The organism is Kluyvera genomosp. 3, from assembly GCF_011765685.1.
Classification (GTDB): domain Bacteria; phylum Pseudomonadota; class Gammaproteobacteria; order Enterobacterales; family Enterobacteriaceae; genus Kluyvera; species Kluyvera georgiana_A.
Window position 1 is genome coordinate 2,316,901 of the sequence record NZ_CP050321.1, and the last position, 114,419, is coordinate 2,431,319.

The 114,419-nt window shown below is 54.9% G+C and carries 106 protein-coding genes, 1 other RNA gene and 1 pseudogene (2 of these 108 only partly in view); 60 read left to right on the top strand and 48 right to left on the bottom strand.

Features of this window, described 5'->3' with window-relative positions:
- A protein-coding gene (locus GY169_RS10815) for a glycoside hydrolase family 88 protein (protein ID WP_167575728.1) crosses the window boundary here: on the bottom strand, positions 1–24 show its 5' portion. It extends 1,179 nt beyond the left edge of the window; 24 of the gene's 1,203 nt are visible here — the first part of the coding sequence; it begins with the start codon at positions 22–24; its stop codon lies off the left edge, out of view.
- Between the two features lie 44 nt (positions 25–68).
- Positions 69–1,319: an oligosaccharide MFS transporter gene (locus tag GY169_RS10820; protein WP_167575729.1), complete on the bottom strand. Its 1,251-nt coding sequence runs from the start codon at positions 1,317–1,319 to the stop codon at positions 69–71.
- 286 nt (positions 1,320–1,605) lie between these two features.
- Between GY169_RS10820 and GY169_RS10825 the strand changes: the two genes are divergently transcribed.
- On the top strand, positions 1,606–2,457 hold the full coding sequence (locus tag GY169_RS10825; protein WP_163446498.1) for a helix-turn-helix domain-containing protein: 852 nt from the start codon (positions 1,606–1,608) through the stop codon (positions 2,455–2,457).
- A gap of 203 nt (positions 2,458–2,660) precedes the next feature.
- Entirely contained in the window at positions 2,661–5,033 is a 2,373-nt protein-coding gene (locus tag GY169_RS10830; RefSeq protein ID WP_167575730.1) for a glycoside hydrolase family 3 N-terminal domain-containing protein, read from the top strand.
- 45 nt (positions 5,034–5,078) lie between these two features.
- Here the strand turns inward: GY169_RS10830 and rprA are convergent.
- Positions 5,079–5,178: antisense sRNA RprA (gene rprA / locus GY169_RS10835), an RNA gene on the bottom strand.
- 175 nt (positions 5,179–5,353) lie between these two features.
- Positions 5,354–6,475: an AI-2E family transporter YdiK gene (gene ydiK / locus GY169_RS10840; protein ID WP_064545139.1), complete on the bottom strand. Its 1,122-nt coding sequence runs from the start codon at positions 6,473–6,475 to the stop codon at positions 5,354–5,356.
- A 245-nt stretch (positions 6,476–6,720) separates the two neighbouring features.
- On the opposite strand from ydiK, the gene GY169_RS10845 reads away from it, so the two are divergent.
- Entirely contained in the window at positions 6,721–9,777 is a 3,057-nt protein-coding gene (locus GY169_RS10845) for an FAD-binding and (Fe-S)-binding domain-containing protein (protein WP_167575731.1), read from the top strand.
- On the top strand, positions 9,774–10,184 hold the full coding sequence (gene menI, locus GY169_RS10850; RefSeq protein ID WP_163446494.1) for a 1,4-dihydroxy-2-naphthoyl-CoA hydrolase: 411 nt from the start codon (positions 9,774–9,776) through the stop codon (positions 10,182–10,184). The genes GY169_RS10845 and menI overlap by 4 nt, the downstream gene beginning before the upstream one ends.
- A gap of 42 nt (positions 10,185–10,226) precedes the next feature.
- Here menI and GY169_RS10855 read toward each other — a convergent pair whose 3' ends face one another.
- From GY169_RS10855 to GY169_RS10865, 3 genes are all read right to left on the bottom strand, one after another.
- Entirely contained in the window at positions 10,227–10,520 is a 294-nt protein-coding gene (locus tag GY169_RS10855) for a putative quinol monooxygenase (protein WP_163446493.1), read from the bottom strand.
- 1 nt (position 10,521) lies between these two features.
- Positions 10,522–11,529: a zinc-binding alcohol dehydrogenase family protein gene (locus tag GY169_RS10860; protein WP_167575732.1), complete on the bottom strand. Its 1,008-nt coding sequence runs from the start codon at positions 11,527–11,529 to the stop codon at positions 10,522–10,524.
- 109 nt (positions 11,530–11,638) lie between these two features.
- Complete coding sequence (locus GY169_RS10865) at positions 11,639–12,451, bottom strand: DNA-binding transcriptional regulator (protein ID WP_167575733.1); 813 nt, start codon at positions 12,449–12,451, stop codon at positions 11,639–11,641.
- A gap of 188 nt (positions 12,452–12,639) precedes the next feature.
- Between GY169_RS10865 and GY169_RS10870 the strand changes: the two genes are divergently transcribed.
- From GY169_RS10870 to GY169_RS10910, 9 genes are all read left to right on the top strand, one after another.
- A complete protein-coding gene (locus GY169_RS10870) occupies positions 12,640–14,304 on the top strand; it encodes a bifunctional 3-(3-hydroxy-phenyl)propionate/3-hydroxycinnamic acid hydroxylase (RefSeq protein WP_167575734.1) in 1,665 nt (554 codons plus the stop codon).
- A 1-nt stretch (position 14,305) separates the two neighbouring features.
- On the top strand, positions 14,306–15,250 hold the full coding sequence (mhpB, locus tag GY169_RS10875; RefSeq protein ID WP_167575735.1) for a 2,3-dihydroxyphenylpropionate/2,3-dihydroxicinnamic acid 1,2-dioxygenase: 945 nt from the start codon (positions 14,306–14,308) through the stop codon (positions 15,248–15,250).
- A gap of 17 nt (positions 15,251–15,267) precedes the next feature.
- Positions 15,268–16,134 (top strand): 2-hydroxy-6-oxonona-2,4-dienedioate hydrolase, encoded by an 867-nt coding sequence (gene mhpC / locus GY169_RS10880; protein ID WP_167575736.1) that lies wholly within the window; start codon positions 15,268–15,270, stop codon positions 16,132–16,134.
- A 9-nt stretch (positions 16,135–16,143) separates the two neighbouring features.
- Positions 16,144–16,947, top strand: a complete 804-nt coding sequence (gene mhpD / locus GY169_RS10885) for a 2-keto-4-pentenoate hydratase (RefSeq protein ID WP_167575737.1) — start codon at positions 16,144–16,146, stop codon at positions 16,945–16,947.
- Positions 16,944–17,894 carry an acetaldehyde dehydrogenase gene (gene mhpF / locus GY169_RS10890; protein WP_167575738.1) on the top strand — a complete coding sequence of 317 codons (951 nt, stop codon included), beginning with the start codon at positions 16,944–16,946 and terminating at the stop codon, positions 17,892–17,894. Before mhpD ends, mhpF begins: the two co-directional genes overlap by 4 nt.
- Entirely contained in the window at positions 17,891–18,910 is a 1,020-nt protein-coding gene (mhpE, locus tag GY169_RS10895; RefSeq protein ID WP_167575739.1) for a 4-hydroxy-2-oxovalerate aldolase, read from the top strand. The genes mhpF and mhpE overlap by 4 nt, the downstream gene beginning before the upstream one ends.
- A gap of 106 nt (positions 18,911–19,016) precedes the next feature.
- The gene (gene mhpT / locus GY169_RS10900) at positions 19,017–20,234 is read left to right on the top strand and encodes a 3-(3-hydroxy-phenyl)propionate transporter MhpT (RefSeq protein ID WP_163446484.1); all 1,218 of its coding nucleotides are present in this window, start codon (positions 19,017–19,019) and stop codon (positions 20,232–20,234) included.
- 95 nt (positions 20,235–20,329) lie between these two features.
- Complete coding sequence (locus tag GY169_RS10905) at positions 20,330–21,196, top strand: aldo/keto reductase family oxidoreductase (protein WP_163446483.1); 867 nt, start codon at positions 20,330–20,332, stop codon at positions 21,194–21,196.
- 11 nt (positions 21,197–21,207) lie between these two features.
- Positions 21,208–21,615, top strand: a complete 408-nt coding sequence (locus GY169_RS10910) for a GFA family protein (protein ID WP_163446482.1) — start codon at positions 21,208–21,210, stop codon at positions 21,613–21,615.
- A gap of 71 nt (positions 21,616–21,686) precedes the next feature.
- Here the strand turns inward: GY169_RS10910 and azoR are convergent, their stop codons facing one another.
- Positions 21,687–22,289: an FMN-dependent NADH-azoreductase gene (gene azoR / locus GY169_RS10915; RefSeq protein ID WP_064545170.1), complete on the bottom strand. Its 603-nt coding sequence runs from the start codon at positions 22,287–22,289 to the stop codon at positions 21,687–21,689.
- Positions 22,290–22,489: 200 nt separating this feature from the next.
- On the opposite strand from azoR, the gene hrpA reads away from it, so the two are divergent.
- Positions 22,490–26,392, top strand: coding sequence for an ATP-dependent RNA helicase HrpA (gene hrpA / locus GY169_RS10920; protein WP_167575740.1), 3,903 nt, complete (start codon positions 22,490–22,492; stop codon positions 26,390–26,392).
- 90 nt (positions 26,393–26,482) lie between these two features.
- Here the strand turns inward: hrpA and GY169_RS10925 are convergent, their stop codons facing one another.
- The 8 genes from GY169_RS10925 to GY169_RS10965 form a co-directional block, all read right to left on the bottom strand.
- Positions 26,483–26,590 (bottom strand): type I toxin-antitoxin system toxin Ldr family protein, encoded by a 108-nt coding sequence (locus GY169_RS10925; RefSeq protein ID WP_163446480.1) that lies wholly within the window; start codon positions 26,588–26,590, stop codon positions 26,483–26,485.
- A gap of 271 nt (positions 26,591–26,861) precedes the next feature.
- Complete coding sequence (gene pbp4b, locus GY169_RS10935; RefSeq protein ID WP_167577288.1) at positions 26,862–28,163, bottom strand: penicillin binding protein PBP4B; 1,302 nt, start codon at positions 28,161–28,163, stop codon at positions 26,862–26,864.
- Positions 28,164–28,267: 104 nt separating this feature from the next.
- Positions 28,268–28,927 carry an O-methyltransferase gene (locus GY169_RS10940; RefSeq protein ID WP_167575741.1) on the bottom strand — a complete coding sequence of 220 codons (660 nt, stop codon included), beginning with the start codon at positions 28,925–28,927 and terminating at the stop codon, positions 28,268–28,270.
- A 21-nt stretch (positions 28,928–28,948) separates the two neighbouring features.
- Positions 28,949–30,325 (bottom strand): efflux transporter outer membrane subunit, encoded by a 1,377-nt coding sequence (locus GY169_RS10945; protein ID WP_167575742.1) that lies wholly within the window; start codon positions 30,323–30,325, stop codon positions 28,949–28,951.
- Positions 30,322–31,407 (bottom strand): HlyD family secretion protein, encoded by a 1,086-nt coding sequence (locus GY169_RS10950; RefSeq protein ID WP_167575743.1) that lies wholly within the window; start codon positions 31,405–31,407, stop codon positions 30,322–30,324. The genes GY169_RS10945 and GY169_RS10950 overlap by 4 nt, the downstream gene beginning before the upstream one ends.
- Before the next feature lie 24 nt (positions 31,408–31,431).
- Complete coding sequence (locus tag GY169_RS10955) at positions 31,432–33,084, bottom strand: MFS transporter (protein WP_163446476.1); 1,653 nt, start codon at positions 33,082–33,084, stop codon at positions 31,432–31,434.
- Positions 33,084–33,515 carry a MarR family winged helix-turn-helix transcriptional regulator gene (locus tag GY169_RS10960; RefSeq protein ID WP_163446475.1) on the bottom strand — a complete coding sequence of 144 codons (432 nt, stop codon included), beginning with the start codon at positions 33,513–33,515 and terminating at the stop codon, positions 33,084–33,086. Before GY169_RS10960 ends, GY169_RS10955 begins: the two co-directional genes overlap by 1 nt.
- Positions 33,516–33,662: 147 nt before the next feature.
- The gene (locus tag GY169_RS10965) at positions 33,663–34,985 is read right to left on the bottom strand and encodes an MFS transporter (protein WP_167575744.1); all 1,323 of its coding nucleotides are present in this window, start codon (positions 34,983–34,985) and stop codon (positions 33,663–33,665) included.
- Positions 34,986–35,345: 360 nt separating this feature from the next.
- Between GY169_RS10965 and GY169_RS10970 the strand changes: the two genes are divergently transcribed.
- Positions 35,346–36,140: a YdcF family protein gene (locus GY169_RS10970; RefSeq protein ID WP_167575745.1), complete on the top strand. Its 795-nt coding sequence runs from the start codon at positions 35,346–35,348 to the stop codon at positions 36,138–36,140.
- Between the two features lie 48 nt (positions 36,141–36,188).
- On the opposite strand, the gene GY169_RS10975 is transcribed toward GY169_RS10970, so the two are convergent.
- The 4 genes from GY169_RS10975 to gap all read right to left on the bottom strand — a co-directional run bounded on the left by GY169_RS10975 (position 36,189) and on the right by gap (position 39,846).
- The gene (locus GY169_RS10975; protein ID WP_411908126.1) at positions 36,189–36,707 is read right to left on the bottom strand and encodes a hypothetical protein; all 519 of its coding nucleotides are present in this window, start codon (positions 36,705–36,707) and stop codon (positions 36,189–36,191) included.
- Positions 36,708–36,901: 194 nt separating this feature from the next.
- The gene (locus tag GY169_RS10980) at positions 36,902–37,966 is read right to left on the bottom strand and encodes a bifunctional transcriptional activator/DNA repair enzyme AdaA (protein ID WP_167575746.1); all 1,065 of its coding nucleotides are present in this window, start codon (positions 37,964–37,966) and stop codon (positions 36,902–36,904) included.
- Positions 37,950–38,726 (bottom strand): isocitrate lyase/phosphoenolpyruvate mutase family protein, encoded by a 777-nt coding sequence (locus tag GY169_RS10985; RefSeq protein WP_167575747.1) that lies wholly within the window; start codon positions 38,724–38,726, stop codon positions 37,950–37,952. The genes GY169_RS10980 and GY169_RS10985 overlap by 17 nt, the downstream gene beginning before the upstream one ends.
- A 118-nt stretch (positions 38,727–38,844) precedes the next feature.
- Positions 38,845–39,846 carry a type I glyceraldehyde-3-phosphate dehydrogenase gene (gene gap, locus GY169_RS10990; protein ID WP_064545194.1) on the bottom strand — a complete coding sequence of 334 codons (1,002 nt, stop codon included), beginning with the start codon at positions 39,844–39,846 and terminating at the stop codon, positions 38,845–38,847.
- A 224-nt stretch (positions 39,847–40,070) separates the two neighbouring features.
- Here gap and cybB point away from each other — a divergent pair, with 224 nt between their 5' ends.
- From cybB to GY169_RS11020, 6 genes are all read left to right on the top strand, one after another.
- Complete coding sequence (gene cybB / locus GY169_RS10995) at positions 40,071–40,598, top strand: cytochrome b561 (protein ID WP_163446469.1); 528 nt, start codon at positions 40,071–40,073, stop codon at positions 40,596–40,598.
- A 74-nt stretch (positions 40,599–40,672) separates the two neighbouring features.
- Positions 40,673–41,311 carry a leucine efflux protein LeuE gene (leuE, locus tag GY169_RS11000; protein ID WP_065357142.1) on the top strand — a complete coding sequence of 213 codons (639 nt, stop codon included), beginning with the start codon at positions 40,673–40,675 and terminating at the stop codon, positions 41,309–41,311.
- Positions 41,312–41,632: 321 nt separating this feature from the next.
- Positions 41,633–41,788 (top strand): Hok/Gef family protein, encoded by a 156-nt coding sequence (locus GY169_RS11005; RefSeq protein WP_163446467.1) that lies wholly within the window; start codon positions 41,633–41,635, stop codon positions 41,786–41,788.
- A 172-nt stretch (positions 41,789–41,960) separates the two neighbouring features.
- The gene (locus GY169_RS11010) at positions 41,961–42,236 is read left to right on the top strand and encodes a metal/formaldehyde-sensitive transcriptional repressor (RefSeq protein ID WP_163446466.1); all 276 of its coding nucleotides are present in this window, start codon (positions 41,961–41,963) and stop codon (positions 42,234–42,236) included.
- 23 nt (positions 42,237–42,259) lie between these two features.
- On the top strand, positions 42,260–43,378 hold the full coding sequence (locus GY169_RS11015) for an S-(hydroxymethyl)glutathione dehydrogenase/class III alcohol dehydrogenase (protein ID WP_167575748.1): 1,119 nt from the start codon (positions 42,260–42,262) through the stop codon (positions 43,376–43,378).
- Positions 43,379–43,516: 138 nt separating this feature from the next.
- Positions 43,517–45,211 (top strand): methyl-accepting chemotaxis protein, encoded by a 1,695-nt coding sequence (locus GY169_RS11020; protein ID WP_167575749.1) that lies wholly within the window; start codon positions 43,517–43,519, stop codon positions 45,209–45,211.
- Between the two features lie 46 nt (positions 45,212–45,257).
- Here the strand turns inward: GY169_RS11020 and GY169_RS11025 are convergent, their stop codons facing one another.
- Positions 45,258–47,633, bottom strand: coding sequence for a glucose/quinate/shikimate family membrane-bound PQQ-dependent dehydrogenase (locus GY169_RS11025; protein ID WP_167575750.1), 2,376 nt, complete (start codon positions 47,631–47,633; stop codon positions 45,258–45,260).
- A 517-nt stretch (positions 47,634–48,150) separates the two neighbouring features.
- On the opposite strand from GY169_RS11025, the gene GY169_RS11030 reads away from it, so the two are divergent.
- Positions 48,151–49,053 carry a lipopolysaccharide core biosynthesis protein RfaZ gene (locus GY169_RS11030; RefSeq protein ID WP_167575751.1) on the top strand — a complete coding sequence of 301 codons (903 nt, stop codon included), beginning with the start codon at positions 48,151–48,153 and terminating at the stop codon, positions 49,051–49,053.
- A gap of 36 nt (positions 49,054–49,089) precedes the next feature.
- On the opposite strand, the gene GY169_RS11035 is transcribed toward GY169_RS11030, so the two are convergent.
- From GY169_RS11035 to pcaH, 3 genes are all read right to left on the bottom strand, one after another.
- Positions 49,090–50,013: a LysR substrate-binding domain-containing protein gene (locus tag GY169_RS11035; protein WP_167575752.1), complete on the bottom strand. Its 924-nt coding sequence runs from the start codon at positions 50,011–50,013 to the stop codon at positions 49,090–49,092.
- Positions 50,014–50,198: 185 nt separating this feature from the next.
- Positions 50,199–50,819 (bottom strand): protocatechuate 3,4-dioxygenase subunit alpha, encoded by a 621-nt coding sequence (gene pcaG / locus GY169_RS11040; RefSeq protein WP_167575753.1) that lies wholly within the window; start codon positions 50,817–50,819, stop codon positions 50,199–50,201.
- Positions 50,816–51,556, bottom strand: coding sequence for a protocatechuate 3,4-dioxygenase subunit beta (gene pcaH / locus GY169_RS11045; protein WP_163446461.1), 741 nt, complete (start codon positions 51,554–51,556; stop codon positions 50,816–50,818). The genes pcaG and pcaH overlap by 4 nt, the downstream gene beginning before the upstream one ends.
- Positions 51,557–51,782: 226 nt before the next feature.
- Here pcaH and GY169_RS11050 point away from each other — a divergent pair, with 226 nt between their 5' ends.
- The 4 genes from GY169_RS11050 to rimL all read left to right on the top strand — a co-directional run bounded on the left by GY169_RS11050 (position 51,783) and on the right by rimL (position 57,060).
- Positions 51,783–53,126, top strand: a complete 1,344-nt coding sequence (locus tag GY169_RS11050; protein ID WP_167575754.1) for a VOC family protein — start codon at positions 51,783–51,785, stop codon at positions 53,124–53,126.
- Between the two features lie 44 nt (positions 53,127–53,170).
- A complete protein-coding gene (locus tag GY169_RS11055) occupies positions 53,171–54,676 on the top strand; it encodes a carboxylesterase/lipase family protein (protein WP_167575755.1) in 1,506 nt (501 codons plus the stop codon).
- A gap of 114 nt (positions 54,677–54,790) precedes the next feature.
- Positions 54,791–56,446 (top strand): glucan biosynthesis protein D, encoded by a 1,656-nt coding sequence (locus GY169_RS11060; RefSeq protein ID WP_167575756.1) that lies wholly within the window; start codon positions 54,791–54,793, stop codon positions 56,444–56,446.
- A 62-nt stretch (positions 56,447–56,508) separates the two neighbouring features.
- Positions 56,509–57,060: a 50S ribosomal protein L7/L12-serine acetyltransferase gene (gene rimL / locus GY169_RS11065; RefSeq protein ID WP_167575757.1), complete on the top strand. Its 552-nt coding sequence runs from the start codon at positions 56,509–56,511 to the stop codon at positions 57,058–57,060.
- Here the strand turns inward: rimL and ydcK are convergent.
- On the bottom strand, positions 57,055–58,035 hold the full coding sequence (ydcK, locus tag GY169_RS11070; RefSeq protein ID WP_167575758.1) for a YdcK family protein: 981 nt from the start codon (positions 58,033–58,035) through the stop codon (positions 57,055–57,057). The genes rimL and ydcK overlap by 6 nt on opposite strands.
- Positions 58,036–58,188: 153 nt before the next feature.
- Between ydcK and tehA the strand changes: the two genes are divergently transcribed.
- From tehA to GY169_RS11085, 3 genes are all read left to right on the top strand, one after another.
- Entirely contained in the window at positions 58,189–59,193 is a 1,005-nt protein-coding gene (tehA, locus tag GY169_RS11075; protein WP_167575759.1) for a dicarboxylate transporter/tellurite-resistance protein TehA, read from the top strand.
- Complete coding sequence (tehB, locus tag GY169_RS11080; RefSeq protein WP_167575760.1) at positions 59,190–59,786, top strand: tellurite resistance methyltransferase TehB; 597 nt, start codon at positions 59,190–59,192, stop codon at positions 59,784–59,786. Before tehA ends, tehB begins: the two co-directional genes overlap by 4 nt.
- 146 nt (positions 59,787–59,932) lie before the next feature.
- Entirely contained in the window at positions 59,933–60,601 is a 669-nt protein-coding gene (locus tag GY169_RS11085; protein WP_163446453.1) for a DUF3313 domain-containing protein, read from the top strand.
- Between the two features lie 160 nt (positions 60,602–60,761).
- On the opposite strand, the gene GY169_RS11090 is transcribed toward GY169_RS11085, so the two are convergent.
- Complete coding sequence (locus GY169_RS11090) at positions 60,762–61,661, bottom strand: DMT family transporter (RefSeq protein WP_167575761.1); 900 nt, start codon at positions 61,659–61,661, stop codon at positions 60,762–60,764.
- 185 nt (positions 61,662–61,846) lie between these two features.
- On the opposite strand from GY169_RS11090, the gene GY169_RS11095 reads away from it, so the two are divergent.
- The gene (locus GY169_RS11095) at positions 61,847–62,722 is read left to right on the top strand and encodes a helix-turn-helix domain-containing protein (RefSeq protein WP_167575762.1); all 876 of its coding nucleotides are present in this window, start codon (positions 61,847–61,849) and stop codon (positions 62,720–62,722) included.
- Here GY169_RS11095 and GY169_RS11100 read toward each other — a convergent pair.
- On the bottom strand, positions 62,699–63,865 hold the full coding sequence (locus tag GY169_RS11100) for a benzoate/H(+) symporter BenE family transporter (protein ID WP_167575763.1): 1,167 nt from the start codon (positions 63,863–63,865) through the stop codon (positions 62,699–62,701). The two genes, GY169_RS11095 and GY169_RS11100, sit on opposite strands and share 24 nt — an antisense overlap.
- 133 nt (positions 63,866–63,998) lie before the next feature.
- Here GY169_RS11100 and GY169_RS11105 point away from each other — a divergent pair, with 133 nt between their 5' ends.
- Together GY169_RS11105 and GY169_RS11110 are read left to right on the top strand one after the other, a co-directional pair.
- On the top strand, positions 63,999–64,574 hold the full coding sequence (locus GY169_RS11105; protein ID WP_167575764.1) for a helix-turn-helix domain-containing protein: 576 nt from the start codon (positions 63,999–64,001) through the stop codon (positions 64,572–64,574).
- Positions 64,575–64,773: 199 nt separating this feature from the next.
- Positions 64,774–66,744, top strand: coding sequence for a peptidase U32 family protein (locus GY169_RS11110; RefSeq protein WP_167575765.1), 1,971 nt, complete (start codon positions 64,774–64,776; stop codon positions 66,742–66,744).
- A 78-nt stretch (positions 66,745–66,822) separates the two neighbouring features.
- On the opposite strand, the gene GY169_RS11115 is transcribed toward GY169_RS11110, so the two are convergent.
- From GY169_RS11115 to GY169_RS11130, 4 genes are all read right to left on the bottom strand, one after another.
- On the bottom strand, positions 66,823–67,185 hold the full coding sequence (locus GY169_RS11115; RefSeq protein ID WP_223882162.1) for a hypothetical protein: 363 nt from the start codon (positions 67,183–67,185) through the stop codon (positions 66,823–66,825).
- 123 nt (positions 67,186–67,308) lie between these two features.
- Positions 67,309–67,434, bottom strand: coding sequence for a DUF2474 domain-containing protein (locus GY169_RS11120; protein ID WP_167575766.1), 126 nt, complete (start codon positions 67,432–67,434; stop codon positions 67,309–67,311).
- Positions 67,434–68,444: a cytochrome d ubiquinol oxidase subunit II gene (cydB, locus tag GY169_RS11125; protein ID WP_167575767.1), complete on the bottom strand. Its 1,011-nt coding sequence runs from the start codon at positions 68,442–68,444 to the stop codon at positions 67,434–67,436. Before cydB ends, GY169_RS11120 begins: the two co-directional genes overlap by 1 nt.
- Positions 68,441–69,841 (bottom strand): cytochrome ubiquinol oxidase subunit I, encoded by a 1,401-nt coding sequence (locus GY169_RS11130; RefSeq protein WP_167575768.1) that lies wholly within the window; start codon positions 69,839–69,841, stop codon positions 68,441–68,443. Before GY169_RS11130 ends, cydB begins: the two co-directional genes overlap by 4 nt.
- A gap of 229 nt (positions 69,842–70,070) precedes the next feature.
- Here GY169_RS11130 and GY169_RS11135 point away from each other — a divergent pair, with 229 nt between their 5' ends.
- The 8 genes from GY169_RS11135 to GY169_RS11170 all read left to right on the top strand — a co-directional run bounded on the left by GY169_RS11135 (position 70,071) and on the right by GY169_RS11170 (position 77,862).
- Positions 70,071–71,483 carry a PLP-dependent aminotransferase family protein gene (locus GY169_RS11135; RefSeq protein ID WP_167575769.1) on the top strand — a complete coding sequence of 471 codons (1,413 nt, stop codon included), beginning with the start codon at positions 70,071–70,073 and terminating at the stop codon, positions 71,481–71,483.
- A 296-nt stretch (positions 71,484–71,779) separates the two neighbouring features.
- Positions 71,780–72,925, top strand: coding sequence for a putative ABC transporter substrate-binding protein YdcS (gene ydcS, locus GY169_RS11140; protein WP_167575770.1), 1,146 nt, complete (start codon positions 71,780–71,782; stop codon positions 72,923–72,925).
- Positions 72,926–72,942: 17 nt separating this feature from the next.
- Positions 72,943–73,956 (top strand): ABC transporter ATP-binding protein, encoded by a 1,014-nt coding sequence (locus GY169_RS11145; protein WP_167575771.1) that lies wholly within the window; start codon positions 72,943–72,945, stop codon positions 73,954–73,956.
- Positions 73,957–74,898, top strand: coding sequence for an ABC transporter permease (locus GY169_RS11150; protein WP_167575772.1), 942 nt, complete (start codon positions 73,957–73,959; stop codon positions 74,896–74,898).
- Positions 74,888–75,703, top strand: a complete 816-nt coding sequence (locus GY169_RS11155) for an ABC transporter permease (RefSeq protein WP_167575773.1) — start codon at positions 74,888–74,890, stop codon at positions 75,701–75,703. The genes GY169_RS11150 and GY169_RS11155 overlap by 11 nt, the downstream gene beginning before the upstream one ends.
- 14 nt (positions 75,704–75,717) lie before the next feature.
- Positions 75,718–77,142, top strand: a complete 1,425-nt coding sequence (gene patD, locus GY169_RS11160; protein WP_167575774.1) for an aminobutyraldehyde dehydrogenase — start codon at positions 75,718–75,720, stop codon at positions 77,140–77,142.
- A gap of 111 nt (positions 77,143–77,253) precedes the next feature.
- On the top strand, positions 77,254–77,490 hold the full coding sequence (locus tag GY169_RS11165; protein ID WP_167575775.1) for a hypothetical protein: 237 nt from the start codon (positions 77,254–77,256) through the stop codon (positions 77,488–77,490).
- 198 nt (positions 77,491–77,688) lie between these two features.
- On the top strand, positions 77,689–77,862 hold the full coding sequence (locus tag GY169_RS11170; protein WP_163446438.1) for a GhoT/OrtT family toxin: 174 nt from the start codon (positions 77,689–77,691) through the stop codon (positions 77,860–77,862).
- Between the two features lie 3 nt (positions 77,863–77,865).
- Here GY169_RS11170 and GY169_RS11175 read toward each other — a convergent pair whose 3' ends face one another.
- Positions 77,866–78,897, bottom strand: a complete 1,032-nt coding sequence (locus tag GY169_RS11175; RefSeq protein ID WP_167575776.1) for an AI-2E family transporter — start codon at positions 78,895–78,897, stop codon at positions 77,866–77,868.
- A 400-nt stretch (positions 78,898–79,297) separates the two neighbouring features.
- On the opposite strand from GY169_RS11175, the gene mdtJ reads away from it, so the two are divergent.
- From mdtJ to GY169_RS11190, 3 genes are all read left to right on the top strand, one after another.
- Positions 79,298–79,666, top strand: a complete 369-nt coding sequence (gene mdtJ, locus GY169_RS11180; RefSeq protein ID WP_163446436.1) for a multidrug/spermidine efflux SMR transporter subunit MdtJ — start codon at positions 79,298–79,300, stop codon at positions 79,664–79,666.
- Positions 79,659–79,988, top strand: a complete 330-nt coding sequence (gene mdtI / locus GY169_RS11185; RefSeq protein WP_163446435.1) for a multidrug/spermidine efflux SMR transporter subunit MdtI — start codon at positions 79,659–79,661, stop codon at positions 79,986–79,988. The genes mdtJ and mdtI overlap by 8 nt, the downstream gene beginning before the upstream one ends.
- 91 nt (positions 79,989–80,079) lie before the next feature.
- On the top strand, positions 80,080–82,245 hold the full coding sequence (locus tag GY169_RS11190) for a bifunctional diguanylate cyclase/phosphodiesterase (protein WP_167575777.1): 2,166 nt from the start codon (positions 80,080–80,082) through the stop codon (positions 82,243–82,245).
- On the opposite strand, the gene GY169_RS11195 is transcribed toward GY169_RS11190, so the two are convergent.
- The 3 genes from GY169_RS11195 to GY169_RS11205 all read right to left on the bottom strand — a co-directional run bounded on the left by GY169_RS11195 (position 82,242) and on the right by GY169_RS11205 (position 85,194).
- Positions 82,242–83,066, bottom strand: coding sequence for a trypsin-like serine peptidase (locus GY169_RS11195; RefSeq protein ID WP_163446433.1), 825 nt, complete (start codon positions 83,064–83,066; stop codon positions 82,242–82,244). The genes GY169_RS11190 and GY169_RS11195 overlap by 4 nt on opposite strands.
- 340 nt (positions 83,067–83,406) lie before the next feature.
- Positions 83,407–83,826, bottom strand: a complete 420-nt coding sequence (gene asr, locus GY169_RS11200; protein ID WP_065357110.1) for an acid resistance repetitive basic protein Asr — start codon at positions 83,824–83,826, stop codon at positions 83,407–83,409.
- Positions 83,827–83,997: 171 nt separating this feature from the next.
- Positions 83,998–85,194: an MFS transporter gene (locus GY169_RS11205; protein WP_167575778.1), complete on the bottom strand. Its 1,197-nt coding sequence runs from the start codon at positions 85,192–85,194 to the stop codon at positions 83,998–84,000.
- Between the two features lie 107 nt (positions 85,195–85,301).
- Here GY169_RS11205 and GY169_RS11210 point away from each other — a divergent pair.
- Positions 85,302–85,385: pseudogene (locus tag GY169_RS11210) on the top strand (hypothetical protein); the annotation flags it as partial.
- Between the two features lie 249 nt (positions 85,386–85,634).
- Positions 85,635–86,276 carry a hypothetical protein gene (locus tag GY169_RS11215; RefSeq protein ID WP_167575779.1) on the top strand — a complete coding sequence of 214 codons (642 nt, stop codon included), beginning with the start codon at positions 85,635–85,637 and terminating at the stop codon, positions 86,274–86,276.
- Positions 86,277–86,333: 57 nt separating this feature from the next.
- Here GY169_RS11215 and GY169_RS11220 read toward each other — a convergent pair whose 3' ends face one another.
- Positions 86,334–87,584, bottom strand: a complete 1,251-nt coding sequence (locus GY169_RS11220; protein WP_167575780.1) for an MFS transporter — start codon at positions 87,582–87,584, stop codon at positions 86,334–86,336.
- 116 nt (positions 87,585–87,700) lie between these two features.
- Between GY169_RS11220 and GY169_RS11225 the strand changes: the two genes are divergently transcribed.
- The 3 genes from GY169_RS11225 (at position 87,701) to bioD (ending at position 90,772) form a co-directional block, all read left to right on the top strand.
- The gene (locus tag GY169_RS11225; RefSeq protein WP_163446428.1) at positions 87,701–88,603 is read left to right on the top strand and encodes a LysR family transcriptional regulator; all 903 of its coding nucleotides are present in this window, start codon (positions 87,701–87,703) and stop codon (positions 88,601–88,603) included.
- A gap of 124 nt (positions 88,604–88,727) precedes the next feature.
- Complete coding sequence (mlc, locus tag GY169_RS11230) at positions 88,728–89,945, top strand: sugar metabolism global transcriptional regulator Mlc (protein WP_163446427.1); 1,218 nt, start codon at positions 88,728–88,730, stop codon at positions 89,943–89,945.
- Between the two features lie 131 nt (positions 89,946–90,076).
- Positions 90,077–90,772, top strand: a complete 696-nt coding sequence (gene bioD, locus GY169_RS11235; RefSeq protein WP_163446517.1) for a dethiobiotin synthase — start codon at positions 90,077–90,079, stop codon at positions 90,770–90,772.
- On the opposite strand, the gene clcB is transcribed toward bioD, so the two are convergent.
- Genes clcB through ynfE form a run of 5 tightly spaced genes read right to left on the bottom strand, consistent with a single transcriptional unit; the run spans position 90,725 to position 96,619 of the window.
- Complete coding sequence (gene clcB / locus GY169_RS11240) at positions 90,725–92,020, bottom strand: voltage-gated ClC-type chloride channel ClcB (protein WP_167575781.1); 1,296 nt, start codon at positions 92,018–92,020, stop codon at positions 90,725–90,727. The genes bioD and clcB overlap by 48 nt on opposite strands.
- A 14-nt stretch (positions 92,021–92,034) precedes the next feature.
- On the bottom strand, positions 92,035–92,649 hold the full coding sequence (dmsD, locus tag GY169_RS11245; RefSeq protein WP_167575782.1) for a Tat proofreading chaperone DmsD: 615 nt from the start codon (positions 92,647–92,649) through the stop codon (positions 92,035–92,037).
- 47 nt (positions 92,650–92,696) lie between these two features.
- Positions 92,697–93,554 carry a DmsC/YnfH family molybdoenzyme membrane anchor subunit gene (locus tag GY169_RS11250; protein ID WP_167575783.1) on the bottom strand — a complete coding sequence of 286 codons (858 nt, stop codon included), beginning with the start codon at positions 93,552–93,554 and terminating at the stop codon, positions 92,697–92,699.
- A 1-nt stretch (position 93,555) separates the two neighbouring features.
- Positions 93,556–94,173, bottom strand: coding sequence for a DMSO/selenate family reductase complex B subunit (locus GY169_RS11255; RefSeq protein WP_167575784.1), 618 nt, complete (start codon positions 94,171–94,173; stop codon positions 93,556–93,558).
- Positions 94,174–94,183: 10 nt separating this feature from the next.
- The gene (gene ynfE, locus GY169_RS11260) at positions 94,184–96,619 is read right to left on the bottom strand and encodes a selenate/tellurate reductase subunit YnfE (RefSeq protein WP_167575785.1); all 2,436 of its coding nucleotides are present in this window, start codon (positions 96,617–96,619) and stop codon (positions 94,184–94,186) included.
- Positions 96,620–96,884: 265 nt separating this feature from the next.
- Here ynfE and GY169_RS11265 point away from each other — a divergent pair, with 265 nt between their 5' ends.
- The gene (locus tag GY169_RS11265; protein ID WP_163446421.1) at positions 96,885–97,286 is read left to right on the top strand and encodes a dTDP-glucose pyrophosphorylase; all 402 of its coding nucleotides are present in this window, start codon (positions 96,885–96,887) and stop codon (positions 97,284–97,286) included.
- Positions 97,287–97,318: 32 nt separating this feature from the next.
- Here the strand turns inward: GY169_RS11265 and GY169_RS11270 are convergent, their stop codons facing one another.
- On the bottom strand, positions 97,319–97,573 hold the full coding sequence (locus tag GY169_RS11270; protein WP_167575786.1) for a DUF1161 domain-containing protein: 255 nt from the start codon (positions 97,571–97,573) through the stop codon (positions 97,319–97,321).
- Between the two features lie 103 nt (positions 97,574–97,676).
- On the opposite strand from GY169_RS11270, the gene GY169_RS11275 reads away from it, so the two are divergent.
- Positions 97,677–98,387: a YnfC family lipoprotein gene (locus tag GY169_RS11275; protein ID WP_163446419.1), complete on the top strand. Its 711-nt coding sequence runs from the start codon at positions 97,677–97,679 to the stop codon at positions 98,385–98,387.
- A gap of 49 nt (positions 98,388–98,436) precedes the next feature.
- Here the strand turns inward: GY169_RS11275 and GY169_RS11280 are convergent, their stop codons facing one another.
- Positions 98,437–98,778, bottom strand: coding sequence for a DUF1283 family protein (locus GY169_RS11280; protein ID WP_163446418.1), 342 nt, complete (start codon positions 98,776–98,778; stop codon positions 98,437–98,439).
- A gap of 150 nt (positions 98,779–98,928) precedes the next feature.
- Here GY169_RS11280 and GY169_RS11285 point away from each other — a divergent pair, with 150 nt between their 5' ends.
- The 6 genes from GY169_RS11285 to GY169_RS11310 all read left to right on the top strand — a co-directional run bounded on the left by GY169_RS11285 (position 98,929) and on the right by GY169_RS11310 (position 105,955).
- Entirely contained in the window at positions 98,929–99,255 is a 327-nt protein-coding gene (locus tag GY169_RS11285; protein ID WP_167575787.1) for a YnfA family protein, read from the top strand.
- A 194-nt stretch (positions 99,256–99,449) separates the two neighbouring features.
- The gene (gene rspA / locus GY169_RS11290) at positions 99,450–100,664 is read left to right on the top strand and encodes a starvation-sensing protein RspA (protein ID WP_065358061.1); all 1,215 of its coding nucleotides are present in this window, start codon (positions 99,450–99,452) and stop codon (positions 100,662–100,664) included.
- Between the two features lie 47 nt (positions 100,665–100,711).
- Positions 100,712–102,118 (top strand): glucuronate isomerase, encoded by a 1,407-nt coding sequence (uxaC, locus tag GY169_RS11295; RefSeq protein WP_167575788.1) that lies wholly within the window; start codon positions 100,712–100,714, stop codon positions 102,116–102,118.
- A 26-nt stretch (positions 102,119–102,144) separates the two neighbouring features.
- Positions 102,145–103,686: an MFS transporter gene (locus GY169_RS11300; RefSeq protein ID WP_167575789.1), complete on the top strand. Its 1,542-nt coding sequence runs from the start codon at positions 102,145–102,147 to the stop codon at positions 103,684–103,686.
- A gap of 168 nt (positions 103,687–103,854) precedes the next feature.
- The gene (locus tag GY169_RS11305; protein ID WP_163446414.1) at positions 103,855–105,315 is read left to right on the top strand and encodes a mannitol dehydrogenase family protein; all 1,461 of its coding nucleotides are present in this window, start codon (positions 103,855–103,857) and stop codon (positions 105,313–105,315) included.
- Between the two features lie 211 nt (positions 105,316–105,526).
- Positions 105,527–105,955, top strand: coding sequence for a universal stress protein (locus tag GY169_RS11310; RefSeq protein ID WP_167575790.1), 429 nt, complete (start codon positions 105,527–105,529; stop codon positions 105,953–105,955).
- Positions 105,956–105,987: 32 nt separating this feature from the next.
- Here GY169_RS11310 and GY169_RS11315 read toward each other — a convergent pair whose 3' ends face one another.
- Together GY169_RS11315 and ydfG are read right to left on the bottom strand one after the other, a co-directional pair.
- Positions 105,988–106,674 carry a GntR family transcriptional regulator gene (locus GY169_RS11315; RefSeq protein ID WP_163446412.1) on the bottom strand — a complete coding sequence of 229 codons (687 nt, stop codon included), beginning with the start codon at positions 106,672–106,674 and terminating at the stop codon, positions 105,988–105,990.
- Positions 106,675–106,766: 92 nt separating this feature from the next.
- Complete coding sequence (gene ydfG / locus GY169_RS11320) at positions 106,767–107,516, bottom strand: bifunctional NADP-dependent 3-hydroxy acid dehydrogenase/3-hydroxypropionate dehydrogenase YdfG (protein WP_163446411.1); 750 nt, start codon at positions 107,514–107,516, stop codon at positions 106,767–106,769.
- 300 nt (positions 107,517–107,816) lie between these two features.
- On the opposite strand from ydfG, the gene dcp reads away from it, so the two are divergent.
- Positions 107,817–109,862 (top strand): peptidyl-dipeptidase Dcp, encoded by a 2,046-nt coding sequence (gene dcp, locus GY169_RS11325; RefSeq protein WP_167575791.1) that lies wholly within the window; start codon positions 107,817–107,819, stop codon positions 109,860–109,862.
- 353 nt (positions 109,863–110,215) lie between these two features.
- Complete coding sequence (locus GY169_RS11330) at positions 110,216–110,386, top strand: hypothetical protein (RefSeq protein ID WP_163446409.1); 171 nt, start codon at positions 110,216–110,218, stop codon at positions 110,384–110,386.
- Positions 110,387–110,553: 167 nt separating this feature from the next.
- Here the strand turns inward: GY169_RS11330 and mgtS are convergent, their stop codons facing one another.
- Entirely contained in the window at positions 110,554–110,649 is a 96-nt protein-coding gene (mgtS, locus tag GY169_RS11335; protein WP_163446408.1) for a protein MgtS, read from the bottom strand.
- 82 nt (positions 110,650–110,731) lie between these two features.
- On the bottom strand, positions 110,732–111,721 hold the full coding sequence (gene ftrA / locus GY169_RS11340) for a transcriptional regulator FtrA (protein WP_163446407.1): 990 nt from the start codon (positions 111,719–111,721) through the stop codon (positions 110,732–110,734).
- An 85-nt stretch (positions 111,722–111,806) separates the two neighbouring features.
- Between ftrA and GY169_RS11345 the strand changes: the two genes are divergently transcribed.
- Together GY169_RS11345 and GY169_RS11350 are read left to right on the top strand one after the other, a co-directional pair.
- A complete protein-coding gene (locus GY169_RS11345; protein ID WP_167577289.1) occupies positions 111,807–112,205 on the top strand; it encodes a rhodanese-like domain-containing protein in 399 nt (132 codons plus the stop codon).
- Between the two features lie 152 nt (positions 112,206–112,357).
- Positions 112,358–113,464, top strand: coding sequence for a cobalamin-independent methionine synthase II family protein (locus tag GY169_RS11350; RefSeq protein ID WP_167575792.1), 1,107 nt, complete (start codon positions 112,358–112,360; stop codon positions 113,462–113,464).
- Positions 113,465–113,501: 37 nt separating this feature from the next.
- Here GY169_RS11350 and ydeE read toward each other — a convergent pair whose 3' ends face one another.
- A protein-coding gene (ydeE, locus tag GY169_RS11355; RefSeq protein WP_167575793.1) for an efflux MFS transporter YdeE crosses the window boundary here: on the bottom strand, positions 113,502–114,419 show its 3' portion. The gene runs 273 nt beyond the window's last position; the window shows 918 of its 1,191 coding nt (coding positions 274–1,191); its start codon lies beyond the right edge, outside the window — the gene reads right to left on this strand; its stop codon occupies positions 113,502–113,504.

Genomic DNA, 114,419 nt, shown 5'->3' on the forward strand with positions numbered 1-114,419 from the left:
GTGCGCCGTTTTATTACTAGTCATAAATTATCCTGTAATTACTACTTGGGTGTTTAAATAATTCTTGATTACGCGCTTTCAGCCCGAGCTGGTAATGTCTTTTTTCCTGCAATGCTGCTGGATAAGGTAAAAGCCGAGATGGCTGTGAATAATAACGCGCAGCAGCCCATGATTAAAAATGTGTGAGAGAAACCTATTTTATCGTATAAATAACCCGCCGGTGGTGCGACGACAACGGAACCTACATAGACCATGGCCTGATAACCTAATAAATACATGGTGGCATTGACCCGTTTGTGGAAATGCTCCGCGATGTATTTAAAAACTGATATTAAGAGCAGCGCGATTTCAACACCATAGAAAGGTTTGATAATCGAAATCATAATAGGGTCGACGGTCAAGCCAGACAGAATCAGACGGCAACCCACCACTAACCCACAGAGCAATAATCCTTTTTTGGCCCCGTAATAGTTAACTAACGCCGGAATAAACATCATCATCAGAAATTCGATACCGGCCTGTAGCGTCCCCAGGTAACCATACCAGGCATTACCTTGCTCTTTGGTGGCAAAGAAGGAGACAAAATAGCGCGGGAACTGTTGCTCCGCGACAAACATCATCCACGCAACGCCGGCGACATACAGGCTAAACATCCAGAATTTACGGCTTTGCATCAAGGCGATGACATCGGCAAAAACAATCTTGTGATCGGAGATAACGGTGTTATTGCGCAGCTGTTCGTCACCTATCTTCAAACTCAACAACACCGCCAGCATCACTAAAGAGGTCGTACTGCTCAGCAGAAAGTTAGCCGCGGGCGTATAGTTAAAAAGTACCCCCGACACCGAGGCGGCAAGCGCCCAGCCAAGCGAACCCCACATTCTGATACGGCCAAACTCCAGACCGTAAAGGCGACTGAAGCGATCGGCATACGACTCGGCGGCTGCCACACCGGCATACCAGCCTAAGCTTAAATAAAATGCCCCTATAATAATTCCGAGCAGCGTATGGCTTAGCAGTAGAGGTTGATAAATAAAAACAAAAAAAGGTGCCATTAAAGCTGATGTGGCACAAACAAAATAGAGCAACCACTTGCTCATCCCTATTTTGTCCATGATGTAACCGTATACTGGCTTTAATACTACGGCAAAGACACCATTGACGGCGAATACAGTACCAATAGTGACGCTATCCAATCCAACTTTCTGACTTAACCATAAGGCATATAACCCAAAGCTGGAAGACCAGGTAAAAAAATAGAGAAATATAAAACTGCTCATTTTGAACTGTGCTATACGGGTCAATAACATCGTGTTCATGATGCGACTCCAGTATAAATTGGGTAATCATCAGAGTACGGAACAAGCATAACATATTCTGTCGTAATCATAATTTCCTGCCGTGTTGATAGATATTTATAGGATAAGGCCTGAAAGCACAACCCGGATGCTGACGGACGGAGATTAGCGTCTTTATTTCCCGTGCTAGCGTGAGCATGTTCACAGAATTATTGTCATTTTTAAGTTTGATTAGATTTATGTTCAAACATTAAGCAATATCTGCAATGTATAGCAGTAAAGCTTAATTTTATTGTCATGGTGAAAAATGAGTGAACCGCAAAAGCTGGAAAGAATTGCGCTAGGAAATGAGGTGGTGTCGTTTCAGAGGCCAATGGGGTCAAGCGCTCATTATTATCACTGGCATCAGTGTGTTGAGTTTCTATATATCTCAAAGGGTTATGGGATTGTTGTCGTAGACAAGCAGCACTACACGGCCAGGCCCGGCCGGCTTTTTATCTTCCCGCCATTTCGCCTGCATAAGGTGCAGGTTGAGGTGGCAGAGAACAACCCTTCTTATCGCACGGCGATGCATATTGAGCACAATGAAGTGAATAGTGCCTTGCGAATGTTCCCACGCCAGCAGGCGCAATTTGCTGCACTGTCTGGCACGCACGCGCCTGCGCAAATTCACGATCTCAGCGAACATGCAGATTATGTCGCTCATATCCTCGATCGCTTCGAAGCGCTGGAGCGTAAAGGCTATAACTCCGCCAGCGATGTCGCTTTTCTGGTGATGCAGTTACTGGATTTTCTCCCTGAACAACTGCAAGGCGAGGCCCATCAGCAGCAGACGATCGCTGCCCGCATCATGCATTGGGTGGAAGAACATTATCAGCAGAAATTTTCGCTGGATGAGCTGGCATCGGACATGGGATTTTCACGCAGCTACACCTCGCGAATTTTCCGCCAACAAACGGGAGGAGGGATCCAAGAGTATATTCTGACGCGCAGAATTAAAAAAAGCTGCGATTTGTTGCGCTATTCGTCACTGAACGTGACGGAAATTGCCCATACCGTAGGTTTTACTGATATGACCTATTTTATTACCTGCTTTAAAAAAATGTTGGGCCAGTCCCCTTTGCAATACCGTAAACAATATGCCGAAGAAAACCATTGAACGCGCGCCATAGCGCTAAGAAATGCCTGTAATCATGCTACAAGAGTTGCGGGCGATCACACTCCGCAAAGAAAACCAAATATCGTAAATCTTCAGGCAATTTCAACAATTGTTCCCCATCCGTCACTTCTGAATACTGCTACCTGGACCACAAGCTTAGCGGAATATTTTCGGCTATTTATCAGCGAATCAGGAGAATGGCTATGACCCCGATTTACAAAGATCCTCAACGTCCCATTAAGGAACGCGTCGCCGATTTACTGGCGCGAATGACGCCTGAAGAGAAATACGCCCAGATGCATGCCTGGTGGCTGGTGCTGTCGGAAGATGGCAACCATCGTGAGCGTACCGACATGAGCGATGAGTTTGCGGGCGTCAGTGAGCAAACTTCCCTGAGTGAACGTTTAAAGATGGGCGTCGGGCAGATCACCCGCCCGCTGGGTACCCATATTGTCGACGCCAAAACCGGCGTGCGCGCGGCTAACCGCCTGCAAAAAATGATGATGGAAGAAACGCGTCTGGGGATTCCCGCACTGTTCCATGAAGAATGTCTGGTGGGGCTCCTGTGCAAGGATGCAACGCTGTTTCCTTCGTCGCTAAACTATGGTTCCACCTGGGATCCTGAACTGGTGAAACGCACGGCCCGGCAAATAGGGGAAGAGGCGCGCTCCACGGGCTGTAAGCAAGGGCTGGCGCCGGTACTGGACGTTTCACGCGATGTGCGCTGGGGGCGCACGGAAGAGACATTTGGCGAGGACCCGTGGCTGGTGGGCGTGATGGCCTGCGCCTATGTTGAAGGCCTGCAGGGCGAGAAACGCGACGTGCTGGCGACGCTGAAGCACTATGTCGGCCACTCTTTCAGCGAAGGAGCGCGTAACCACGCGCCGGTGCATCTCGGCTTTCGTGAACTGAATGATACCTTCCTGCTGCCGTTTGAGATGGCGGTGAAACGTGCGCACGCCGGTTCGGTGATGCCGGCCTATCACGACATTGACAACCAACCCGGCCACAGTGACAGCTTCCTGTTGACCACCATATTGCGTGAGCGCTGGGGCTTTGACGGCATTGTGGTTGCCGATTACGGTGGCGTCAGCCTGCTGCATCAGCACCATGGCGTGGCGCAGGATGCGGCGGAATCGGCGGCGCTGGCGTTTAACGCCGGACTGGATGTTGAGTTGCCGAAAGATGACTGTGCGCGTCACCTGGCAGAGGCGGTTGCGCGTGGGTTAATCACCCCGGAAAAAATCGACGAAATCGTCTCGCGTACCTTAACGGAAAAATTCCGTCTTGGTCTGTTTGAGCATCCTTACGTTGATGAAAACGCTATCTCGTTACAGTCCGACGCAACGCGACAGGTGGCCAGAGAGGTGGCTACCCGATCCATCACGTTGCTGGAGAATCGCAATGCGCTGCCAATCGCTGGAAATTCACGCGTTGCGGTCGTTGGCCCAACCGCGGACGACCCGCTGGCACTGCTTAGCGGCTATAGCTTCCCTGTGCATTTGATTATCAGCGATATGGTCGACAACACCTCGCAGGTCACCACGCCGCTGGCGGCGTTGCGTGACTATCTTGGCGACAGCCATGTACGTTATGCCAAAGGCTGTCACATCATCGAGCAGAGAATGGCCGGTGCGCCGGTTTTCCCCGGCGACAGCTCGGGCAAACCGATGCAGTCCTCCCCGGTGTCACAGGATCTCAGCCTGATTCCCGACGCGGTGCGTGCTGCGCAGGACAGCGATGTGATCGTCGCCTGTGTCGGCGATCTGGCGGGTCTGTTCCAGAGTGGGACGGTAGGGGAAGGGTCGGATACCGATAGCCTGAATCTGCCAGGCGTTCAGCAACAACTGCTTCAGGCGCTGGTGGATACCGGCAAGCCGGTGGTAGTGGTGATGACCGGCGGACGTCCATATAACCTGCAAGGGCTGGAGAAAAAAGTGGCGGCGCTAATGCTGGCCTGGGCACCGGGGCAGGAAGGCGGTTGGGCGATTGCTGATGTGCTCACTGGCCGCGCTGAACCTCAGGGGCGTCTGGTGGTGAGCGTACCGAAAAGCGCGGGCGCGATGCCGTTTTACTACAACCACAAGTTGAAGAGCGGCGGTACGCCGTTTGCGTTCCATTTTGGCGCGCTGTATCCATTTGGCTACGGCAAAGGCTGGGGGGATTTCCACTACGGTGAGCCGCAGTTAACGCAGTCAGAAGTGTCTATCGACGGTGACATCACGCTACGTGTGACGGTGAAAAACCACGGTGAACGCAGCGGCAGTGAAGTCGTTCAGGTCTATGTCCGCGATAAGGTCGCCTCAATGGTTCGCCCACTTCAGGAACTGAAAGCGTTCCAGCGCGTTACGCTCGCGCCGGGTGAACAGGCGACGCTCATCTTCACGCTGCCGGTCGATATGCTCAACTTCACCAGCTACGAAGGCCAACGCATTGTTGAGCCCGGCGAGTTTGAACTTCAGGTGGGGAGTTCTTCGGCGGATATCCATGGCCGCGCGACGGTGAGGGTAACCGGTGAGATCCGCGTTCTGCCTTTCAACTGGCAAATGATGAGCCGCTGCGAAGTGGGGCGTTAATCGCGAACCCGGATGTGACGCATCCGGGGGATTGCTGTGCAACAGGCAAAAAAAGGCCCATCGTGGGAGATGGGCAAAGACTACACACAGCAATTCGTTGTTTCACTCAGGGGATATATAAATCAAGGGGTTGATCTATTGCCTTGGTCCTTATAGTAGGCATGGCCGATTTTTGCGTCGATCGGATTCGTCTCAATAGTTAAATAAATGTGAATGATTTCCGCGGTATGTCGCAGAGAGAGGGCGCTTCAGGGGCAAAAAAGAGGAAATAAATCAGCGGTACTTAAGTAAAAGGCGGGTTTCCCCGCCTTTTATCTATCTTATTGTTTCGGATAGTTATCTTTTTCCAGCTCGTTAAGCTCTTCCAGCACGTCGTCCGGATCGGTCGATGGCGGTGGCACTTCGTGTAGCCAGGCATCAAACAGACGCCAGGAGACAGCCAGTAACACCGGGCCGATAAACAGGCCAATCATGCCGAAGGCGACCAGACCACCGATAACGCCGGAGAGAATCAGAATCATCGGCAGGTCAGCGCCCATACGAATCAGCATCGGGCGAATCACGTTATCCATCGTGCCCACCACGCAGCTCCACACCAGCAGCACCGTGCCCCAGGTGGTATCTCCGGTCCAGTACAGCCAAATAATGCTCGGGACTAAAACAATCAATGGCCCCAGTTGCACCAGGCAGGAGAAGATCATCACCACCGTCAGCAGCGTGGCGTAGGGTACGCCGGAAATACCAAGGCCAATCCCGCCCAGTACCGCCTGGACCAGCGCGGTGACTACCACGCCGAGCGCCACGGCGCGGATGGCCTGTCCCGCCAGCAGCACCGCCGCATCGCCGCGCTTGGCGGCAAGGCGCGTAGCGAAGTAGCGCATCCCGAAGGCGACTTTCTCCCCCTGCCAGTACAGCAGGGCGCTAAACAGCAGCATCAGCGCGCTGTGCATCAGGAAACGGCCGACGTGCGCCGCCTGGCCGACAAACCAGGTGGTTGTGGTGCCGATGTAAGGGCGAACTTTCGCCATCAGCGCGCTGCCCCCCATGTCCAGCAGACTATGCCAGCCGCTGTAGAGCTTCGCGCCAATAAACGGAATACTGTTTAACCAGGCCAGGTCCGGCAGTGTCAAATTGCCGCTGGTGATGGCATGTACCAACGGGGTACTGCCGTCAACCAGGCTGTTGACCAGCAGAGAGATGGGAATAACAAACAGTAAAAAGAGCAAAAGCGTCATCACCAGTACGGCGAGCGAACGGCGACCGAAAAGCAGGCGCTGGAACCAGAGCAGCACAGGCCAGGTGGCAATCACGATAGTCGCCGCCCAGGCGAAGCCCAGAATAAACGGCTGAACAATCCATAAACAGGCGATGATCATCAACGCTAAAAACAGCACCGATAGCAGTATTTGTGGAATATCACGAGGCCGAGGGATCGTGTTCATAAATGAGTTTTACCTTCTGTTGCTCGTCAGAGCGCTGACGCAGCGTAAATCGTTCATTGATAATAATATCAATAAATTCCCGGCGCTGATTCTGCGACAAAAACTCCCGGGCGTATAAGAAAAAAATGTGATAAAACGATAACGGCACGACGCAAACGATTAATTATCTATCCACAGTGTGCCGCCTGAGCGCAAACCGGCGGACCCTGTGCGTACAACACAACATTCAGAAAGGGTCAAACGTAATGATCCCACAGATTTCTCAGGCACCTGGCGTAGTTCAGCTGGTGTTGAATTATTTGCAGGCACTGGAGCAACAAGGCTTTACCGGCGATACCGCCACCCGCTATGCCGACAGGCTAACGATGGCGACCGATAACAGTATCTACCAGCTTCTTCCCGATGCGGTAGTGTTCCCGCGCTCCACGGCGGATGTCGCGCTGCTGGCTCGTCTGGCGGCAGAAGAACGCTTTCAATCCCTGGTGTTCACCCCGCGCGGTGGCGGCACTGGCACCAACGGCCAGGCGCTGAATCAGGGCATTATTATCGACATGTCCCGTTATATGAACCGCATCATTGAAATCAACCCTGAAGAGGGCTGGGTGCGCGTGGAAGCGGGCGTGATTAAGGATCAGCTTAACCAGTACCTGAAACCCTACGGTTATTTCTTCTCCCCGGAGCTGTCGACCAGCAACCGAGCGACGCTGGGCGGGATGATCAATACCGACGCCTCCGGACAGGGGTCGCTGGTGTACGGCAAAACCTCCGACCACGTGCTGGGCGTGCGCGCCGTGCTGCTGGGGGGCGATATTCTCGATACGCAGCCGGTGCCGGTCGCGCTGGCCGAGACGTTAGCCAAAGAGCAGTCGGCAGCGGGGCGTATTTACCGCACCGTCTTTGAACGCTGTCGCGACAACCGTCAGCTGATCCTCGACAAATTTCCCAAACTTAACCGCTTCCTCACCGGTTATGACCTTCGCCACGTTTTTAACGATGAGATGACTGAGTTTGACCTGACCCGTATTCTCACCGGTTCGGAAGGCACGCTGGCGTTCATTACCGAAGCGCGACTGGATATTACGCCGCTGCCGAAGGTTCGTCGGTTGGTCAATATTAAGTATGACTCCTTTGACTCCGCGCTGCGCAATGCGCCCTTTATGGTAGAAGCGCGCGCCCTGTCGGTTGAAACCGTCGATTCGAAAGTATTGAACCTGGCACGGGAAGATATCGTCTGGCATTCGGTGAGTGAGCTGATTACCGACGTTCCCGATAAAGAGATGCTCGGGCTCAATATCGTTGAGTTCTCTGGTGACGATGAAGCCATGATTGAAGGCCAGGTCAGCGCGCTGTGTGCACGTCTGGATGAACTGATTGCACAGAATGAAGGTGGGCTGATTGGCTGGCAGCGTTGTAACGATCTGGACGGCATCGAGCGTATTTACGCTATGCGTAAAAAAGCGGTAGGCCTGCTGGGTAACGCCAAAGGGGCGGCTAAGCCGATCCCGTTTGCTGAAGACACCTGCGTGCCGCCAGAGCATCTCGCCGACTATATTGTGGAATTCCGCGCGCTACTCGATAGCCATGGCCTGAGCTACGGTATGTTTGGCCACGTCGACGCGGGCGTGCTGCACGTCCGTCCGGCGCTGGATATGTGCGACCCGCAGCAGGAAGTGCTGATGAAGCAGATTTCCGACGAAGTGGTGGCGCTGACGGCTAAATATGGCGGTCTGCTGTGGGGCGAGCACGGAAAAGGTTTCCGTGCGGAATACAGCCCGGCTTTCTTCGGCGAGCAGTTGTACGGTGAGTTGCGCAAAGTGAAGGCGGCTTTTGACCCCGACAACCGCCTTAACCCTGGTAAAATTTGTCCGCCGGAAGGCGTGGATGCCCCGATGATGAAGGTGGACGCGGTGAAACGCGGCACCTACGACCGACAAATCCCGGTGACCGTGCGTTCATCCTGGCGCGGCGCGATGGAGTGTAACGGCAACGGCCTGTGCTTCAACTTCGATGCCAAAAGCCCGATGTGCCCGTCGATGAAAATCACCAATAACCGCATGCACTCGCCGAAAGGCCGCGCCACGCTGGTACGCGAGTGGTTGCGTCTGCTGGCGGATCGCGGCGTTGACCCGTTGTTACTGGAAAGAGAGCTGCCGGAGAAACGCGCCAGCCTGCGTTCGTTGGTTGAGCGCACGCGCAACAGCTGGCACGCGCGTAAGGGCGAATATGACTTCTCTCATGAGGTGAAAGAGGCGATGTCAGGCTGTCTGGCCTGTAAAGCCTGCTCAACTCAGTGTCCGATTAAAATCGACGTGCCGGAGTTCCGTTCTCGTTTCCTTCAGCTCTATCACACCCGTTATCTGCGCCCGGTGCGCGATCATCTGGTGGCAACGGTCGAAAGCTATGCTCCGCTGATGGCCCGCGCGCCGAAGACTTTCAACTTCTTTATGAGCCAACCGCTGGTGCGCAAGCTGTCGGAAAAACACATCGGCATGGTCGATTTACCGCTGCTTTCCGCGCCATCGTTGCAAAAACAGATGGTTACCCATCGTTCGGCCAATATGACGCTCGAACAGCTGGAAACGTTGACGCCGGAACAAAAAGCGCAAACCGTGCTGGTGGTGCAGGATCCGTTCACCAGCTACTACGACGCGCAGGTGGTGGCCGATTTTGTTCGCCTGATTGATAAACTCGGCTATCAGCCGGTGCTGCTACCGTTCTCTCCGAACGGTAAGGCGCAGCATATTAAGGGCTTCGTCACTCGCTTTACCAAAACCGCGCAGAAAACGGCGGATTATCTGAACCGTGTTGCGGCGCTCGGGATGCCGATGGTGGGCGTCGACCCGGCGTTGGTGCTGTGTTATCGCGACGAGTACAAGCAGGTGCTGGGCGACCAGCGCGGCGACTTCAACGTTATGCTGGTGCACGAATGGCTGCCGCAGGCGGTGGCGCAACGCGAAAGCGTATCGCCATCGGGTGAGTCCTGGTATCTGTTTGGTCACTGTACCGAAGTGACCGCGCTGCCGACGGCGCCGAAGCAGTGGGCGACAATCTTCGCCCGCTTTGGCGCGACGCTGGAAAACGTCAGCGTGGGCTGCTGTGGTATGGCGGGAACCTACGGCCACGAGGTGAAGAACCACGCTAATTCGCTGGGGATCTACGAATTGTCGTGGCAGCAGGCGATGCAGCGCCTTCCGCGCAATCGCTGCCTGGCAACAGGTTACTCGTGCCGTAGTCAGGTGAAGCGCGTTGAGGGTAACGGCGTGCGCCATCCATTACAGGCTTTACTGGAGATTATCGGATGATCTGGAGACGGCAAACCACGCTTGAGGCGCTTAACGCCATGGGTGAGGGGAATATGGTGGGGCTGCTGGATATTCAGTTTACGCACCTGGGGGACGATGCGCTGGAAGCGACGATGCCGGTGGATAGCCGCACGCATCAACCGTTTGGCCTGCTGCACGGCGGCGCATCTGTCGTGCTGGCCGAAACGCTGGGCTCTGTCGCCGGGTACCTGTGTACTGAAGGCGAGCAGCGGGTGGTCGGGCTGGAGGTTAACGCTAACCATATTCGTTCTGTCCGCAGCGGGCGAGTACGGGGAGTGTGTAAAGCACTGCATGCCGGGCGTCGCCATCAGGTCTGGCAAATTGAGATCTTTGACGAGCAGGGGCAGCTCTGCTGCTCCTCGCGGTTGACCACCGCAGTGGTGTAAGACGATGCACTCTCTTCTGAAGAAGAGAGTGCATATTCAACGTTAGTCAGCCTCAATCGGCGTTAAGTAATCCAGCCGTAGCGGTTCTGCCAACAGGCTCTCCATCTGCCCAATAAAAGCCTGAAAGTGCGGCAACGCAATATGTTCCTCCAGCGCCGCCTCATCTCGCCAGGATTCCCGCATGTAAAACGTCTCTGGCTCATCACGCAGTTGAAAGAGCGTATAGTCGAGATTGCCTGGCTCCTGACGTGTGGGCAGCAGCAGTGCTTTCAGCGCGTCGCGCAAGGATTCCGTTTTACCCGGGCGCGCTTTCAGCACCGCAATAATGGAAATCATCTTAAAACCCCTCCAGCACAATTTTCCCGACCGCACGACCGGTTTCCAGCTGTGCGTGCGCTTTTTGCAGATTTTCGGCGGTGATCGCGCCGTAATGCTCGCCGAGCGTGGTTTTAATCACCTGATTATCGATTAACGTCGCCACTTCAGACAGCAGTTGATGCTGGGCAATCATGTCGCGGGTTTCAAACATGGAACGAGTAAACATAAACTCCCAATGCAGCGAAATGCTTTTCAGCTTCAAGGGCACCACATCAAGGCTTTGCGGATCGTCAATCAGCGCCAGTTTGCCCTGCGGGGCCAGCGCGGCGATCAGCGACAGATAATGCGCCTCAGTATTGTTCAGGCTGGCAACGTGGGTCACTTCTTTGACGCCAATACGCGCCAGCTCTTCGCTTAGCGGTTTGCTGTGATCAATCACGTGATGCGCACCGGCTTCGCGAACCCACTGCTGGCTTGCCGGACGTGAGGCCGTACCGATGACGGTCATTTTGGTCAGCTTGCTGGCTAGCTGGGTCAGAATGGAACCCACACCGCCTGCTGCGCCGACGATCAGCAGCGTATCGCCTTCGTTACCGTCGCGTGTTACGCCCAGTCGGTCGAACAGCAGCTCCCATGCGGTGATGGCGGTCAGCGGGAGCGCGGCGGCAGACGCGTTATCCAGCGAGCGTGGTTTTAACGCGACAATACGTTCATCAACTAACTGGAATTCGCTGTTGCTGCCGGGGCGGCCTAACGCGCCGGCGTACCAGACTTTATCGCCAGGGGCGAAAAGGGTGACGTCATTACCCACGGCTTTTACCACGCCAACGGCGTCCCAGCCCAGCACACGCGGCGTGTCGGCAGAGAAACCGGCACGCACTTTGGTGTCGACGGGGTTAACGGAAATCGCCTTGATTTCAACCAACAAATCATGCCCCTGAGCCTGCGGGACGGGGAGGGTAATTTCGTTGATAAACGCAATGTTGCTGCCGTTGGTGGCTGCGCGGGTAATGGCAAATGCTTTCATGATGTCTCCGGGTATGGACTGGCAATACCCGGATAGTAGAAACAACGGCTGATAAGAAAAACCCGGCTGTGGCGATAACACTTATACGTTAACTGCGAAAATCCCGCGTTTAACGGTGCTCATAAAAAATTTCTTCCTCTTCCATTCGCTCCTCAATCTGCCGGGTAATGCGCAGCAGGGCGGCCAGATGTTTTTCCGCCGCCTGTTCAATCGTCATCGCTTTGGCGATATACACCAGGTTCAGGCAGCCAATCACGCGCTCCTGGCTACGGACCGGTACGGCGATAGAGGCGATTTTCTGCTCCAGTTGCCAGCCCTGGAAGTTTGAACCGTAGCCGTTTTTGCGCGTATTCTCGAGAATCGCGTGCAGTTTTTCCGGCTCACGGGCCAACTGGTATTCCTCTTCCGGTCTCGCTGCCAGCATCTCAATAATGGGCTGACGCTCGTGCTCCGGCGAAAAGGCCAGCCAGGTCAAGCCGGAAGCGGTCAGCAGCAACGGCAGACGGCGACCCACCATCGAACGGTGGAAGGAAAGGCGGCTAAAACGGTGGGTTGTTTCACGTACCACCATGGCGTCGACGTCCAGCGTGGTTAAATCGGTCGGCCAAATGACCTCGCGCAATAATTCTCCAAGTAACGGTGTCGCAAGTGCAGAAATCCAATGTTCGTCACGAAATCCCTCACTTAACTGCCGCACTTTCATCGTCAAACGGAAACTATCATCTGACAAACTGCGTCGCACATACCCCTCTTCCTGGAGGGTCTCCAGCAGCCTTCTGACGGTGGTACGGTGCAGGCCGCTAAACTCCGCCAACGTCGCGGTTGACGCGCCTCCGTCGAATTTATTTAACAAATTCAGCAACAATAAACCCCGCGTTAAACCCCGCACGGTTTTGTAATCGGTCGCATCGTTATTCTTCATATTTCCTGACATTTTTATATCTAAAACAACGTTGTGCACCTGGTGCACATCCTGGTCTGTTTTGATTGTAGCCTAAATCCCCGGACATATACTGCGCTCATTATAAAAATATTTTTACATCAAATTAACAAGCGCGCTTGTGTTGTAACACAACAAACGCGCCTGGTCCGAGTCGTGAGGTATTGAAAATGACAACATCCAATCCGGATATCCAACCCGCCGTTCAACATCAGGTACAGGTGGCTATTGCTGGCGCCGGCCCGGTGGGGCTGATGATGGCCAATTACCTGGGGCAGATGGGCGTTGAGGTGCTGGTGGTCGAGAAGCTGGATAAATTGATCGACTACCCGCGAGCCATTGGTATTGATGATGAAGCGCTGCGCACCATGCAGTCCGTCGGGCTGGTGGATAAAGTGCTGCCGCACACCACACCGTGGCACGCGATGCGTTTTCTGACACCGAAAGGCCGCTGCTTTGCTGACATTCAGCCGATGACAGACGAGTTTGGCTGGTCGCGCCGCAATGCCTTTATTCAACCCCAGGTGGATGAGGTGATGTACCAGGGGCTGCGCCGTTTTCCAAACGTTCGCTGTCTGTTCTCTCGCGAGCTGGAAGCGTTTAGTCAAAGCGGTGACACTGTCACGATCAACTTGAAGGGGCCGGATGGCGAACGTGAAACCGTGCAGGCGAACTGGCTGGTGGCGTGCGACGGCGGCGCGAGTTTTATCCGCCGCACGTTAAACGTGCCGTTTGAAGGGAAAACCGCACCAAACCAGTGGATCGTTATCGACATCGCTAATGACCCGCTGGCGACGCCGCATATCTATCTGTGCTGCGACCCGGTTCGCCCCTATGTTTCGGCGGCGCTGCCGCACGGCGTACGTCGCTTTGAATTTATGGTAATGCCGGGCGAAACCGAAGCGCAGCTGAGCGAACCGGCAAACATGCGCCGCTTACTCAGTCAGGTGCTGCCGGACCCGGATAACGTAGAGCTGATCCGCCAGCGCGTCTACACCCACAACGCGCGCATCGCCGAACGCTTCCGTGTTGATCGCGTCCTGCTGGCCGGTGACGCAGCCCACATCATGCCGGTGTGGCAGGGGCAGGGTTACAACAGCGGCATGCGCGATGCCTTTAACCTGGCGTGGAAACTGGCGATGGTGGTGAACGGCAAAGCGGGTGATTCGCTGCTCGATAGCTATCAACAAGAGCGTCGTGACCACGCCAAAGCGATGATCGATCTCTCCGTCACCGCCGGTAACGTCCTGGCACCGGCGAAACGCTGGCATGGCACCGTGCGCGACGGTATCTCCTGGCTGCTGAACTACATTCCGCCGGTGAAACGTTACTTCCTCGAAATGCGCTTTAAGCCGATGCCACAGTACCGTGAAGGCGCGCTGTTGCTGGAAGGTAATGCGAAAGCGTCTCCGGTTGGCAAGATGTTTATCCAACCGAAAGTGACCCGCGAAAATGGCGATGTCGCGCTGCTGGATGATGTGATTGGCGCGAAGTTCGCGGTGATCGCCTGGGGCTGCAACCCATTGTGGGGGATGAGCGAGAGTCAGATTGCGCAATGGCGTGCGCTGGGAACCTGTTTTATCCAGGTGGTGCCGGACGTCCAGATTCGTACCCCGCAGGACAATTTTGACGGCGTGATTCGCCTTGGCGATACCCAGAACCGCCTGAAAACCTGGTTTGCCGCGCAGAACGCTTCGCTGGTGGTGGTGCGCCCGGACCGATTCGTCGCCGCGCTGGCTATCCCGCAAACCCTCAATAAAACCCTTGACCAGCTCGCTCACGTGATGGCGCTGACGAGCGTGGAATCGGCTCTTAATGAAGAAAAGGTGGCCTGAGATGAAAACCTATCTCCACTGTCTCTCCCACACGCCGCTGGTGGGCTATGTCGACCCGGCACAGGACGTGCTGGATGAAGTGGACGGCGTGATTGCCGCCGCCAGCGCGCGTATTGCGGCGTTTGATCCCGAACTGGTGGTGTTGTTCGCTCCGGATCACTACAACGGCTTTTTCTATGACGTGATGCCCCCGTTCTGTTTAGGCGTCGGCGCCACCTCGATTGGCGATTTTTCCACCGCCGCGGGCGTGCTGCCGGTCCCGACGGAGCTGGCGGAAGCCTGTGCCCATTCGGTGATGAAAAGCGGCATCGATCTCGCCGTCTCCTACTGCATGCAGGTCGATCACGGGTTTGCTCAGCCGCTGGAGCTGCTGCTCGGCGGGCTGGACAAGGTGCCGGTGCTGCCGGTGTTTATCAACGGTGTCGCCACGCCGCTGCCGGGCTTCCAGCGCACGCGCATGCTTGGTGAAGCGATGGGCCGTTTTCTCTCAACGCTCAATAAAAGGGTGCTGATTTTAGGCTCCGGCGGCCTCTCGCATCAGCCGCCGGTCCCTGAACTGGCAAAAGTCGACGCCCATATGCGCGACCGCCTGCTGGGCAGCGGCAAGCAGCTGCCGCCGGATGAACGCGAACTGCGTCAGCGTCGGGTCATTGAAGCCGCCGAACGTTTTGTGGAAGACCAGAAAACCCTGCATCCGCTGAACCCGATTTGGGACAACCAGTTTATGACGCTGCTGGAGCAGGGCCGCCTGGCGGAACTGGACGCCATCAGCAACGAAGAACTTTCCGCGATCGCAGGCAAATCGACCCATGAAGTCAAAACCTGGGCCGCCGCGTTCGCCACGCTTTCCGCGATGGGCAGTTACCGCACGGAAGGCCGTTACTATCGCCCGATCCCTGAATGGATCGCCGGATTTGGCTCGTTAAGCGCCACCACAACGAATTGATTAAGCAGGAGAATATGATGAGCTATCAACCTCAAACCGAAGCCGCAACCAGCCGTTTCCTCAACGTTGAAGAAGCCGGACAGACGCTGCGCATTCACTATAACGACTGCGGTCAGGGCGATGAAACGGTCGTACTGCTGCACGGTTCAGGCCCGGGTGCCACAGGCTGGGCCAACTTTAGCCGCAACATTGACCCGTTAGTTGAATCGGGCTACCGCGTGATCCTGCTGGACTGCCCTGGCTGGGGCAAAAGCGATTCGATCGTCAATACCGGCTCTCGCTCTGACCTGAATGCGCGCATTCTGAAAAGCGTGGTCGATCAGTTAGATATCCAGAAAGTCCATCTGCTCGGTAACTCGATGGGCGGCCACAGCGCGGTGGCGTTCACCCTGACCTGGCCTGAGCGTGTAGGCAAACTGGTACTGATGGGCGGCGGCACCGGCGGCATGAGCCTGTTCACCCCGATGCCGACGGAAGGTATCAAGCTGCTGAACGGGCTGTACCGTGAGCCGACTATCGAAAACCTCAAGAAAATGATGAGTATTTTCGTCTATGACACCAGCGACCTGACGGAGGCGCTGTTTGAAGCGCGCCTGAACAATATGCTGTCGCGCCGCGATCACCTGGAAAACTTTATCAAGAGCCTGGAAGCCAACCCGAAACAGTTCCCGGATTTCGGCCCGCGTCTGGGGGAAATTAAGGCCCAGACCCTGGTGGTATGGGGACGTAACGATCGTTTCGTGCCGATGGACGCGGGTCTGCGCCTGCTTTCCGGCATCAACGGTTCCGAACTGCACGTTTACCGCGACTGCGGGCACTGGGCGCAGTGGGAGCATGCAGAAGCCTTCAACCAGCTGGTGCTGAACTTCCTCGCGCGTCAATAAGGAGCCGCTATGTCTACAAATTCTCTGGCCTCGCTGGCCGCCGCATTGCGTGAAGCCGAGCAGACGGGTGTGGCTGTTGAGCCGCTGCGTGAGGTGATTGGTATTGATAACGCGGAAGCGGCGTACGCTATTCAGCGTCTTAACGTCGAGCACGCAGTGGCGCAAGGGCGTCGTATCGTCGGGCGTAAGGTGGGGTTGACCCATCCGAAAGTGCAGCAGCAGTTGGGCGTTGACCAGCCGGACTTCGGCACGCTGTTTGCCGATATGTGTTACGGCGATAACGAAACCATTCCCTTTGGTCGCGTTCTACAGCCCAAAATTGAAGCGGAAATCGCGCTGGTGTTAAAGCGCGATCTGCCGCATGCCGACACCACGTTTGATGAGTTGTATAACGCCATCGAGTGGGTGGTTCCGGCCCTGGAAGTGGTGGGCAGCCGCGTGCGCGACTGGTCAATCAAATTCGCGGATACCGTGGCGGATAACGCTTCCTGCGGCGTGTATGTGGTTGGCGGCCCGGCGCAGCGTCCGGCAGCGCTGGATCTCAAAAACTGCGCGATGACCATGACGCGTAACAATGAACAAGTTTCCAGCGGTCGCGGCAGTGAATGCCTGGGCCATCCGCTCAACGCCGCCGTCTGGCTGGCGCGCAAAATGGCCAGCCTGGGCGAGCCGCTACGTGCGGGAGATATTGTGCTCACCGGCGCGCTGGGGCCGATGGTGGCGATAAAGCCGGGCGATCGTTTCGAGGCGGTAATCGAGGGCATTGGCTCGGTATCCGCGACGTTTTCAGAGCAAGAAGGAAGTCAGTCATGAGCAAATGTAAAGTCGCCATCATCGGTTCCGGCAATATCGGCACCGACCTGATGATCAAAATCCTGCGCCACGGCAAGAATCTGGAAATGTCGGTGATGGTTGGGATCGACCCGAACTCCGATGGTCTGGCCCGCGCCGCGCGAATGGGCGTTGCCACGACCCACGAAGGGGTGAGCGGCTTAATGGCGATGGATGAATTTGCCGACATCGACATCGTCTTCGACGCCACCAGCGCCGGCGCGCATGTCAAAAACGACGCCGCGCTGCGCAAGGCGAAACCGGGGATTCGCCTGATTGATCTGACGCCAGCAGCCATCGGCCCTTACTGCGTGCCGGTGGTCAACCTCGACAAAAATCTGTCGCAGGGCAACGTCAACATGGTGACCTGCGGCGGACAGGCGACCATCCCGATGGTGGCGGCCGTTTCACGCGTGGCGAAGGTGCACTACGCGGAAATTATCGCCTCGATCTCCAGTAAATCGGCCGGGCCGGGAACGCGCGCTAACATCGATGAATTCACCGAAACGACCTCGCAGGCGATTGAGGTGGTCGGCGGCGCGGCGAAAGGGAAAGCCATCATCATTCTCAACCCGGCTGAGCCGCCGGTCATGATGCGCGACACCGTCTATGTGCTGAGCGAAGCGGCGTCACAGGCGGAGATTGAGGCGTCGATTGAAGAGATGGCGGCGGCGGTGCAGGCCTATGTGCCGGGCTATCGACTGAAACAAAAAGTCCAGTTTGAAGTGATTCCACAGGATAAACCGGTCAACATTCCGGGCGTTGGGCAGTTCTCCGGGCTGAAAACCGCCGTCTATCTGGAAGTCGAAGGGGCGGCGCACTATCTGCCGGCCTACGCCGGTAACCTCGACATCATGACCTCTGCGGCAATGTCGACCGCAGAAAAAATGGCCCAAACGCTGGTGAAAGTGGCAGGAGAAGTCGCATGAACGGTAAAAAACTCTATATCTCGGATGTGACCTTACGCGACGGCATGCACGCGATTCGTCATCAGTATTCGCTCGATAACGTGCGCCAGATTGCTAAAGCGCTGGACGACGCGCGCGTTGACTCGATTGAAGTAGCACACGGCGATGGTCTGCAAGGCTCAAGCTTTAACTATGGCTTCGGTGCGCACAGCGACATCGAGTGGATTGCCGCCGCCGCGGAAGTGGTGCAGCACGCCAAAATCGCCACGCTGCTGATTCCGGGCATCGGGACGTTGCACGATCTGAAAAATGCGTACCAGGCCGGGGCGCGTGTCGTGCGTGTGGCGACGCACTGTACGGAAGCGGACGTTTCCGCACAGCACATTGCGTACGCCCGTGAGCTGGGCATGGACACCGTGGGTTTCCTGATGATGAGCCATATGACAACGCCGGAAAATCTGGCAAAACAGGCGAAACTGATGGAAAGCTACGGCGCGACCTGCATCTACGTGGTGGATTCCGGCGGTGCGATGAACATGAACGACATCCGCGATCGCTTCCGCGCGCTGAAAGAGGTGTTGAAGCCGGAAACCCAGACCGGTATGCACGCGCATCACAACCTGAGCCTCGGCGTCGCTAACTCGCTGGTGGCGGTAGAAGAGGGATGCGACCGCATCGACGCCAGCCTGGCGGGGATGGGCGCGGGGGCCGGTAACGCACCGCTGGAGGTATTTATCGCCGCCGCCGATAAGCAGGGCTGGCAGCACGGTACCGACCTGTATGCATTGATGGCCGCGGCGGACGATCTGGTGCGTCCATTGCAGGACCGTCCGGTGCGCGTCGATCGCGAGACGTTAGCGCTGGGTTATGCCGGTGTTTACTCCAGCTTCCTGCGTCACAGCGAAGTGGCGGCCGCACGTTACGGCCTGAGCGCGGTAGATATTCTGGTCGAACTGGGCAAACGCCGGATGGTGGGCGGTCAGGAAGATATGATCGTCGACGTGGCGCTGGATCTGAAAGCGAAAGCGCAAGCCTGATAACGATCCGGTCGGCAATGTATCGACCGGACGCATGGCAAAGAAAAAAACGCGGCTGGCAATGTACCAGCCGTCTTTACACCTGCACTCTACAGAAGGTAGCACTATGTCGAATATTACCCATGTCTCCTCACCGCCGAACACCGCTCGCCTGATGCAAACCGTCGGGCTTTGCTTTTTGGTCGCCCTGATGGAAGGGCTGGATTTACAGGCCGCGGGCATTGCCGCTGTGGGCATCGCTCAGGCGTTTTCACTCGATAAAATGCAAATGGGCTGGATCTTCAGCGCCGGGATCCTCGGCCTCCTGCCGGGCGCATTGTTCGGCGGCATGCTCGCCGACAGGCATGGGCGCAAGAAGGTGCTGTTGGGGTCCGTTGTGCTGTTTGGTCTGTTTTCCATCGTCACCGCGCTGGCGTGGGATTTTCACTCGCTGGTCTTTGCCCGCTTTATGACCGGGGCCGGTTTAGGCGCCGCGCTACCTAACCTTATTGCGCTCACTTCGGAAGCCGCAGGCCCGCGTTTTCGCGGCACGGCGGTGAGCCTGATGTACTGCGGCGTGCCGATTGGCGCGGCATTAGCGGCGGCGATGGGCTTTAGCGGCCTGACGCAGGCGTGGCAAACGATCTTCTGGGTCGGCGGCGTGGTGCCGCTGTTACTGGTTCCGCTGCTGATGCTCCGTCTGCCGGAGTCACAGGCGTTCAGCAGCCAGCAGCAGGAGGCGCCCGCACCGCTGCGGGCAATTTTCGCTTCCGGAACCGCTTCTTCGACGCTGCTGTTGTGGTTGTGCTACTTCTTCACGCTGTTGGTGGTTTACATGCTGATCAACTGGCTGCCGATGCTGCTGGTCGATCAGGGTTTTAGCCGTTCTCAGGCGGCCGGAGTCATGTTCGCCCTGCAAATCGGCGCGGCGCTCGGTACGCTGATGCTGGGGGCGTTGATGGATAAACTCAGCCCCATCAAAATGTCGCTGCTGATCTACTGCGGCATGCTGGCATCGCTGATTTCTCTTGGTGCGGCCAGCTCGTTCGGCATGATGCTGGCCGCAGGCTTCGTGGCCGGGATGTTCGCCACCGGCGGGCAGAGCGTGCTTTATGCGCTGGCACCGCTGTTCTACCGCACCGAAATCCGCGCCACCGGCGTTGGCACCGCGGTGGCAGTAGGGCGCTTGGGGGCGATGAGCGGCCCGCTGCTGGCGGGAAAAATGCTGGCGCTGGGCACCGGGACCGTCGGCGTGATGGCAGCTTCGGCGCCTGGAATTGTGCTGGCGGGCGTAGCGGTGTTCTGGCTGATGAATCGTCACCAGCGTAGTGTGGCAGGACAATAAGCTTTTTTTGTCGTTATGGCATAAAAAGCACAGTTACTAACGGGAAAGCGTTTCTATACTGTCTGTCACTTTCATGATGCTACAGGCAGGACGTTATGACTCAGTACGGTACGTTTTCCCTTGGTTCTCAATTTGTTAATCGCCTCGGCTACGGGGCGATGCAGTTGGCTGGCCCCGGCGTTTTTGGCCCACCGAAAGACCGTCATGCGGCGATCTCCGTGCTGCGCGAAGCCCTCGAACTGGGCGTCAATCACATCGATACCAGCGATTTCTACGGCCCACACGTCACTAACCAGATCATTCGCGAAGCGCTGCATCCCTATGCTGACGACCTGACGATTGTCACCAAAATCGGCGCCCGCCGCGGCGATGACGCCTCCTGGCTACCGGCATTTTCCCCCGAAGAGCTCAAGCAGGCGGTCCATGACAACCTGCGTAATCTCGGGCTGGACGTGTTGGATGTGGTCAATATGCGCGTGATGATTGGCGATGGTCATGGGCCGGGCGAAGGCTCGATTGAAGCCAGCGTCAGCGTGCTGGCTGAGCTCCAGCAGCAGGGGCTGGTGAAGCATATCGGGCTGAGCAACGTGACGCCGACGCAGGTGGCGGAAGCGCGCAAGATTGCGCCGATTGTCTGCGTCCAGAACGAATACAACATTGCCCATCGCGGCGATGATGCGCTGATTGATGCGCTGGCGCGTGACGGTATCGCCTATGTGCCGTTCTTCCCTTTGGGCGGGTTTTCTCCGCTGCAATCCTCCACGTTGAATGAGGTTGCCCATTCGCTTGGCGCGACGCCTATGCAGGTTGCACTGGCCTGGCTGTTGCACCGTTCGCCGAATATTTTGCTGATCCCCGGTACCTCGTCGGTGGCCCATTTGCGGGAAAATATGGCGGCTGCGGAGTTGACCTTGTCCGCTGAGACGCTGGCGACCCTTGACGGTATTGCCGCGAAAGGCTGACGGGAGGCGCGATGACTAACAAACTTTCCGCCCAGTGTCACTGTGGCGCGGTGGCGTTTACCGTTGAATTGAGCGATGGCTTCAACACTGTGCGTCGCTGTAACTGCTCGTACTGCCGGATGCGTGGGGCGGTTGCCGTTTCTGCGCCGCTGGCGGGAATCGAAATCCTACGAGGGAAGGATAAACTCACCGAGTATCGTTTTAATACCGGTGAGGCGGCGCACTTTTTCTGCTCGGTGTGCGGCATTTATACCTTCCATCAGCGGCGTTCGAATCCGCAGCAGTATGGCGTAAATGTGGCCTGTATTGAGGGTGTATCACCGTTTGATTTCGCCTGTGTGGAGGTTCATGACGGCGTTCACCACCCGAAAGATGGCGGCGGCGGTATTGCAGGCTACCTGCGTTACGAGAAAAAGTAACCGTAGCACGCTGTCGGGAAGGCAAAAAAAAGCCCTGCGCTTGTGCAGGGCTTTTGACTGTCAGACGGCGATTACGCCACGAGGCTGTCGATCGCTGCTTTGGCTTCAGCAGTCGCTTTGGTCGCCATTTCCGGGCCGTAAGCGATGCCTTCAGCAAAGACGACGTTCACGTCGGTGATGCCGATGAAGCCCAGGAACACGTTCAGGTACGGGGTTATCAGGTCGGTCGGGGTATCTTTATGGATGCCGCCGCGGCTGGTCAGAATGATCGCGCGTTTACCGGTCACCAGGCCTTCCGGGCCTTTCTCGGTGTAGCGGAAGGTGACGCCAGCGCGGGCAATCAGGTCGAAATAGTTTTTCAGCTGAGTCGGGATGTTAAAGTTGTACATCGGCGCGGCGATAACAATCACATCGTGGGCTTTCAGCTCGGCAATCAGTTCGTCAGAAAGATTCAGCGCTTCCTGCTGGCGCGGAGTCAGCGGGGAATCGCTCGGACGCAGCGCGCCGACCAGTTCACCATCCAGTACCGGAATCGGGTTGGCGGCCAGGTCACGTACGGTGATTTCATCTGCGGAGTGCTTTTCACGCCACTGTTCAACAAAATAGTCGGACAGCTGACCAGATTGAGAGTAGCCTGCCAGGATGCTGGATTTCAGAACTAATACTTTGCTCATTACGTGATTCCTTATATTTGATTGACGGGCTGTGCCCTGTTGCTTAGTGACACTCTATTCACAATCCTGCCACAGGGATAGCGCAATATATCGAATTCTATATTCAGTTTTTTTGAACAAAGCTCAGAATGCCCGAATGTGGTATGATAGAGCGATACTTGATAAGCGTTTTTCCAGGCACTGTACTGCCCAATAAGACTATGACAGAACAACAAAAAATAACCTTCGCTATGCTTAGTCAGCGCCTTGATGCGCTAACCTTGCGGGATAAACAGCGGTTTGCCCGTCGACTGCACGGCGTTAAGAAAGTTAAAAATCCTGATGCTCAACAGGCCATTTACCAGGAGATGGCGCAGGAAATTGAACAGGCTGCCGGTAAGGTTGTGCTGCGTGAAGCGTCACGCCCGGTCATTGACTACCCGGAAAATCTGCCTGTCAGCCAGAAAAAACAGGACATCCTCAACGCGGTCCGCGATAACCAGGTGGTGATTGTTGCCGGTGAGACAGGTTCGGGTAAAACCACTCAGCTACCGAAAATCTGTATGGAGCTTGGGCGCGGCATTAAAGGCCTGATTGGCCATACTCAGCCGCGTCGTCTGGCGGCGCGAACCGTCGCCAACCGTATTGCTGAAGAGCTGAAAACCGAACCCGGTGGCTGCATTGGTTATAAGGTGCGATTCAGCGATCACGTCAGCGATAACACGATGGTCAAATTGATGACCGACGGTATTCTGCTGGCTGAAATTCAGCAGGACCGCCTGCTGATGCAGTACGACACCATCATCATCGATGAAGCGCACGAACGCAGTCTGAACATCGATTTCCTGCTCGGTTATCTGAAAGAACTGCTGCCGCGTCGCCCTGACCTGAAAGTGATCATCACCTCGGCAACCATCGACCCGGAACGCTTCTCCCGGCACTTTAACAACGCGCCAATTATTGAAGTTTCTGGCCGCACTTATCCGGTCGAAGTGCGTTATCGCCCGATCGTGGAAGAGGCGGACGATACTGAACGTGATCAGCTGCAGGCGATTTTTGACGCCGTGGATGAACTGGGGCAGGAGAGCCCAGGTGATATTCTGATCTTTATGAGCGGTGAGCGTGAAATCCGCGATACCGCCGATGCGCTGAGCAAACGCGATCTGCGGCATACCGAAATTTTGCCGCTGTACGCGCGGTTGTCGAACAGCGAACAGAACCGCGTCTTCCAGCCGCATAGCGGGCGACGTATCGTGCTGGCCACCAACGTGGCGGAAACCTCGCTGACCGTACCGGGTATTAAATACGTGATAGACCCCGGTACTGCGCGTATCAGTCGCTATAGCTACCGTACGAAGGTACAACGGCTGCCGATTGAGCCAGTGTCGCAGGCTTCCGCTAACCAGCGTAAAGGCCGCTGCGGGCGTGTCTCTGAAGGGATCTGTATTCGTCTCTATTCAGAAGACGACTTCTTGTCTCGCCCTGAGTTTACCGACCCGGAAATTCTGCGTACCAACCTGGCGTCCGTTATTTTGCAGATGACCGCGTTGGGTCTGGGCGATATCGCGGCGTTTCCGTTTGTCGAAGCGCCGGATAAACGCAATATTCAGGACGGCGTGCGTCTGCTGGAAGAGCTGAGCGCCATCACCACCGACGAGCAGCAAACCGCTTATAAGCTGACGCCATTAGGCCGCCAGTTGAGTCAGTTGCCGGTCGACCCGCGTCTGGCGCGGATGGTGCTGGAAGCGCAGAAACACGGCTGCGTGCGTGAGGCGATGATCATCACCTCGGCGCTATCCATTCAGGATCCGCGCGAGCGCCCGATGGACAAACAGCAGGCTTCCGATGAAAAACATCGCCGCTTCCACGATAAAGAGTCTGATTTCCTGGCGTTCGTTAATCTGTGGAACTACCTCGGCGAGCAGCAGAAAGCGCTGTCGTCTAACCAGTTCCGCCGCCAATGTAAGCTCGATTTCCTCAACTATCTGCGCGTGCGTGAGTGGCAGGATATCTACACCCAGCTGCGGCAGGTGGTGAAAGAGCTGGGCATTCCGGTCAATAGCGAGCCGGCGGCATACCGTGAAATTCACGTCGCGCTATTAACTGGCCTGTTGTCGCACATTGGTATGAAAGACGCGGATAAACAGGAGTTTACCGGCGCGCGTAACGCGCGTTTCTCCATCTTCCCTGGCTCAGGGTTATTTAAGAAGCCGCCAAAATGGACGATGGTTGCCGAGCTGGTTGAAACCAGTCGTCTGTGGGGGCGTATCGCTGCGCGCATCGACCCGGAATGGGTTGAGCCAGTCGCCCAGCATTTGATGAAGCGCTCCTATAGTGAACCGCACTGGGAGCGGGCGCAGGGCGCGGTGATGGCCACTGAAAAGGTCACCGTCTATGGCCTGCCGATCGTTGCCGCGCGTAAGGTCAACTACAGCCAGATTGACCCGGCGCTGTGCCGCGAGCTGTTTATTCGTCACGCGCTGGTGGAAGGCGACTGGCAAACCCGTCACGCTTTCTTCCGCGATAACCTGAAGCTGCGTAGCGAAATTGAAGAGCTGGAACATAAGTCACGTCGTCGCGACATTCTGGTCGATGATGAAACGATGTTTGAATTTTACGACCAGCGTATCAGCCATGAGGTGATTTCCGCGCGCCACTTTGACAAGTGGTGGAAACAGGCCAGCCGCGAAACGCCGGATCTGCTCAACTTTGAGAAGAGCATGCTGATCAAAGAAGGGGCGGAGCAGGTCAGCAAGCTGGACTACCCGAACTTCTGGCATCAGGGCAATCTCAAGCTGCGTCTGAGCTACCAGTTTGAACCCGGGGCAGATGCCGACGGCGTGACGGTGCATATTCCGCTGCCGCTGTTAAACCAGGTGGAAGAGGCCGGGTTTGAGTGGCAGATCCCAGGGTTGCGCCGCGAGCTGATTATCGCCCTGATTAAATCGTTACCGAAGCCGGTGCGCCGTAACTTTGTGCCTGCACCCAATTATGCCGAAGCGTTTTTAGGCCGCGTCACGCCGCTGGAGTTACCGCTGCTCGATTCGCTGGAGCGTGAGCTGCGACGGATGACAGGTGTGACGGTTGACCGCGACGCCTGGCAGTGGGATCAGGTGCCCGATCACCTGAAAATCACGTTCCGCGTGGTGGACGATAAAAACAAAAAACTTCAGGAAGGCCGCTCTTTGCAGGAGCTTAAGGACGGACTGAAGGGCAAAGTGCAGGAGACCCTCTCGGCGGTGGCTGACGATGGTATCGAGCAGAATGGACTGCATATCTGGAGTTTTGGCGACCTGCCGGACCGCTACGAACAAAAGCGCGGCAACTATAAGGTGAAAGCCTGGCCTGCGTTGGTGGACGAACGCGACAGTGTCGCCATCAAGCTGTTTGATAACGAACTGGAACAACAGCAGGCAATGTGGCGCGGTCTGCGCCGTTTACTGCTGCTGAACATCCCGTCGCCGATCAAGTATCTGCACGAGAAGTTGCCGAACAAAGCCAAGCTGGGGCTGTATTTTAACCCTTACGGCAAAGTGCTGGATCTGATTGATGACTGCATCTCCTGCGGTGTCGATAAGCTGATCGACGAGGCCGGCGGCCCGGTGTGGACCGAAGCGGGCTTTAACGCGCTGCATGAGAAAGTGCGCGCCGATCTTAACGAGACGGTGGTCGAGATTGCTAAACAGGTTGAGCAAATCCTCACGGCGGTATTTAACGTCAACAAACGTCTGAAAGGCCGCGTGGACATGACCATGGCGCTGGGGCTGTCGGATATTAAGGCGCAGATGAACGGTCTGGTTTATCGCGGTTTCGTCACCGGCAACGGGTTCCGTCGCCTGGGCGATACGCTGCGTTACCTGCAGGCAATTGAAAAACGGCTGGAGAAAATGGCCGTCGACCCGCATCGCGACCGTGCGCAGATGCTGAAGGTAGAGAGCGTTCAACAGTCATGGCAACAGTGGCTGAACAAGCTGCCGCCGTCACGGCGTGAGGATGACGATGTGAAGGAGATCCGCTGGATGATTGAAGAGCTGCGCGTCAGCTTCTTCGCGCAGCAGTTAGGGACGCCGTATCCGATTTCGGATAAGCGTATTTTGCAGGCGATGGAGCAGATTACGGCGTAAGTTGACGAAAAAGGCCGCAAGGTTTACCCCTGCGGCCTGGTTCGGGCGCATGTTGCCATTGTGGCGGATCATAACGCCCATCAGAATGCGTTACTTCCGGTTACGCCACCTGCTCACAATCACACTAACGAGAACGCCAGCGATGACAGGAGCGGCAAGATCGTGCCAGAAAATAACGCTAAACTGCATTAGCGTCATACAGCCGCCTGTGGTTGCAATGGCAACGGTTCGCGGCTATCCTTGAATTGTTGAGGTTCAAGATTAGCCCCCGTTATGTTGCCGGTTTACACCGAACAATGTGCGGGGGTTTTCTCTTTCCAGCAACAACGCCACCGGGGATCAAGCCCCCGCAACACTGCGCCTCACCGGATAATCCCGGCTTGCGGCGAATTCTACGTCGATGCGCGACGCAAATCATCCTGCCGTTCGTCAATCTGCGTAGCGTCTCGAATGCCTTTGCAAAGCCGCTTTACTGTTTCAATGCCCCATAGATCTGATCGACAATCCAGCCATAGGTGGCAATGGGCAGTTGCCCGCTGACGAACTGATTGGGGTTCGCTTTCGGGTTAGCCACCGGCGAGTGTGGGCGATTGCCGAGGATTACTATCGCCATATGATTAACCGGGTCGATAGCCGTCAGCGTACCGGTCCAGCCGGTATGGCCGTAAACCTGCTGGTTGCTTAAGCTGCCGAAAGTGGTGGTCATCGACGAATTGCCGTTTACCCGCCAGCCAAGGCCGAAGGTAGCATCCGCTTTTGAACTGCGGGTGAAATCGCCTACCGTTTTTGCGTCAAATAGCTTCACCTTTCCGTAACCGCCGCCGTTGAGCATCACCTGCATCAACACTGCCATATCATGGGTATTCGAAAATAATCCTGCGTGGCCGGAGACGCCGCCCATCGCATACCAGGCCTTCTCATCATGCACTTCCCCCCAGATTGTCTGAGTGCGGATATGCGGAAAATGGATAACGCCGTCACGGGTGTTGCCGTTAAGTTCAGTAGCCGCTATCTGATTGCGGCTGAAGCCTTTTTGCAACGGATTAAATAGCGTATGGGTTAACCCTAATGGACGGTAGATTATCTGCTCAACATAGCTATCCAGCGGCATACCCGTTACTGATTCGATGATAAAACCGAGGATCATATAATCAACGTCGCTATAGACATGCTTTGTGCCCGGCGCATATTGCAACGGCGTGCGCTTAATCATCTCCAGCGTAGTGACTTTATCCTGGGAGTAGAGTTTTCCGGCAACCTGTGGATTAGGGTATTGCGGGTCGGCGGGAAATCCTGCGGTGTGGTGCAGAATATCGCTGATGCGCAGCGTGTCCTTACCTTTAATCTTATCCTCTGGCCGGTCGGCAAAGCCGGGCAGGTAGGTGGCAACGCGGTCATCGATGCGGATTTTGCCTTCATAGACCAGTTTCTGCAGCGCAAAATTGGTGGCATACATTTTGGTATTCGAGGCGAGATCGTACAGCGTGGCGGTGGTGGCTCGAAGCGGTGAGGACATTAACGTGGAACCGTCGTACTTCTTCGCATCGCCAAATGCTTTTTGATAAACAATATGGTTGTCTTTAACGATCAGCAGATTGAGGCTGGGGTAACCCTGATTAATTTGATCCTGAATCCAGCTATCCAGCTTATCAAGCCGGGCGCGATCAAGGCCCACCGACTCCGGCGCAGCTTGGGTTAAAACGGGGTAATCGGCGGCAAAGCTGCTGGCGGAAAAGGCCAGCAGTGAAACCAGTAAAAAACGTCGTGTCATCATGCGTCCCTCATCATCGTTTGCCCGATGGTGCAACTCGCGACGCGCAAATACCAGTGCGAATCAGGAGGAATGCAGGAGGGATCGCATTGTCCGTCACCGCGTTACGCGTTCACCCATGCCAGCGTAAAACCATCCCAGCCTTTGATGCCCACGGTTTGTAGTGCCGTCGCCGTCAGGCGCGGGTCGTTACGCATCATCTCAATAAACCGGCGGACGCCCTGTACGCGCTCATCATCGCTGTCTGGATGGGTGACTTCGCCGTCGCGTACTACGTTATCACCGATAATCAGCGTACCGGGCCGTGAGTATTTCAGCGCCCATTGCAGGTAGTAGGGGTTATTCGGTTTATCGGCATCGATGAAAATCAGGTCGAACGGCGCGGCGTCCTCCAGCGTCGCTAATGTATCCAGCGCCGGGCCTTCACGCAGCGTAATGCGATCCTCCAGACCCGCCAGCGCGATATTTTCCCGCGCCACCCGCGCATGCAGCGGATCGGCCTCCAGGGTGATTAAACGCCCGCCAGGCGGCAGCTCGCGAGCCATCCAGATGGTGCTGTAAGCCCCAAGCGTGCCAATCTCAAGAATGGATTTCGCCCCCACCATACGGACAAACAGCGCCAGCAGCTGCCCCTGATTAGCGGCGACATCATGCTCGGGGAGACCCGCACGATGATTGTTTTCCAGCACCTGCGCCAATACGGCATCGGTGGGGACTAAATTTTCGATCAGATACTTATCAACCTCAGACCACTGCTTTTGCATTGTGACACCTTTAAGGTTTTGTCAGCCTGACACTGAAGACCAGCCGCCTCCAAGCGACCGGTAAAGATCGATTTGCGCCAGCAGCAGGTTGTTCTTTACCTGCACCGCGCTTAATTGCGTTGAAAACAGCGTGCGCTGGGCATCCAGCACATCAAGATACGAGGAGTAACCGTTGCGATAGCGGTTCTGCGCAATGCGCAGCGTTTCCTGGGCCACGCTTTCTTGCCCCTGGAGCTCTGCCAACTGCTCGCCGTAGCGAGTGATAGCGTCAAGACTATCATTCACCTCTTTAAAGGCGTTACGCACCGTTTTCTCATAGCCGTACAGCGCCTGATTGCGTTGAGCCATCGACACGTCAACCTGCGCATTCAATGCTTGACGGTTAAACAGCGGCGCCAGAATACTGCCGCCAAGGCTCCATAAGCGCAGCGGGTTATCGAGTAGGTCGGGCAGGGAGCGATCCTGGAGGGTACCGGTGGCGGTCAGGTTGATGGACGGCAGCAGCTGCGCTTTCGACGAGGCCAGTGTGGCATCAGCCGCCAGCAGCTGACGCTGTGCCTGAACGATATCCGGTCGACGATCCAGAAGCGTCGACGGTAGCTGAGAAGGCAAGGTTAGCGGCGTGAGCTGCGCAAACTCATGGCGAGCGACAGCGCCGGGATTATTGCCCAGCAATACGCTCAGCGCGTTCTCCTGCTGCGCAATCTGATGACGTAATACCGGAACCTGAGCGCGCGTTGCCCGCAGCTCGGAGTCCGCCTGCATGAGTTCGAGCCGCGAAGTATAACCGGTCTCAAACTGCCGTTTTGCCAGATGCCAGGCATCTTCGCGCGATTTCAGCGTCTGTTCAGTGACGCGCAGCTGCTGGTCCAGTGAAAGCAGAGTGACATAGCCGGAGGCGACGGCGGTCGCCACCGTCAGGTCAGCAGCGGCGGCTGCGGCTTTTTGCGCCTCCAGACTGGCCTGTGCGGCATCAGCGGCGCTGCGGTTTGCGCCCCACAGATCGACATCGTAACTTGCCGTCAGCCCACCTTTATAGACGGTGCTGTGAATCGGCAGGCCTGTGGCGGCAGACTGTGCGCGAGCGCGGCTTCCGCTCAGGCTGGCATCCAGTGAGGGAAACAGGCTGCTGTCGGCGGCGTAAGCGCGGGCCTGATATTCGTTGACCCGCTCGCGGGCGATCAGCACGTCGCTGTTATGGCGCAGTGCCTGGTCGACGTATTGATTCAGCGCACTGTCGTGGAAGTTACGCCACCAGACGCCTTCCACGGTGCTGGTTGGGCCAATATCGGCGCGCCAGGCGGCAGGGATTGCCAGCGTAGGTTGCGCTTGCTGGACATCCGCCGACTGGCAACCCACCAGGGCGAGCGCTAAAGCAAGGGCCTGAGGACGGATCATTTTTCCGTCTCCGCGCGCGTATCAATGGTCACCTGTACCGACATCCCTGGACGCAGACGTTCAAGGTTTTTTTGCCCGTCGTCAACAGCAATACGTACCGGAATACGTTGGGCGATTTTGACGAAGTTACCGGTGGCGTTGTCCGGCGAAATGGCGCTGAACTCGACGCCAGTGGCGGGCGAGATACTTTGTACGGTACCGCGGAATTTCTCGCTGTTCAGGGCGTCAACGCTAAACGTCGCTGGCTGGCCGACGCGGATGTTTGCCAACTGCGTTTCTTTCAGATTAGCAATGACCCAGTGCTGCGGGGGAACCAGCGGCGTCAGGTGCGTGCCCGCGGTGACGTATGCGCCTAAACGCACGGCAATCTGCCCGAGCTGCCCATCGGTGGGGGCGATAATGCGCGTGTTTTGCAGGTCAATTTCCGCCAGTTCCAGCGCCGCTTTGGCGTTGGCAACGTCCGCTTCCAGCGAGTCGCGGTTAACGATGGTGGACTGCAGATCCTGACGCGACATCTCCAGCGTGGCTTTCGCCTGTTCAATATTGGCAGCACCCTGCGCGGCGCTGGCGCGAGCGGAATCGCGCTCGCGAACGGACAGCGAGCCATCGGCGGTGAGTTCCTGCACGCGTTTTAAATCTGCCTGCGATTTAAGATTCTGCGCGCGCGCGTTTTGTAGCGCCGCTTCGTTACGGACGATCACCGCCTCGGCGCTTTTCCGCTGCTGAAGATTGTTTTTTAACGCAGCCTCTTTCATGGCCAACTGAGCCTGCGCCTGATGTACGCGCTGTTTATAGATGCGATCGTCAATCTGAAACAGCACCTGACCTTTTTTCACCTGATTAAAATCCTGCACGTTAACGCCGGTGACATAACCGCTGACCTGCGGGCTGATAAAGGTGGTCAGGCCGCGTACATAGGCGTTATCGGTAAACTGGCTATGGCGGGTGAAGGGCGGCAGCTGCCAGGCGTACAGCACAACCAGTACGCCGACCAGGCCGATAGCGGCGGCGGTAAAAATAGACACCACGCGGATGTTGTTTCGGGTGTTGGCCTGTTGCTGGGCCGCGTCCTGCTGACTCATGACGACTCCGGATCTCTCTTGTTGTTACTTGCTGCCCGTCGCGCGTTTCAGCGCAATATGAGCAGTGATTTTCAGTCTGCATAATCGCCAGAACACCCACAGCAGCGTCGCGGCGGAAATCGCGGCCGTCAGCATATAGGTGTCATTGTAGGCGAGGATATTGGCCTCCAGCGTCGAGAGGGTTTGCAGGACGCTGCTGGCCTGAACGTTGAGTAGCGCGCTATCGCCAATCTGGCTTTGGTACTGCTGTGCATACTGCTGCAAACGTTCATTAATCAGTGGGTTGAGGGTGGTTATCTGGTCGGCAAGCTGGCTGGAGTGGAATTTTTCACGCCAGGTCTGAAAGGTGCCGAGAATGGCGGAACCCAGCAGGCCGCCGACGTTCTGACTCATGCCAAACAGCACCGAGAAGCTCACCAGATTGCGCTGGTCGGCCACCACGCCGCCGATGCCCGCCAGCATTGCCGGAGCGAGGAAAAAGGCGCTGCCGAAGCCGAGCAGAAACTGGCTGAACATCAGTTGGTCCGGGCGCGTCAGGCTGTTGGATTGGCTGTCGAGCAGCGAGGCAATCATGATAAGGGTCAGCGCCGTGGCGGTGGGCCAGTACAGACGGCGCGGGTTTAGCGTCAGACAGCTGGCGATAATACCGCATACGATGCCGGCGAAAATCGCCCAGGCCAGATCGGTCATCTGCTCATTTTGCAGGCCGACATACTGCAGCCAGCCGATCACGCCGGTGTTTTGTTCCGCCAGAACAATACGGATTAACACCATAATCAACCCCAAACGCAGAATACTGCCGCTGGAAAGCCAACGGGTATTGAGCAGCGGGTTGCGACGGTTATGTTCAAACGTGACGGCGGCGACAATCAAGACGATCGCGGCGGCGAGTGACCAGCCAATCCACGGCGCTTCGAACCACCAGTCGAGGCGGCCCAGCGAAAGTACGGCACAGATTAGCGCCATGCCCGGCGCCAGCAGCATGAAGGTGATAAAGTCTTTTTTCTCGAAGACTTTCTTGCGATCGCTTGGCGGCAACTTCAGCGCAATCACGCAGGCCAGCGAAATTAACGCCAGCCCCAGTTCGAAGAAATAAAGCCCGCGCCATTCGTCAATTTGCAGCAGTTCGGTGGAAAACAGGCGGGCGAGAGGAATGGCCAGCGACGACCCGGTAATTCCAATGGTTAGCGCCTTCAGGCGGTGTTTCGCCGGCCAGGCCTGAACCTGATAGTAGATACCGAGAGAACTGAGCGCGGCGGCCACCATGCCGTGGGCCGCGCGAACCATCAACGCGGAGCTGAGATCGTTGACGAACAGATGAAAGAAAGTCACCAGCACGTACAGAACGAGGAAACCTTCGGTAAACGCGCGCAGGCCATACTGTTGGCGGAACTTCACCAGCAGCAGGTTAATTGAGACGTTGGTCATCACGTATACCGCGGGCAGCCAGGCAATCTCCGTTGACCAGGCGGCGAAGGAGCCTTGTAAATTCTGCAGGTTGGCGGTGACCACCGCGTTGCCAAGCGCGCCAGTCAGGCATACCAGTAGCCCAACAATACCGTAGGCGATGCGCTTTGGCGTGCTGTGGATGGGCGTTGATGGCGAGCCGAGGATGGCCGGTTTTTCGTGCGGTTCCCAGTCGTGAGGGGCGTAAGGGTCGCGACGTGGCGGAGCCATTATTTTTTCTCCACTTCACGTAGCAACTTCATCAGCACCTCGTAGGTCTGTTCCTGCTCCTGAGGCGTGATGACGGTCATTATCTCTTCGCGCAAGGTGTCGGCGACGTCTTTCACCTGATGATACAGCGCGATACCTTTCTCCGTCGCGACCAGCAGACGTTTACGTTTATCGCGCTCGGTGATAACGCGTTCGACCAGCCCGAGACTGACCAACCGATTGATCAATGGCACCACGGTAGCGCCTTCTACGCCCAGTTCCTGCGCCAGTTCAGTTTGTGACAGCGGGCGTTCGTTACGCGCAATGCTGGCAACGGCAACCCAGGTCGCCTGGCTCATGCCTAACCCTTTCAGACGGCGGTCAACGGCAAGCCGCCAGTGGTGGGCGGTCAGGTAGAGAAGATGGGAGAAATTCAGCTGGCGGTTGTCCATGGCGTTTATTCAGAATCATTAGAGCTCTAATGATTCTAAGTTCGCTGTGAACCATAATTCAAGAGAATGTGAAAAATAATTGTGATTGGGTAGTGACTAGTCGTGGATAACCCGGCCAGGCGCGGTGGCTCTGGCCGGGCTTCTGGTTTAGATCTGGCTGGCCTGCGCGTTAACCGAGGACGTATGACGCTTACTGCGGCTGGCGAAGAAAATGGCGGTCAGCGAGATAGCCACTGTGGCGGCCAGATACCACGCAACCGGCACCCAGTCACCGTTGTATTTTGCCAGCAGGCCGGTGGCGATCAGCGGGGCGGTGCCGCCAGCCAGCGCGGCGCCAATCTGATAGCCGAGCGTGATACCGGTGTAGCGGACGTTGGCGCTGAAAATTTCCGAACACAGCGTCCCCAGCACGGCGGTAATGGGCGACCACAGGATCCCAAAAGTGATCACCGTTGCCAGAATAATGCCCCAGGTGGTACCGGTGTTAAGCAGCATAAACCACGGAACGATAAACAGGCCCAGCAGTACGACGCTGATGGCATACATGCGTTGACGGCCAATTTTGTCAGACAGCAGGCCCATTAGCGGGATCATCACCGTCGACACCAGCGCCCCGAGCGTAACGGCTTCCAGCACCTGTGATTTTTGATAGGTCAGGGTGGTGGTGGCGTAGCTGACCACAAAGGTCGAGAAAATGTAGAACGGCGCGGTTTCCACCACCTTCAGCCCGGCCGCGATAATCACTTCACGCCAGTGATGGGTCAGGGTATCGCGCAGCGGCGCTTTTGCCACTTTGCCAGACTCTTTCACCTTTTTGAATTCCGGGGTTTCGTCGATATCTTTACGGATCCACAGGCCAATCAAGACCAGTACGGCGCTCATCAGGAACGGGATACGCCAGCCCCAGGAGAGGAACTGCTCTTCACTAAACATGGTCATCAGCGAGACGATAAACGTCGCCATCAGCATGCCGATGGTCACGCCCGCCTGCGGAATACTGCCGAAAAAGCCTTTACGTTTTTCCGGGGCGTATTCGTAGGCCAGCAGCAGCGCGCCGCCCCATTCGCCGCCGATGCCCATACCCTGGATGATACGCATCAGAATCAACAGAATGGGCGCCCAGATACCGATCTGGTCATAGGTCGGCAGCAAACCGATCATCACGGTTGCACTTCCCATCAGCGACAGGGTCAAGACCAGCGTTTTTTTACGTCCGATACGGTCGCCAATGTGGGCAAAAATGACGCCGCCAATCGGACGAATGAAGAAGGTCAGCGAGAAGGAAAGGTAGGAGAGAATCAAGCCGATGACCGGATCAACCATCGGGAAAAATATCTTGTTGAACACCAATGCAGCAGCTGTGCCGTACAGAAAATAATCAAACCATTCAATGGAACTGCCCGTCAGGCTAGCAATCAAAACCCTTTTATTCTTTTTCAGGATCGTGGTGCTGCTTTCTTGTATTGTCATGAAGAATAACTCCCGCCACATTGGGTTAAAATCTGGTGCCACCTTTTTTACAAAGGGGTGCAACCTGGATTGTGAAAAAGGTTGTGTGTTTGTTAAGCAAATTAGATATGGGCGTTATCTTTGGCAAGCGCGGTGTTGAAATTTGTGAGTTAAAATGAGAGTCATTTTCATTTTTTGTGACTTAATAACCGCTGTTTTACGGTTTTAAGTTCCAAATAACTGCATTTTTATAGTGTATTATTCAGGTGCAACCGCATTGTTTTTAGACGTTTCTGGTTATTTCATCTTTGTTACAAAATGGTTGAGCTGAGGGCGTTTTTATCCCGCAATTCACGGTTAAAGAAAGGAGCCGAGTTCACGATGAGTCTGTTACATCTGTCGGAAAACACGCTGGCTGCCGCCAATCTTCTCGGTAGTTGGCTGGCACAAAATGACTTTACTTCGTCACCGGACGCGCATGAGAGCCAACTGGTGGTGATGGCGGGGAATGCGGTGATGCCAACCATTGATGCCGGCTGTCGGCTGGTCAGTCAATATGGCGGCGTGTTGTTGATTAGCGGTGGTGTTGGTCATTCAACGTCGTTTCTTTATGAGGCGATTGCCCAACATCCTCGCTATTGCAGTATTGAAACCCAGGGTCAGCCGGAGGCCGTGCTGCTGGCGGAAATTGCCTACCGTTTCTGGCAGATTCCGCGTGAGCGGATTGTGATTGAGGACCGCTCAACCAACTGTGGGGAGAATAGTTGGTTTACGCGTCGCATGATGGAACAACAGGGCATCACCGCCCCTTACGCCACGGTGATTCAGGACCCCACGATGCAGCGCCGTACCATGGCGACTTTCGCTCGCGTCTGGCAGGATGTTGGCGATGCACCGTGCTGGTTAAGCTATCCGGGCTTTACACCGGAATTAGTGAATTCGCCGAACGGCATTGCCTGGAAGCAACCCGTTGAAGGGTTATGGTCGGTAACGCGCTACCTGTCGCTGATCCTCGGAGAATTGCCGCGTTTGCGTGATGATGCGCAAGGGTATGGGCCGCGGGGCAAAGATTTTATTGCCCATGTAGACATTCCAGAGGCGGTCGAGGAGGCCTGGCAGCAGCTCAGCACCGATCCACAATTACAAGGCGCGCTTGCCAGCCGTACCCTGGCTTGAACATCGTTTCCCGGCCAAGCGAATAGTGACGCCGGGACGACAAAGCGCTTAACGGAAACTCCACTGCATACTCACCACGAAGATCGATGGCAGAATAATCCCGCTCTCAAGGCCAAAGTAGTCGGTAAAGTTATATTGCAGCCCATGATAAATGTACGGAGAGAACCCCACGCCGGTAATCTTCCTGGCCGTATGGTAAGCACCTTCATCCCCGCAGTGGCTGAATGCATCGAAAAAGAACTCGCCGGTGTAGGCGTATATGCCTTTGAACGTCCACCCTTTGTTATGATTACTGCCCTGCAGCCAGTCACGACGCACGCCCAGCGTCAGGCAACGATCGGCAAAGCTGTTTTTCATTGTCCCAATGAGCAGGCTGTATTTTGATTCCGCAGAGAATTTCCGTTCAACGGAAAAGAAATCGTTGTTGAATTTCTCATTATATTGGCCGTGATTACCGGTCATATGGTAGACAAACGAGCCTGTGTTCACGGAGTACAGGTTTAGCTCACTGGAATAGCTCGACGCTGCTGGAACCACTGTCGCTATAAATACCAGCGCGTTGGGCATTTTACGCATGATAAAACTCTGGAAAGCTTAAAAAAGAAAATAATGCTCTCCATCATACGTTTTACACGATAAACAAAGACTCAACCGTCGCGGAACGTCGATTCATGATAGCCGTTCCGCGTGCTCCTGGCGCCGCCTTATCCGGCTGGATTCTGGGACTTTGCCGGAATTGGGCGGCTATATGACACCCGACTTCAGCTTACGCTTTGCCTAAGGGTGATCTTTTTCTCGTGTTCAAGTAACCAGGCTTTGCGCGCGATGCCGCCACCGTAGCCAGTCATTGAACCATCTTTGCCGATGACCCGATGGCAGGGAATGACGATAGCGATACGGTTCGCGCCGTTGGCAGCCGCTACCGCACGGGCGGCTGTGGGTTTGTGCAGGCTTTCCGCCAGGGCCTGATAGTGGGTTGTTTCTCCGCACGGCAACTGGCGTAGTGCAGCCCATACGCTGCGCTGGAAGTCGCTGCCGGGGCTATCCAGCGACAGCGAGAACTGCTGGCGCTGACCGGCAAAATACTCGCCAATTTCGCGCTCGGCCCGTTGAGTATGGGCATTTTGTCCAGCCATGATGCGTGCGCGTAACAGCCGTTGCAGATCGCTGAATTCGCTCTCCAGCATGCGGCGATCGACAAATTCCAGCAGGCAGACGCCGCGTTCGGTCGCGCAGACAAACATTGGGCCGAGCGGGGTGGTAAAACGGTGAATCAGCACGGTCTGCGGCTGCCCGGCGGGTGAGCGCCCGGTCAGTTTCTTGCAGGTATAGCCAAAGCCACTTAACGACTCATAGCCGTTATCGAATGCGACATCGGTCGTGCGGCGTCCTCCTTTTAACTCTTGCAGAGCAACATTCACCCGCTGCATGCGTTGAAACGCCTGAAAGGTGATGCCGTGATGCTGCAAGAACCAACGTCGAATGCGCTCGGGGCTAAGGTTATGTTCCCGCAGTTGACTGTCGCTAACGCGGACTTTTGGCGTGAGCCGAACCAGTGCTAGCGCCTGTTCAATAAAGGGTGGGGCGCTGCAGGCGTTTTCCGTAGGACGGCAGACTTTGCAGGGACGATAACCGGCGTCCAGAGCCGATTTGAAATTGCTGTAAAACTCGACATTTTCACGCTTTGGCTTGCGTGCCCGACACACGGAGATGCAAAACACGCCGGTGGTCTTCACGCCAACGAAAAATACCCCGGTATATTCCGACGCGCGGGCCAGGAGGGCTTCGTACCAGGTATCGCACTGCGCGCTATCGGTGATTTTCATCGCAAAAAACTCCGGCAAATGACTGCTGCTGGTGGAGAGTTAACAGTAAAGTGTTTAGCGTACCTTGTATTGCACAATGTACGGCATTGCCCATCGAAATACGACGCACGCCCATTTTTCCTAGCGTAGCGAAGTCGGCAAGTCCTGGCACGCACATGACGTTGAGCGGCAACGAGGTATGTTGTACCAACGCCGCGATATCTTGTACATCGCTGACACAAGGGACAAACAGGCCGTCAGCGCCGCCAGTTTCATAACAGCTTATGCGTGACAGTGTCACGTTTAATGCATCGGGAAGATTCAATAGAAAGGCATCGGTACGCGCGTTGATAAACAGTGGGCAACCCTTGGCTGATAATCCAGAGCGTACGGCGCTGAGGCGTTGGCTGAAAACCTCTGGGTTGTCCAGGGTGCGAACGCCTTTGATGATCCGACTATCTTCCAGATTCACACCGACCACGCCGAGCGCCGCGAGCTGGCATAAATGAGCGACAATATCCTCTGGATTATCGGCGTAGCCTGCTTCCATATCGACGCTCAACGGTAATGAGGTGACCGCGCGAATGCGGCGGACGATATAGAGCAGCTCATCAAACGCCATTCCTTCGCCGTCGGCGTAGCCCAGCATATTCGCAATGGCGGCACTGGACGTGCCAAGGGCCTGGAATCCCGCCTGCTGTGCGGCAATGGCGCTTGGTGCATCCCAGACGTTGGCGATAACTAACGGTTTTTCTTGATAATGCAATGCTGTGAAATCCATGATTTTTACCGGTTGTGTGTGTCTGCCGAGTGTGCCGCGACGGCAACGTGGCTCACAACCGAAAATTGGACGAGCATTTTTTGAAAGAAACGGCGGGCGCAGATGCCCGCCGAAGGCATTACATTTTGGCGAATTTTTCCAGCACGCGAATCAGTTGGGTGACAAAACCGTACTCGTTATCGTACCAGGAGACGGTTTTCACTAGTTGCAGCCCACCGGCTTCGGTGACTTCTGTCTGAGTGGCATCAAACACCGAACCGAAATGGGTGCCAATGATATCGGATGAGACAATCTCTTCCTCGGTGTAGCCAAAGGATTCGTTGTTTTCGGCGGCTTTTTTCATCACCTGGTTGACTTCATCGGCAGTGACTTTTTTACCGAGAATGGAGACCAGTTCGGTCACCGAGCCGGTTTTTGTCGGTACGCGCTGGGCGTGACCTTTCAGCTTACCGCTCAGCGCTGGAATCACCAGGCCAATCGCTTTCGCCGCGCCGGTTGTATGCGGAATGATGTTTTCAGCGGCCGCGCGTGACGCGCGCAGATCTTTACCGCGCGGACCATCGACCAGCGACTGGGTGCCGGTATAGGCGTGGATGGTGGTCATCGTCCCCACTTCAATCCCGAAAGCGTCGTTGAGCGCTTTAGCCATCGGCGCCAGGCAGTTGGTGGTGCAAGAAGCAACGGAGATGATCTTGTCACTGGCATTCAACGTATCGTCGTTGACGTTAAACACCAGCGTTTTCATCTCACCGGCCGGCGCGGAGACCAGCACTTTTTTAGCCCCGGCGTCCAGGTGGGCCTGGGATTTTTCCGTCGAGGTGTAGAAGCCGGTACACTCCACGATGAGTTCGGCGCCCTGTGCGGTCCATGGGATATTCTTTGCTTCCTTTTCAGCATAAACGGTAATGGTTTTACCGTTGACAATCAGCGCATTGTCGGTGAAATCAACGCTCCACGGGAAGGGGCCATAGTTGGAGTCGTGCTTCAGGAGATAAGCCAGCACTTTTGGCGACGTGAGGTCGTTAATCGCGACCACTTCATGACTGCTGGATACTTCCAGTAAGCGGCGTAGAACCAGACGGCCGATGCGCCCAAACCCGTTAATGCCAATTTTACTCATGGTGTTCTCCTGTCAATGATGGGGTGTCAGCCCAATACGTGTACTTGAAACCGCTGATAGATAAGTGTGGATTATATGTTTCACCTGTCCAGGCTTAGCTCAGTCATCGGAGAAGGGCAATGTCATTTTGCGCAGTTAATTTGTATCGATATGAAAAAGTTAATGAATTTTTAAGGAAACGCGGCTATTTTGCTTTTTATATTACTTTTCAGAGTGTCCCGGCGATGAACGATAAATATTCCCGCTTACAAATTGCGATTCACTGGCTGGTTTTTCTGCTGGTGGTGGTGGCCTACGCGGCGATGGAACTGCGCGGACTGTTTCCGCGCAGCGACCGCCCGATGATCAATATGGTGCATGTTTCCTGCGGTATCAGCATTCTGGTGCTGATGGTGGCGCGTCTGCTGATCCGCCTGAAGCGCCCGGCGCCGCCGATTGTGCCGAAACCCAAGCCGATGATGACCGGTCTGGCGCACCTTGGGCATCTGGCTATCTATCTGCTGTTTATCGCTTTGCCGCTGATCGGCCTGGTGATGATGTACAACCGTGGTAACCCGTGGCTGGCGTTTGGTCTCACCATGCCGCACGCCGCCGAAGCCAATTTCGACCTGGTGGATACGCTCAAGCAGTACCATGTTTTCCTGGCTAATCTGGGCTACTGGCTGATTGGTCTGCACGCGCTGGCCGCACTGGCGCATCACTATCTCTGGAAGGACAACACGCTGCTGCGCATGATGCCGCGTAAGCGTTAAGAAGGCTTTAAACTCCCTGGGCTTCGCGTTACCATACGCCATCAATTTTGTTACGTATGCGTAGGGAGAACGGGGTGTTCGCAGATTTTGGCGTGCTGAATTACTGGACGTATTTACTCGGGGCCATTTTTATTATTCTGGTTCCGGGGCCAAATACCTTTTTCGTCCTGAAAACCGGCGTCGCACACGGTATCCGTAAAGGATACATGGCCGCGCTGGCAGTGTTTATCGGCGATGCCGTGCTGATGTTCCTCTCCTTTGCTGGCGTCGCCACGCTGATAAAAACGACGCCAGTGTTGTTTAACATCGTGCGTTATCTGGGCGCTATTTATCTGCTTTATCTCGGCGGCAAGATGCTTTACAGCACGCTCAAGCGCAAAACGGCGGGGCAGGATGACGAGCCTGAGCCGGGGCACGCTATCTTCAAACGCGCGTTGACCTTAAGCCTGACAAACCCGAAAGCGATTCTGTTCTATGTTTCGTTTTTTGTGCAGTTTATTGATGTGCACGCTAAAACACCGGGTCTGGCGTTCTTTATCCTCGCGCTGACGCTGGAGTTGGTCAGCTTTACCTACCTGAGCTTCCTGATTGTTTCCGGTTCGCTGGTTACCCGCTATGTCAAAACCCGTAAGAAGCTGGCAAAGATTGGCAACAGCCTGATCGGCCTGGTGTTTGTTGGTTTTGCCGCGCGTCTGGCGACGTTGCAGTCCTGAGTTATCAATGCCGGAGAAGGTACTAAGCGCCCTCCGGCAATCCCATCCCATTTTCCGTAATAATTCAAAGCCGTTATAGATACGCCCGATAGGGTGCTTAAAGCCAATAGATAAAGTGATTCATAGACTTATCGGCAGGGTGTACTATCTTAGCGGGTGCTTGAGGCTATCTGTCTCAGGCATTAGCCAAACGGCAGATAGAGAAAAGCCCCGGAAACATTGAGCGTCTTGCCGGACGCTCAACATCAACCGAGGCCACATCTATGCTTTACAACATCAGAGTAGCCTCTTGCGGACCTTCGGGTCAAGGAGAAGCAGGCTATGAAGCAGTCAAAGGCGATGATTGTCGCCCTGATCGTCATCTGTATTACCGCTATTCTGGCAGTGCTGGTTACGAGGAAAGACCTCTGTGAGGTCCGAATCCGAACAGCTGAGACAGAGGTCGCTGTCTTCACAGCCTACGAATCTGTTAAGTAAGAGACCCGGCGGGGAATCATCCCCGCCACTCTTGATGATGTCTGTCATCCTCATCGCACCCAATTCGCTTCTCTACACGCTTCCGTGTGATTCTTTTGGCAGAAATTGCGCAATCATTTTACAATTTCTTAAAACAACTGATAGTATACCCCCCTATATCACCGGAGGGCCTATGCCGCATTCACCTGAAGACAAAAAACGCGCATTAACCCGGGTTCGCCGCATTAAAGGGCAGGTTGAGGCGCTGGAGCGCGCGCTGGAGTCCGGCGATTCCTGCCTGACTATCCTGCAACAGATTGCTTCTATTCGCGGGGCCGCCAACGGCCTGATGGGCGAAATGGTCGAGATGCATCTCAAAGACGAACTGGTAAGCGGAGACACCACGCCGGATCAGCGTGCAGTACGCATGACGGAAGTGGGTCATCTGCTACGATCCTATTTAAAATAATCATCACAACGGAAGAGACAGCTATGAAATCACGTGCTGCAGTTGCGTTTGGCCCCGGTCAGCCGCTGAAAATTGTTGAAATTGACGTCGCGCCGCCAAAGAAAGGCGAAGTGCTGGTCAAAATCACCCACACCGGCGTTTGCCATACCGATGCGTTCACGCTGTCTGGCGATGACCCGGAAGGCGTTTTCCCGGCGGTGCTGGGCCATGAAGGTGGCGGCGTGGTGGTTGAAGTCGGTGAAGGCGTCACCAGCCTGAAGCCGGGCGACCACGTTATTCCGCTGTACACCGCTGAATGTGGCGAGTGTAAGTTCTGTAAATCCGGCAAAACCAACCTGTGCCAGGCTGTTCGTGCCACCCAGGGCAAGGGCCTGATGCCGGACGGTACCACGCGCTTCTCCTATAACGGCGAGCCGATTTACCACTACATGGGCACCAGCACCTTCAGCGAATACACCGTGGTGGCTGAAATTTCACTGGCGAAAGTGAACCCGCAGGCGCCGTTGGACAAAGTTTGCCTGCTGGGCTGCGGCGTGACCACCGGTATTGGCGCAGTGCACAACACGGCGAAGGTGAAAGAAGGTGATACCGTGGCGGTCTTTGGTCTTGGTGGCATCGGTCTGGCGGTGATCCAGGGCGCGGTACAAGCGAAGGCGGGGCGTATTGTGGCGGTTGATACAAACCCTGAGAAATTTACGCTGGCGGCAGAAATGGGCGCGACCGACTTTATCAACCCGAAAGACTACGATAAGCCCATTCAGGATGTGATCGTCGAAATGACCGACGGCGGCGTGGACTTCAGCTTTGAATGTATCGGCAACGTCAACGTGATGCGTTCCGCGCTCGAATGCTGTCATAAAGGCTGGGGTGAAAGCATCATCATCGGCGTCGCCGGTGCAGGTCAGGAAATCAAAACTCGCCCGTTCCAACTGGTGACCGGCCGTGTATGGCGCGGTTCGGCGTTTGGCGGCGTGAAGGGCCGTACTCAGCTTCCGGGCATGGTAGAGGACGCGATGGCAGGCAAAATTCAGCTTGATCCTTTCATCACCCATCGTCTGCCGTTGGAGCAGATTAACGAAGCGTTCGATCTGATGCATGAAGGCAAATCTATCCGCACCGTGATTCATTTCGGCGATAAATAACGCCCACCTCCCGGTGGGAGTTGTCCCGCCGGGAATATGAAGTGTGACCCGCCTTACGTTTTACATCTTTCCCGATAAGAAATTAGCGGCAATGGCCGATGACTCTGGTACTTACCTCAAGTACAAGAGAGTCAACTCATGGATAAAAAGGCTGCGCCGGTCCGTGCGCAAAAGATCGGTTTCTTACACCACATCCGCCTGGTACCGTTTTTTGGTTCCGTTTTTGGCGGCATCCTGCTGCTTTTTGCCCTGAGCTCGGGGCTGGCTGGCTACTTTATGTGGAAAGCCGATATTGACCAACGTGATGTCACCCATGAGTTACAGGTACGGGTGGGGCTATCCGACAGCGCTAACTATCTGCGTGAAGCTCGTTTGATGATGATTCATGCTGGGGCGGACAGCCGTATTGCGGAAATGGACAGCATGAAAAAAAACCTCGCGGCGGCAGCCCACTGGATTCAACGTTCGCAGGCTGGATTTAAGGTTTACACCGACAGAAACGTGAAAACACCGGCAGACCAGGCGTTGGATGGTGAAATGAATCAACGCTATACCGCCTACCTGGAAGGGATGAAACCGATGCTGAAATATGCCCAGAACGGCATGTTTGAAGCGATCATCAACTACGAAAGTGAGCAAGCCCGTGCGCTGGATGACGCCTACAACGAGGTACGATTGAAAGTTATCGATATCCGTACCGCCCGCGCCAATCAATTAGCTGAGATGGCTCACGATCGTACCCGCCTCGGCGTCATCTTTATGATTGGGGCTTTCGTACTGGCTCTCGTCATGACGCTACTGACCTTTACCACATTACGCCGCGTGGTTATTTTGCCATTGCAGCGTGCCGGCGTACGTATCGCGCAGATTGCCAGCGGCGACCTGACCATGGCGGATGAACCGGTAGGGCGCAGCGAAATCGGCCAGCTCAATGGTAACCTGCAAAAGATGCAGCATGCGCTGGTGCAGACGGTGGGCACGGTGCGTCAGGGGGCCGAAGAGATCTACCGTGGCACCAGCGAAATTTCAGTCGGTAACACCGATCTCTCTTCCCGTACTGAACAGCAGGCCGCGGCCATTGAACAGACGGCGGCCAGTATGGAACAGCTGACCGCAACGGTGAAACAAAACGCCGATAATGCGCATCATGCCAGCAAGCTGGCGGAAGACGCTTCGGGTAAAGCGTCGCGCGGCGGTCAGTTGGTGTCCGGCGTGGTGGCGACCATGGGCAGTATCTCAACCAGCTCGAAGAAAATTTCGGAAATTACGTCGGTCATCAACAGTATTGCCTTCCAGACCAATATTCTCGCCCTGAATGCCGCGGTCGAAGCGGCGCGCGCGGGCGAGCAGGGCCGCGGGTTTGCGGTGGTGGCCAGTGAAGTGCGCACGCTGGCAAGCCGCAGTGCTCAGGCGGCAAAAGAGATTGAAGGGCTAATTAGCGAGTCTGTCACCTTAATTGAACGCGGCTCAGACGAAGTCGTGCGGGCTGGCTCGACGATGACCGATATTGTGGATGCGGTAAAACGCGTGACCGATATTATGCTGGAGATTGCGGCGGCCTCCGATGAGCAAAACCGCGGTATTCAGCAGGTGAGCCAGGCGGTGACTGAGATGGATAATGTCACTCAGCAAAACGCCTCGTTGGTAGAGGAAGCCTCAGCCGCGGCGGCTTCGCTGGAAGAGCAAGCGGCACGCCTTACCGAAGCCGTCGGGGCGTTCCGTATCCAGCGTAGTGAAAATCATGGGCATGAAAAGTCCAGCGCCAAACCGGCGTTTACGCCGACACGTCCGGCGGTGGCCACAGCGGGTGCGGATAACTGGGAAACGTTCTGATAAACAGAAAAAACCCCGTAGCCAAGGGTGGCTACGGGGAAGAGGATTACTGCGAATCCGGCAGGGCGTAAGCGATGATGTAGTCACCGCGATCCGGCGACTGTCGAGCGCCTCCGGCGTTAATCACGATGTACTGCTTACCGGTTTTTGGCGAAACATAGGTCATTGGGCCAGACTGGCTGCCGACCGGCAGACGGTCTTTCCAGATCTCTTTCCCTGTTGCGGTGTCAAATGCACGCAGGTAGAAGTCCTGGGTGCCCGCGAAGAACAACAGACCCGATTGCGTTGACAGCGATGCGCCAAGTGTCGGCATGCCGATCGGAATCGGCATATGCATGCGGATACCCAGCGGACCAGTGTCTTCTACGGTGCCAACCGGTACTTGCCACACGATCTTACCGGACTTCAGATCCACTGCCGACATGGTGCCAAACGGCGGTTTCTGACAGGGGATACCCAATGGTGACAAGAAGCGTTCGCGCATCGCGCCGTAGGGGGTACCTTCCATCGGCACAATTCCCATCTCGATACCACTGGCGCCTTTCGCCACGTTTTCACGCGGCACCATATAGTTAGCCAGGCCCAGGCGCATATCGTTAACGAACATCAGGTTATTGTTCGGATCAACCGACACGCTGCCCCAGTTCATACCGCCCAGTGACCCCGGATATTGCAGGGAGCGATCAACGCCCGGCGGGGTGAAAATCCCCTGATGGCGCATTTCTTTAAACTGAATACGGCATAGCAGCAAGTCCACCGGGGTTGCGCCCCACATATCGGACTCTTTCAACTGCTCGTTGCCGATCATCGGCATGCCGACGGAGTAAGGCTGCGTTGGAGAATAGCGCTCGCCATGCACGTTGCCCGCCGGAACCGGGCGCTCTTCAACTTTGGCGACCGGCTCGCCGGTTTCGCGATTGAGCATGAAGATCATGCCTTGCTTGCTGGTTTGTACCAGTACCGGCGTGGTGCTGCCTTTACCGTCTGGCAGATCGTACAGCAGCGGTTGCGAAGGCAGGTCGAAGTCCCACAGGTCGTGGTGTGTGGTTTGATAGTGCCAGCGGACTTTACCGGTTGTAGCGTCAACGGCGACGATGGAGGAACTGTATTTATCGTCCAGCGCGGTACGTTCACCGGCCCAGAAATCCGGAGTGGCGTTACCGGTTGGCAGATAAATGAGATTCAGTTTCGCGTCATAGGACATCGCAGACCAGACGTTCGGCGTACCGCGGGTGTATGTCTGGCCTTCCGGCGGCAGGCCCGTCAGATTCGGATTACCTGGATCCCAGGCCCAGGCCAGCTTGCCGCTACGTACGTCGTACGCGCGAACCACGCCCGGCGGTTCATCGGTGGAGAAGTTATCCGCGACTCGGCCACCCACCACCACCACATTACCCGCGACCAGCGGTGTGGAGGTTTGCTGATAGTAACCCGGTTTGACTTCGCCCATACCGACGCTCAGGTCCACAATACCGTGGTTGCCAAAGTCTTCGCACAGCTTGCCGTTATCGGCGTTGATGGCGATCAGGCGCGCATCGGTGGTTGGCAGGAACAGGCGGCGCGGACAGGCGGCTGGCTGCGCTGTGCTCTGCGGCGCGTTCAGCACCTGCGTATCTTCAAAGTAGCCCAGACCACGGCAGCGTTGCCAGTTCGGCGCGGTGGCTTTCGAATCATAGCGCCACTTCTCTTTACCGGTATCGACATCCAGCGCCAGTACTTTGCTATACGGTGTACAGACAAACAGGGTATCGCCTACCTGCAACGGCGTGTTCTGATCTTCCGCACCCGAACCATTGCTCAGCGGGATATCACCGGTGTGGGCAGTCCAGGCCACCTGCAGTTTATTGATGTTCTGCTTGTTAATCTGATCCAGGGCAGCAAAACGGTCACCATGGGTGGTATTACCCCAATGTTCCCAGTTTTTCTGCTCTTCACCGGCTGCTACCGGTTTAACCGGCACCGCTTCGGTAGCAGAAACCAGCGTTTGTGGCTTGAACATACCACCAATGCTTGCCAGCAGCGCGACAGCAATGACCGCCGCAAGGGCAAACGGCAGGCCTTTTTTAGCTGGCTGGGTGGTAGACATAAACGGCCAGACCAGCGCACAGAGGAAAGCCAGCACGCCAAAGGCAAACAGACGTGAGAAAAGCGGCCAGAAATCCCAGCCTGCATCGCTGATGGACCAAACGATCGCGACGATAAAGGCCAGCGCGTACAGCACAATGCCGCCGCGGCGATGACGGGCGATCAGGATGGCGCTGACCACCATCACCAGCCCCATCAGGGCAAAGAACCAGGTGCCGCCCACGGAGGCAAGTTTTGCCCCCAGGGCACCAATCGCCAGACCGATGAGCGCCATCAGCCCGATAAGAAGCCACTGCAAGATTCGGGGGAATCCTCGCGGCACGTTGCTAGTAGCCATACTGTTCTCCTTTCGACAGCATAAAATGCATGCGACTGAACCAAGTGTAACAAGGATGTCGCTATATTGTTTTGAATGAAGATCTTGATTATTTCAAATCGAAGTATTTAGTTCGAAAATGAAATCACCTGTGAACCATTTGGTTAACTTATGGCTATGATAGATCTGTTAAATTGCATTGCGCAATTGTTAATGAATAATTTCGCATTATTTGCGTATAGGTTTCGTATGCGTTGTGACCTGCGCGTTATAGCGCACGTCGTTCAGCGGCGGATAACGTAAATGAATCATCCGCGCGAAGTTCAAGGGAGGAGACTCATCGCACGAAGACCATGGGGAGGGTCAAATTCCGAATTTTTCAGTCGCAATATTCTGACACTAATAATCAGGTTAATATGATAAATATTTCTTTTTACTTTTCTGGAAAGTAGATAGCGTGTGGGTTTTTATTGAACGCGGTAAACTATAATGACGGGCGTGCGGCGTATTGCCGGCATTTATTTATGGAATAAATAATATGATGGCAGTTGATAACTTGTCAAAATGGTTTTATAAAACGCTGTATCGCACCACTCACCCTCGGCAGTATCAGCACAATAAAAATCTCTGGCCTTTTTTTAGAGTGGTGAGAAATGCATCAGGCGGCATCGAAAATGTTTTTTTTAAACATAGAGAAATAAACATGCCGGCTGTCCACAAACAAACAAGAAACAAACCGCTGCTTATTATGGCAACGGGGCCATCCGTCAATCACATCGAGACGCGTTTCTTCAATACGTCCTTTGATTACTTTGGGGTTAACGGTGCCTTTTCGATGGAACATATTGATTTTAAATGGTATGCCATCACGGACAGAAACTTCGTCCGAGGCCGTCTGTCGCTTGTCAAAGCGCTGGTCTCGCAAGAGGATCTCACGGTCTTTTGCCCTTATACAACGCTGGAAACCATTTTCACTAACATTGAGTGGCGGCATATCCGCTGCCGATTCAAGATCTTTGAGGCTGTGTCCGGTGCCTGTATTTACAAATTCCTCGGCGCAAAAGAGAATGTCGTTGTTAATGATGAACATTATCACTGGTTAGATGGCGCAGGTTTCTCCGATAACATTGACCGGGCGCTGTTTGATTACGGCACGGTGGTCTATCCAGCGTTACAAATTGCTTGTGCGTTGGGGTATCGCGAAATATATATTGCCGGGCTGGATATGAATAATTTTGAACAGCCGCGTTTTTATGAAACGGCAGGGGATAAGTTAGGCACGCGACTCGATCGTGATTTTGAACAAATCCGCCATTCTTTTTATGCCGCACAGTCCTATTGCGCGCTTAATAATATTCGCGTTGTGAATTTATCGCCGGAAAGCGCCATTGATGCTTTTCCTAAGCTCTCCTGGGCGCAGATTAATAGACAAGCAAGCTAGCCGTGGCCCGTCATTCCTGGCCACGGCGGGCGCTCATCACGAAGGCATCGACTTTCGTACGGCGCTGAGCAGCGTCTGTGCGCCGGAGGAGAGCGTCGTGTCTACGCGAGTAAGGATGCCGATGGGTTCGCCCTGGCCTTGGGTCGCGATAGGCAGCGCGGTGAGCGTACCGCGCCGCAGATCGTCCTTCACCGCACCGGAAGGCACGAACCACACGTAGTTGTAATCAACTGTCAGCTGGCGTGATAGCGATGCCGAAAGCGTTTCAATGCAGCCCGCAGGCATCTTACACCCCTGGCTCTGAAGGAGTGTCTCGGCATTCTGACGTGGAACCGTACCTTTTGGTGAAACGACAACCGGCCAGTCCAGTACGCGGCTCAGGGTGATGTTTTCATGCAGAATAGGGTGGTCTGGCCGCACCACCAGCTTCAATGATTCGAGGAACAAGAGCTCATAGTTTAGCCCGGTCATCAGTTCCGGATCCGACATCCGTCCAATACCAAGATCGATATCTCCGGACTTCAGCGCCGCCAACAGCATGGTGTTATTCATGGTGGCAACCTGGAGGGTGACGTCCTTTTGCTGTTGATGAAATTGCCCAATCACCGCAGGCAAGACACCCAGCGCAGCGGTGGGCAGTGCGCCAATTCGCACTACATCATTGTTAACACCTTCTTTACGAACAAGCGCCTGCCCGGCGGTATTTAACGCATCCAGCACCTTGACCGCATGGGTTAAGAACTGTTCGCCGACGAGAGTTAACTGCGCGCCCAGTCGACCACGCTCAAATAGCCGCGTGCCGGTTAGCTGTTCAAGTTCATTCAGCGTCTTGGAGAGTGCAGGCTGGCTGAGATTAAGTGTTTCAGCCGCGCGCCCCAATGTTCCTTGCTGGGCGACGGCCACGAATGTGTGCAGATGGCGCAGACGAATGCGCTGACTAAAGAGAGCATTTTTTTCCATAAGCGATGTTAAAAACAGAGCGGCATGGGTGACAAGTAATGTTGTTTAATTTTGATAACTTGCTAGCAAATTATTATTAACATTTGTGCGGTTTAACAGACAAGCGTTTTGTTGCATGGATAAAACCCGGCGTCGTTGCACTCAGCCGGGTCAGGTAAAGAGGAGATACCAGAGAATATCAGCGCTTACACGTCAAAAAAGACCGTTTCTTTTTCACCTTGTAGATAAATATCAAAGTGGTACACCGTCTCACCGCTGCGCGTTTCTTTGTGGCCAATCAGCGTCTGACGGCGAACTTCCCACTCGATCAGATTCAGTACGGGATCGATGGCGTTGGCCTCCTGCTCGTCAGAAAAGTACATGCGCGTATTCAGGCCGATGTTGATCCCACGAGCGACGATCCACAGGTTGACGTGCGGCGCCATCATGCGCCCATCGCGGCCAACCGCCTGTCCGGGCTTAATGGTGTCAAAGCGCCAGACGCCCGTATCAAAGTTAGAGCAGGCACGACCCCAGCCGCGAAAATCAGCGTCCAGTGATTTGCCTTCCTGCCGATCGGCGACGTGGTTGTAGCGCCCCTCGGCGTTGGCTTGCCAGATCTCAATCAGTACGTCGCGTACTGGCGTACCGGAACCGTCGAAAACGCGGCCTTCAATGGCAATGCGTTCACCCGGTGTATGGCTGTTAACCAGCGTTGGGCCGAAGTTTTTCTCAAAAATATGAAAACCGGCGGCGTCCGGCGCGAGGCCAATGTGGACGTAAGGCCCAGCGGTTTGCGATGCGGTTTCGGGTAAATAGTCTTTCATCGTGCAGCCCCCTGCGTACGGTTTTCAAACAGCGTGGCGCGCTGGCCGCGCAGCACCAAATCAAAACGATATGCCAGACAGTCCAGCGGTACGGCGGCATGAGTATCCAGCTCAGCAATCAACGTACGAACCGCGTCGTCGTTATTGATGGCTTGCACGATTGGGCATTGTTTAATTAACGGATCGCCTTCGAAGTACATTTGCGTAATCAGACGCTGAGCAAAGGCTTCACCAAAAATCGAGAAGTGAATATGCGATGGTCGCCAGTCGCTGACCTGGTTGCGCCACGGATAGGGGCCGGGCTTGATGGTCCGGAAGAAGTAATAGCCGTTTTCATCTGTCATCACGCGGCCACAACCGCCAAAGTTGGGGTCGATGGGGGCCAGATACTGATCTTTTTTATGCCGGTAACGGCCACCTGCGTTGGCCTGCCACACTTCGACCAGCGTATTTTTCAGCGGACGTCCGAAGCCGTCACGCACGTAGCCGTGAACAATAATACGTTCGCCGATCGGCAGGCCATCTTTGGCGTAGTTCAGAATCAGATCGTTATCCAGCGGGCCAATATCCTGCTGGGAGAAGACCGGGCCGGTGATCTCCGATAGAGAATTCTGCAATGAGATCAGCGCATTACGCGGCGAGCGCAGCACGCTGGTTTTGTAACCCGGCGCGTAGGCCGGTGGGTGATTGTTATAATCCCGGTGAATCACTTCTTGCGGTGACCATTTTGTGCTCATAGGTGGCTCCGTGTAGGGTATTTTATTATTGCCTCACACAGTGTGTGTAAATGCATTGTTAATTAATAGTGAATTTAAGGTGTATTTTAAATAACCTGTGGTTATGTAATGGCCGGGATTCACTGCAAAATCAACTCAGTCGCCGGGATCACACTTTGTAAATTCTTACCGCATAGCCTCATGTGCTTACCTACACTGCAAATATAGGCACAGGAGATGGAAAAACATGGCGCACACCCTTTCGGCAGATGATATTCGGGAAGATTTTTCACAAGCAATGTCGGCAATGTACCAGCAGGAAGTCCCGCAATATGGCACGTTGTTAGCGCTTGTTGCTGATGTGAATCTGGCGGTGTTGGAAAACAATGCACGCTTGCATGAACAGCTGGCGAACGCCGACGAGCTGGCGCGTCTGAACGTTGAGCGTCATGGCGCCATACGGGTGGGAACGGCTGAAGAGCTGGCGACGCTATGTCGCATGTTTGCCATTATGGGGATGCAACCGGTCGGGTATTACGATCTTTCGGTCGCTGGCGTACCGGTTCACTCCACCGCGTTTCGCCCCGTGGATGACGCCGCGTTACAACGCAACCCATTCCGAATCTTTACCTCATTACTGCGTCTGGAGCTGATCGACGATCCCGCGCTGCGCGAAAAGGCGGCGAAAATTCTTGCCCGGCGCGATATTTTCACTCCGCGTTGTCGGGCGCTGATGAATCTTCATGATAAACAGAATGGTTTCAACGCCGAGCAGGCACAAGAGTTCGTCCACGAAGCGCTGGAAACTTTCCGTTGGCACCGGCATACCACGGTAGACAAAGAAACCTACGAGGCGCTTAACCGCCAGCATCGGCTGATTGCTGATGTGGTTTGCTTCCCTGGCTGCCATATCAACCACCTGACGCCGCGCACGCTGGATATCGATCAGGTTCAGTCGCTGATGGCCGAATACGGGATCGAACCAAAGGCCGTCATAGAAGGGCCGCCGCGCCGTGCGGTACCGCTACTGCTGCGGCAGACCAGCTTTAAGGCGCTGGAAGAGCCGGTTGCTTTTGCCGGCGATGCCAGCGGCACGCATACCGCGCGTTTTGGTGAAATTGAGCAGCGTGGGGTGGCGTTGACGCCAAAAGGCCGGGCGCTATACGACCGGTTGTTGAACGAAGCGGGCGTGGGGAAAGATAACCTCAGTCATCAGCAGCATCTGCAAGAAGTGTTTAAAGCCTTTCCCGATAGCGAATTTCTTCTGCGTCAGCAGGGGCTGGCCTGGTTCCGCTATCGTCTTACGCCGAGTGGTGATGCGCACCGTCAGGCGATCCGTCCCGGTGACGACCCGCAGCCGTTTATTGAACGCGGCTGGATAACGGCCCAGCCCATCACCTATGAAGATTTTCTGCCGGTGAGCGCTGCCGGGATTTTCCAGTCGAATCTGGGCGGCGATGCGCAGACGCGCAGCCATGGCAATGCCAGCCGTAGTGCCTTTGAAGCCGCCCTGGGACGGCCAGTTCTGGATGAATTCAAGCTCTATGAAGAAGCGGAGGTGCGCAGCAAACGCCGTTGCGGTTTGCTCTGAAACGGTTAATCTGCAAAGGAATCAACAAAAAAGGATGAACACCGATGCAGAATGCCTCAACGCGCGTAGAGACCTTACAAGGGTCGTTGTCAGGACGAGTGGACGAGGATATCCATCTGTGGTGCGGCATTCCCTATGCCGCACCGCCGGTCGGCTCCCTGCGCTGGCGCGCGCCGCAGCCGGTCATGCCGTGGCAGGGTGTTCGCCCCGCCGAGACCTTTTCAGATTCCAGTTGGCAAAACAGTGAATACTGCCAGGAACTGGGCGGCGGCGATCCAGGCCGCTTCTCTGAAGATTGTCTTTATCTCAACGTCTGGTCGCCGGCGGAACGTCATGAGTTGCTGCCGGTAATGGTCTGGCTGCACGGCGGAGGGTTTACTATCGGCGCGGGCGGGCTGCCGCCATACGACGGCAAGGCGCTGGCACGGCGCGGCGTGGTGGTGGTGACGCTTAACTATCGCCTCGGCCACCTGGGCTTCTTCGCCCATCCGGCGCTGGAGGAAGAAGACGGCGAACGGCTGTATAACTTTGGTCTGATGGACCAAATCGCTGCGCTGCGCTGGGTGCAGGATAATATCGCTGCCTTCGGCGGAAACCGCGACAATATCACGCTGTTTGGTGAATCGGCGGGCGCGCGTAGCGTGCTGTCACTGATGGCTTCGCCGAAGGCGAAAGGCCTGTTCCATAAAGCCATTATCCAGAGCGGCTATACGTTGCCGGATATGCCGCGTGAAACCGCGCTGGCCCGCGGTGAACGGTTAGCTGAACACTTCAATCTCCCCAACGCGTCTGCGCAAAGTCTGCGTGAAATCCCGGCGGATGCATTCTGGTCGTTGACTGCACCGCATAATCTTGGGCCTGCGCCGATTGTCGGCGATGCGGTACTGCCACAGCCCATGCTGGATGTTTTTTTTGCCGCAAAGCAGCACCCCATGCCGGTACTTGTTGGTTCCAACAGCGACGAAGCGAGCGTCATGGCGGTCTTTGGCGTTGATTTGGCCGGAGAAATCCAGAAGCTACGCCGCGAGCGCCGCCTGGGACTGGGGTTAATCAAACTGCTTTATCCCGGCGTGAAGGGCGATGAGGAGTTGGGGCGTCAAGTGTGCCGCGACATGGCGTTTACCACGCTCGGCTACGTGGTGATGCAGGCCCAGCAGCGGCTGAATCAACCGTGCTGGCGTTATTGGTTCGACTATGTTGCTGAAGCGGAACACGATACTTATCCTCACGGCGCGTGGCATGGCAATGAAGTCCCTTACGTTTTCGATACGCTGGGGCACATACCGCCATCTTGTGATTACGCTTCGCCGCGCGATTTAGCCTTTGCCGCCCAGGTGGCCGATTACTGGGTGAACTTCGCGCGTCATGCCAGCGCGGAGCATGCGGTTCTGACGGGCCCGGTGCGTTGGCCTGCCTCGGTTCGGGGCCGTGACCGATTGCTGCGTATCGGGTTACACAAGCACGCCGGCTTCCGTGTGGAAAACCGCTTTATGCGCGCGCGTCTGGCGCTGTTTAAACGCGTGATGAAACACCATGTGAATCTGGATTAGCAGATTTTCTTGCGCTACCAATTGGATTATCAGTCAATTTTGTCTAGAGTGGGCAGCAGTATCGCCGTAATTTTTTTGCAGCATTCCGACTATAAAAAGGACGCTTTGCCAGGCATGAATCGCAGACACTTTCTAAAATCTTCAATGGCTGTTGCCGCCGTGTGCGGGACTTCCGGTTTTGCATCGCTTTTCTCCCAGGCCGCGCTGGCGCAGGAGTCTGACATTGCCGACGGCCAGACGCGTCGCTTTGACTTCAGCGTGCTGCAATCAATGGCTCACGATCTCTCCCGTCAACCGTGGGGAGGCGCTCCGCGCGCGTTGCCAGAGACGCTGGCAAATCTGACGCCGCAGGCTTACAACAGCATCCAGTACGATGCGGCGCACTCCCTGTGGAATAACGTGAAAGACCGCCAGTTGGATATTCAGTTCTTCCACGTGGGCATGGGTTTCCGTCGCCGCGTACGTATGTTCTCACTCGACCCGGCGAGCCAGCAGGCGCGTGAAATTCACTTCCGCCCGGAGCTGTTCCAGTACAACGATGCTGGCGTCGACACCAAACAGCTGGAAGGGCAGACCGACCTCGGTTTCGCCGGGTTCCGCGCGTTTAAGGCACCAGAACTGGCGCGTCGCGACATCGTCTCCTTCCTGGGCGCGAGCTACTTCCGCGCGGTCGACAGCACCTATCAGTACGGCCTGTCTGCGCGCGGTCTGGCGATTGACACCTATACCGACTCACTCGAAGAGTTCCCGGACTTTACCTCTTTCTGGTTTGAAACGGCTAAACCAGGCGACACCACCTTTACGGTTTATGCGCTGCTCGACAGCGCCAGCGTGACCGGCGCTTACAAATTCGTGGTGCACTGCGAGAAGGCGCAGGTGATTATGGATGTGGAAAACCATATCTATGCGCGCAAAGATATCAAACAGTTAGGCATCGCACCGATGACCAGCATGTTCAGCTGCGGGAATAATGAGCGCCGCGTCTGCGACACCATTCACCCGCAGATCCACGACTCCGATCGTCTGGCGATGTGGCTCGGCAACGGCGAGTGGGTCTGCCGTCCGCTGAACAACCCGCAAAAACTGCAGTTCAATGCCTACCAGGATAAGAATCCGAAAGGTTTTGGTCTGCTGCAGCTGGATCGTGATTTCACCCACTATCAGGACGTGATGGGCTGGTACAACAAGCGTCCAAGCCTGTGGGTCGAGCCGCGCAATCAGTGGGGCAAAGGGGCGGTAAGCCTGATGGAGATCCCGACGACCGGCGAAACGCTGGATAACATCGTCTGCTTCTGGCAGCCGGAAAAACCGATGAAAGCGGGCGACCAGTTAAACTTTAGCTATCGCTTATACTGGAGCGCGATGCCGCCGGTCCGTTCGCCGCTAGCCCGCGTACTGGCCACCCGCACCGGGATGGGCAGCTTCCCGGAAGGCTGGGCGCCGGGCGAACATTATCCGGATAAATGGTCCCGCCGTTTTGCGATCGACTTTGTCGGCGGCGATTTGAAAGCCGCTGCGCCGAAAGGCATTGAGCCGGTGATTACGCTTTCCAGCGGTGAAGCGAAGCAGATTGAAATTCTCTACGTTGAACCGTTTGACGGCTACCGTATTTTGTTCGACTGGTATCCCACGTCAGACTCCACCGACCCGGTGGATATGCGCCTGTTCCTGCGCTGTCGTGGCGACGCCATCAGCGAAACCTGGCTGTACCAGTACTTCCCGCCAGCGCCGGATAAACGTCAATATGTTGACGACCGTATTATGAAATAACCAAGCCCGGACCCGGCCGAGCCATGCGACGCCGGGTTTTCTTTTAGACTGAGAACCTACACATGACCTGTGTTGAAACGATCGTCGCTTCCGACGTCATCACCCTTGAAGCCGTTAATGAGTCGCACGTAGCCGAGCTGCATCAGATGGTGCTGCGCAATCGCGACTGGCTACAGCAAACGCTCAACTGGCCGCAGTTTGTCAAAAGCGAACAGGACACCCGCCAGAATGTGCAGGGCAATATGATGCTGCACCAGCGCGGCATTGCCAAAATGTTCCTGATTTTTGTTGAGGGGAAAATGTCGGGCGTGCTTTCCTTTAACCAGATTGAACCGTCCAACAAGACCGGTTATATCGGCTACTGGCTGGACGAGGCCGCGCAGGGGAAGGGCATTTTATCCGCCTCGCTGCAGGCGTTTATGCGCTATTACGCTGAACGCGGAGAAATTCGCCGCTTTGTGATTAAGTGCCGGGTGGACAATCCGCGCAGTAATCAGGTGGCGCAACGTAACGGTTTTCAGCTGGAAGGTTGCTTGCGCCAGGCAGAGTTTCTGAATGGCGTGTTCTATGACCAGAATATTTACGCGCGAATTATCGACAATACCCGGTCATAGGGCACCAAATAGCGGGGTGCGCGTAATTCGCTGCGCGCCGGTAATGGCTTTGCGCCCGCGCAGATGAATGGCTTCGCCAGGCAGCGCTTCGACTACCACGTTGTCGGTAATATCAATGTGATACTCGATCAGCACATCGCCTTCGATACGCGCATCGCCCTGAATCAGCACGTGATCGTCGAGCAAAATGGGCCCGCCGCGGAGCCGGGCGTTGCCGCCAACCAGGACGTGGTGTTTCAGCACGCAGTTGCCTTCAATCACGGCGTTCTCCGCGACCTGCGAGCTGTAGCGTAGGGTGGGGATATCGTCTTCGCCATGCCCGGCAATGATACGCGCGTGGCCGTAAACTTTGGCGCAGTCGCAGACCCAAATGTTGTTTTCCTCATTACCTTCAAGGCGCGCGCTGTCGTAAATCTCCGCTCGATGTTCCACAAAGGCGTGGTTTAGCCTGGCATCACCGTAAATTTGTGCCTGATGTACGACCCGGCAATCGCGCAACCGGACGCGGTCGTAGATTTGCAGCAGACGTTCGTTGTCGGCGGTCAGGCCTTTTGCCCCGACAATCTGGCAGCCCTCGCCGATATGGGCATCGCCAAACAGGTGGCAGTGACCGTGTACGCGCGCGTTATCGACCGTGACATTGCCGCTCAAGCGCGCCCCCTGACCGATCCGGCTGGCCAGCACGCGAGCGTTGCCGCAGATAATCGCCTGATGACTCACTTCGCAGGAGTCTATCAGCCGCGCGTTTTCCTCTATCTTTGCCCCGGCGTAAACGAGGCTGTTTTCATCGTAAATCCAGCAGTTGCCGTCGTGACTCAGTGCGTTTTCATCATCAACCCAGCCGCCCAGAGTGCCGGCTGTCACGTCGGCAAAATCCCGCAGGGCAATAATTTGCCGCATCACGATGCTTTCCCGCGCGCCGGGTTCGCCAATCTGCACGCTGCGTGAAGCGTCGCTAAGACGGTATTTTTTCATGATAACCTCAGCTAAGTAGATACACTAAATGTAGCAAATCCTCTGCCGCAGCAGTGCGAACGGCTGACGTTTTCTGGACCGACTTTTGGCGCTAGCGCCGGCCAAAAGAATCATTTAAAATGCAACTTAAATAAATTTGATTAAATAAACAAAATGCATAATAAAACCGATGGGCAGCGGGTATTGAATTTACCTGCGGGCTATTTTGGGATGGTGCTGGGCACTATTGGTATGGGTTTCGCCTGGCGTTACGCCAGCACTATCTGGCCGCTGAGCCCGGCGATTGGCGAAGGGCTGGTGATACTGGCGATTGTGATGTGGGCGCTGTTGACGCTGGCCTTTATCACCCGAGCGATACGTTTTCCCTACAGCGTCTGGCTGGAGATGCGCCACCCCATCGCCAGCAGTTTTGTGAGTTTGTTTCCGGCGACCACCATGCTGGTCGCCATCGGCGTCACACCGTGGATGAGACCGCTGGCGCAGGCGCTGTTTATTATTGGCGTGGTGCTGCAATTGAGCTACGCCGCCTGGCAAACGGCGGGGCTGTGGCGCGGCGAGCATCCGGCAGATGCCACCACGCCTGGATTGTATCTGCCGACCGTCGCCAACAATTTTATCAGCGCCATGGCCTGCGGAGCGTTGGGGTTTAACGATGCCGGACTGGTCTTTCTGGGCGCTGGCGTCATTTCATGGATAACGCTGGAGCCCGCTATTGTGCAACGCCTGCGCAGCGGCGGCGCGTTGTCCGTGCCGTTACGGACCTCACTCGGCATTCAACTGGCACCGGCGCTGGTCGCCTGTAACGCGTGGTTGAGCATTAACGGCGGACACGCCGATGTGTTCGCGAAAATGCTGTTCGGCTACGGGCTATTACAGTTGCTGTTTATGTTACGCCTGATGCCCTGGTATCTGCGTCAGGCGTTTAATGCCTCGTTCTGGAGCTTCTCGTTCGGTATTTCCGCGCTGGCTTCTACCGGCCTGCATCTGGGACATGCCAGCGGAACCGGCTTCTTCCATAATCTGGCGCTGCCGCTCTTTATTTTCACGAATATCGTGATCGGCCTGCTGCTGGTAAAAACGCTGCTGTTGCTGCTTCAGGGTAAACTTTTGACGCGTGTTGCACCGTCGACACTGATGAAACCGAAGGATGAACAATGACCATTCGTGATGAAAATTACTTTACCGACAAATACGGCCTGACCCGAACCCATTCAGAAGTGGTGCATGCCGCGACTATTGTTAAGCCGGGGAAAACCCTCGATCTGGGGTGCGGTAACGGGCGCAATAGCCTTTATCTGGCGGCGAACGGCTACGACGTAACGGCGTGGGATAAGAACCCGATGAGTATTCAGAATCTGCAGTCGATTCGTGAAGCGGAAGGGCTGGATAATTTGCAGGCGGCAATCACCGATCTCAATACGCTTAGCTTTGACGGTGAGTACGATTTTATTCTCTCTACCGTAGTGATGATGTTCCTTGAAGCGAATACCATTCCGCGTCTTATCGACAACATGCAGCGCTGCACCAAACCGGGCGGCTACAATCTGATTGTCGCAGCGATGGACACCGATGATTTCCCCTGTACGGTTGGCTTCCCGTTTGCCTTTAAAACGGGTGAGCTGAAAAACTATTATAAAGGTTGGAATTTGCTGAAATATAACGAAGACGTCGGCGAACTGCATCGTACTGATGAAAAGGGCAATCGTATTAAATTACGCTTCGCGACGATGCTGGCGCGCAGGGAATCATAATTGTTATTTATATAACGGGCGAGAGCCCGTTATATAATGAATCATTTTTATAAATAATGAGAGCCGCCTCCATTTTTGTCGCGACAAACTCCTGATGCATTTGCTATAACTTACGGGCATCTGTGCATTTATCAGGGATTATTCTCATGCGTACTCAAGCGTTTTTCAAAGCGGCGGCCCTTGTGGGCGTTTTGGCATTAGCAGGTTGTGCATCGAAGACCACCACTCCTGAGCAGTATTCCGGCTTTTTAAAAGACTATTCCGGCCTGAAAGAAGCCACAACGGCGTCGGGGAAAACAGAATTGCGTTGGATCTCTCCGGACTATAAACCGGCCAATTATGCCAACGTGGTCTATAACCCGGTAACCTACTATCCGGTACCGAAACCGACCACTCAGGTTGGGCAGAAAGCGCTGACCGATATTCTGAACTACACCAATACCGAGCTGAAAAAAGCCATCAGCGAGCGTAAACCACTGGCGACCAAGGCGGGCCCGCATAGCCTGATCTTCCGCGGTGCGATTACTGCCGTTGACTCCAGCAAAGAAGGGTTGCAGTTCTACGAAGTGATTCCAATTGCGATGGTTGTTGCCGGCACTGAAGCCGCGACGGGCCACCGTACCATGAACACCAACCTGTACTTTGAGGCAGAACTGGTCGACGCCGCCACCAATAAGCCGGTGATCAAAGTGGTGCGTAAAGGGGAAGGCAAAGATCTGTCTAACTCTAACGCCCAGCTGACGCTGGATACATTGAAACAGGTTATTGATGATATGGCCATCGATGCGGTGAAATTCGACCCGTCGCAGAAATAAGCCATTATTGCTATCGCAAATAAAAGGGGAGACGTGATGGTCTCCCTTTTATTATTCATATTAGGACGGTATTGACTATTTCCGTCATATTCTTCTTCTGTCGATATTCTTTTTTTCAGTGAATACAGTATGGCTGTCGTTACGCATCGGAAAGCGGGCCTCAGGCGCGGCTGAGAAGCGGTAATCGCCAGATTTGTGGTTTGGCGAACATCACCAGGTTACCCAACAAAATGAGCACCAGCCCAACGATGGCATTAGCATGCCACTGATAGCCTTCATAAATTGTAGACAGCGTCAGCGCCACCAGAGGGAACAGCAGCGTGCTGTAGGCCGCGTTGCTGGCGCCGATACGCCCCACCAGAGTGAAATAGACGCCAAAGGCAATCACTGAACCGAACAGCGCGAGGTAGAACAGCGCTCCCATATAGCTCACCGTCCACTGCGGCGTAAAATCATCGCCGCGCAGCAGCGCCACAATGCCGATAACGATCGTGCCATAGAGCATCGCCCAGGCGTTAGTGGTCAATGTTTCCAGCCCCCGCCGCTGGTGGCGCAAGCTCAACATATTGCCCAGCGAAAAGCCGTAGGTACCCAGCGCGCTGAGCAAAATGCCCGCCAGTAGAGTACTGCTCATGCCCACTGCCTGCAGGTCGTGCCAGAAGAGTGTGATGATGCCAGCCAATCCGAGCAGGGCGGCAAAGTAAAAGCGCTTCGGCGGCGTCTGGCGAAAGAAAATAAAACTATTGATGGCGTTAAACAGCACTGCCATGGAGAAAATCACCGATTCCAGCCCGGTATTGATCCATTTTGCGGCGGTATAAAAACAGAGAAAGTTGAAGCCAAACACGCAGCAGCCCTGCACCATGCAGAACAGGTGATCGCGCAACGCCAGCGGTCGCAGGCGGCGCAGACACAGCAAAATTGTCAGCATAGTGCCGCTGGCGATAGCGAAACGCCAGAAAATGGAGACGGCTTCAGGCACCGGCCCCTGCTGTAAAAAAATGGCAATCCAGGTGGTTCCCCAGATAACAACGACCAGCGTATAGAGCAGCGCGTTCATAGTTCCTCACAACGATAACAGCGATAGAAGGCGCAGTGTGACGCGTGCTGGCGGTCAGAGCTTGCAAGGAGTTGCGGTACACTTGCAAATTCTTGCGGTTTTTTATATCCGGCAGGGCAGAAAGGTAGCATCCATGCGTGACAAGCCCTAGACTGGGTTTACCTATCATCGTGACTGAAATGTTAATGGCGCACACCTACGCGACGTTTGAGAGACTACAGAGCCAGAAGGCGATTCTGCGGGAGACCGTGGCGCTCAATTCAGGCATTCAGCTTGCCGCGTGGTATAACAAACGCGATACGCTGACGGTGCAAAGCGATCATCACACGCTGAGCCTGTATGTCGCCGATGGTTATGAAAGTTATCAAAAAACGCCCTACGGCTGGAAAAACGGCGGTGGGCCAAATCGCTTCTGCCTGATGCCCGAAGACAGTGAATCGACGTGGGATATTCGTGATGATCTGTCCTTTGTGCATCTTTATTGTACCGACGAGCACCTGCGTAAGGTCGGTGAGCAGGTGTGGGATCGCAGTCCGGCAACGATTACGCTGGATGAACAAATTTTTGGTGACGACCCCAAAATCACGCTGCTGTACCGCCAGTTTTTGCTTGGCTGCGACTGGCAGCAGCCGGCTAATCAGTTGACCCTCAGCAGCGCCAGCACGCTGCTGCTTACCCATTTACTACAGAACTACTCTAATGTGCAGTGGCGTCTACCGACGGTGACGGGCGGGCTGGCTCCGGGCGTCCTGCGTAATACGCTCGACTTTATCGATGCGCATCTTGGCGATCCCTTAACGCTTGCGGAACTGGCTGCGCAAGCGACACTCAGCGAATACCACTTTGCGCGTATGTTCCGCCAGTCCGTAGGTTTAGCCCCGCATCAATACGTGATGCAGCGTCGCATGGACAAGGCGCAACAGTTGGTGCGCCACACCGCGCTGCCGCTAACCGATATTGCGTTAAGCTGCGGCTTTAGCTCCGCCAGCCACTTCAGTAATCGCTTTAAAGCGGTGACCGGTGCCACGCCGTCGCAGCTACGCGCGGGCCTGGCGCGATAGCAGGGCAAAGCTGGCACCACCGATAACCAGTCCCCAAAACGCCGACCCAACCCCCGCCAGGGTGATACCGCTCGCCGTGACCAGAAACGTGACCATCGCGGCGTCGCGTTCATGTGCGGAAGTGAGCGCCTGGAACAGGCTGCCGCTCAGCGTACCCAGCAATGCCAGCCCGGCAAGCATTTGAATCCACACCACAGGTAAGGCCGCCATCAGCGCGGTGATTGAGCTACCAAATACGCCCGCCAGTAGATAGAAAACACCGGCAGCGGCGGCGGCAAGCCAGCGTTTCTGCGGGTCCGGATGTGCGTCCGGGCTTTGGCAAATGGCGGCGGTAATGGCGGCAATACACACGGAATAGACGCCAAAGGGGGCCAGCAGCAGCCCAAAGGCGCCGCTAATCACAATCAACGGCGACACCGGCACGCGATAGCCGGAGGCCTGAAGCGTGGCGAGACCGGGAGCGTTCTGCGAAGCCATGGTGACCAGAAAGAAAGGAATACCCACGCTGATCAGTTGCGTCAGTGAGAAATGGGGCGCGATAAATTGCGGCGCGACAAATCCCAGTGTGGATGTTTGTGTGACAACGTCACCTTTTAGCAGGGCGACAATAATTCCCGCCACCAGCGCGCCAACCACGGCATAGCGCGGCGCGAGGGCCTTAAACAGCAGCCAGCTAACCAGCATACTGCCGCACAGCAACAGTTGCCCCTGTAGCGTGGCAAATGCCTGAAGACCAAAACGCAGCAAGATTCCCGCCAGCATGGCAGCGGCCAGCGAATGGGGGATCAGCTTCATCAACCGGGCAAACCAACCGGTCAGCCCGCAAATGACAATCAGTGCGTTGGCGAAGATAAAGATGCCTACCGCATCATTGAGGGTGGATCCCTGTAAACCAGCGACCAGCAGCGCGGCGCCGGGGGTTGACCAGGCGGTGAGAATCGGGACCTTGCGCCACAGCGTCAGTGCCAGCGTGCTGATCCCCATAGCCAGACCCAGCGCCGTCATCCAGCCGGAAATTTGCTGTGCGTTGGCACCTGCTGCTGCAGCGGCTTGCCAGATAATGGCGGCAGAACTGGCATAACCGACCAGCACGGCAACAAATCCAGCCAGCAGAGTAGGAAAAGGGATAAAAGCGGCGCGCATATCAATGACCTCTTGTGCGTTATAGCGTCCGCGCACTATATCATTGTGCGTTATAACGTACAATGTTGTGCTTCACGGACGTAAATAGCGCGCAGGTAAGGTATACTTTGGCGATAGAAAACATGGAGGCCGAATGAATATTGCGCAACATCTGGCGGCGACGCTTAAAAATTTGCGTCAGGAACGGGCATGGAGCCTGTCAAAGCTGGCAGAAGAAACCGGTGTATCTAAGGCGATGCTGGGGCAGATTGAACGTAATGAATCCAGCCCCACGGTGGCGACGCTGTGGAAAATCGCCACGGGCCTGAACGTCCCGTTTTCCGTTTTTATCACCCCGACGGAAGCAGACGGCGAGCAGTCGTTCGACCCTCAACAGCAAGCGATGGTGGTGACGCCGATCTTTCCCTGGGATCCTGAACTGTGCTTTGACCATTTCTCGATCACCCTGGCGCCTGGCGCACTAAGCGAATCGACTCCGCATGAAAAAGGGGTGATTGAACATGTGGTGGTGATCGGCGGCCAGTTGGATATGTGCATTCAGGGGGAATGGCGTCGCCTTGAGGCGGGAGAAGGGCTTCGGTTTGCGGGCGATCTCCCGCACGCTTATCGCAACAGCGGCGAGCAAACCGTGCATTTCCACTCTATTATTCATTACCCAAAAGAAAAAGCCGCAGGCAGGCCTGCGGCAAATCACGACAATGAACCATAACGTGGCCGTTACGAGGAAAGTCCGGAATACGGGGCTGACTCTAACCTATTGATGATGCAAGCGGAAATGACCATTTCGGCAATAGGTTGCCGAAATTCAGCTAACCGCGGCGCAGAAGCGATGGAAACTGTTTTCGTCTATCGCAGCTTCTGGCTACAATAGCCGCCATTTTGTGACCCTACTGGATAACTCCGACTGTATGCGCCAGCAAAACGCTCATCTTGAACTTCTTAGCCCGGCACGCGATACGGCAATTGCCCGCGAAGCCATTCTGCACGGCGCTGATGCCGTTTATATTGGCGGTCCCGGTTTTGGCGCACGCCATAACGCCAGCAATAGCTTGCAGGATATCGCCGAACTGGTGCCGTTTGCCCATAAATTTGGCGCCAAAATTTTTATTACGCTGAATACCATCCTGCATGATGATGAGCTCGAACCGGCGCAAAAGCTGATTACCAACCTGTATGACGCGGGCGTTGATGCGCTGATCGTGCAGGATATGGGAATTTTGCAGCTGGATATTCCCCCCATTGAGCTCCACGCCAGTACGCAATGTGATATCCGCAGCGTAGAAAAGGCTAAATTTCTCTCCGATGTCGGATTTAGTCAGATCGTGCTGGCGCGCGAACTGAATCTTCAGCAGATCAGAGCGATTCACGAGGCCACCGATGCCACCATCGAGTTCTTTATCCACGGTGCGCTGTGCGTGGCTTATTCCGGCCAGTGTAATATCTCGCATGCTCAGACCGGGCGTAGCGCCAACCGCGGCGATTGCTCTCAGGCCTGTCGACTGCCGTATACCCTGAAAGATGATCAGGGACGCGTGGTCGCCTTTGAAAAACACCTGTTGTCGATGAAAGACAACGATCAGACCGCCAACCTGGGTGCGCTGATTGATGCAGGCGTGCGCTCCTTCAAGATTGAAGGCCGCTACAAAGATATGAGCTACGTGAAGAACATCACCGCCCATTATCGCCAGATGCTTGACGCCATTATTGAAGAACGCGGTGATTTAGCTCGCGCTTCCGCGGGACGTACCGAACATTTCTTTGTTCCGTCGACCGATAAAACCTTCCATCGCGGCAGCACGGACTACTTCGTCAACCAGCGGCAGATGAACATCGGCGCCTTCGACTCACCGAAGTTTGTTGGTCTGCCAGTGGGGGAAGTGCTGAAGGTCAACAAAGAGACGTTGGATGTTGAGGTGAGCGAACCGCTGGCGAACGGCGATGGCCTGAATGTGCTGATCAAACGTGAAGTCGTCGGTTTTCGTGCCAATACGGTGGAAAAAATCGGCGAAAATCGCTATCGCGTTTGGCCGAACGAAATGCCGGCGGACCTGCATAAGGCGCGACCGCATCAGGTGCTGAACCGTAACCTCGACCATAACTGGCAGCAGGCGCTGCTGAAAACTTCCAGCGAGCGTCGTATCGCAGTGGATATCGAGCTTTCTGGCTGGCAGGAACAGCTGGTGCTGACGCTGACCAGTGAAGATGGCGTCACGGTGACCCACACCTTAGACGGCGAGTTTGCGACGGCGAACAACGCTGATAAAGCGCTCACTCAGTTGCATGACGGCGTCGCTAAACTCGGGCAAACGCTGTACTACGCGCGGAACGTTGATGTGATGCTGCCGGAAGCGTTGTTTGTCCCCAACAGCCAGCTCAACCAGCTGCGCCGTGAAACCGTCGATTTGCTCGATCGGGCGCGTCTCAACGCCTATGTTCGCGGTAGCCGTAAAGCCGTTGCCAGCCCGGCACTGGTTTATCCGGAAAGCCATCTCAGCTTCCTGGCGAACGTCTACAACCATAAAGCGCGCGAGTTTTATCACCGCTATGGCGTGCAGTTGATCGATGCCGCGTATGAAGCGCATGAAGAGAAGGGCGATGTCCCGGTGATGATCACCAAGCACTGCCTACGTTTTGCGTTCAATCTGTGTCCGAAGCAGGCAAAAGGATCGATTAAAAGCTGGAAGGCGACGCCGATGCAGCTGATTAACGGTGATGAAGTGCTGACGCTGAAGTTTGATTGTCGCCCATGTGAAATGCACGTGATTGGCAAAATCAAAAATCACATTTTGAAAATGCCCCTGCCGGGGAGCGTGGTGGCGTCGGTAAGCCCTGACGATCTGCTGAAAACGCTGCCAAAGCGTAAAAACGCACCTTTGTAGTCCGTCTGCGAGCAGCAACGCGGCCCCGCGAGTAACGAAAAAGGCCGGAAAGCGATTACGCTCTCCGGCCTTTTTTAGTTAGTTATGCTGACCGTTTGGTGGTGGCAGTTTATTGTCGCCGTCGTGTTTTGGCGGTTGGCCCTTACCATCCTGCTGCGGACCTTTATTGTCATGCGGCGGTTGGCCTTTGCCATCATGCTGCGGACCTTTATTGTCGTGCGGCGGCTGACCTTTGCCATCGTGCTGCGAACCTTTATTGTCGCGCGGCGGTTGGCCTTTGCCATCGTGCTGCTGTGGTCCTTTGTTCTCCCGCGGTGGTTGACCATTATGCTGTTGTTCTACCGGTGGTTTTTTCGGCGGTTCCTGATGATCGGCGGCGAACGCCGTTGAACACAGACCCATTGCCAGGAAAGCAGACAGTGCGATAATTTTCTTCATCATGTACTCCATACATTGCTTAGTGCAGTGGGGGTAGTTGACCAATAAAAAGTGGAGGAAATGTGAAGCCCCAGAGAATTAGGATTTCTCTGGGGGGAGAAAAAAGAAAGGTATCTGATTGTTCTCTCAGGATTTAAAACCGGCAGCGGTCATCAGTATACGAAATAAACTCCCCACCACCGCCAGCGCCAGTACGCTGCCTCCCCACAATGTAACCAGCCAGAATATTCGCGACATCCAGCGATTTTTCATCAGTGGTACCCCTCATTTTGCGGCACTTTTCCGCGGAAAACGTAGTAGCTCCAGAAGGTGTACACCAGGATCACTGGAATGATAAATATCGCGCCAATCAGCATAAACTCCTGACTTTGTACCGGTGCGGCAGCCTGCCACAGGGTGATAGACGGCGGTATAATGGCCGGCCAGATACTGATGCCCAACCCGCTGAAACCGAGAAAGACGAGCGCCAGCGTCAGAATGAACGGCGGCACGTGGCTTTCAGTCTGTCCCAGATGACGCCACAGCAGCGCGCTGACGGCGAGTACCAGCAGCGGTACGGGCAGCAAATAATAGAGATTGGGCAAGCTGAACCAGCGCGTGGCGATGGATGAATGCAGCAGCGGGGTCCACAGGCTGATGCAAGCGATCACGGCCAGCAGCGCCAGCAGCAGCCCGCGCGCGGCGCGTCGCATACAGGCTTGCAGCGCGTCTTCGCTTTTCATCACCAGCCAGCTGGCACCCAGCAGCGCGTAAGCGATAACCAGCCCAACGCCACAAAACAGTGTAAATGGCGTCAGCCAGTCGAAAGCGCCGCCGCTGTAAGCGCGGTCGGTGACCTGGAAACCGTTGATTACCGCACCCACGACGATCCCCTGGCAGAAGGTCGCCAGAATGGAACCGCCCATAAACGCCTTGTCCCAGAACGGGCGATGAGAGGGCGTGGCGTTAAAGCGAAACTCAAAGGCGACGCCACGGAAAATTAGCCCCACCAGCATGAGTGAAAGCGGAATCGTTAACGCGTCGATGATCACCGCATAGGCCAGCGGAAACGCGCCGAATAATCCTGCGCCGCCGAGTACCAGCCAGGTTTCGTTGCCATCCCACACCGGGGCGACGCTGTTCACCATCACGTCGCGTTGTTGAGCGCTTTCGGTGAAGGGGAACAGAATGCCGATCCCTAAGTCAAAGCCATCCATCACGATGTACATCAGGGTGGCAAAGACGATAATCACAAACCAGATAATGGACAGATCGAGGCTCATGCGCGCTCCTCCTTAGATTGTTGTGGCTCAATAGCGGCAGAGAGCGGACGTGCTGGCGTACCGTGTGGTTCAGGGTTAAAAGGCTGCGGCCCTTTGCGAATCAGACGCACCATGTAGCTGTAGCCCACGCCAAAGACCGAGCTGTACACGATGAAGAAGGTCAACAGGCTGATGCTCATATGCAGGTCACCATGTGCGGAAACCGCGTCTGCTGTGCGTTGCAAACCATAAACCACCCACGGCTGGCGGCCCACTTCCGTGGTCACCCAGCCGGCGAGGATCGCCACCAGACCGGATGGCCCCATCAGCAGTGCAAACCACAGGAACGGACGCGAGGTATAGAGGGTTTGCTTCTTGCGCAGCCACAGCGCGACAACCCCGAGCAGCAGCATCAGCATGCCCAACCCGGCCATGATGCGGAATGACCAGAAGACGATTGTCGAGTTTGGTCGGTCTTCTTTGGCAAACTCCTTCAACGCAGGAACCTGTTTGTCCAGACTATGGGTGAGGATCAGGCTGCCGAGCGCGGGGATCTCCAGTCCATAACGGGTACGTTCCTGTTCCATATCCGGCCAACCGAACAGCAGTAGCGGCGTCGGTTCTCCCGGCGGGTTCTCCCAGTGGCCTTCAATGGCGGCAATTTTTGCCGGCTGATGTTTGAGGGTGTTAAGACCGTGCATATCGCCGACCATCGCCTGAATGGGGGCGACAATGAGCGTCATCCACAATGACATGGAAAACATGACGCGTATGGCAGGCGACGTGTTGCCGCGCAGCAGATGCCAGGCCGCCGACGCCCCAACGAACAGCGCGCTGCTCAGGAACGCGGCGATAGACATGTGCAGGAGTCGATATGGGAAGGATGGGTTAAACACCACCGCGAACCAGTCCACCGGAACGACCTGACCGTTGACGATTTCATACCCCTGCGGGGTCTGCATCCAGCTATTGGAGGCGAGGATCCAGAAGGTAGAGATGATCGTTCCCAGGGCGACCATGCAGGTGGCAAAAAAGTGCAGGCCCGGCCCGACACGGTTCCAGCCGAACAGCATCACGCCAAGAAAACCCGCCTCAAGGAAGAAAGCGGTCAGCACCTCGTAGGTCAGTAACGGGCCGGTAATACTGCCGGCAAACTGTGAGAAGCCGCTCCAGTTGGTACCAAACTGATAGGCCATCACTAGGCCAGAAACGACCCCCATGCCGAAGTTAACGGCGAAGATCTTTGACCAGAACTGGTACAGCGAGCGCCAGACTGGGTTGCGGGTTTTAAGCCATAGCCCTTCCAGCACCGCCAGATAGCTTGCCAGGCCAATCGTGATGGCGGGGAAGATGATGTGAAACGAAACGGTAAAGGCAAATTGAATTCGCGCGAGGTGAAACGCATCAAGATCGAACATGCTGACTCCGGGGGAATAAATATCTCCCGGCGATTGTACGAAGCTTGTGGTTTGGGTTGCAGAAACAGTCTGGGTGTTTTAATTGATAACAGTTTACTGATGCTAATGACGTTATGTTATGTAAACCCGCTGGGCGTTCACTGTTTGAAACTCATATCAGTTACATAAAAATGCATTTTTTTTAACGCTGATATAAAATGCTGGTAAGACAGAGTTAGCGGAATTGATCATGAAAAAGTACCAGCGTCTTGCTGCGCAAATGACGGAACAGATCGCCCACGGGGTATGGCAACCGGGTGATAAGCTGCCTTCGCTTCGCGAGCAGGTGGTCAACAGTGGGATGAGTTTTATGACGGTCAGTCATGCTTATCAACTGCTGGAGAGCCAGGGAAGAATCGTCGCGCGCCCGCAGTCTGGTTACTATGTCGCGCCACACCCTGTTTCACCGCGTGCCGCGGCCTCTGCGCCACAGGTTATGCCTGATAACGCCGTTGACATTAACACCTATATATTCGAGGTCCTGCAGGCCAGCCGCAATGCGGCGGTGCTGCCGTTTGCCTCGGCGTTTCCTGACCCGCGTCTTTTTCCATTGCCGCAGCTGAACCGCTCACTGGCTCAGGTAAGTAAAACCGCGACGGCCATGAGCGTGATTGAAAACCTGCCGCCGGGTAACGATGAACTGCGACATGCAATTGCACGTCGCTACGCATTACAGGGAATGACCATTTCGCCGGATGAGATTGTCATTACCGCCGGGGCGCTGGAGGCGCTAAACCTGAGCCTGCAGGCGGTCACGGAGCCCGGCGACTGGGTTATCGTGGAGAACCCATGTTTTTACGGCGCGTTACAGGCGTTAGAGCGGCTGAAGCTAAAGGCGCTGTCGATAGCGACCGATGTGAAAGAGGGGATCGATCTCGATGCGCTGGTACAGGCGTTGCAACATTATCCGGTAAAGGCCTGCTGGCTGATGACCAACAGCCAGAATCCACTAGGCTTTACGCTGACGCCGGAGAAAAAGGCGCGACTGATTGAGATCCTCACTGCGTATAACGTCACGCTGATTGAAGATGATGTCTACAGCGAACTCTATTTTGGCCGCGAAAAGCCGTTGCCCGCGAAAGCATGGGACAAGCAGGATATGACGCTGCACTGTAGCTCGTTTTCTAAGTGTCTGGTGCCGGGGTTCCGCATCGGTTGGGTTGCGGCGGGCAAGCACGCTCGCCGCATTCAGCATTTACAACTGATGAGTACGCTTTCCACCAGTTCGCCAATGCAGCTGGCGTTGGTCGATTATCTGGCGACCAAGCGTTATGACGCGCATCTGCGGCGCCTGCGTCGTCAGCTAGCGGAACGAAAACAGATGGCGTGGCAGTCGCTGATGCGTTCGCTTCCGTCTGAAGTGCGTATTCATCACAATGACAGCGGCTATTTTCTCTGGCTGGAACTGCCGGCGGGAATGGATGCTGGAACGTTAAGCACACGCGCGCTGGAACATCAGATCAGCATTGCGCCGGGCAAAATGTTTTCAACGACTGACAACTGGGCGTCATTCTTTCGTTTTAATACCGCCTGGGGCTGGGGAGAAAGAGAAGACCATGCGGTGGAAACCCTCGGTAAACTTATTCGCCAGATGCTGAATTAATCACAAACGCTTATTCCAGATTATCCCCTTAATAATATTCATGCTAATTAAGGGGATATTTCATTGCACCGGTCATAGGAAATACGCATAGCGCTCCTGGCTGGTAACTCCTTGTCTATAATCCATATTATCAGCATCAACTCATTCATTTTGCGGAATGCGCCCTTTGTCACAACCTGTGCAAATTTTTATCTGCGGCGCAGGTGAGTGCCTTAGTGACGTCTATTTTTAAACAGGGAGATATTTTTAACGGCACGGCTGCCGCTCCATTTCATTGTGACAGGAGTAAAAACTTTATGAGCAAGAAATTTGCCCACAGCAGCCTGTGCGCGCTGGTCGTGACGATCGCCACGGCCCACGCCGCCGAACCGCCGACATCGCTGGGAAAGGGCGAAGGGCGGCTGGATATTATTGCCTGGCCGGGGTACGTCGAACGTGGTCAGACCGACAAACAGTATGACTGGGTGACCGCGTTCGAAAAAGAGAGCGGCTGTCAGGTGAACGTCAAAACGGCGGCTACCTCGGACGAAATGGTCAGCCTGATGGCAAAAGGCGGCTATGACCTGGTCACCGCATCCGGTGATGCCTCGCTACGCCTGATTATGGGGAAACGCGTGCAACCGATTAATACCGCGCTTATCGAAAACTGGAAAACGCTTGACCCGAGGCTCGCCAAAGGCGCCTGGTTTAACGTTGACGGAAAAGTCTACGGTACGCCCTATCAGTGGGGACCAAACCTGCTGATGTACAACACCAAAACGTTTCCTACGCCGCCAGACTCCTGGAGCGTGGTCTTTGTGAAGCAGGATCTACCGGATGGCAAGACGAATCAGGGGCGCGTGCAGGCTTATGATGGCCCGATTTACATTGCCGATGCGGCGCTGTTTGTCAAAGCGACGCAGCCGCAGCTGGGGATTAGCGATCCTTACCAGCTCACTGAAGAACAATATCAGGCCGTGCTTAAGGTCCTGCGCGATCAGCATGCCTTGATTCACCGCTACTGGCACGATACCACGGTGCAAATGAGCGACTTTAAAAACGAAGGCGTGGTCGCGTCCAGCGCCTGGCCGTATCAAGCTAATGGCCTGAAAGGCGAAGGTCAGCCGATTGCCACGGTGTTCCCGAAGGAGGGCGTGACCGGGTGGGCGGATACCACCATGCTCCATGCTGACGCTAAACATCCGGTCTGTGCCTACAAATGGATGAACTGGTCGTTAACGCCAAAAGTCCAGGGAGATGTCGCGGCCTGGTTTGGCTCGCTGCCGGTGGTGGCTGAAGGATGTAAAGCCAGTACGTTGCTCGGCGACAAAGGTTGTGAAACCAATGGCTACAGCTTCTTCGACAAGATTGCCTTCTGGAAAACCCCGATTGCTGAAGGCGGCAAATATGTCCCCTATAGCCGCTGGACGCAGGACTACATTGCGATTATGGGCGGTCGTTAATCAGTCGGGAGCTCATCATGACCTATGCAGTCGAGTTTCATGACGTCTCGCGGTTTTATGGCGACGTTCGGGCGGTGGATGGCGTGAGTATTGCCATCCATGACGGCGAGTTCTTTTCTATGCTGGGGCCGTCAGGCTCCGGCAAAACCACCTGCCTGCGCCTGATTGCCGGGTTTGAACAACTGTCCGGCGGCGCGATTTCGATTTTTGGACGTCATGCCAGCGAACTTCCCCCGTGGGAGCGTGACGTCAATACCGTTTTTCAGGATTACGCGCTGTTTCCGCATATGTCAGTGCTCGATAACGTTGCCTACGGACTCATGGTTAAAGGGGTGGGCAAGAAAGAGCGGCAGACTAAAGCCGCGCAGGCGCTAGAAAAGGTGGCGCTGGGGTTTGTCGCGATGCGAAAACCCTCGCAGCTTTCCGGCGGGCAGCGTCAGCGGGTGGCGATCGCCCGTGCGCTGGTGAATGAACCGCGCGTGCTGCTGCTTGATGAGCCGCTGGGCGCGCTGGATCTTAAGCTGCGTGAACAGATGCAGTTCGAACTGAAAAAGCTCCAGCAGGAGCTTGGCATCACCTTTATCTTCGTGACCCACGATCAGGGCGAAGCGTTGTCGATGTCCGACCGGGTGGCGGTGTTTAACAGCGGGCGCATTGAACAGGTCGATACGCCGCGCGCGTTGTATCTGCGGCCACGTACGCCGTTTGTGGCCAGCTTTGTGGGGACGTCGAACGTGTTTAATCCGGCTATGGCCGAAACGTTGTGCGGCATGAGCGGAAACTGGGCACTGCGCCCTGAACATATTCGTCTGAATGAAGGTGGTGAAGTAGAGGTGAAAGGCCGGGTGCAGGCGGTGCAGTATCAAGGCGCGGCGACGCGCTATGAATTGCTGTTGGAAAGCGGCGATCGGCTGCTGGTCAGCCAGCCAAACTTCTCCGTCGGGCTAAATGCTGAAGGGCCAACGGTCGGCGGCGAAGTACTGGCTTCCTGGCCGCGAGCTGCCATGGTGGCGTTGGATGGAGGGAGGTGAATGGAGATGAGCATGTCCCCTGTTCCTCCTGCCCGCAATGCCGGGAAAATATCCGGTCTGTTCTGGCGTAAGCCGACGTTAGGGCTGTTCCTGTTACTGCTCGGGCCGCTGATGTGGTTTGGCATCGTCTATTTTGGCTCACTGCTCACGCTGTTGTGGCAGGGCTTCTACACTTTCGATGACTTCACCATGTCGGTCACGCCTACGCTCACACTGGCAAACCTCTATGCGCTATTTAACCCAGCCAACTACGACATCATTCTACGAACGCTGGTTATGGCGCTGGCGGTAACCGTCGCCAGTGCGCTGCTGGCCTTTCCGATGGCGTGGTATATGGCGCGCTATACCCGCGGTAAACAGAAGGCCTTCTTTTACGTGGCGGTGATGCTGCCGATGTGGGCCAGCTATATTGTGAAAGCCTACGCGTGGACGCTACTGCTGGCGAAGGACGGCGTCGCGCAGTGGTTCCTTAGCCATCTGGGCTTGCAGCCGGTGCTGGCGGCTGTGCTGACGCTACCGGGGATCGGGGGGAATACCCTTTCGACGTCGGGGCTGGGGCGCTTTCTGGTGTTCGTTTATATCTGGCTGCCCTTTATGATCCTGCCTGTACAGGCTGCGCTGGAGCGCATTCCCGGATCGCTGCTGCAGGCTTCAGCGGACCTTGGCGCGCTGCCGCGCCAGACTTTCCGCCATGTGGTATTGCCGCTGGCGATTCCAGGGATTGCCGCGGGGTCGATTTTCACTTTCTCGCTAACCCTTGGAGACTTTATCGTCCCGCAGCTGGTGGGGCCTCCGGGGTATTTTATCGGCAATATGGTTTATTCCCAGCAGGGGGCGATCGGCAATATGCCGATGGCGGCGGCGTTTACCCTTGTTCCCATCGTGCTGATTGCCCTCTATCTGGCGTTCGTGAAACGTCTGGGAGCGTTTGATGCACTCTGATCGCGCACCGTGGTTTCTCAAAATCGCCGCCTGTGGCGGGGTGATTTTTCTCCATTTTCCGTTGGTGATTATTGCGCTATACGCGTTCAACACCGAAGACGCCGCCTTCAGCTTTCCGCCGCAGGGCCTGACGCTGCGCTGGTTTAGCGAAGCGGCAGGGCGCAGCGATATCTACGAGGCCGTGACACTGTCACTTAAAATAGCCGCCCTGTCGACGGCGATTGCGCTGGTACTTGGCACGCTTGCTGCAGCAGCGCTCTGGCGGCGGGATTTCTTTGGTAAAAGCGCGATATCGCTGTTGCTGCTCCTTCCCATCGCTTTACCCGGCATTGTCACGGGGCTGGCGCTGCTGACGGCGTTTAAGACGGTGAATCTGGAGCCGGGGCTGCTCACTATCGTGATTGGTCACGCGACCTTTTGCGTGGTGGTGGTTTTTAACAACGTGATTGCCCGCTTTCGCCGTACATCATGGAGCCTGGTGGAGGCGTCAATGGATCTCGGCGCCAACGGCTGGCAAACCTTCCGCCATGTGGTGCTGCCGAACCTTGGCTCGGCGCTGCTGGCAGGAGGCATGCTGGCGTTTGCGCTGTCGTTTGATGAAATTATCGTCACCACGTTTACCGCAGGCCACGAGCGTACGTTGCCGCTGTGGTTGCTGAACCAATTGGGCCGACCACGGGATGTGCCGGTGACCAACGTAGTAGCACTGCTGGTGATGGTGCTGACGATGATACCGATTTTAGGGGCGTGGTGGCTGACGCGCGAAGACGAAACAGCCGCTGGCGGTGGGACGACATTTAACTAAAACAGGATCATGCTATGCAACATAAGTTACTGATTAACGGTGAACTGGTGGCCGGTGAAGGCGACGCGCAGCCGGTCTATAACCCGGCGACGGGCGAGATCCTGCTGACGATTACCGAGGCTTCGGCCACTCAGGTTGACGCAGCGGTGAATGCCGCCGACCGCGCATTTGTTCAGTGGGGGCAAACGACGCCGAAACAGCGGTCGGAGTGTTTGTTAAAACTGGCAGACGTTATTGAAGCGCATGCGGAGACCTTCGCCCGGCTCGAATCGCTCAACTGCGGCAAGCCGCTGCACTGCGTGGTGAACGACGAAATCCCGGCGGTGGTGGATGTGTTCCGCTTCTTCGCCGGTGCAGCGCGCTGCCTGAACGGGCTGGCTGCCGGGGAGTATCTGGAAGGCCATACCTCAATGATTCGCCGGGATCCGATTGGCGTGGTGGCGTCGATCGCGCCGTGGAACTATCCGCTAATGATGGCAGCGTGGAAGCTGGCTCCGGCGCTGGCGGCGGGTAACTGCGTGGTGCTGAAACCTTCTGAGATCACGCCGCTCACGGCGCTGACGCTGGCTGAGCTGGCGAAAGATATCTTCCCGGCAGGTGTACTGAACGTGCTGTTTGGTCGCGGCCAAACCGTGGGCGATCCGCTGACCGGGCATGCGAAGGTGCGGATGGTTTCGCTGACGGGCTCGATTGCCACCGGCGAGCATATTCTGGCGCACACGGCGTCCTCGATTAAGCGCACCCATATGGAACTGGGTGGGAAAGCGCCGGTGATCGTCTTTGATGATGCCGATATTGATGCGGTTATTGAGGGGGTCAGAACCTTTGGTTTCTATAACGCGGGGCAGGATTGTACCGCCGCCTGTCGTATCTACGCGCAGCGGGGCGTTTACGACCGGCTGGTCGCCAGACTTGGCGCGGCGGTGGCAAGCCTGAAGGTGGGGGCGCCGGAAGATGAGAGCACCGAACTGGGGCCGTTGAGCTCCCAGGCACACCTCACGCGCGTTAGCGATGCCGTCGCGCGCGCCAAAGCCTTACCGCACGTCAAAGTGGTAACCGGCGGTGAAAAGGTGGCGGGGAAAGGGTTCTATTTCCAGCCAACGCTGCTGGCGGGCGCTCACCAGGAGGATGATATCGTCCAATGTGAAGTGTTTGGCCCGGTTGTCAGCGTGACCGTCTTTGACAGTGAAGAGCAGGTGCTGGCATGGGCTAACGATTCACAATATGGGCTGGCTTCATCGGTGTGGACGCAGGATGTTGGCCGCGCGCATCGCTTGAGCGCGCGCTTGCAGTACGGCTGCACCTGGGTCAACACCCACTTTATGCTGGTCAGCGAAATGCCGCATGGTGGGCAAAAACTGTCAGGCTACGGCAAGGATATGTCGATGTACGGTCTGGAGGATTATACCGTGGTGCGGCATGTCATGATTAAGCACTGATTACTCCCTTTGGGGTAGGGGACAAAACTGCCGCGCCGCGCGGCAGTTTTGACATGCCCGGGGTAACGTGCGAGGATCCGCGCCGTTGTAAAACCGGGCATAGTCAGAGAGATGAAAAAGAGTATTGTGTGCAGCGCCGTCGCCGCGGCGGCCTTAATGGGAACAGGCATTTATTATTCAGCAGGCCGCATTGCCGCCTGTGATGGCGATAACCACGTAACAGCGGCTTGCCTGGCCGAGGCCTGGGATGCCGAAAAAGTGAATTTCATTCCTCAGTACGATCCGAATCATTATGTAAGCGATCCGACCACCGACAGCATTTTTGCCGCCTCCAAACCAAAACGCTAAGTGTAAGCTGAATCACAGCATGAAAAACTAAATCGGCGTACCGTGACTTTAGTTTTAATCGTTCACGCAGTTAATTTATCTGGAGATAGATCTGCGTGGACTGAATAGCCTCACGCGAAAAGCGGCGAAAAACTTGATGTACGTCAAAAAACGTAGCATATTGCGCCGCTTTAACGATCAATGGTAAGGACTCAATTGGTGACGCTGTACCAACATATGCTCATTTTCTACGCCATCATGGCGGTTATTTGCGCCGGAATTACCTGGTTTCTCACCAAAGAAAGCACCTCAATCCGTCTGATTGCCACCTTTTTAATCGGCGCAACGTGGCCGTTCAGTTTCCCCGTTGCGCTGCTGCTGTCGCTATTCTGATGGCTATTTACTGAGATCGCTGAGCAAAATAGCGATGCTTTTACCGCCTTCGGTCTGCTCCAGCGCGATTTTCACGATAATGGTGAGCGGCACGGACAGCAGCATACCGACCGGACCCAGCAGCCAGCCCCAGAATATTAACGATAAGAACACCACCAGCGTGGAGAGTCCCAGGCCGCGTCCCATGATGCGGGGCTCGAGAATGTTGCCAAAGACGAGATTTATCACCAGATACCCCGCAAGTACGATAAGCGCATCGTAAAAGCCGCTAAAGACCAGAACCTGCAAAATAGGGGGGATCGCCGCCAGCACCGAGCCAATATTCGGAATATAGTTGAGCGCAAAGGCCAGCAGCCCCCAGATAAAGGCAAAACGGACGCCCAGCAGCTCCAGCATGCCCCATACAACCAGACCCGTTACCAGGCTAATCGCCGTTTTCAGCACCAGATAGTGCGATACGCTGTCCAGCCCTCGCTGAATCGCCGCCATCCCCTCTACCGGACGTGACATGACCTGCTGAAGTTTCGCCGGTAGCTGTGGCACTTCCAGCAGCATAAACACCACCGTCAGCAGCAGCAGAAAAATAGACGACATCGCGTTCGAGAGCTGGGTCAGTAGCCGTGAAACCAATGTCATGGCGGCATTGGGGTCAATGTATTTAATCAGTTCTTCAGGGCTGACGCTGATACCAAATCGCTGCATCCAGGGCTGCAGGTTATAAATCGGTACCGCCAGCGACGAGCGGTACTGAGGCAGCGTGCGCGTCAGTTCGTTGAGTGATGTGCCGAGTGAGGCCAGTAATAGTACGGCCAGCAGAATAATCACGACAATCAGTAGCGAGATGCCGAGCACGCGCGGTACGCGGCAGCGCACCAACAGCTGAACAACTGGGTTGAGCACCACGGCGATAAACAGCGCCAGCACGAAGGGGACGATGATCTCCGCAGCAAAACGGATCCCCGTCAGAATGATAACCAGCATGCCGAGCATGATGACGATTTTTAATCCATTAAGCGTGATGATCGGCCTGGACATGATAGCTCCTGCTATAAACTCTGCTGATTATGATAATTGCGAATTGGCTTATAATAAATGAATGTACATCAAACAACATCCGTAAAGATTTGAAAACATTTTGAGATACTTCGACAACTGTGTTAGAAATTAGCTGTGTTTAACTACTGAGGACAATTTTAATCCGCAATGATGAGAAGCAATACCGCGGATAATTGTAATTTTATGGACAATATGTTCAGGACGTACATTTCTACTCAATTCACTGTTTTCCCTTCTTTTTCTGCCTTCTGCGGTGAGCACCACTGGCGCAACGCGCTGTAGTCCTTTTCTTCGTTTGAGCTAAATTTTAATCATTTTATTTCGGTTTGCGCCACGTCGCGAACTGCAACGGATTATATTCTCATGCAGGAGAAGGACCATGTTTTACTGGATTTTATTAGCCCTGGCTATTGTGGCCGAAATTACAGGTACGCTGTCTATGAAATGGGCAAGCGTAAGCGATGGTAATACCGGCTTTATTTTAATGCTGGTGATGATCTCACTGTCTTATATTTTTCTTTCGTTCGCGGTTAAGAAAATCGCCCTCGGTGTCGCCTACGCGCTTTGGGAAGGTATCGGTATTGTGCTGATTACGCTTTTCAGCGTCCTGGTCTTTGACGAAAGTCTGACGGTGATGAAAGCGGCGGGTCTGGCAACGCTTATCGCCGGGATTGTGTTGATCAAATCGGGTACGCGTAAAGCGCCGAAGAAAAGCGTTATGATCAATAACGAGGTGAATCATGCTTAAGTTCGAATTGATTCACGGCCTCTGGCTGGCAGGTTCCATCGTACTTGAAATTGTCGCTAATATTTTCCTGAAATTCTCTGACGGTTTCCGTAACAAACTGTACGGACTCCTCTCACTGGCCGCCGTGCTGGCCGCGTTTAGCGCCTTGTCGCAGGCGGTGAAGGGCATTGACCTGTCGGTTGCCTACGCTATCTGGGGGGGCTTCGGCGTAGCGGCCACTCTGGCGGCGGGGTGGATCCTCTTTGGTCAGCGCCTGAATAATAAGGGCTGGGTTGGACTTGGCCTGCTGTTGATCGGTATGGTGATGATTAAACTCGCTTGATGTGATAGCTGCCCGGAAATCGGGCAGCGAAATTTATGGCCTGTATTACGCTTGTAACAAAGGGTTTGCTTTGTGACTGCGAGGGTGGGGCATGTTTAATCCGTCACGCTGGCGTAATATTGCCACGGCCAGAACGCTGTTCGTGATGATCTTTTTAGCAGGCGTTGGCCTGATCTTTTCTATTATTTCACTGCTTTACCTGTCGCAGAATTTAATCAGTAGCAAAACTAACGATATTGATGCCCGCCGTTCCGCACTTTCTGTTGATGGGGCCCTTCAGACATCCATTAACCGCGTGCTCTCACTCGTTACCGACAACTCTATCTGGGACGACGCCGTCCGTCAGGTTTATGCGCCGCAGCTGGACACCACGTGGCTTTATAATACCTGGGGGGCAGGCTTCAAAATCAATAATCTCTACGATGGCACATTCGTCCTGGATGAAAACTATCGTGTTCTCTGGGGCTCGTTTCATAGCTCACCGTTTAATGAACATAATCTCGATTTCTTTGGTGAGGGGCTGGAAGCACTTATTAGTCAAAATGAGGATGCGCTGCGTCGGGGGAGCAATGTTTTTGCCGGCATAACCCAGACGCGGGCGGGGATTGCCTTTGTCGGGATCGGGCTGATTCGCCCTATGGTTGGACGTTTACAGGTGTACGACGCGACGCGGCGTTATCTGGTGATCACCCGGCATATCAATCCTGGATTACTCAACAATCTGGGAAATACGTTCCAGATTGAAAAACTGACGTTGGGTACTGCGCCGCAGAACCAATACAACATTCCGGTGCGAACCTCTGGGGGGAAGGTGGTGGGCTGGCTTGATTGGCAGCTCAGGCAGCCTGGGGCTGAGGCTGCCAGCGCCGCATCACCGCAAATTCGTGAAATTGTGCTGCTTGCGACCGGGTTAATTCTGCTGTTTATTCTGCTGAGCAGCTTAGGCTTGTGGAAGCTGGCGCGCGGGGAACGCCAGGCGCGAGAAATTGCGTTGACCGACTGGTTGAGCCATCTGCCCAACCGCCGTGCGCTGATTGAACAGCTGGAGCGCATCAGCCAGCGTGGCGATCGCGACGTGAAAACGGTGGTGTTTATCGATCTTGATGGCTTTAAAGATGTTAATGACATTCATGGCCATGATGTCGGCGATATTCTGATTATTCGTATCGCCGCCATGCTACAAACGCTGGTGCCTGACGGCGGAATGCTGGCGCGCATGGGAGGCGATGAGTTTGCGATGACCGTGGGCGGTGAGCACTCAGAAGCGCGCGCGGCAGCCTTTGCGGAAAGCGTGCTGGATTACCTTAATGCGCCAATCCGTATCGATGGCCGTACGTTGCACATCAGCGCCAGCATAGGCATCGCCAGCGGAAAATTGCAGCTGAGCTCCAGCTCCGAGCTTTTCCGCCAGGCAGATATCGCCATGTATCACTCGAAGATCACCGGCAAAGGGCGCATTACCCACTATGACGCTGAACTTAACAGCGCGCGCGAATACCAGGTCGCTATCGAGAATGACATTCGCCACGGGCTGGAAAACAATGAGTTTGAAGTCTGGTATCAGCCGATCGTCTGCGCGCGGACGCAGGTGATGATTGGCGTTGAAGCGCTGGTGCGCTGGCCGCGACGGAAGAAAGGCGAGCTGATGCCTGATGCGTTTATTGCTGTCGCTGAAACCAGCGGGCTTATCTATGCGCTCGGGCAGTTTGTATTGGCTCGCGCGTGTCACGATCTGCTGGCACACAACGATCTTAAGCTCTCAGTTAATATTTCGCCGGCGCAATTCCGCGACCCTGAGTTTGAAAATAAGGTTTCCAGCGTGCTGAAATCATCTGGTTTTCCGCCGTCCAGGCTACAGCTTGAGGTTACCGAGACCTACGTGCTCGAAAAACCGGAACGCGCGCGTGCGGCAATCGCGAATCTGAAAGCGCTGGGTACCGCCGTTGCGCTGGATGATTTTGGTACCGGTTACTCCAGCATTGGCTATTTGCGGCGCTTCAATTTCGACACCATTAAAATTGATAAATCGCTGGCCGGGCTGGTGGATGACGACGATCAGGCTGCTGCTCTGGTAGGGGGTACGATTCGGATTGCCAGCGCGCTAGGCATGACGGTGATTGCCGAAGGTGTCGAAACGGAGAGACAGATGAAGCTGCTGCGGCTGGCGGGTTGCGATCAGCTTCAGGGATTCTATTTCAGCGAGCCGATGCCGTTATCTTCGCTGCTGGCGTTGCGTCACCAGCAGCTTCAGAGTTAATTGTCGGCGGCGAGCGCTTCCAGCTTGTCGCGAAAACCGGTGACGGCGATGGCGCGGTTGTCGGCACGCCAGCGATCTTTGGCCGCCGGTGCTGAGCTTTGTACCGCAATCAGTTGCCAGCCGGCGTCGGTTTTCAACAGCAGCGGTGAGCCGCTATCACCCGGCAGCGTATCGCACTGATGGGAAAGCACCGACGCCTGCGCCCAGCCGGTGACGGTACAATCTTCATGACTGTACAGTGAATCCAGATGATCGACCGGGTAACCGGACTGCGTCACTTTTCGCCCGGCGGCTTTCAGCGCGGCGGTCAGTTCGGCTTTGTCGCCGGTAAACAGCGGCAGTGGCGTAATACCAGAAGGGGGATAGCGTAGGACGATCAGGCCGAAATCCCATGGTGCCGCTGAAGACGGCACAATCCAACCGTCGCCGTCGGGCTTCAGTCGTTTGCCTAGCGAAGGGTCAACCCGTCCCTCAATGCCATGAATCTCATAGCGCCAGCTGCCCTTTTGCGACACAAAGCGCAGGGCTACCGCTTTATCCAGCTTGCCACCTGGCGGCTCCAGCAGACAGTGTCCGGCGGTTAAAGCCAGATGGGGAGAAATCAGCGTCGCGGTACACAGATTGCCGCTGGCGGTTTCAAGTTGCCCGATGGCGTCCCACGGTTCTTGCGCCGGATGGCTGACAAGGACGCGATCGTCCTGACCAAAAAACAGGGTTTTAATATCTTTTGCGCTAATGCCGCTATCACTGTCATCAGCATGAGTTATTAAAGGCAGAACGGATAACGATCCCAGTAAACAACACACAAAGGCTGTACGCATATCACTCTCGGATGGGGCAATTATGATTATAAAAACTAAACCCAGTGAGACTACTATAGACGGGAGACATGAAAAGTGGGAGTAAAATCAGCGAACTACATTCAGTAAAAGAAGAACTGAGTCGCGATAAGCGCGCAAACGATCAGTAATGCCAGGATGAGCTCGAAACGATAACGCCGCAACATGGTTGGCTCCCCGGGAAAAAATCGGCGCTGAAGTAGCGCCGATACGGATAATTGATCGCCTCAGGCAGCAGGGCTAACACCGGCGTCGGGGGCGACGCTACGTGATGCACCTGTCTGCCTGAATCGGCGCGCAGAACGCGCCGATTGCGTAGTCATTAAGCTGCTGGTTGTGCTGCTGGTTTAGCGGCTTCGTGTTTTACTGCCTTTTTGTGTTTTTTAGCAGCCTGCGCCTTCTGCGCTACAGCCGGTTTAGCTGCTGCTTTTTTGTGTTTTTTAGCGGCCTGCGCTTTCTGCTCTACAGCCGGTTTAGTGGCTGCTTTTTTGTGTTTTTTAGCAGCCTGGGCTTTCTGTTCTACAGCCGGTTTAGCCGCTGCTTTCTTGTGTTTTTTGGCAGCCTGCGCTTTCTGTGCCGGTGCTGCTTTTTTGTGTTTCTTGTGGTGAGTGGTTTTTGCCGGAGCCGCGTGAGTGGCGGTCGCAGTAGCAGCCGGAGCCGGCGTAGCCGTCGCGTCAGCAGCGAAAGCAGCAGAAGACAGACCCATAGCAGCGGCAACAACCAGAGCTAATACTTTTTTCATTCTCATACCCTCGAATTTGTTTTTTCATTCAACCCCACTGCGGGGCCGTTGAAAGAACTATACCTACGGGCTATCGGTCTTTCCGTGAGTGATTGGTATCGGCGTGTAACGTAATGTACGAGAGGTGTTGCACAAATGTACAGGGGCGATGGGTCTTCGCCCCTCACGAGATTAGCTCGCGCAAGGCGTGCGGCTGGCGCGTTGCATCAGGTAAACGCGCAGAATAAGCGCGAAGGCCATTGCCACGACCACGGCAGCCAGCAGGTAAATGCTGTCCAGACCCTGGTAGCCTGCAATCCAGCCCGCGACAGGCCCGGTAATGCCAAGCGCCAAATCCAGAAAGGCGGAATAGGTGCCCAGCGCGGTCCCCTGGTTTTGTTCTTCCACCTGCTTGACCGCTTCGACGCCCAGCGCCGGGAAGACCAGCGAGAAACCGGAGCCGGTAAGGAAGGCGCCTAGTCCGGCGATCCAGGCATTCGGGGCAAACCAGATAATCAGCAGCCCCAGGCATTCAAAAACGTAGCAGACCAGCGATACGCGAATGCCACCAAACCGGGTGATGGTGTTACCCAGCACTAGGCGAATGCAGATAAAGCCAATACTGAACAGTGAGAGCGTGAAGGCGGCACCTTGCCAGCCGTGCGCGGAGAAGTAGAGCGTGATAAATGTCGCAATCACCCCGAAGCCTACTGTACCCAGCCCAAGACCCAAACCGTACGGCCAGATTTTGCGCGCGACGACGTGGAAAGGCGCTCGGATGCCCGCGCTGACGCTGACGTCAGCACGAGTACGGGCAAAGAGCAGGCCAATAACGGCGATAATTACAATCAGCGCCGCGAAGCCGCTGATGCCAAACGCGCTATTAAGCATCACACCCAACGGCGCACCGGCGGCCATGGCGACATAGGTGGCGACCCCGTTCCAGGAAATGACGCGGGAAGTGTGGATCGCGCCGACGGTTTTAATCCCCCACAGCGTGGAGCCGGTAGAAGTAAAACTCTCGCCTACACCAAGGAACACGCGGCCGACCAGCAGCAGAATGACCGCCAGAATGGGGCTGGCGTGCGCGGCCGCAGCGGCGAGCGTGAACAGGCCGCTCATCATGCAGCAGATAATCCCCAGGCTGACAACCTTCTTCGGCCCCCAGATATCGGTATAGCGCCCGGCGTGGGGGCGGCTGACGAGAGTGGAAATGTATTGCAGGCTAATCACCGCGCCGGCGACCAGCGTGCTGTAGCCGAGATCGTAGTGGATAAATCCGGGGAGTACCGCCAGCGGCAGGCCGATGGAGAGGTAACAAATACAGGTGAAAACCACGATCGAAATAATGCGTAGATTAAGCTGGGTATTGCTGGTGTAGGTAGTCATAACACGGAACAGGAAAGACAAAAGTGGGCGTATTATAGAACCTGTCGGTATTCTCTTGAAGTTATTAGGATTTCATGCGCACGAATAATCACAAGGGGGACGTCTGAACGCAGCCGTGCTGGGGTTGCGGAAAGCCTGGCGACGATCCACACCATCTTATCGAGAATGGCTTCGGCGGTACCGGCACGAAGGGAGGCAAACCGACGGTACCGCAAATGGCGTGGATAGCGCGATTGCAAGGGGCAGGACACCGAGAGGAAGTGTGTTATGGGTTTGGTGAAGCGATAGCGGCGATTACAGATTACTTGGGGCTCTTCAATTGATGAATTGAACGATCACACAAACATTAAGATAACCTTAAGAAAATCGCATTCAATGTTAATGGATTAAATTTCTTAAAAGCTACTATCAGTAATTCATTATTAACTTGAATGATTTGTATGAAATTCGATACGCATTTACCCTTTTCCGTTGTTGCTATGGCGGTTCTGTCGTTGTTATTTCCGTTTGCCGCAGACTGGCATCTACCGTTGCTTGGCGGTGCCTTAGTGACGCAGATTGAAAACGCTCAGGCGCTATGGCTGCTGTTTGGCGCGTTGTTTACCGCTTGGTATATCAAACCGCTTTCGAGGCCTGAAGGAGAAAAACAGTTCTGGATGTGGGCCGTGCTGTGGTGGATGGTGTTGCTAGGACGAAGTACGAGTTGGGGGCGGGCTTACTTTCCGGAGCAACCTCATCTTGTGTTTAGAGTGATTTCCGTCACTCTGATCGGAGGTTTAGCGCTTTCTCTGTTATCCGGGCCATTACGTAAGGACATCGTCCGCAGGGTTAAGGAAGTGACAATGCCGGTATGGTTGCTGGCTGTTACTATTTGTACGTTTATCATTTCCGATACCATTGAGCACCATCGTCTGCTGGCACCGTTGTTTGTTCATAATCCTCAATATGCTGACCTTATGGAAGAGTTGTATGAAATTCCATTTATGGTAGGGCTGTTGCTTGTTACGTACTATTTTATGAAAACGGATAAGTCCTCCGACCAGCAGCTTTTCCCGCTAAATATCAGTATGGACTGTAAATAGAAAATGCCTCGGCGTTTAGGGCGCTGCGGCATTTTTTATGCCTGTTCTTAATTGAGTTTAGCGTAAGCGTTTATGCAGAGCATAGCCGGTCAGCAGTGCGCCAACCAGCAGCAGGGCAATAAATGCCCCCACGCCGTTCCAGCCATATCTATGCCAGAAGACGCCGCCGAGCGTCCCGGCAATACTTGAGCCGAGATAGTAGCTAAAGAGATACAGCGACGACGCCTGGCCCCTGGCGCGGCGGGCACGCGGGCCAATCCAGCTGCTAGCTACCGAGTGTGCGGCAAAGAACCCTGCGGAGAACAGCAGCATGCCGGGGAAAATCACCCACAGCGGCGAGAACAGCGTGAGCAGAAGCCCCAGCAACATCACGCCGGTGAAGAAGATCATGACCGGGCCACGACCGTAGCGGGTGGTCATTACGCCGGCTTTTGGTGAGCTCCAGGTCCCGGTCAGGTAGGCGACGGATAGCAGACCCACCACCGCCTGGTTGAGCGACCAGGGCGAGAGCATCAGGCGGTAGCCGATGTAGTTAAAGAGGGTGACGAACGCGCCCATCAGCAGAAAACCCTCGACGAACAGCAGCGGCAGGCCACGATCGCGAAAGTGCAGGTGAACATTAATGAGTAATGATTTCGGCTTCAGCGAGCTGGGGCGGAAATGGCGGGATTCCGGCAGAATGCGCCAGAACATGATGGCCGAGGCCAGCGCAAAGAGGCTGATCACCGCCAGCGCCACGCGCCAGCCGAAGAAATCGGTAAACACCCCAGTGAGCAGACGTCCGCTCATCCCGCCAATCGAGTTCCCGCTGATATATAACCCCATTGAGAAGGCGACGAAACTTGGGTGAATCTCTTCACTGAGATAGGTCATGCCCACCGCTGCCACGCCGCTGAGCGACAGACCAATCAGCGCGCGCATCAGCAGAATTCCATGCCAGCTGGTCATCATTGTCGACAGGAGTGAACAGCAGGAAGCCAGCAGCAGCGCGGTGACCATCACCTGTTTACGCCCGATGGCGTCGGAAAGCGGCCCGGTAAACAGCAGGCCAATCGCCAGCATGACGGTGGAAATTGACAGCGAAATACTGCTGCCCGCCGGAGAGATGCCGAACTCATGGGAGAGCACCGGCAGAATGGGTTGCACACAGTACAGCAGGGCAAACGTTGCCAGCCCGGCGGAGAAGAGGGCGAGCGTGACGCGAATAAAGGCCGGCGTGCCGCGGCGGATAAACGTATTGTTGACAGTGGGGGTATCGTCGCGGACATCAATAACGGGCGTATGGTCTGCGGTAGTTGTGCGGCTCACGGGAAGATCCTTGGCTAAAAACAACGAGTAATGGCGACATAGGTCACATAATCAGAGTAGGAAAATGTAAATATTCTGTCTAATATATTAATAATCTCAATTGATACTTATGAAATATGAATATCGAGCTTCGTCACCTGCGTTATTTCGTGGCCGTTGCGGAAGAGCTGCATTTTGGCCGTGCCGCGGCGCGGTTGAATATTTCTCAGCCGCCGCTGAGCCAGCAGATTCAGATTCTGGAACAGCAGGTTGGCGCGCGACTGTTTGCCCGCACCAACCGCAGCGTCAGCCTGACTGAGGCCGGGAGACAGTTCCTTGCCGACAGCCGGCAGATCCTGCTGCAGGTGAACGAAGCCGCCGCGCGCGCCAGTCGTCTGCATCACGGGGAAACCGGTGAACTGCACATTGGCTTTACCTCATCTGCTCCCTTTATTAAGGCCGTTTCCGATACGTTGTCTACATTCCGTCAGCGTTACCCTGACGTGCATATTCAGACGCGTGAGACTAATACCCGCGAACAGATTTTACCGTTGACGGAAGGTGCGCTTGAGCTGGGACTGATGCGCAACACGCAGCTCCCCGATACCCTCGACTGGCAAATTATCCTGCGCGAGCCGCTGCTGGCGATGATTCACCGCGACCATCCGTTAGCCAGCCAGCCGTCGGTCAGCCTTGTCGAGCTGGCGAAAGAGCCGTTTGTCTTTTTTGATCCGCATGTGGGTACAGGCCTGTATGACGATATTCTCGGCCTGATGCGCCGCTATGGCGTGACGCCGGTGATTACCCAGGAGGTCGGGGAGGCGATGACGATTATCGGTCTGGTGGCATCGGGGTTGGGGGTGTCGATTTTACCCGCCTCATTTCGTCGCGTTCAGTTGTATGAAATGCGCTGGGTACCCATCGCAGAAGAGGACGCGGTGTCGGAAATGTGGCTGGTCTGGTCAAAACACCATGAGCTTAGCCAGGCGGCGCAGCGCTTTAAGCAGCACTTGTTAAACGCGGCAAAGGTCAGCGTTTAGCCGCGAAAAGTGTGAAAAAATGTGCGTTAAATCACAAGGCTAAGTAAATATTTGACGTCGACCATTGAAGTACTTCACCATAGTCCACAGTTTATTTCGAAGCGCGAAAATAAGGGAGTTTACGGTGGTAGCGGACAGTCAGCCAGGCCATATTGATCAAATCAAGCAGACCAACGCAGGGGCGGTTTATCGTCTCATTGATCAGCTTGGCCCGGTGTCGCGTATTGACCTTTCCCGACTTGCGCAACTGGCCCCCGCCAGTATTACCAAAATTGTCCGTGAGCTGCTGGAAGCCCATCTGGTGCAGGAAACGGAAATCCAGGAGGCGGGTAGTCGCGGCCGTCCGGCGGTGGGGCTGATGGTGGAAACCGAAGCCTGGCACTACCTTGCCGTGCGCATCAGCCGCGGTGATATCCATCTTGCGCTGCGCGACCTGAGCAGCAAACTGGTGGTCGAAGAGCAGCTTGAGCTGGCGCTGGAAGATGAAACGCCTTTCCTTAACCGCGTGCTGTCGCATATCGACCAGTTCTTTATTCGCCACCAAAATCTGCTGGAACGCTTAACGGCCATTGCCATCACGCTGCCGGGTATCATCGATACCGAAAACGGCATCATTCATCGCATGCCGTTTTACGATGTCAAAGATGTCCCGCTGGGGGAAACGCTGGAGGCGCATACCGGCGTGCCGGTGTATATCCAGCACGACATCAGCGCCTGGACCATGGCCGAAGCGCTGTTCGGGGCCTCTCGCGGCGCACGCGACGTGATTCAGGTGGTGATTGACCATAACGTGGGCGCAGGGGTAATTACCGATGGTCGCTTACTGCATGCTGGCAGCAGCAGCCTGGTTGAGATTGGTCATACCCAGGTTGACCCTTACGGCAAACGCTGCTACTGCGGCAACCACGGCTGTCTGGAAACGATTGCCAGCGTGGAGAGCGTGCTGGAACTTACCCAGGTGCGGATGCAGCAGTCAATGAGCTCGATGTTACATCAAAAGCCGCTCACCGTAGACTGGCTCTGCCAGGCGGCGCAGCAAGGGGATCTGCTGGCAAAAGATATCATCAGCAGCATCGGCACCAACGTCGGGCGTATCCTCGCGATTATGGTCAATTTGTTCAATCCACAAAAAATTCTTATTGGTTCCCCGTTTAACCAGGCGGCGGATATCCTCTTTCCGGCGATTGGCGACTGTATTCGCCAGCAGTCGCTGCCAGCCTACAGTAAACATATTGCCGTAGAACAGACGCAGTTCTCCAACCGCGGCACGATGGCGGGTGCGGCACTGGTAAAAGATGCGCTTTATAACGGAACACTGCTGATCAGACTGTTACAGGGTTAACATTTTTTTGCCGTTTTGCAAAAAATTGCGCTATCTCAATCCGACCTCCTGACGCATCACGTAAACTTTCACCCCGTTGAATTATTCATTGTCTTGATATTCTATCGGCAAATTTGTGGGGCTAGTTAGTGATGCTAAATCGTTTCTTTATTACTGGAACTGATACTTCTGTCGGCAAGACGGTGGTTTCTCGTGCGCTATTGCAGGCGCTCGCCGCCAGCGGGAAACGGGTGGCAGGCTATAAGCCGGTAGCCAAGGGTAGCAAAGAGACCCCCGAGGGGTTGCGTAACAAAGACGCGTTGGTACTACAAAGCGTGTCATCGCTGGCGCTACCTTATGAGGCGATTAACCCTATCGCGCTGAGTGAAGAAGAAAGCAGCGTTGCACACAGCTGTCCGATTAACTACACGCTGTTGTCCGACGGGCTGGCAAATCTGAGCCGCCAGGTTGATAACGTCGTCGTGGAAGGCACGGGCGGCTGGCGCAGCCTGATGAACGATTTGCGGCCGCTTTCTGAATGGGTAGTGCAGGAACAGCTACCGGTACTCATGGTGGTTGGGATTCAGGAAGGGTGTATCAACCATGCGTTACTGACCGCACAGGCCATCGCCAATGACGGGCTGCCGCTGATTGGTTGGGTCGCCAACCGTATCAACCCAGGTTTGGCGCACTACGCGGAAATTATTGATGTGCTGAGCAAAAAACTGCCCGCACCGCTGATCGGCGAACTGCCGTATCTGCCGCGTGCGGAACAGCGCGAGCTCAGCCAGTATGTTGATTTAGCGATGCTCCGTAACGTGCTGACGGTAGATAGAATTCTGGCGTAAGGTGCGCGATAGCACTGAGGCTAACACGCAGGCAATCAGCAAGCCGGGCAGCAGCATATACTGCCCGGTCATTTCACAAATCATCAGCGTCGACATGATTGGCGCATGCGTCGTTGCCGCCAGCAGGGTGGCCATTCCGGTAATCCCCAACAATATCGCGATGCTCTCGTGACCGGGAAATCCCAGACTCCATGTATTAGCAAACAAAATTCCCACTCCCAGACCAATAAATAGCGTAGGGGTAAACACGCCACCGGGCGCGCCTGAACCGCTACTGGCGAGAATGGCGAGCAGTTTGCACAGGAAGATCCCGGCGATGAGGGTCAGGGTGGGCGGTGACAGCAGGAAGGCTTGCACCACGCTATACCCATTACCCCATACGGCAGGCGTTAACAGCGATAATACCCCGACGATTAACCCGCCAAGGGCCAGTTGCCATGGTGGAGACAACTTCAACGCCAGGAAACCGCGATGAGTTGTATCCATTAACCACATCAGCAGCGGACCACCAAGGCCGCACAGAAGACCGGTGGCGAGCATCAGCACATAATGCGTGGCAGTGAGCGTGGGTAAGGCCTCGACGCGATAAAGCAGCTCCGCGCCGCCGTTCATTGCCTGCGTGGTAAGCAGGGCAGCAACCGCTGAAATCACCACGGGTCCGAGCGAGGCGAGCATCAGCGTGCCAAAGAGGATCTCGGCAATAAACAGGCTGCCGGCCAACGGTGCGTGGTAGGCACTGGCCATCCCCGCGGCGGCCCCGCAGGCGATCCACAGTTTCCACTCCGCTTTTGGCGTAAAGCGTTGGGCAAAAAATGAAGCCGCCAGCGCAGCCAGTAAAATCATCGCTCCTTCCCGGCCAATCGCGCTGCCGCTGGCCACGACCAACAGAGAAGCGGTTGATTTGACAAGGCTGGAGCCGGTGTCGAACTTGCCTTCGTCGCTTTCCAGGGCCTCCATGTAGTCTGTTGGCGCATGAGGGCGCTGACGCGTATAACGTTGCCAACCCCACAGCAGCGTTCCTGCCGCCAGGCCTCCAAGCGCCGGAGTGATAAGGCGTCGCCACCAAACCAAGCCTTCTGCCGCGTTGACCAGACTACCGCTGTCATTGCTTAAAAATAGCCACTCCAGCAGGTACATGGCGTGACGAAACAGCGCGACCGCCAGCGCCGCGAGGACGCCAATGACGATAGCCAGCAGAAGGCGACGTAACATCGCCTGAATATCGGGATAGGAATGAAGACGCTGCATATGAGGCGAAACGCTTAGCGATACAATTTTTTATCGGCAACGGGGATCAGCAGCTGTGACTGCCACTGGGCGAGGGTGTGCTGCGCTAATTCCGCCAGGGCCTTGAAGAAGGGGTGATTGGCTTTGGCGACAAATTCACTCAGGAAGCGCGGTGCCCATGGCAACAGGTGCCAGGCCAGCAGTTGGTCGCAGGCTTCCTGACGATCGTTTTCAACCAGCCAGGCCGCCAGCATCAGCAGGGTACCGAAGTGATCTTCCGGCTCATTTTGCGCAACGTCGAAGGCGATCTGGTTTTCGCGCATCCACTGGCGCAGCGCCAGAGTCGAATCGCCAAACAGGACATTTTCACGATCTAACCAGACGGACCCCCACGGCGGTGACGGGAGGGCCGACGGGCCAATAAACAGCCGCTGCCAGGCTTCCGCCAGCGATTCGTCGCAGGGAGCGGCAAAAGCGGCGGACAGCGCGTCGGCGTTGGCTACCGGGTATGGCCATTGTGCGGCCCATTCGCCGTCACGAAATGCGGCAACCAGCGGCTCGGCAAGCGCGCTGTCCGGTGCGAAGTAAAACAGTGCCCCCAATACGCGAGCAGAAAAAGCTAAGGCGTCGTTGTGCTGAACGTCATTCATTACTGCAATTCCTTAAAGAGGCGCGGGCCAGTTCCCGCGCCGATAGATTACCCGGCAATCGCCATGCCGACGGTCATATGCAGGCCATAGAACAGCCCGCGGCCGATCAATTCTCCCACTATCATCAGAATCAGACCGATGGTCAGTCCGAGCGCCGTAGGTGGAACCCGGCGCAGCAGCGGGCAGATCCAGCAGCCTAATCCGGCAGCCAGTAGAATAAAGCGCCCAACCTGCCATGTGCCCCAGTCTGGCAGTAGCGCATTCGCCTGCTGTACGGAACTGTGGATGAAACCCAGATCGCTGGTCTGTAAAACCACCACCGCCAGGCTTGCCAGCAAGGCCAGCACGCTTAATGCTGCGAAGAATTTGCCGTTAAACGGCACCTTCGCCAGCTTCAACAGCAGAGCGGCAAACAGCGGCCCGATGAGCAGCATAGTCAGGAAAAACGCGGCTGTCGTATAACCATTATACCAGGTTGGTACGGTATCTATCTGATAAACACGCGTCATTGCCCAGACAAATACCAGACCCAGCAGCATGCTGACGATAAGCCAGATGCGCCCCAACGCCTGCGGCATTTTACCGAGCACTGAGAGCAGCCACCAGAATCCGCCCACGGCGAAGAAAAGGGAACCACTCGCGATTTCATTGCTCAGCGCAGAAGCGCCGACCCGGTTGAGCGAATTAAACGCCCGCAGCGGTGAGCCGAGATGCAGTACCGACGCAAAAAAGGCTATCCCCATGATGACCCACAGGAAGAACATACTCAGTACGATGCGCCGCTGGTCGACTGCTTCATGACGTGCCGCCAGCCAGCCCATGCCGCTAATAATGGTCGCCCCCGCCACACATTGCCCCAGTACGGTAAACAGCACCAGTGGCCATTCATGCCATCCGTTGCCCATCTCACACCTCCTTCGGATTGGCCAGGTAGCCAGTGGTATCGCCGAACGGACGTGCATTGGCGTTCGGTTTAATCACAATGCTTGGTTTGGTGAAGTGCGCCGACGGCAGCGGCGCAACAGCCGCCAGTTGGCCGTGCTTCTGGCGCAGTTCTTCAATCGGCCCAAAGTCCAGCGCGCGCAGCGGGCAGGACTCCACGCAGATCGGCTTTTTGCCTTCTGCCACGCGCTCATGACAGCCATCGCACTTGGTCATGTGGCCTTTGGCGGCGTTGTATTGCGGCGCGCCGTACGGACAAGCCATGTGGCAGTAACGGCAACCGATGCAGACATCTTCGTTAACGACCACAAAACCGTCTTCACGTTTGTGCATCGCGCCGCTTGGGCACACTTTGGTACAGGCCGGATCTTCGCAATGGTTACAGGCAATCGACAGGTAGTAGGCAAAGACGTTCTGGTTCCAGACGCCGTTGTCCTCCTGCCAGTCGCCGCCCGCGTATTCGTAAATACGGCGGAAGCTGACGTCCGGGGTTAAGTCTTTGTAATCTTTACACGCCAGCTCGCAGGTTTTACAACCGGTGCAGCGTGCCGAATCAATAAAAAATCCGTATTGAGTACTCATTAGCTAGTCCTTATACCTTCTCGATCTCAACCAGATTGGTGTGCTGCGGGTTACCTTTCGCCAGCGGTGAAGGGCGGTGAGTGGTCAGTGTGTTGATACAGGAACCGTGGTCGATGCGGTCGCCGTCCATCTGCGCGTCGTGCCAGGCTCCCTGGCCCATCGCTGACACGCCCGGCATGATACGCGGTGTGACTTTTGCGGGTATCCGCACCTCGCCGCGGCCATTGAATACTCGCACCATATCGCCGTTCTGAATGCCGCGTTTCTGCGCGTCAATCGGGTTGAGCCACACTTCCTGGCGGCAGGCGGCCTTCAGCACATCGACGTTGCCATAGCTGGAGTGCGTGCGGGCTTTATAGTGGAAGCCGAACAGCTGGAGCGGGAATTTGTCGCGCATCGGATCGTCCCAACCCTCAAAGGTCGAGGCATAGACGGGCAACGGGCTGATGGTTTCATCTTTCTCCAGCTGCCATTTTGCGGCGATGTCCGCCAGACGGCTGGAGTAAATTTCTATTTTCCCCGATGGCGTTTTCAGCGGATGGGCTTGTGGATCGTTGCGGAAATCGCGGTAGGCGACAAAATGGCCGTTCGGATCTTTACGCTTATAGATGCCCATTTTTTTGAGCTCGTCGTAGCTCGGCAGCGCCGGGTCTTTCGCGCGCATTTTAGCGTACAGATACTGCAGCCACTCCGCCTGAGTGCGGCCCTCGGTAAATTTCTGATGAACGTCATCACCAAGACGTTTGGCCACTTCGCTGAGGATCCAGTAAATAGGCTTACGCTCGAACTTCGGCGCGGTTGCGGGCTGGATAAAGATCAGATAACCCATATTACCGGCATAGTCGTTCGGAATGATGTCCTCTTGTTCGACGGTCATCAGGTCAGGCAGCAGGATATCGGCATATTTTGCCGAGGCGGTCATGAAGTTTTCAATTACCACAATCATTTCGCATTTGCTTTCGTCCTGCAAAATCTCATGGGTCTTGTTGATGTCTGAGTGCTGGTTGATGATGGTGTTACCGGCGTAGTTCCAGAAAAACTTAATCGGTACATCCAGCTTCTCTTTGCCGCGCACGCCATCGCGGGTGGCGGTCATCTCCGCGCCGTGGTCGATTGCATCCGTCCAGGTAAAGCAGGAGATGGCGGTTTTTACCGGGTTTTCCAGCACCGGGAAACGTTCAATGGTAATGGTGTAGGTCGACTCACGGGCACCGCTGTTCCCGCCGTTGATACCAACGTTGCCGGTCAATATGGGCAGCATGGCAATCGCGCGTGCGGAAAGTTCACCGTTGGCCTGACGCTGCGGGCCCCAGCCCTGGCAGATATAAGCCGGTTTGGTGCTGCCGATTTCACGCGCCAGCTTGATAATGCGGTCAGCCGGAATGCCGGTAATGCGTGAGGCCCACTGCGGCGTTTTGGCGATGCCATCATCGCCCAAGCCCTGAATATAGGCCTTATAGTGGCCGTTGGCGGGCGCACCTTCCGGCAGCGTTTTTTCGTCGTAACCCACGCAGTACTTATCGAGGAACGGCTGATCAACCAGGTTTTCGTCAATTAATACCCACGCAATACCGGCGACCAGCGCGGCGTCAGTGCCGGGACGAATCGGAATCCATTCATCTTCACGCCCGGCGGCGGTATCGGTATAACGTGGATCGATAACGATCATGCGCGCATTTGAGCGTTCGCGCGCCTGTTCCAGATACCAGGTAATGCCGCCGCCGCTCATACGCGTTTCAGCCGGGTTGTTGCCAAACATCACCACCAGTTTGCTGTTTTCGATATCGGAAGTGCTGTTGCCGTCATTGCTGCCGTAGGTGTAGGGCATTGCGCAGGCGATTTGCGCGGTACTGTAGGTGCCATATTGGTTGAGCGAGCCGCCGTAGCAGTTCATCAGCCGCATGACTGCCGAGCCAGAAGGGGAAGAGCGGGTAATGTTGCCACCAACAATGCCGGAAGAGTAGTTGATGTACACGGCTTCGTTGCCGTAGTCCTTCACGACGCGTTTGAGGTTATCCGCAATAGTATCCAGCGCTTCCTGCCAGCTAATACGCTCAAATTTCCCCTCGCCACGTTTACCAACACGTTTCATCGGGTAGTTCAGTCGGTCCGGGTGATTAATACGACGACGAATGGAACGGCCACGCAGGCAGGCGCGCACCTGGTGATCGCCGTAAATATCATGACCCGTATTGTCGGTCTCAACCCAATAAACTTCATTGTCTTTTACGTGCAAGCGCAGCGCGCATCGGCTGCCGCAGTTAACGGAGCAGGCGCCCCAGACCACTTTATCTTCGACCTGAGCGGCCTGCTGCACCACGGCGGCGGTTGCTCGCAGAGAGAAGGGCAAAGAGAGGCCGCCCGCGGCAAGCGCCAGGGATCCTATCGCCGACGATTTAATAAGGGTACGTCGACTTAGTCCCCCTGGTTTTTCCTGATTAGACATCGCTCACTCCATTATTATTTGATTATTTCGACCTGAAATTAAGAACCGGCTAATGGATGAAAATGATACCTCTCCGGTGGTATACAAGTATTAACCCTGGTCAATTCTGAAGAGATCCTGACGATGAGATTTTGTGGGCGGCATTTGCCAGCAAAGGGAGGGCTGTGCATAATTGTTTTACAACAAAAAAAACGCTATTTACGGTCTTCTGGCGGTATCAGCGACCGGGAATATTGGCCTCATCCTACGCTTATGGAAGAACCCTATGCAGGACATTGCTACGCAAGTTATCCCGATGCCCGAGATTGATACGGTCACGGTTCCTCATAAAGGGGTGAATTTTTTACGCCCCGAAATTTTGCTCGATTTTATTAGCGTGACCAACCAACCGGTTTTAGCGGTAACGCCGCTGGCGGTGCTTTATTCGACGGTTGGCGTGCTACAGCAGACGGAGTTGCGCAAGATTCCGGTGCTGGTTTCCGGACGAGTGGTCTATCCCATTACCTCACAGGCGCTTCCTTGCCTGCACTCAAAACTTACGATCAATACGTCGACGCAAAAGCTGCGCTTCCAGGGGGATCTGGATGCGTTATCGGACGATCGTTCGCTGAAGGATGGGGTGCTGATTGGCGTGGCGCTGGAGTTTATCGTCGAGCAAAAGCCGTAAATGCGGCCGCCTCGCTCAGAGGCGGCAGAACATTATTGAGCGCTATCGGTACGGGTGTAGAGAATTTTAAAGGTATCGTTGGCGCAGTGGCCGACCACCTGCGCGCCGGGCTGATCGGCCTGATCGTTAGGGACGACATCAAGCGTAAACGCGCTTTCCGCGACGCCGTTCTGCATAATTTTCTGCTGAATGTCGCTGCGAACGCGTTCACAGGAATCCGGTACGGCCGCCAGAGCGGGCATGGCGCCTGTCAGCAGGAGTGCCAGTAACCAGCGTGAAGTTCTCATGTTCGGCTCCTTTTCGTTAGAGACGTAAAAAGTATAGCAGTGCTAGTGTAAACAATTGTATTTCCTAATATGATTGAGAAAACTCCCGAAACAGGATGACGGTGTGAAGAAAGTGATTTTGCTGGTGTCAGTGATGGCTCTGCTCAGTGGTTGTGAGAAGAACGATTCCCCGGCGGCGTTCACGCCGGAAATGGCCAGCTTCTCCAACGAGTTTGATTTCGATCCGCTGCGCGGGCCGGTGAAGGATTTCAGCCAAACATTGCTCAACCAAAAGGGCGAGGTGGCGAAACGCGTGAGCGCACAGGTTTCGCCGGAAGGCTGCTTTGATATGCTGGAGTTTCACAATATCGAAGAAGATACCGGCGCGCTGCTGGTGCTTAACGCCAACTACTATCTTGACGGCGTGACGCACGAGAAACGCGTGCGCTTACAGGGAAAATGCCAGTTGGCTGAGTTTCCGTCGGCGGGCGTGACCTGGGAAACCGACGATAACGGTTTTGTGGTGAAGGCGCTGGGGAAAGAGAGCGAAGTTGATTACCGCTACGATGCTGAAGGGTATCCGCTGGGCAAAACGTCGACCGTCAAAGATACCACGCTGTCGATTATCTCAACGCCGTCGCAGGATGCGCGTAAGAAGCTCGATTATACCTCAGTGAGTCTGCTGAATAAGCAGCCTATTGGCAATGTGACGCAGAGCTGTGATTACGACAGCTATGATAACCCGGTGAGCTGTGATTTAGTCATTGTTGACGAAAGCGTGAAACCCGCCACCACCCAACGCTATACGATTAAAAACACGATTGAATATTACTAAAGCTTCACGCAGCTTCATGAAAAAAGGGCGCCAACGGCGCCCTCTTCAATTATGGGTTCAGCGTGCGGCCCGTTGAACGGTCAAGGCAGCGCAGGGTGTTGGGTTCCCAGTAGGCGTTGACGTTCGGGCTTTGCAGACACTTATCGCGGGCGTCGAACGCCACGTCGGCTTTGTCCCACTCTTTTTCCGCGCGCTTATTTACTTTCTGGCGCAGCTGGCGAGTGTCGTTCCACTGCTCTTTGTCCATCGCTGCGTTCTGGCGGCTCTGCGCGCTATCGCCAGATTCAATGATCAGCTTGCTGGTTTCAGCAGACGCAGACGCGGTGTACACGATGGCACCCAGCGCAAGCATTGCCGTCAGGCACAGGCGTTTGCCAAGTGTAATTTTCATTTGCGGGTTCCTTTAACGTGATAAAAACAATGGCTCCTGTTGAGCAGTCTACTACATCTCTTTGGGCTGGCATACCCGCGAAAAGAGTATGGTCGATTGAGGCTTATTTTTACGTATGATAGGCCCACCCTAAGTGAATGATGATTAACGATGATAAAGACGTCGCTGCTATTTTTTGCTACCGCGCTGTGTGAAATTATCGGCTGCTACTTGCCGTGGCTGTGGCTTAAGCGCGGTGCAACGCCGTTGTTACTGTTACCCGCCGGATTGGCGCTGGCGATGTTTGTCTGGCTGTTGACGTTGCATCCGGCCGCCAGTGGCCGTGTGTATGCGGCCTACGGCGGGGTATACATCTTTACCGCGCTGCTGTGGCTGCGCGTCGTTGAAGGTGAAAAACTGACATTCTACGACTGGCTTGGCGCAGCGGTCGCGCTATGCGGCATGTTGATTATCGTCGCGGGCTGGGGCAGAGGGTAACATTTCTGCCAGCATCTCCTGTGCCTGGCCTGGTTTGGGCTAAGCACCATTTCTTTGTGATCCCTCATGCATTTGTCTGACTTAATCCCCTTAATTTTGTGATCTTTCTCGGTAATTTTTAATATTTATACTTGTATGGTAGTAGCTCAGGGCGTAAGTTTGCCTCACTAACCGATGAGATGTAAGGATTGAAGATGAAAATTGTGGGTGCTGAGGTTTTTGTAACCTGTCCTGGTCGTAACTTTGTCACGTTGAAAATTACCACCGATAGCGGATTAATCGGCTACGGCGATGCGACGCTGAATGGCCGTGAGCTGTCCGTTGCATCCTATTTAAAAGATCATCTGTGCCCGCAGTTGGTGGGGCGTGATGCGCACCGCATCGAAGATATCTGGCAGTTCTTCTATAAAGGCGCTTACTGGCGTCGCGGCCCGGTCACGATGTCGGCTATCTCCGCCGTCGATATGGCGCTGTGGGACATTAAAGCCAAAGCCGCCAACATGCCGCTGTATCAGCTGCTGGGGGGCGCGTCTCGCGAAGGCGTGATGGTTTACTGTCACACCACCGGCCATACCATTGATGATGTGCTGGAAGATTATGCGCGTCATAAAGAGATGGGCTTCAAAGCGATTCGCGTCCAGTGCGGCGTACCGGGGATGAAAACCACCTACGGCATGTCGAAAGGAAAGGGGCTGGCCTACGAGCCTGCAACGAAAGGGCAATGGCCGGAAGAGCAACTGTGGTCAACCGAGAAATACCTCGATTTCACGCCGAAGCTGTTTGATGCGGTACGTAACCAGTTCGGCTTCGACGAACATCTGCTGCATGACATGCATCACCGCCTGACGCCGATTGAAGCGGCGCGTTTTGGTAAGAGCATTGAAGATTATCGTCTGTTCTGGATGGAAGATCCGACCCCGGCAGAAAACCAGGAATGTTTCCGTCTGATTCGTCAACACACCGTCACGCCGATCGCCGTGGGTGAAGTATTCAACAGTATCTGGGACTGCAAACAGCTTATCGAAGAGCAGCTTATTGATTACATCCGTACCACTATCACTCATGCGGGCGGGATCACCGGCATGCGCCGTATCGCCGACTTTGCTTCGTTGTATCAGGTACGTACGGGTTCACATGGCCCATCGGATCTCTCCCCGGTTTGCATGGCGGCAGCGCTGCACTTCGATCTGTGGGTACCTAACTTCGGCGTGCAGGAATACATGGGTTACTCCGAGCAAATGCTGGAAGTCTTCCCACACAACTGGACCTTTGATAACGGCTATATGCATCCAGGCGATAAACCGGGCTTAGGCATCGAGTTTGATGAAAAACTGGCGGCGAAGTATCCGTATGACCCGGCCTATCTGCCGGTTGCGCGTCTGGAAGATGGCACGCTGTGGAACTGGTAATGACCTTCGATTTTTAAATTAAGCTTTATTTTAACAAGAGAAATAACATGGGCTTCATTAACGATCGTTTTATGATCGATAGTGAAGTCGGTGTTCGGTTATATAAAGATGTAGCTGCACAATTACCGATCATCGACTATCACTGTCATCTTGATGCAAAAGAAATCTACGAAAATAAAAACTTTGATAATATCACTCAACTATGGCTAGCTGGCGACCATTATAAATGGCGCGCAATGCGGGCAAATGGTATTGCCGAGAAATATATTACCGGTGATGCTTCGGCGGAGGAAAAATTTAAAGCGTATGCGGAAACAGTTGAAGCTGCTTTTGGCAATCCACTGTATCACTGGACGCATTTAGAACTGAGTCAATACTTTTCCTGTAATGAAATGCTGGGTAGCGATAACTGGCAGGATATTATGCGGCATTGTAATAGCATGATTTCAAGCGAGGAGTTTAAACCCTGTAGCTTAATTACGCGCTCTAATGTCGAAGTTATTTGCACCACCGATGCGCCGCTGGATTCGCTGGAATATCATCGGTTGTTGCAGCAGGACCCGAGCTTTACCACCAAAGTGCTGCCAACTTTCCGACCGGACGATATTTTTGCCGAGGACGCCAGTGAATTCGCCCTCTTTATCGACAAACTGGCGCAGGTGACAGCGTGTGATATTGGCAGCTTCAGCGATTTCACCACGGCGATGGCTCAGCGTATTGACGTGTTCCATGAAGTGGGTTGCCGAATCTCAGACCATGGGCCTGTTAGCGTCGAGTATCAGCCCGCTGATGCAGCACGTGTGAATGCGTTGTTTACTCAGAAACGCAACGGTACGGGGTTGAATGAAGAGGAAACCGCGCAGCTCAATAGCGCGATGTTCGTGATGTTGGGGCAGGAGTACAAAAAACGCGGCTGGGCCATGCAAATTCATTTTGGCGCTATCCGTAATAACAACAGCATCATGCGCAAGAAGCTGGGGATTAATACCGGTTTTGATTCTATTACCGACCAGAGCAATCTTGCCGCCGGATTAAATCGCCTGCTCAACGCGATGGCGCAAAATAATGGCCTACCCAAGACCATTCTTTATAATCTGAACGCCAGCTATAACGATATTGTGGCGACAACTATCGCTAATTTTCAATCTGGCGAAGACGGCGTGAAATCGCCCATGCAATTTGGCTCTGGCTGGTGGTTTAACGATACGCGGCGTGGCATGGAGAATCAGCTTAATAGTCTCGCAGATCAGGGGTTATTAATGCATTTTGTCGGCATGCTGACGGATTCACGTAGCCTGGTATCTTATCCTCGTCACGATTATTTCCGTCGTATTCTGTGTAACTTAATTGGTGGTTGGGTTGACCGTGGTGAAGTTCCTGATAATAAGAGGATCTTAACGCGGATGGTTAAAAACATTTGTCACGATAACGCAGTTAATTATTTCAGATTCTAACGTCCTTCCTTACATGAGGGTAGAACATGTCTCGTACTAATAGAAAAATAACAATCCCTGTCAGTATTGGCTATGGCTTAACAGATATTATGGGAGGCGGTGCGTTTACCGTTATTGGCGCCTGGCTCTTATTCTTTTACACGACGTTCGTCGGCTTATCGCCGGTTGAGGCAGCGTCCATCGTCGCCATTGCCCGTATTGTTGATGCAGTGGTGAGTCTGTTTATGGGCAGCTTTACCGATCACTTCTATAAAAACCCGCTGGGCAAGCGTTTTGGACGCCGTCGTTTCTTCCTGCTGGTCGGCGCGCCGCTGATGCTGGTGTATATCCTGCTATGGGTAACCGGAATGAACTTCTGGTTCTACCTGGCGGTATACCTGGCGTTCGAAATCATTGCGGCGGTTGTGCTGATCCCATGGGAAACCCTGCCGTCAGAAATGACCAAGGATTTTAACTCCCGTACCAAGCTATCAACCTGCCGTATGTTCCTTTCGGCCTCAGGCACCTTCCTGGCGACCTTTATTCCGGGTTTATTAATCAGTTATTTTGGCGAACACGATCCGCACGCCTACTTTATCAATGGCGTCGTTTTTGCCGTGTTGTTCATGGTCTGCGTGTTTATTTCCTGGAAAGTAACCTGGGAGCGCGAGCTGACGCCAGAGATGTTGGCGGAGCTGGAACGCGATCGTCGACCACGCTCTTTTGCTGAAAAAATTAGCGCTGTTGGCGGTCTGTTTAAAGAGTATTTTTCAACCTTAAAAGTACGCGCCTTCAGAAAACATCTGGCTATCTATCTGTTCTCTTTTACGGCGAAAGATGTCTATAACACGGTGTTTGTCTTTTTCTGCGTGTACTGTCTGAATGTCTCGCCATCACTGTCCGGCACGCTGTTGTCGATGAGTATCGTCGGTTTGCCGGTCACGCTGCTGGCGGGGGTGGCTATCATCAAGTTTGGCCCATCTCGTCTGTACGTTTTCGCCTATACGCTGATGATGATGTGCCTGGTGGGACTGTTCATGGTTTACCTGTTCCCAACCGACAATAAAGTCACCATTCTGGTGGTGCTGGCCGCATTGTACCAGGTCGGACGTTGCGTACTGGAATTTACGCCGTGGAACGTATTCCCGTTTATCCCGGATATTGATGAGATGATCACTCGTCAGCGTCGCGAAGGCCTGTTTGCCGCAGTGATGACCTTCTCCCGTAAAACGACGGTGGCGATCGCAACCTTTATTGTGGGCGTGATGCTGCAGGAAGGGGGCTTTGTGAAGGGTAGCCAGGTTCAGCCTGAGAGCGCGGTGAATACCATTGCGATGCTGCTGTTCATTGGTACCGCAGGTCTGCTGCTGATTGCATTGTGGCAGGCGGTGACTTTCCGTCTCAACAAACGTACGCACAAAATCTTTGTGGATGAAGTTGAGCGCCTGAAAGCGAAGGGGGCGAAACAAGATGTCACGCCGGAGACGCGTCATATTGTCGAAGATCTGACCGGGTACTCTTATGACGATCTGTGGAATGAACCGCAGCAAGTCGACAAAAAACTGAGCCGACCGGCACAGGTGAACTAACGTCCAGCCGTGACAGCATAGGTAAGAGCGCCGACTTTGCTTATGCTGTCACACAACTTAAAAATCATGTCATACCAATCGCCAATATATTAATGCAAATCAAAATCTCCTCAGATGAACTCGTTAATCTAGTATGGCAATCAACATTCTCTACAGTGAGTCAAAAAGATGCAGAATACGCTATTAACCGCTAAGGCAACTCTCCCGACCTACGATCGCAGCAAACTGGTGCCACGTATTGTGCACCTGGGCTTTGGTGCATTCCACCGCGCCCATCAGGCTGTATACGCCGATATCCTCGCCTCAGAACACGGCAGCGATTGGGGTTATACCGAAGTTAACCTGATCGGCGGTGAGCAGCAGATTGCCGACCTGAATCATCAGGACAATTTATACACCGTGGCGGAGATGTCCGCGGATGCATGGACTGCCCGCGTGGTAGGCGTTGTCAAAGAAGCGCTGCATGCGCAGGTCGATGGTCTGGAAACCGTGCTGGCAAAAATGTGCGAGCCGCAGGTGGCGATTGTCTCTTTGACTATCACCGAAAAAGGCTATTGCCACTCTCCGGCAACCGGACAACTGATGCTCGATCATCCTTTCATCGTGGCCGACCTGCAAAACCCGCATCAGCCGAAATCTGCGCCGGGCGTGGTGGTGGAGGCGCTGGCGCGTCGTAAAGCGGCGGGGCTGCCGGCATTCAGCGTGATGTCCTGTGACAACATGCCGGAAAACGGTCACGTCATGCGTAACGTCGTTTGCGCCTATGCGCGCGCCGTCGACGCCGAGCTGGCCGATTGGATCGAAGCACATGTGACGTTCCCGTCCACCATGGTTGACCGTATTGTTCCGGCCGTGACTCCAGAAACACTGGACAAAATTGAGCAACTGACCGGTGTTCGCGATCCGGCTGGCGTGGCGTGCGAACCGTTCCGTCAGTGGGTTATTGAAGATAACTTCGTCGCAGGCCGTCCGGCGTGGGAAAAAGCAGGCGCCGAACTGGTGAGCGACGTTATTCCGTTCGAAGAAATGAAACTGCGCATGCTGAACGGCAGCCACTCTTTCCTGGCTTATCTGGGCTACCTGGCGGGCTATCAGCACATTAACGACTGCATGGGCGACGACAACTACCGTCGTGCTGCGCACGACCTGATGCTGAAAGAGCAGGCGCCGACGCTGAAAGTACAGAACGTTGACCTGGCGCGTTATGCCGACCTGCTGATTGAACGCTATACCAACCCGGCGCTGCGCCACCGTACCTGGCAGATCGCGATGGACGGCAGTCAGAAACTGCCTCAGCGTATGCTGGATTCCGTGCGCTGGCACCTGGCGGATAACAGCAGCTTCAAGCTGCTGGCGCTGGGCGTCGCGGGCTGGATGCGCTATGTCGGCGGCGTAGATGAGCAGGGCAATGCCATCGAAGTGTGCGACCCGCTGCTGCCGGTGATTCAGGCTGCGGTACAGCAGAGCGAAGAGGGCGAGTCTCGCGTGAAAGCGCTGCTGGCCATCGAAGCGATCTTCGGTAAAGATCTGCCGCTACAAGGCCAGTTTGTTGATCAGGTGACCAATGCTTACCTGTCACTGCTGAGTAAAGGCGCGAAAGCGACCGTTGCTGAGTTTGCCGCGCTGTAATGAGTCTATTATGCCGCCAGCAATGGCGGCATCTCACTTTTCTTCCCCGCATGACACTTCTTTAAGTTAATTCAAGTCAGTTGAAATAATGGACGATTATTTTCACGCTGAAACTATCAGTTTTGTGAATTAATGCTATATCAATAGGCATAAATATGGCATGGTTATTGCGAAACAAAAAATGGATCCTCTGGAATAAGGAGCTCGGGCTATGTATAAAAAAATTCTCATGCCTGTAGATATTTTTGAAATGGATTTAAGTGATAAGGCTATTCGTCATGCGGTATATCTGGCGGGGGAGTCTGGCGAAATTACGCTGCTGAACGTACTACCAAACAGCAATCGTTCTATTTTGCGCGGTTTTGCTTCGGATATTAAAAAATTCGAAGAATTTATGCAGTCAGAATCGGCAAACAAAATGAAGGGTCTGCGGCGGCTATTTGATATGCCCGCAGAGCGCATACACACCGAAGTTCGCTTTGGTAATATTCGCGATGAGGTACTCGCGTTAAGTAAGACAGGTGAGTACGACGTGATTGTGATTGGTTCCCGTCAGCGCGGGATCACAACCCATCTGCTGGGGTCGAACGCGGAATCTATTCTACGTTACGCCAACATTCCGACGATGGTTATCCGATAAAAAAAGGGCCTTCAATTTGAAGGCCCTTCTTCTTAATCTTCGCTAAACCAATCGCGGTTTTCCTGGCGAATGAGCAATACGGATTCACTGATTTCCTGCAGATGCGCAGTCATCGCTTTTTCTACCGTATCGGCATCACGTTTTTCAAGCGCACTGAATATTTCATGATGCTGTTGCAGCAGCATTTCCGGTGAGGAGACATGATCGAGGCTCATATAACGCACCCGGTCAATTGCCGCTTTAATATTCTCGATGGTATCCCACGCAAGCTGGCAATCCGCAATATTTGACAGCAGCTGGTGAAATTCATCATCCAACAGGAAGAAGTCGTTAAGCTGTTGGCGATCAATCGCAATACGCTGCTGATGCAAATTTTGTTCTAGCTGATAGATCTGGGCATCGGTGATCATTGTTGCCGCTCGGCGTGCTACCGCGCATTCGATGGCCTGACGTACAAAACAGCCGTTGCGAACCTGCGAAAGGGAGATCTTATTGACGTAACTGCCGCGCTGAGGGCGAATCTGGATAAGTCCGTTTTCGGCCAGTTTAATAAAGGCCTCACGTACCGGCTGGCGGGAAACGTCAAAGCGAAGAGAGACTTCCTTTTCCGAAAGCGGCGTGCCCGGCGGAATAAGACAGTGAACGATATCGCGACGCAGAATGCGATAAATCTGTTGATTGACGGGCTGTGTTGGGTTCAGTTGTGTTTCGGCGGCCATTGAGTCGTTCTTATCAGCTGATTAAGCTGTTATTTTACGCTTTTTTTGCCGCCGCGCCCAGACCCGACCGAGGGTCGGGCTGGGATAAAATGTTAACTTCCGCGATGAACGCTAAGTCCTGCGTAGGTCTGGCTGACCGGCATCATCTCAACGGTATTGATGTTGACGTGTTTCGGCAGCGTCGCGACCCACCATACGGCTTCGGTAACATCTTCTGGCGTCAGCGCGTTGGCATTTTCGTAGGTTTTACCTGCTTTTGCGTCGTCACCCTTGAAACGAACGTTGGAGAACTCGGTGCCGCCGACCAGACCCGGCTCAATATCCGTTACGCGAACGGCCGTACCGTGCAGGTCGGTACGCAGGTTCAGGCTAAACTGACGTACGAAAGCTTTCGTTGCGCCGTAGACGTTGCCACCTGCATAGGGCCAACTGCCCGCGGTTGAACCGATATTGATAATGTGGCCACGATTGCGTTCTACCATACCCGGCAGCACGGCGCGGGTCATGTACACCAGCCCTTTGTTGTTGGTATCGATCATATCTTCCCAATCTTCCACGCTGGCGCGATGCGCGGGTTCCAGACCCAGCGCCAGCCCGGCGTTGTTGACCAGGATATCAATTTCGCGCCATTCGGCTGGCAGGTTGGCGATCGTTTCTTCAATAGCTGCGCGGTTGCGCACGTCCAGCTGTACGGTCAGGATGCTGTCGCCTAACTCATCTTTCAGCGCTTTCAAACGTTCGTTACGACGGCCAGTGGCAATAACTTTGTGCCCGTTGGCAATAAAACGGCGAGTGATGCTTTCGCCAAAACCTGCCGTTGCTCCGGTTACCAGTACGATCATTTCTCTGTTCCTTCAACGCTTAAGTGTTGCATTACGATAGCAGAACGAAAAGTGCATAACTATCCTGGCGGATTGATGTTTTGGAATAAATAGAAAAACAGTTTTAGATTTTTTAATGGGATATGAAATCTCGCTGTTATCTAACCTACATTTGAGGGAGGCTGCGCTTGTGGAACAAACGCGCAATTGCGATGGAGGCTCTCAGTGCCCAATCCTTTTGCCTTCTGAAGATATAATCGAGCAGCGCGGCCTCAATTTGTTTATTCTGCCAGAGTTAACCGTTTTCTTCAGGAGCATGACATGTCGGCTATGAATCCCTTTTTCGCCAGCAGCACTTTACCTTATCAGGCGCCGCCGTTTGATGTGATTAAAGACGAGCATTATCGTCCGGCCTTTGACGAAGCGCTAAAACGCAAACGCCAGGACATCGCCGACATTGCCTGCAATCCTGCCGAGGCGACTTTCGAAAACACCTTTATTGCGCTGGAAAAAAGCGGTGAAATGCTTTCGCGCGTGACGTCTGTTTTCTTTGCGATGGCTGCATCAAATAGTAATGATGAGATTCAGCGCCTTGATGAGGCGTTCTCGGCAGAGCTTGCCGGGCTGGCAAACGATATTTATCTTAATGACGCGCTATTCAAGCGGGTTCAGACGGTCTGGGAAAAGCGAGAAACGCTGGACCTGGACAGCGAGTCCTGTCGACTCATCGAGGTGATTTATCATCGCTTTATTCTTGCCGGGGCGATGCTTGGTTCACAAGAAAAGGCCGAACTGAAAACGTTGAATACCGAAGCGGCGACGTTAAGCAGCCAGTTTCATCAGTGCCTGCTGGGAGCGGCAAAAAATGGCGGGCTGGTTGTTGATAATGAGGCCGACCTGGCTGGTCTGAGTGATGATGAAGTCGCGACGGCCGCAACCGCTGCTGCGGAGCGCGGTCTGGCGGGCAGTTGGCTGATACCGCTTGTCAACACGACACAGCAGCCTGCATTGGCCTCATTGCGTTCACGTGAAACCCGGGAAAAATTGTTTAAAGCGGCATGGCAACGTAACCAGCGCGGAGATGCCAACGATACGCGTGAGCGTATTCTCAAACTGGTGGCAATCCGCGCCAGACAGGCCGAACTCCTGGGGTATGCCGATTACGCGAGCTGGAGTATGGCCGACCAGATGGCGAAAACGCCAAAAGCCGCGTTTGATTTTATGCGTGAAATTACGCCTGCGGCACGGGCCAGAGCGGAACGCGAGCTGGCGGATATCCAGGCGCTGATCGACAACGGCTCATCATCGTTCACTGCCCAGGCCTGGGACTGGCTTTATTATTCCGAACAGGTTCGTCGTGAAAAATATGCGATCGACGAAGCACAGATTAAACCCTGGTTCGCGCTGGAGCGCGTACTGGTTGACGGCGTGTTCTGGTCGGCCAGCCAGCTGTTTGGTATCCGCTTTGTTGAGCGTTTTGACCTGCCGGTTTATCACCCTGATGTACGCGTGTGGGAAATATTTGATGCCGATGGTGAAGGCATGGCGCTGTTCTACGGTGATTTCTTTGCGCGCGATAGCAAGAGCGGTGGGGCATGGATGGACAATTTTGTGCCGCAATCCACCCTGTTGGGTACCCGTCCGGTTATCTATAACGTATGCAACTACCCGAAACCGGCCGCCGGCAAAAGCGCACTAATATCCTGGGATGACGTGATCACGCTGTTCCATGAGTTTGGCCATGCGCTACACGGATTATTTGCGAAACAGCGCTATGCGACGTTATCTGGTACAAATACGCCACGCGATTTTGTCGAGTTCCCATCGCAGATTAATGAACATTGGGCCAGCCATCCCGACGTGTTCGCCCACTATGCGCGTCATCATGAAAGCGGTGAGCCGATGCCGGATGCGCTGCGTGAAAGTCTGTTCCGCGCGTCGAGCTTTAATAAAGGTTACGATATGACCGAACTGCTCAGCGCCGCGTTATTGGATATGAACTGGCATAGTTTATCCGCCAGTGCCTTGCCGAAGAATGTGGAAGAGTTTGAGGCCGAGACGCTCCATCGCGAAAATATCGATCTCATCGCTGTACCGCCGCGTTATCGCAGCAGCTACTTCTCACATATTTTTGGCGGCGGTTATGCTGCCGGATATTACGCCTATCTGTGGACACAAATGCTGGCTGACGACGGTTACCAGTGGTTTGTTGAACGCGGTGGTTTAAATCGTGAAAACGGGCAGCGATTCCGTGATGCGATTTTATCCCGGGGTAATAGTAGCGATTTAGAAAAATTGTACCGCGACTGGCGTGGGCACGATCCGTTAATTTCGCCGATGCTTAAAAACCGTGGCTTGAGTGACTAAACCAGGTGTTAAGGGCATGCCTGTCGTCATTTTTTACGCGTAGGGCCATGCTGAAAAATATAAAAAGAACCCGCACACAGGGCTGGCGGGTTAAGTATCACAATAAGATAGAGCATTCTGACTATCCTCCCGTTCAGGGCGGATAGTCGATGAGATTTTACGGCACCGTAGTCGTTTCGCAACCTGACATTTTCGGTAGGGTATTATTGTTTAAGGGGGTTAAGTGCGCTGGCTCACAGGCTCTTTACAAATACGTGCAGTTGTTGAAGAAACTCGCCATTCAACTTGCTAATATTGCTGCGTAAATCGTTGAGTTAATGGATTTAATATCGACAATCTGCCCGGAGGCACGAATGAAAAAATCCCAGCGTAAAACGCGTCGCGAGTCCATCTGGTCCACCCGTCCTGAGCATCAGGACCTACAGGAATCACGTTCCGGCAGATTGTGGGCTGGCCGTCAGGCCGGCTGTCAGAGTAAAAAGGCGTGGAAAAATTATGGCTTAAACAATGCACTCGCCGTTTAGCTTTAGTTGAATAACGCAGTGGTAGGATTATTTTACAGCAACGGTTACCTAATCAAGGAGAGCGGGTAACCGGAGAAGTAAAAATCTATCCATGCAAGCATTTATACCGCCAGTCATTCTGGCGGTTTTTTTTATCTCTTTATCCGGGATGATTATTGTGGTGTCGGTTAGTCATTCCATTTTCCGCTTAAATAGGCGGTGAGAAAACCGGAAAGCAGAATGAGTCCCACTGCAACCAGAAACACTTGCATATTATCCAGCATGACGACCTCCTCTTTAACGATTTCACTAGCAACATCTATTAGCGTACTTTCTTAAACTTAGACTAACGCCCTCATTTGTGAATTAATTATTTGTTGCGGTAAATCTTTTTCGATAGGCCAGCGGGCTGATTGCAAAATGTTGCTGAAAGCGCAGACGCAGATTTTTGGCATTACCAAATCCGGTGATTTCCGCGACCTTTTCTACGCTGTCTCTGCCAGTAGTCAAATGGTGTTGAGCCTGCAACAAACGCTCGTCAAGCAGCCAGCGGGCAGGGGTTTTTCCGGTTGCTTCCTGGAAGCGGCGCAGGAATGTGCGTTCGCTCATGCCGACTTTGTCAGCCAGCGAACGCACGCTATGGCTCTCCGCCAGGTGCTGGTGGAGAAAGTCAAATAACATCCCTAAGCGCTGACTTTCGCGGGAGCGGGCGACGGGCCGGGTAATTTGTTGCTTTTGCGCGCCGTCGCGGTGTGGCTGGATGACCAGTCGTCGAGCAACCCGGTTGGCGGCCTCCAGCCCAAAATCAAGCCTGACAACGTGTAAGCAGAGATCGATGCCAGCGGCGCTGCCGGCAGAAGTCAGTACGTTCCCCTCGGCGATATAAAGTACGTCATCCACAACGTTAATTGCCGGGTAGCGTTGCTGGAGTAGCGCGGTATAACGCCAGTGGGTCGTGGCACGTTGACCATCAAGCAGGCCAGCTGCCGCCAGAACAAACACGCCGGAACAGATAGATAACACCCGGCATCCGCGCCGATGCGCCTGCTTTAGCGCCAGGCTCAACGCTTCCGGCACCGGGCTATCCACACCGCGCCAGCCAGGGACGATAATGGTATCGGCTTCTTCAAGCAGGCTCAGATCGCCATCGGCCATCACGCGAACGCCGCCGGTAGCGCGCAGGGCACCTTCATCGACGGCAGCAACGGCAAAGCGATACCAGCTTTCACCCATTTCAGGCCGGGGCAGGCCAAACACCTCTACCGCCACGCCAAATTCAAAGGTACAGAGCCCGTCGTAGGCTAGCGTCACCACCAGGGGGGCGCGTATTGTCATATTCTGGCTGTTTTCTGTCATTTCTGTGGGCAGTTCTCTTATCGGGAGCCTGTTTATACTCATCGCATCGTTACCATAGTGGTAATACCTAACGGGAGAGTCAATGATGAGTTACGTTACCGAATTTCCGGCGGCCAGCCCGGCTGACGCCGCAGCCCATTTTCGCCAGCGTCTGGGTTTTGAAACTGACTGCGCCGACGTGCACGCCGCCCTGCAGGAGCCAGAAGTGGATTTTGTCCTGCTCCATGTGGTGGGCAGCGCCGAGACGTTTGCCCGACGCCATTTACCCGGCGCTATCCATCTTCGCCATGCTGAGATGAGCGCTGAACGCATGCAGGAATGGCCGCAAGAGACCTTATTTGTGGTCTACTGCGCCGGTCCACACTGCAATGGCGCTGACCGCGCGGCATTAAAGCTGGCGACGCTGGGCCGACCGGTGAAAATTATGCTTGGCGGTATCACCGGCTGGGAAGATGAAGGTTTTGCCTTTAGCCAGGGATCGTGAATTTTTTTCATCTATCATGAATTATTCTCGTTTGCTTGTGGTGCACACGGATGACACTATCTGGACATATAGCCATCCAGAAGGCTAAAAAGTTCAAATAATAAATTATCACACCGGGTAACCAGTTTGCCCGAGTGAATAAGGAGAATCGCATGCCACATCAACACGCCCCGTACCGCGCCGATATTGTCGGCAGTTTTTTACGCCCGCTGACCATCAAACAGGCGCGCCAGCAGCTGGCTGACGGTGAAATTACCGCGCAGCAGCTGCGTGCAGTTGAAGATGCTGAGATTCGTCGCGTGGTGCAGCATCAGTGCGACTGTGGCCTGCATGTGGTGACCGATGGCGAATTCCGCCGCGCCTGGTGGCACTTCGATTTCTTCGACGGTTTGCAGGGCGTGGAACGCTATGACTCAGATAAAGGTATTCAGTTTAACGGCGTACAGACTCGCGCTCACGGCATTCGCGTGATCGGTAAACTTGGTTTCGGCGACCATCCAATGCTGGAGGATTTCCGTTTCCTGAAAAGCATCAGCGGCGACGCAACGCCAAAAATGACCATTCCAAGCCCGAGCGTGTTGCATTTTCGCGGGGGCCGTAAGGATATTGATGCGACCGTATACCCGGATCTGGCTGATTATTTCAACGATCTGGCCGACACGTGGCGTGATGCTATCCGCGCCTTCTACGATGCGGGCTGCCGTTATCTGCAGCTGGATGACACCGTTTGGGCCTATCTGTGCTCGGAGGACCAGCGTCGTCAGGTTCGTGAGCGGGGCGATGATCCGGATCAACTGGCGGCGATCTATGCCGACGTGCTGAACCGCGCGCTGGAAGGTAAACCGGACGATCTGATTATCGGTCTGCACGTGTGCCGCGGTAATTTCCGCTCCACGTGGATTTCTGAAGGCGGTTATGAGCCGGTGGCGGAAATTTTGTTTGGCCGCGTCAACGTCGATGCGTTCTTCCTTGAGTACGACAACGACCGTTCCGGCGACTTCGCGCCGCTGCGCTTTATTCGTCCTGGTCATCAGAAAGCCGTCCTGGGGTTGATTACCACCAAGAACGGCGAGCTGGAAAACCCGGAAGGCGTGAAAGCGCGCGTTCAGGAAGCGGCACACTACGTTGCGCTGGAACAGATTTGTCTCAGCCCGCAGTGCGGTTTTGCTTCGACCGAAGAGGGCAACAGCCTGAGCGAGCAGCAGCAGTGGGACAAGGTCCGCCTGGTGACGGGCGTCGCGGCCGACATTTGGTCATAACGATCTCTTCCCGGGGCCGAAGTGGCCCCGGATAACCCTACGCCGCGCTGACGGTGGTGCCCCAGGTACTGGCCTTAATTCCACGGAAAATCAACAGCCACGCCAGCACAATGGTGACCATCATGATGTGGAATAGCATGACTGGCGGGAAATGGGTCAGGATCTGCCCGGTCAGTAGTGGGTTAAGAGCAGCGCCTAACCAACCCAGCGCCTGAGCGGAAAAATAGCTGGCTTTCATACCCGGTGGAGCGATGTTATCGATCAACATGTATTCACCCGGTGCGTAGATGACTTCTCCCAGGGTGAAAACGGCTGCCGCCAGCCCCCAGAACCACAGGTTGTCGCCAGAAAACATAAACCCTGTCAGACCTATCACATAGCAAACGGTACCAAAGGTCATTAATGGTCGCAGATTATTGGCAGTGAGCTTGCGACCAATCGCGTACTGTAGTGTGACGACCACGGCGGCGTTCACCGGCAAAATCACGGCCACGACCTTTTCAGCAAAGTTACTGTCGCCAACTGCCAGCACGTACTGAGAGAGGCAGGAGGCAAAAGAACCGCCAACGAAGGACGCCAGCAGGCCCGAGAGCGTGAACCACAGCAGCGCCCGGTCGCGCAGCAATACTGACGGTGACCAGGCGATGGGCGTTTCCGCGATTTCCGTTGGTCTCAGACGTTCAACGTAGCGCTGGATAAACAGCAGCGGGAAGGCCGCGCATATCGCTGCCAGCCAGAAAGGCAGGTTAATACTTTGCATGACCAGCAGCGTTCCAATCGGCGGACCGATAGTCCAGCCAATATTCAGAAACGTGTAGTTAAGCGAAAAAACCTTCGCTTTGGTTGTCGGCGCGAGGGTATCGGAGAAATAGGCTTTCAGTACGGTGGAAAACACCGAGTACGAGCAGTTGATCAGCGAGAAGAAAAAAACCACCAGCACCACGCTATGGACCAG

What these genes read in the sequence shown, in the direction of transcription:
- GY169_RS10820 (WP_167575729.1), bottom strand. Translation starts at nt 1,319, where the DNA reads ATGAACACGATGTTATTGACCCGTATAGCACAGTTCAAAATGAGCAGT.
- GY169_RS10825 (WP_163446498.1), top strand. Translation starts at nt 1,606, where the DNA reads ATGAGTGAACCGCAAAAGCTGGAAAGAATTGCGCTAGGAAATGAGGTG.
- GY169_RS10830 (WP_167575730.1), top strand. Translation starts at nt 2,661, where the DNA reads ATGACCCCGATTTACAAAGATCCTCAACGTCCCATTAAGGAACGCGTC.
- ydiK (WP_064545139.1), bottom strand. Translation starts at nt 6,475, where the DNA reads ATGAACACGATCCCTCGGCCTCGTGATATTCCACAAATACTGCTATCG.
- GY169_RS10845 (WP_167575731.1), top strand. Translation starts at nt 6,721, where the DNA reads ATGATCCCACAGATTTCTCAGGCACCTGGCGTAGTTCAGCTGGTGTTG.
- menI (WP_163446494.1), top strand. Translation starts at nt 9,774, where the DNA reads ATGATCTGGAGACGGCAAACCACGCTTGAGGCGCTTAACGCCATGGGT.
- GY169_RS10855 (WP_163446493.1), bottom strand. Translation starts at nt 10,520, where the DNA reads ATGATTTCCATTATTGCGGTGCTGAAAGCGCGCCCGGGTAAAACGGAA.
- GY169_RS10860 (WP_167575732.1), bottom strand. Translation starts at nt 11,529, where the DNA reads ATGAAAGCATTTGCCATTACCCGCGCAGCCACCAACGGCAGCAACATT.
- GY169_RS10865 (WP_167575733.1), bottom strand. Translation starts at nt 12,451, where the DNA reads ATGAAGAATAACGATGCGACCGATTACAAAACCGTGCGGGGTTTAACG.
- GY169_RS10870 (WP_167575734.1), top strand. Translation starts at nt 12,640, where the DNA reads ATGACAACATCCAATCCGGATATCCAACCCGCCGTTCAACATCAGGTA.
- mhpB (WP_167575735.1), top strand. Translation starts at nt 14,306, where the DNA reads ATGAAAACCTATCTCCACTGTCTCTCCCACACGCCGCTGGTGGGCTAT.
- mhpC (WP_167575736.1), top strand. Translation starts at nt 15,268, where the DNA reads ATGAGCTATCAACCTCAAACCGAAGCCGCAACCAGCCGTTTCCTCAAC.
- mhpD (WP_167575737.1), top strand. Translation starts at nt 16,144, where the DNA reads ATGTCTACAAATTCTCTGGCCTCGCTGGCCGCCGCATTGCGTGAAGCC.
- mhpF (WP_167575738.1), top strand. Translation starts at nt 16,944, where the DNA reads ATGAGCAAATGTAAAGTCGCCATCATCGGTTCCGGCAATATCGGCACC.
- mhpE (WP_167575739.1), top strand. Translation starts at nt 17,891, where the DNA reads ATGAACGGTAAAAAACTCTATATCTCGGATGTGACCTTACGCGACGGC.
- mhpT (WP_163446484.1), top strand. Translation starts at nt 19,017, where the DNA reads ATGTCGAATATTACCCATGTCTCCTCACCGCCGAACACCGCTCGCCTG.
- GY169_RS10905 (WP_163446483.1), top strand. Translation starts at nt 20,330, where the DNA reads ATGACTCAGTACGGTACGTTTTCCCTTGGTTCTCAATTTGTTAATCGC.
- GY169_RS10910 (WP_163446482.1), top strand. Translation starts at nt 21,208, where the DNA reads ATGACTAACAAACTTTCCGCCCAGTGTCACTGTGGCGCGGTGGCGTTT.
- azoR (WP_064545170.1), bottom strand. Translation starts at nt 22,289, where the DNA reads ATGAGCAAAGTATTAGTTCTGAAATCCAGCATCCTGGCAGGCTACTCT.
- hrpA (WP_167575740.1), top strand. Translation starts at nt 22,490, where the DNA reads ATGACAGAACAACAAAAAATAACCTTCGCTATGCTTAGTCAGCGCCTT.
- GY169_RS10925 (WP_163446480.1), bottom strand. Translation starts at nt 26,590, where the DNA reads ATGACGCTAATGCAGTTTAGCGTTATTTTCTGGCACGATCTTGCCGCT.
- pbp4b (WP_167577288.1), bottom strand. Translation starts at nt 28,163, where the DNA reads ATGACACGACGTTTTTTACTGGTTTCACTGCTGGCCTTTTCCGCCAGC.
- GY169_RS10940 (WP_167575741.1), bottom strand. Translation starts at nt 28,927, where the DNA reads ATGCAAAAGCAGTGGTCTGAGGTTGATAAGTATCTGATCGAAAATTTA.
- GY169_RS10945 (WP_167575742.1), bottom strand. Translation starts at nt 30,325, where the DNA reads ATGATCCGTCCTCAGGCCCTTGCTTTAGCGCTCGCCCTGGTGGGTTGC.
- GY169_RS10950 (WP_167575743.1), bottom strand. Translation starts at nt 31,407, where the DNA reads ATGAGTCAGCAGGACGCGGCCCAGCAACAGGCCAACACCCGAAACAAC.
- GY169_RS10955 (WP_163446476.1), bottom strand. Translation starts at nt 33,084, where the DNA reads ATGGCTCCGCCACGTCGCGACCCTTACGCCCCTCACGACTGGGAACCG.
- GY169_RS10960 (WP_163446475.1), bottom strand. Translation starts at nt 33,515, where the DNA reads ATGGACAACCGCCAGCTGAATTTCTCCCATCTTCTCTACCTGACCGCC.
- GY169_RS10965 (WP_167575744.1), bottom strand. Translation starts at nt 34,985, where the DNA reads ATGACAATACAAGAAAGCAGCACCACGATCCTGAAAAAGAATAAAAGG.
- GY169_RS10970 (WP_167575745.1), top strand. Translation starts at nt 35,346, where the DNA reads ATGAGTCTGTTACATCTGTCGGAAAACACGCTGGCTGCCGCCAATCTT.
- GY169_RS10975 (WP_411908126.1), bottom strand. Translation starts at nt 36,707, where the DNA reads ATGCCCAACGCGCTGGTATTTATAGCGACAGTGGTTCCAGCAGCGTCG.
- GY169_RS10980 (WP_167575746.1), bottom strand. Translation starts at nt 37,966, where the DNA reads ATGAAAATCACCGATAGCGCGCAGTGCGATACCTGGTACGAAGCCCTC.
- GY169_RS10985 (WP_167575747.1), bottom strand. Translation starts at nt 38,726, where the DNA reads ATGGATTTCACAGCATTGCATTATCAAGAAAAACCGTTAGTTATCGCC.
- gap (WP_064545194.1), bottom strand. Translation starts at nt 39,846, where the DNA reads ATGAGTAAAATTGGCATTAACGGGTTTGGGCGCATCGGCCGTCTGGTT.
- cybB (WP_163446469.1), top strand. Translation starts at nt 40,071, where the DNA reads ATGAACGATAAATATTCCCGCTTACAAATTGCGATTCACTGGCTGGTT.
- GY169_RS11005 (WP_163446467.1), top strand. Translation starts at nt 41,633, where the DNA reads ATGAAGCAGTCAAAGGCGATGATTGTCGCCCTGATCGTCATCTGTATT.
- GY169_RS11010 (WP_163446466.1), top strand. Translation starts at nt 41,961, where the DNA reads ATGCCGCATTCACCTGAAGACAAAAAACGCGCATTAACCCGGGTTCGC.
- GY169_RS11015 (WP_167575748.1), top strand. Translation starts at nt 42,260, where the DNA reads ATGAAATCACGTGCTGCAGTTGCGTTTGGCCCCGGTCAGCCGCTGAAA.
- GY169_RS11020 (WP_167575749.1), top strand. Translation starts at nt 43,517, where the DNA reads ATGGATAAAAAGGCTGCGCCGGTCCGTGCGCAAAAGATCGGTTTCTTA.
- GY169_RS11025 (WP_167575750.1), bottom strand. Translation starts at nt 47,633, where the DNA reads ATGGCTACTAGCAACGTGCCGCGAGGATTCCCCCGAATCTTGCAGTGG.
- GY169_RS11030 (WP_167575751.1), top strand. Translation starts at nt 48,151, where the DNA reads ATGATGGCAGTTGATAACTTGTCAAAATGGTTTTATAAAACGCTGTAT.
- GY169_RS11035 (WP_167575752.1), bottom strand. Translation starts at nt 50,013, where the DNA reads ATGGAAAAAAATGCTCTCTTTAGTCAGCGCATTCGTCTGCGCCATCTG.
- pcaG (WP_167575753.1), bottom strand. Translation starts at nt 50,819, where the DNA reads ATGAAAGACTATTTACCCGAAACCGCATCGCAAACCGCTGGGCCTTAC.
- pcaH (WP_163446461.1), bottom strand. Translation starts at nt 51,556, where the DNA reads ATGAGCACAAAATGGTCACCGCAAGAAGTGATTCACCGGGATTATAAC.
- GY169_RS11050 (WP_167575754.1), top strand. Translation starts at nt 51,783, where the DNA reads ATGGCGCACACCCTTTCGGCAGATGATATTCGGGAAGATTTTTCACAA.
- GY169_RS11055 (WP_167575755.1), top strand. Translation starts at nt 53,171, where the DNA reads ATGCAGAATGCCTCAACGCGCGTAGAGACCTTACAAGGGTCGTTGTCA.
- GY169_RS11060 (WP_167575756.1), top strand. Translation starts at nt 54,791, where the DNA reads ATGAATCGCAGACACTTTCTAAAATCTTCAATGGCTGTTGCCGCCGTG.
- rimL (WP_167575757.1), top strand. Translation starts at nt 56,509, where the DNA reads ATGACCTGTGTTGAAACGATCGTCGCTTCCGACGTCATCACCCTTGAA.
- ydcK (WP_167575758.1), bottom strand. Translation starts at nt 58,035, where the DNA reads ATGAAAAAATACCGTCTTAGCGACGCTTCACGCAGCGTGCAGATTGGC.
- tehA (WP_167575759.1), top strand. Translation starts at nt 58,189, where the DNA reads ATGCATAATAAAACCGATGGGCAGCGGGTATTGAATTTACCTGCGGGC.
- tehB (WP_167575760.1), top strand. Translation starts at nt 59,190, where the DNA reads ATGACCATTCGTGATGAAAATTACTTTACCGACAAATACGGCCTGACC.
- GY169_RS11085 (WP_163446453.1), top strand. Translation starts at nt 59,933, where the DNA reads ATGCGTACTCAAGCGTTTTTCAAAGCGGCGGCCCTTGTGGGCGTTTTG.
- GY169_RS11090 (WP_167575761.1), bottom strand. Translation starts at nt 61,661, where the DNA reads ATGAACGCGCTGCTCTATACGCTGGTCGTTGTTATCTGGGGAACCACC.
- GY169_RS11095 (WP_167575762.1), top strand. Translation starts at nt 61,847, where the DNA reads ATGGCGCACACCTACGCGACGTTTGAGAGACTACAGAGCCAGAAGGCG.
- GY169_RS11100 (WP_167575763.1), bottom strand. Translation starts at nt 63,865, where the DNA reads ATGCGCGCCGCTTTTATCCCTTTTCCTACTCTGCTGGCTGGATTTGTT.
- GY169_RS11105 (WP_167575764.1), top strand. Translation starts at nt 63,999, where the DNA reads ATGAATATTGCGCAACATCTGGCGGCGACGCTTAAAAATTTGCGTCAG.
- GY169_RS11110 (WP_167575765.1), top strand. Translation starts at nt 64,774, where the DNA reads ATGCGCCAGCAAAACGCTCATCTTGAACTTCTTAGCCCGGCACGCGAT.
- GY169_RS11115 (WP_223882162.1), bottom strand. Translation starts at nt 67,185, where the DNA reads ATGATGAAGAAAATTATCGCACTGTCTGCTTTCCTGGCAATGGGTCTG.
- GY169_RS11120 (WP_167575766.1), bottom strand. Translation starts at nt 67,434, where the DNA reads ATGAAAAATCGCTGGATGTCGCGAATATTCTGGCTGGTTACATTGTGG.
- cydB (WP_167575767.1), bottom strand. Translation starts at nt 68,444, where the DNA reads ATGAGCCTCGATCTGTCCATTATCTGGTTTGTGATTATCGTCTTTGCC.
- GY169_RS11130 (WP_167575768.1), bottom strand. Translation starts at nt 69,841, where the DNA reads ATGTTCGATCTTGATGCGTTTCACCTCGCGCGAATTCAATTTGCCTTT.
- GY169_RS11135 (WP_167575769.1), top strand. Translation starts at nt 70,071, where the DNA reads ATGAAAAAGTACCAGCGTCTTGCTGCGCAAATGACGGAACAGATCGCC.
- ydcS (WP_167575770.1), top strand. Translation starts at nt 71,780, where the DNA reads ATGAGCAAGAAATTTGCCCACAGCAGCCTGTGCGCGCTGGTCGTGACG.
- GY169_RS11145 (WP_167575771.1), top strand. Translation starts at nt 72,943, where the DNA reads ATGACCTATGCAGTCGAGTTTCATGACGTCTCGCGGTTTTATGGCGAC.
- GY169_RS11150 (WP_167575772.1), top strand. Translation starts at nt 73,957, where the DNA reads ATGGAGATGAGCATGTCCCCTGTTCCTCCTGCCCGCAATGCCGGGAAA.
- GY169_RS11155 (WP_167575773.1), top strand. Translation starts at nt 74,888, where the DNA reads ATGCACTCTGATCGCGCACCGTGGTTTCTCAAAATCGCCGCCTGTGGC.
- patD (WP_167575774.1), top strand. Translation starts at nt 75,718, where the DNA reads ATGCAACATAAGTTACTGATTAACGGTGAACTGGTGGCCGGTGAAGGC.
- GY169_RS11165 (WP_167575775.1), top strand. Translation starts at nt 77,254, where the DNA reads ATGAAAAAGAGTATTGTGTGCAGCGCCGTCGCCGCGGCGGCCTTAATG.
- GY169_RS11175 (WP_167575776.1), bottom strand. Translation starts at nt 78,897, where the DNA reads ATGTCCAGGCCGATCATCACGCTTAATGGATTAAAAATCGTCATCATG.
- mdtJ (WP_163446436.1), top strand. Translation starts at nt 79,298, where the DNA reads ATGTTTTACTGGATTTTATTAGCCCTGGCTATTGTGGCCGAAATTACA.
- mdtI (WP_163446435.1), top strand. Translation starts at nt 79,659, where the DNA reads ATGCTTAAGTTCGAATTGATTCACGGCCTCTGGCTGGCAGGTTCCATC.
- GY169_RS11190 (WP_167575777.1), top strand. Translation starts at nt 80,080, where the DNA reads ATGTTTAATCCGTCACGCTGGCGTAATATTGCCACGGCCAGAACGCTG.
- GY169_RS11195 (WP_163446433.1), bottom strand. Translation starts at nt 83,066, where the DNA reads ATGCGTACAGCCTTTGTGTGTTGTTTACTGGGATCGTTATCCGTTCTG.
- asr (WP_065357110.1), bottom strand. Translation starts at nt 83,826, where the DNA reads ATGAAAAAAGTATTAGCTCTGGTTGTTGCCGCTGCTATGGGTCTGTCT.
- GY169_RS11205 (WP_167575778.1), bottom strand. Translation starts at nt 85,194, where the DNA reads ATGACTACCTACACCAGCAATACCCAGCTTAATCTACGCATTATTTCG.
- GY169_RS11215 (WP_167575779.1), top strand. Translation starts at nt 85,635, where the DNA reads ATGAAATTCGATACGCATTTACCCTTTTCCGTTGTTGCTATGGCGGTT.
- GY169_RS11225 (WP_163446428.1), top strand. Translation starts at nt 87,701, where the DNA reads ATGAATATCGAGCTTCGTCACCTGCGTTATTTCGTGGCCGTTGCGGAA.
- bioD (WP_163446517.1), top strand. Translation starts at nt 90,077, where the DNA reads ATGCTAAATCGTTTCTTTATTACTGGAACTGATACTTCTGTCGGCAAG.
- clcB (WP_167575781.1), bottom strand. Translation starts at nt 92,020, where the DNA reads ATGCAGCGTCTTCATTCCTATCCCGATATTCAGGCGATGTTACGTCGC.
- dmsD (WP_167575782.1), bottom strand. Translation starts at nt 92,649, where the DNA reads ATGAATGACGTTCAGCACAACGACGCCTTAGCTTTTTCTGCTCGCGTA.
- GY169_RS11250 (WP_167575783.1), bottom strand. Translation starts at nt 93,554, where the DNA reads ATGGGCAACGGATGGCATGAATGGCCACTGGTGCTGTTTACCGTACTG.
- GY169_RS11255 (WP_167575784.1), bottom strand. Translation starts at nt 94,173, where the DNA reads ATGAGTACTCAATACGGATTTTTTATTGATTCGGCACGCTGCACCGGT.
- ynfE (WP_167575785.1), bottom strand. Translation starts at nt 96,619, where the DNA reads ATGTCTAATCAGGAAAAACCAGGGGGACTAAGTCGACGTACCCTTATT.
- GY169_RS11265 (WP_163446421.1), top strand. Translation starts at nt 96,885, where the DNA reads ATGCAGGACATTGCTACGCAAGTTATCCCGATGCCCGAGATTGATACG.
- GY169_RS11270 (WP_167575786.1), bottom strand. Translation starts at nt 97,573, where the DNA reads ATGAGAACTTCACGCTGGTTACTGGCACTCCTGCTGACAGGCGCCATG.
- GY169_RS11280 (WP_163446418.1), bottom strand. Translation starts at nt 98,778, where the DNA reads ATGAAAATTACACTTGGCAAACGCCTGTGCCTGACGGCAATGCTTGCG.
- GY169_RS11285 (WP_167575787.1), top strand. Translation starts at nt 98,929, where the DNA reads ATGATAAAGACGTCGCTGCTATTTTTTGCTACCGCGCTGTGTGAAATT.
- rspA (WP_065358061.1), top strand. Translation starts at nt 99,450, where the DNA reads ATGAAAATTGTGGGTGCTGAGGTTTTTGTAACCTGTCCTGGTCGTAAC.
- uxaC (WP_167575788.1), top strand. Translation starts at nt 100,712, where the DNA reads ATGGGCTTCATTAACGATCGTTTTATGATCGATAGTGAAGTCGGTGTT.
- GY169_RS11300 (WP_167575789.1), top strand. Translation starts at nt 102,145, where the DNA reads ATGTCTCGTACTAATAGAAAAATAACAATCCCTGTCAGTATTGGCTAT.
- GY169_RS11305 (WP_163446414.1), top strand. Translation starts at nt 103,855, where the DNA reads ATGCAGAATACGCTATTAACCGCTAAGGCAACTCTCCCGACCTACGAT.
- GY169_RS11310 (WP_167575790.1), top strand. Translation starts at nt 105,527, where the DNA reads ATGTATAAAAAAATTCTCATGCCTGTAGATATTTTTGAAATGGATTTA.
- GY169_RS11315 (WP_163446412.1), bottom strand. Translation starts at nt 106,674, where the DNA reads ATGGCCGCCGAAACACAACTGAACCCAACACAGCCCGTCAATCAACAG.
- ydfG (WP_163446411.1), bottom strand. Translation starts at nt 107,516, where the DNA reads ATGATCGTACTGGTAACCGGAGCAACGGCAGGTTTTGGCGAAAGCATC.
- dcp (WP_167575791.1), top strand. Translation starts at nt 107,817, where the DNA reads ATGTCGGCTATGAATCCCTTTTTCGCCAGCAGCACTTTACCTTATCAG.
- GY169_RS11330 (WP_163446409.1), top strand. Translation starts at nt 110,216, where the DNA reads ATGAAAAAATCCCAGCGTAAAACGCGTCGCGAGTCCATCTGGTCCACC.
- mgtS (WP_163446408.1), bottom strand. Translation starts at nt 110,649, where the DNA reads ATGCTGGATAATATGCAAGTGTTTCTGGTTGCAGTGGGACTCATTCTG.
- ftrA (WP_163446407.1), bottom strand. Translation starts at nt 111,721, where the DNA reads ATGACAGAAAACAGCCAGAATATGACAATACGCGCCCCCCTGGTGGTG.
- GY169_RS11345 (WP_167577289.1), top strand. Translation starts at nt 111,807, where the DNA reads ATGAGTTACGTTACCGAATTTCCGGCGGCCAGCCCGGCTGACGCCGCA.
- GY169_RS11350 (WP_167575792.1), top strand. Translation starts at nt 112,358, where the DNA reads ATGCCACATCAACACGCCCCGTACCGCGCCGATATTGTCGGCAGTTTT.